The sequence below is a fragment of the Halostella limicola genome (assembly GCF_003675875.1).
Lineage (GTDB): Archaea > Halobacteriota > Halobacteria > Halobacteriales > Natronoarchaeaceae > Halostella > Halostella limicola.
Genome location: NZ_RCDI01000004.1, coordinates 166,480 through 277,901 on the forward strand (window position 1 = coordinate 166,480; position 111,422 = coordinate 277,901).

Sequence of the window (111,422 nt, forward strand, 5' to 3'; positions counted from 1 at the left end):
GCGATACTCAATCGTGGCCGACTCGTCGCCATCGATTCCATAGACGGGCTTCGCGACACACTCGGAACCGGATCGACGGTAACGCTCTCAGTCGATGCCATCCCAGACTCACTGACTCTCGGGGAGCTAGCCGGAGTCTCCGATGTCGCAGTCGATGGCCGAACGATTCGCGTAAGCGTTGATGAGGCCACAGCGAAAGTTAACGTGATCGACCGCATACGCGATGATGGCGCTGCAATTCTCGACGTGACGATCGAGGAGTCGTCGTTGGAAGATCTGTTCAGCGCCTACACTGGCGATGCACCCCCAAAGGTCGATACTTCGGAGGTGGAGCGATGACGCTTGCCACGATCTGGCTGACGATCGCTCGTAAGGAATTCGCCGACGCCCTCCGGTCGCGTATGATTTGGGGCATCGTCGTCATCATCGCCGTGATGACGTCGCTGTCGGCGGGTATCTCACTACTTATTCCGGATGTCGAAGGCGGTGCCGAGATGGCGATTGGCGGTGCATCGCAGTTCGCGGGACTTCTCGTCCCGATCATGGCGCTGATCGCCGCCTATCTTGCGATCGCCGGTGAACGGGAGTCGGGAAGTCTGAAGGTGATACTTGGACTCCCGCCGTCGCGGGGCGAAGTGCTCCTCGGGAAGTTTCTCGGCCGGAGCGGTGTGGTCGCGATCGGTCTCGTACTGGGGTTCGTGGTCTCAGGCGTGGTTACGGCGGTTCTCTACGGCGGACTACCGGTGGGTGCCTTTATTGGGACGACGGTCTTGACTGTCCTTCTCGGCGTTTCGTTCGTCGGCATCGCTATCGGGATTTCGGCTGTCACGGCGACACGCGCCCGTGCGATGACCTTGGCGATCACGGCCTACCTCGGGCTGACGCTCCTCTGGGATCTGGCTCCCAATGCGGTTCATTTGCTTGTCACCGGCGAGATGCCCGGTGGAGTCGTCCCCGCCTGGTTCCTGCTCTTGCAGGGTCTCAGTCCGACCGGGGCGTACAATGCGCTCGTCCAGCGGCTGTTGCTCGGTGGCGGAACTGCTGTGGAAGCGCGGATCGGCGGCCCGGCGCCCAGTTACCTCGAACCAACGGTATTTCTTCTCATCCTGCTCGCCTGGGCAGTCGTCCCGCTCCTCGTCGGATATCTCAGGTTTCGCCGGGCCGATCTGAGCTAACTGGCCTTATTGAAACCCTCAACCGATTAGAAGTTTCGGGAATCGTGATAACTACAGGGCGCGCACCTCACAGGGCTGGGTCAGATGGGGTATCCGCGAACCGTGCAATTCGGGCTGTAACGGTATTCGTAGGTGTCAATATCCGTTCGACGGTGGCGTACGAGAGTGATCAGGAGTCGCGACCTAATTCAACACCCAGAAGCGGTAGTTAAGATAGGCGGCGAAGGAGACCCACAGGAGATACGGGACGAGGAGGAGAGCGGCCCGTCGATCAACGCGGTCGAATGTCCACATCGTTGCGACGATGAGCAGCCAGAGGAGTCCGATCACGGCCAGCCCCCATCCGATCTCCTGCATGCCGAAGAAGACGACCGACCATCCCACATTGACGGCGAAGTGTACCACGAATACGCCGAACCCGAACCGGACTTCACGAGGTGACGAATCGAGTCGTCGCCAGACGAGCCATAGCGCAACTCCGATGAGTGCGAACAGGGCCGTCCAGACGGGACCGAATACCCAGTTCGGTGGCGCAAGTATTGGCCGCTGAAGGGTGTCGTACCACGTGTTGAGACCTTGGGCCGTGAAGATGGACCCGGAAGCCCCGACGATTTCGACGGTCAGGATGGCGATTGCGAGTGCGAGGATCGGATGATCGCGTGGAAACCGGCGAAAACGAGCCACGAGTGATGCCATGTGATCCGATTGGGGCTCTCGACTCAAAATTAAGGACGTCGAACCCTAGCCGCTTGACCTTCTCTCAGAGGAAATTTCTCCATGCTCCGACGACAGACCGTTACAGCCACTTTCCGCACATAGGCCCGCGATTCCGCCCTCATCATCCTGCGACCTGTGCTATCGCGACGGCTTCCCGGTAGCACGCGACTGCCAGCAACAGATATCCACCGACCAGGAGCGCCCACTCACGGCCCGTTAACGACCAGTCGCTGGGCGATCGTACGCGGACAAATTCCTCTTTCCACCGGGAGCCGGATTCCTGATGCCACAGCATTACGCCCCGCGTCGCGACCACGACCGCGACGAGCGCCGTGATCTCCATCGGGCCGCTGCGTTCGATGAGCACGGCCAGCGACGGCGCGATGCGCTCTCCCGTCCCGATTGCGAGTGACCCGGTTCCCCAGACTGCCCCGTACCAGGGCGCTTGGACGACCTCGATGACATAGCCCATCGGTGTGTTCACCGACCGGAGCGTGTTCGCACCGACGGCGATTAGAGAGACGCCAACGTTCCACCCGAACAGCCACAGGAATTCTCGCGTGATACTCCCTGCGTATCCAGCGGCTGCGCCCGGGTTCCCGCCGCGTAACAGCCCTTGGGGGAGGAAGAAGTAGCTGAGGACCCACGCCGCCGTGAACACGCTCGCGACGACGATCCACAGGGAGACGAACCGGACAAGGACCGTGTCGTGATTGACGTACCGCCCGATTCGCTTTGACATCAGACCGACCAGCCGGGTCGCGTTCGACGCCGCCATACGGACAGGCATCGTGCTCTGCTGACAAATACATTAACGAGCAGGACGGGCAACGCCAAGCGACTGCCCAGCACTGATGGCAAGGGCGACAACGGCGATTGCGAGCATCATAACGAGAAGTCCGAACCCGAGGGGTGTCGTCGCACCCGCGGCACCACCGACCGGATAGTAATTCAAGAGTGCGTTGGCGCCCGCGTGCAAGAGAATCGCTGGTAGGATGCGTCCGTCGACCCAGTTCGTGAGCCACGTCAATAAAATCGAAAGTTCGACGAGCTGGAACAGGTAGAGACCGAGTGGGAGCGTGTGTTGGATGGTACCTGGAATGAACACTAGCGGAAGGTGCCACCCGGCCCAGACGACGCCAACGAGGAGTCCAGCCGTGAGGGGACTGTAGGCTTCTTGGTGTGCCGGTAGGAGGTACCCGCGCCGACCAGGTTCCTCGAGCCCGCCGCCGAACAGGAGTGTTCCTGGGGGTGTCGACCCGGTCTCGCTGATCGCCCACACACCCCAGAGCGACCACGAGATGGCGTACGTGAGGGCGGTGTACCCGAGGAGTGTCGCTCGAGCCGACCAGTCGTCGACAGCGACAGCGTGCGAACGTGACGGCATTCGATCACACCCGGCGGTTCGGGGACGCGATCGTCGTCACGCCGGGACTGTAGTAGTGTACGGGCTCGGTTTCGGGGTGGGCGAACCCATTGGCCTCGAACAGCGTGTTGGTCTCGATAGCTGGGTCGGCCTCGTACAGCGGCCACGACTCGTGGTCGATGGCTGCGTACCGGAGCGAGCCGTCTTGTGCCTCCGTGTAGTACCGGTAGCGCTCGGTGAGGAACGCTTCGAGCGAGCCCGACTGTACGTCGAGTGCCGGGCTGGATGGACCGTAGGTCCCCTCGAAGTGGACTGGGCGAGCGCCGGGATGCAATCGTCTGCTCCGAAACCAGACATCGCCGTTGACTTCGGTGAGCGAACAGCGCGCGTAATAGTACGGGAGGTGGTGGAAGAGGCGTGCGCCGACGACGCCGATGGTGCCCTGGGCGTCGAGGCTGAAGAAGTACACGCCGTCGTGGCCGCCCTGAGTAACGTATGTCCGGAGGTTGAGTTCGGGGAGCGGGAATCCGCAGCCGTCAGGGACCCACGTCGGATGGACGTCGACGTTCGTGAACGGGACGACGGAGAGCCACGCGTCGTCGTCGTACGTATCGACCGTGAGTGACGACGGAAGGTGTGGGTCGAGGAGGTCGGGATCGACGGGCCAGTTCGCGAATAGGACGTGCCGCCAGCCCATGTGAATCGATGTCACTATCGCCTAGACACCTCGATTCGGGTACTCGAGTGGGGAAACGCTGTGTACATGGCTAGGTCCCTCCGGGAATGGTGACAGGCTCGAATCGCTGAAGGCCGAAGTACGTGTTCAGGACAGCACCGACCCCGACCACAGCGACGGCGAGTTGCGCGATTCCGCCGAGGTACGGCACGAGCCCAAAGAGCTCGAGGCCGAGTAGGAACACGGCGATCCCTGCGAGCGTCGCGACGCCGTCGCGTTCGATCGGGAAGCGCGTCCCGATGAGGTACCCGAACACTGCCTGGCCGTAGAGGATGACGAGGAACTCGGCAAACAGCCCGATGATCGCGAGCGGGAGCAGGATAAGGGTGAATGCCATGTAGACGAAGAGGACGAGGAGGGTCGTTGTGCCGAGGCTGCCGACGACGCCGCTGACGAGCGCGTGCTCGGTGATGGCCGCGCCGACGTTCTCGATGACGAGTGGGTGCCGCTCGACGAGCCACCATCCGAACGCGCCGAGGAGGAGGAACTGCAGAAGGAACCCTCCGACCCGCTGTGCGGGCGAACTCGACGGGGTAGGTGCCTCGAATCGCGAGATCTGCCCGACCGATGCGTCGGAGTTGACTGCAGCGGATCCCGAATACGTCTGGACGGTACCGCTCACAGTCGCGCCATCACGTACCGAGAGATTTCCGTTGAGGAGCGTCACGTCGCCGTCGACCGTCCCGTCGATGGCTGCGGTGCCACCGATCACGTAGACGTCGCCCTCGACGATGGCGTCACCGGGAACGGTGGTGGTCCCGCCGGCGACGACGTGGACGTCAGCGAGTGAATCGACGTCGTTTTCGCCCTGGAACGTCACGGACATCTCCTGGATGTCGCCGCCCCCGATGGAGATCATGAGGAGGACGACGATGAGAAGCGGGATGGCTTCCGTCGGGCTCATACGCTCGCACCTCCGTTCTCGCGAGCGAGTTCAACCATCCGTCTGGCGTATAGGCCGACTGCGAGTCCGAACAAGAGGAGCAGGGAGAGCGCCTGCACCACGTTCAGATGTGAGAGGAGCGTGAGGTCGGCCGCCTGGAAGTACAGCGCGAGCGCGGTGCTCGAGAACGTGGCGAGCCAGCCGGCGACGCCGATCCCGATCGCAGAGTGCGTGCCGATCGTCTCGGGTGTCGAGAGGTCGGGCCAGAGCGCGAAGTTCAGCGTCGTGTAGAAGCTCACGGCGATCGCGTACAGGGCGGGATTCAGGGGTGAGGTACCACTACCCGCGATCGTGGGGAACACCTCGACGATTCGCAGGTCGGACGTGTACATGATGTGCGTGAGGGCGAACAGCGCGAACGTCCAGAGGAAGACGCGCGAGAGCGAGTAGTTCGCGTAGACGACGCCAGCCATCACCGCACCGACGACGTGTGCGACGGCGATGAATAGGCGCGTCGAGAGGTTGGGCGACTGCCAGGAACTCAGCAGGAGCGATGACGTGTCGATGATGCGGAGAAACCCGAGGCTATCGATGAAGAAGACGCCGAACATCAAGACAACCGGGACGACGAAGGCTAGACTTCGCGCCCGAATTGGATTTCTGTGGCAGAATCGACCCGTGCCGTACGTCTCGTATTGCGTTCCAAGAGCGTCGAGGATCGCATCGAGACGATCGACGCGGACGAACGACAAGACGGCCAGCACGACGATACCTGGTGCCATCGCGACGACCATTAACTGACTGAAGACGTCGATCGACCAGGAGAGCGGAATCACATTCGCGAAAAAATATGCGATCGCCGTGATCGCCGCAGCGACGTACCCTCGGTCCGGTACCGGCACGAGGTCAATCGCGAGCGAGAACGAGACCGGAAATCCAATACCGAGTCCGATTGACGCCAGGATGATCCATGCACCAAAGGCGGGCATGGTTCGAATTATCGGGGCGACGAGTGTGAGTACGAACTGGACACAGACCACGCCGAGCAGGAGCCGGAGCTTCGTCCGGAGGTCAGTGCTCCACCCGTGGCGGTCCATCGTCACACCGGTCGTGACGGCGACGACGAGTGTGCAGAGCGCGAGCGCCGCCATCCACATCGAGACGGCTGTCTCGGACAGACCAACGAGGCGCGTGCCGAGGTCGATGAGTCCGAGTTGAACGAACGTGATGTTGTAGTAGTAGCCGGCGACCATCAGCGCGATGAAGATGCCGTATCCGGATACTGTCGTCCACCGTTGTTTTCGGATGTGTGTTCCAAGCTCCATTCCCATCCCGACGTTCTTGATATGTCGTGGGAATGCTCTCCTCATAAATTTGTGCCACGGTGATTCGTGGAGGGGCTGCGGGATCTACTGCAGTCAGAGCAGCGTGACTTGTACGAGCGATAGTGTTACCAAGGGGACGTGGAAGGCGGCGTGGGCCACCATCGCCGCTTCGAGGCTTCGCTGCCAGTACAACCACCCAAAGAGGACGCCTGCGATCGCGTTCAGCAGAATCGTCCGGGCGACGAGTGCCGGAGTTAGATCGACGGACTGAGCGAGCGCCGGGAGATGACCGATCCCGAACAGCACTGCAGAGATTACGATCGCGACCCACATGACTCCCGATCCGGGACCGTCCGACGGACGACCGCTAAGTACCCAGCCGATGAATGCGAGCCCCGACATGAGTCCATATCTGAGCAGTAGCTCCTCCGTGATGCCCCCGTAAAGGAATCGAACCTGGGCATACGCGATGACGTTCATCATAGTCACGTCGGTCACCCCGCTTGCGGACTGGGGCAAGTCCTGAGCGACGAACGGCGCCAGCGCGACATCGAGAAGCAGAATCAGTAGGCCTCCGATGACGCCGAAGCCGACAGCAAGTCGAACCTCGGGCCGGAGGCGTCGCCAGAAGTCGTCGCCTGTCTTCACCCAGTCGATAAGGTACGATGGCAGCTCTACTCGCGGGGCGGTATACGTACCGACCAGACACGCGACGGCGAGCAGGAGAAGTGAGTTGACCCCGGCAGACACAGCCAGTAGTGGAAGCGATAGTCCGGCCGGAACGGCTGTCGGCGGTGTCGTGAGATAGATATACCCACTAAGGGCGAGGATTCCAGGCGTACCGGCAAGCAGTGTCACGCCGAACCGCTTTGCGAAGGATGCGGTCCGATCGGATGGAGACATACCGGTGACGAATATTGGCACCGAAAAAATAGTTGTGTCACCTCTGTCTCTCCCGCGATTAGCGTCTCGGATGTGACTTATCTAACCTATCGCTGACCGACTCTCAGTAGAGCTATTCTTGAAACGGCTGATAAGTAGTTCGGGTATGTGTAGTAGATGATTGTCGCTCATTTCACCACACAAGCGATGAAGCGGCTGTTAGGTGAGTATGCGTATCGATTACTCACCAATATGCGAAAGCTTGGTACCTAAAGCTCTTGACTGCTACCTCCAAAAGTGGATTTTCATCGCCTGCAAGGCTATTGGCCGGATCACTCCACCTTCGAGATTGATCGTAGCGTTTGGAAGAGAAACATCATGCTCTTCCGCATATACGACCACTGGTTGAATGTCCCGATCAGGTAGACATCAATAGTGGGGTTATACACCATGAATGCACTACTCGCCCCGAGTCCACCCCACGAGTGGAATCGTTTGAGAAACGGCAACGGACGGATACGGACGACGCCGTAGCCGTAGTCGATTCCTTGCCACAGTTTGTTCCACTGTAGCATCTCCTGTAGCGTTTCCTCGGATACGAGTTCTCCCTCGACCAAGGCTTGATGGAACCGGAATAGTTCTTCTGCGGTGTTCACTGTCTGTCCACCGGCATAGAAGGCGCTCAACGAGGGTACATCATCCACATCGATTTTCTTTTCGTCGATGTAAAACGGGGCTGGGGGAAGCCCGCTGTCTACAGCGGGTTCCGAGAACGGCGGTAAGTACGAATGCTCCATCTCCAACGGATCAAAGAGGAACTCCTCCAGCGCCTCGTGATATGGTTGGCCGGTCACGCTTTCGATGATCAACCCGAGCAGGTTGTATCCGAACTCCGAATAGTAGCAGTCCTCGCCGGGTGGGAAGTGGGGTTCCAAATTTCGTTTTGCCCATTCGATCGTTTCCTCTGGTTCCCATGTCCGGTCCGGTTCTTCCAACATTTCGTCGAACAGCGTCTTCCCCTCGGGGGATTCTTCTAATCGCGTGTTCAAGAACATTTTTCCACCCTCTGGGAGGGAATGCGGAAGTCCGGAGGTGTGACCGAGGAGATGACGGATGCGGATATCGCCGGTGTAGTCTGTCCCGTCGATAGTGTGAAGATTATCGAGAATCGACTCCGATAGATACTCCGAGATCGGGTCGTCGAAACTGAGCCGGCCGTCGTCGGATAACATGGCCACGAGTGTCGAGGTGAAGGTCTTGCCGATGCTGGCGGCGTAGTATGGTTGCTTTGGAGAGGCCTCGACGTCTCCCGTCTGCCCCGTGGCCATATTCCAATGTAGGTCACGGCTGTCGGAATGTACCAACAAGTACGCAGAGTGGAGGTCAGAGTTGTCTTCGACGGCAGATTGTAATCTGGATTCCAGACGAGATTTGGCTTCGTTGCGCTCCATAACACTCGAATATACGGTTTTAGAGATATTAAATGGCGGTATCGCTCCCGACTCCTAAGAATGGCTTCTACAAGAAATCGTACTTCGAGAGGTTCTCAGGAATGTCGGGATAGGAGTGGTAGCTTGGACAGTGACCGGTCCCGACGAAAACGAGGTGATCTTGGAACTCTGCCAGAGTATTCCTAGTAGAAGGATAGTTTCATACAGGATTATCCTTTGGATCCAACGATAGAGAGCACTCTGTAGTGACCGTTCAGAGTGGTCTTTGAGAGATTCGCCGCCGTTGATGAGATGTCGGACACTTTGATGACCGCGGATTCTCACCACGGTCGATGACATACTCCTTGAGAGTTCACCCGCTCGTTCGTAGTGCGTTACCGTGATGGACCGTCGTATCGCCCCATTCCGGCGTGGAGATGGCCATCGAGCTGCGTCCATCCCTGGCGGTCGTCCGCGTAGATTGCCGGGGTGGTGCCCGCCTCGAACGTGTTGAAGCTGTTCGAGAGCCAGAATCCCCACTCGTTCCAGGCTTCGAATCGGAATTCGTCGATGGTAACGATCGCTTCGGTTGGCGTGTCGTACGTGGCTGCGGCGACAGTCGTGAACCTCCAGCACGCGTCGGAATCGTCCCACGCATACTCACAACTGGTCGAAGAGACATTGCCGAGCGGTGCGAGGAACGACGCGTTCCCGATCGGATATCGCGTTTCGATGTCGTGGCCGACTGACTGTTGCCATGCAATCGAATACCTGGTCGGGTCAGGGGAGAGCTCTTTGTTGGTCATGTTCGCAGGAATCTCGTCGGGACCAATTTGTTCCCGGTCGATTACCGAGCCGTTCGGGTCGTACGTCCAGAGGATGTAGCGATCCTCACCGACGAGGCGATCAACGTGGAGACGGAGCATCGAACCGTGGGCGGTCTGGACGATGGCTGCATCCCAGTTCGTCAGCTCTGTGCCGTTGTCGTCGTAGATCCACAGGTTCGATGCGGCGTCAGCTTCCACGTCCCCGCCGGCAGGAAACGGGAGATGGAACGTGGCATTCTCGATCGTGGTATTCGTGCTAATAGACGTCGTGTAGGAGTACGTGGACGTGTGGGAGTACGCGAAATCCGGTGGGAAGAAGAGAAAGCTGACGGCTACGACCGGCACGAGAATGACGAGGACCGCGAGTGCGAGAACGAGAAGTTGCTTCGATGAAACCATACAACGAATACGTTTGTATAAACTATAATACTATTGTGACGCCGGATAGCATTCAACAGCATTCTGAGGGCTGCGAGTTCGCGATTGCACGATGATTTGTATGTCAACATTATGACGACGTTGAGATACCGCCCGTCGTCAACCGAGGTTTGCATACGAGGACATCATCGTTCTTGTTCAGAACGTTGATCGTGGAGAGATCGCTTGACAATCACTACATAGAAGGCGATCCGCGCTGAGCTCCCTTGTCACTGGTATAGAGGTCAGTTGAGCGATTTCGTCGAAATGGAGAACACAATATCAACGACCTGCTCCACATGATCTGAGGGTGTCATGGGACGATTACAACACCAGAGAGGTGATTGTGGAAGAGGTGTGTATAGTAAGAAGTCTTATTAGACGCCTATAGAATATGCTTTCGTCCCAAGATGAGCATGTTCACTAATTCCCCCAATTAACAAAAGTCAGCTAGTGGATCACTCTGCTCATGATAATCGTCGATTCCACCGTGTTCGTCGCTGGATTCACCATTATCCACACGATCGCGTACACCGTCGCGGGAATGATCGAACTACAATTCGCTGACTATATATACGGTGAAGAGGAGCGCCGGGTCGATTTCGTCCGAGATATGACAATCCCCGAAGAATCGAGGCGAATTGGCCTCGTGTTCCTTCCGGCACAATTGGTGCGGGGCGTTCTCATGGCGATCGTATTGCTGCCGTTGCTCAACGCGATGGGCGAGCTCACGTACGTCATTCGAGTTACGTTTCTAGCAGGGCTGATGTTCGTGTACGCTGACCTCGCCTCTGCAGTTCCGTTTCCTAATACCATCGAGGGCCTCGTATATTTGGAAAAAGAATACATCAGCCGCGACGCGTTTCTCACGATTCAGTTTGAGGCCGTAATGTATAGCCTGCTGTTCGGACTCACAGCCGGGTGGATCCTGTTCTGATAAGGGTGTATAGCAGAGTCTTGGAAGGACTCTCATATCGTGGTCACGGTGTTTCCCAAGATAGCCCCCACGCTCGAAATTGGCGATTGCGATGATCAAACGAGGACACAGAGCAAGGAATACCTGTGTTTGGGCGTGGATACGGCATCGGGCGCGGCTGCGCCGTGGGCGCAGTCATTAACTGCCTTGTTAGTACGTTTGTCCAGACCGATGTTTTCGTGCCGCCTCAATCGTCGATTGCCTCAGATGTATTTCTTCACTATGACAATTGATCTGGTTTATCGACTCAATATTCGGTGAATTGTAGGGTTGCTAGGTGCATGCCAACTCAGCTTTCACCCTGCTTTTTGGTTTTATAACCGTTCTATGTCGTCCTATAGTGCGGGTTCTCAAACTCGAATCCCTTGCGGGGGTGGAAAATCGGGGTACTTCTCGTTCAGACTGGTTGTGTTGCTGCTCAGGCGTGCGGATGGGTGGCAGAGGTATCAGGTGGGATGGCTCGGATGAATCGAGTCACTAGAGTGAGGCCAGTGAGACTCAGGAGAGCGAACAGCACGATCTGGGGAAGCGGGACGGATTGGCCGTTCTGGAGCATGAATACAATCATAGCGAGGACCGCGAGGCCGAGCGTGGTGCCCTTCACGAGGAGGACGTCGGTGAAGACGTACCCCCACGCTCGGTGCTTCCAGAGGTACGCCGCCGAGAGAGCGAATGATGGAACGACGACGCCGAGATCAAGTGACTGGATAACGGGAACCGGGAGCGTCGTCTCGGCGATGCTCGGGGGTCTGGTTCCGGCGAGACTCGCCGGACCGACCTCACCGAGCCACAACAGCGCCATGAGTCCGGCGACGAGAAGCTGGAATGCGACGTAGCCACGGAGTGATCCTCTGTGAGCATAATACAGAGCCACGGTAAGTGTGGGGACAGCAACGATGAATGTCAGTAGGTCCTGTCCGTACAGCTGTGGGAGGTGGACCTCAGCGTCCCGGTAGAAACTCGGGACAAACAGGCAATACCAGTCGCTACAACCGAAAGCACGATGATGAGCATCGACGACACCACATACGGCCGAGAGAGTCGTTGGGAGGGTGGCGTGGCGGTCATATCTCTGGATTTTCTGTACTGTCCGGAGTGACGCCAAGGCGACCTTCGACAAACGCCGCGACATCCGCTGCAAACGCATCGACCGCATCCCAGTCGGTGAATTCAACGTCACCGTTCGACCTCCGCTCTTCGTCGAGCAGATCCTTTGCGATCTGTTTCATCATGAGACGCCTGAGGAATCCATACTCTGAGAACCGAAGCGCGCCGCCGAACTGCCCGATTCGATCCGGATGCCACCCGGTTTCGGTGATGAATGACTCGACGTATCCGGCAGCTTCTTCCCGCTTCTCCTCGGTTGCTGAGGACAGCGAGACCTGGCGGAAGGCTGTCGGCATCTCTGCCAGAGCGTCTCGAGTTTCGGTGACGAAGTCGCGAATCGCGTCCTGATGCTTGCCGACGTGGATCGTTGCGCCCACGACGTCGGCGTCGTATTCGTCCAAGGTGAACGAGTCCGGTCGATTACGTACGTCGAGCGCGCTCGCCTCGTGACCGCGCTCGCTGAGCGTCGCCACAATTCGATCTGCGACCTTCGCTGTTTGGCCTTCACCCGTCCCGTAGAGTATCAGAAAGGAGCTCACACGTTCTCACACCTCAAGACGGTGTTCGACGCACCAGTAGATAAATTCTGGTCGAACTTGCAATTCCGTCCAAGTTACGGTGTGACGGGGCGTTAGTACGTACCGGGATAATTCAGAATTCGCAGTAGGCGTTCAACGTTGGTCCGTGTTCACTCGTCAGGGTCCGAATCAGTTTCCGGTGGGAGACCGGCATCTTGTGGGGTTGGCGGGTCACGATCCGCGAGGCGGTTCCCGCCGTAGACGACGATTAGGAGGAGCGCGACCAGCACGAGTGGGACTGCCCCGGTGACTTCGGCGAGCAGGTTCAGCCAGGGGTCTGGCACACCGTTCGGGAGGAGTGCCTCTGGATCGGCGGGGTGGTAGATCCCCATCGAGTTCACGCCGGCGTGGAACACCGCGACGGCCAGGACGCTTCCACCGGTGCTGTTGTACATCCACGTCCAGAGAACCGAGCCCGCCAGGATGGAGACCATCCAGAGGAGTTGCTGGGAGAGCGGCCACCCGCCGTGGGTGGTCGTCGCGTTCAGGAACAGTGGGAGGTGCCAGGCGGCCCACGTGACGCCCACGATGGCACTCGACACCAGCGCGCTGTAGGAGTCCTGCAGGATAGGCAGCATAAAGCCACGCCAGCCGAGATCCTCTTGGCCCCCACCCCACACTGTCCCCCACGCCATTGCGAATAGGTAAATGAATGGTGACTCGAACTCGGTCAGGTCGATCGGACCTCCGGCTACGACGAACAGTAGGACGCCCAGCAAGAGGATCATCAACGGGAGTCCGAACGCGAGCGCCCACCATTTCACACCGATCCGCCATTTGAACATCTGGCCGACCCACCTGCGGAGGCTCCCACCGGAGGCCCAGATGACTACCGCCGCGCCGATCGGCGGACCGAATCCGCCGAAGCCGATCAGGATCGAGTGGGTCCAGGAGGCTTCCATGCCCGAATACGCGAGCGCCCCCTGGATCGTCCAGGTGAACGCATACGCGATTGCGACGAAGCTCAGGAGGCGATGTTGATCGATCCACATGCGGACATTAGACATACCAACGAGTGGGATCACATCGCAGTTAATGGTACGCCCAGTTGCCGAGTTTTCGGCACCACACTCTTCTCAACACGTCTCGAATCCACTCGTATGCCCGACAACGTTCTCGTCGCCTTCGACGGTTCCCCGCTTTCTGAGCGTGCGCTCACCTACACTCTCGAAAACTTCCCGGACGCCACCATCACCACACTGTACGTTATCAATCCGATTGACTCGGTAATCGATGTGGAGGCTGGTGGCTTGCCAGTCGCTGAGGATTGGTACGACAACGCCCAGGAACGCGCTACCAACATTCACACGACAGCTACAGATCTCGCGGCAGAGTATGGCATTGACCTCCAGACGGCCACAGAAGTCGGTAGGCCAGCGCGTACAATCCTCGAATATGCCAGCGACCACGGGATCGACCAGATCGTTCTGGGTAGCCACGGCCGGTCAGGAATCGACCGGACGCTCCTCGGAAGCGTCGCCGAGACAGTCACCCGCCGAGCACGGATTCCGGTGACGATTATTGGATGATCTCTTCTACTAACGGTCCAGCATCCAGAGGCGTTCTGAGGGTGCTGTGGGTTGATCTATGTAGTCCGACGAATGTCGCTAGAATATCTAAAACGTGAAATCTACCCAACCCATAGGTCCCGAGAACGTGGCCGTTACTGAATCTCCGTTTCCCTCGACGTATTCTGTTCGAATTGAACGGCGGGGAGGTCGTGGTAAAGCGGGAGCGCGGGCACTAGAACGACATCTACAGAGTCTATCCGGCGTACACGACGTCGATGTTTCGTTTCGAACGGAGAGTGCTCGGATCACCTACGACGGGAGCGTCACCTCGGAAGCAACGATTCGAGACGCGATTCGCGATCGTAACATCTCGATCCAGGACGACCCCGATACTACAACGGATGACGTGAGCACCCGCTCGGAACTCCGACGGGAGGCGGTGTTCGTCGGCCTGACGCTGCTCGGGATGGTGACTGGCCTCGCAACAGGATGGCTTAGGGGACCGGGACTGCTTATGTGGGCCGGTTACGGTGTCGCATACAGCTTCGGTGGGTGGTACGGACTCAAAGGCGCGATCGAGACGCTCCGGCACCGTGCAGTCGACATCGACCTCCTGATGATCGTCGCCGCGCTTGGCGCCCTCTCGATTGGTGCACCGTTCGAGGGGGCGATGCTGCTGTTCCTGTTCTCGCTGTCGAACACGCTCCAGCACTACGCCATCGGACGTTCCCGCCGGGCGATCAAGTCGCTCGTCGAGATGCGACCGGACGAGGCACAGGTTCTCCGCGACGGTGAGGAGGTCACGGTGCTTATCGACGAGGTTGCTGTCGGTGACGTATTCGTCGTGCGGCCCGGCGACAGGATTCCGCTTGACGGCGTCGTCGCGTCCGGCGAGGGGACGGTCGATCAGGCCTCGCTCACTGGGGAATCCGTCCCGGTACCGAAGGGACCCGGCGACGAGGTGTTCGGCGGGACGATCAACGAGAGCGGCAGCCTGGAGATCGAGGTCACGCGGCAGGCCCACGAGTCGGCGATCAGCCGGCTCATCCACATGGTCGAGCGCGCCCAGAGCGAGAAGGCGCCGACACAGCGGCTCATCGACCGCCTCGAACAGCCGTACGTCCTCGGCGTGTTCGCGCTCACGATCGCGGCGATCGCCACCCCGCTCGCGCTCGGAAGCGAGTTCACCAGCACGTTCTACCGCGCGATGACCCTGATGGTCGCCGCGTCGCCGTGTGCAGTCATTATTTCCACGCCAGCAGCGGTGCTGTCGGCAATTGCCTCCGGTGGCCGGCAGGGCGTTTTGTTCAAGGGCGGTGAGCACGTCGAAACGGCCGCAAACGTCGACGCCGTTGCGTTCGACAAGACGGGCACGCTCACACGGGGTGAGACACAGCTGACAGACGTGTTCGTCCGTGACGGCCTCGCGGACGAGTCGCTGACTGCCGACGAGCTGCTCTCGCTCGTGGCCGCCGTCCAGGCCCGCTCGGAGCACCACCTCGCTCGTGCGACCGTCTCGGAAGCCGAAGACCGCGCACTCGACGTTCCCGACGCGCGGCGGTTTCAGTCAAACGCCGGGAAAGGGGTCCATGCCGACGTCGACGACGGGACCATCCACATCGGGAATCGCAGTTACGTCAAGACGGTTCTCGAAGACGCTGCGATCGAGGGGCTCGAACCTGGTCTCGATCGGCTTCAGACCCTGGAGGCGGAGGGGAAGACGAGCGTCCTCGTCGTCCGCGAGCACGGCGACGACGTCACGGTGCTGGGATGGCTGGCGTTCACAGACACGGTTCGTCCTGGTGCCGCCGAGATGATTGAGGACCTCCGCTCGCTCGGCGTGGAGCACATCGTCATGCTGACCGGCGACAACGAACGCGTAGCAGAGCAGATCGCCGACGAGGTCGGTATCGACGAAGTGCAGGCGGAACTCCTGCCGGAGGAGAAGGTGGATACCATCGAAGAGCTGGTTGAGCGATACGAGAACGTGGCGATGGTGGGCGACGGCGTGAACGACGCACCGGCACTGGCGACGGCGACACTCGGGATCGCAATGGGTGGCGCCGGGACCGACGTTGCCCTCGAGACGGCTGACGTCGTGTTGATGGGTGACGACATCGGAAAGATACCGTACGTGCTTGGACTCGGTCGCAGGACGCGTCGGACGCTGAAAGTCAATCTCGCAATCGCGTTCGGTGCAATCGCGCTGATGGTTGGCACGATTCTGCTTCGAGGCATTCCCTTGCCGCTTGCCGTGGTCGGCCACGAGGGATCGACGGTCCTCGTTTCCCTGAATGGCCTTCGATTACTCGGCTTTCGAGACTAGGATGTCGAAGCCAGTCACGCTGTCTCGACGGTGAACAACGAGTCGTCGTCAAGGACGACCTGCACGCGATGGTGCCAGGCCTCCGCGAAAGCCGCCCGCTGCTCCTCGCTCGTAGACCCATCTAGGATTCCCTGAAGATTCTCGATTGCGGGCCCGCCGTCGGGAACGTCGCTGACGTGGTAGGTCACTTCGACGGTCTCGTCCGTGTCGGTTCGCCGGAGCCGGAACGTCGGATCCGGTGTAGCCGGGTCGAATGCGCTGAAGACCAGGAGGTCGCGGCGGCCGCCGTAGCCGCCGGCAAGCCCGCCAAAGCCGTCGTCTTCGGTCGCGCCAGTCACGTACGAGATGATGCGGCTCATCACGCCGTACGCAGCATCGTCCCGCGGGCCGGCCGCCTGGACCTCGATTTCGCTCCGGACTGGATAGCCGTCGGGATACAGGGCGTCGAGGCCGAGCTGGACGATCCGGTAGGCGCCCGAGGCAGTCGGACAGGAGTGCCCCGCCTCTTTCACCGCGTCCGCGTAGGTGACGACAAATGGGTCGCCCGGTTTGAGGACGCCGAGGCCCTCCGCGACGGGGTCGCGGATTTCGATCGGATCAACGTCGTAGTCGACCTGCCAGTTGGTTCTAGTCTGAGTTCCGTCAGTCGCAGTGGAATTCGATGTCATGAGTGGTGGTGGTGATCGTGTCTCGTGGTCAGTAGCGGAGCAGTCGCATCCCGTTGAGGATGACGAGGAGGACGCTTGCCTCGTGGACCAGCATCCCCGACGCGAGGGTGACGTAGCTGGTGAGCACGCCAGCGAGGAGAACGGTCACGGTCAGCACCGCGAGTCCGACGTTCTCGAGAACGTTCCAGCGCGTCGCCTTGCTCAATTTGACCGCGTACGGGATGCGTTCGAGGTCGTCGGCCATCAGCGCCATGTCAGCCGTCTCGATAGCGGTGTCCGTCCCCGCTGCGCCCATCGCGATGCCGACATCGGCGGTCGCCAGCGACGGCGCGTCGTTGATGCCGTCGCCGACCATCGCGACGACGTGGCCGTCGGCCTGGTAGGCCTCGATGACGGACTGCTTGTCCTCGGGGAGGAGTTCGGCGCGGTACTCGTCGATGCCGACCTCTTCGGCGACCGCGGCGGCCGTCCGCTCGTTGTCGCCGGTGAGCATCACCGTCTCGATGCCGGGGTCTTGGAGCGCCGCGACGACCCCAGGAGCGGCCTCCCGGAGCTCGTCTCGCAGCGCGATCGCGCCGATGATGTCCCCGTCCCGGACGACGTGGACGACCGTCTCGCCGCGCTCCTCACGCTCGCGGACGTAGTCGGCGACCCGACTGGGGACGTCGATGTCGCGGTCGTCCAGCAGTGCGCGGTTGCCGACAACAACTTCCTGGCCATCGGCATGGGCGATGACGCCCTTGCCAGCGACCACGTCGAAGTCATCCGGATCGGGAGTCGACTGGCGCCCTGCGTCCATATCGTCCGCCTGGGCGATCGTGGCCCCACCGTCCGTCGCAGCCGTCGGTTGCTCGCGGGCCGCGTCGACGATGGCGTCGGCGAGGTGGTGTTCGCTCTTCTTCTCGGCGGTCGCCGCGAGCGAGAGGACCTCGTCGTCGGCGACGCCGAACCCCTCGACGTCGGTGACGGTGGTCTCGCCCTTCGTGAGCGTCCCCGTCTTGTCGAAGGCGACGAGGTCGATCTTGCCGGCGCGTTCGAGGTGTTCACCGCCCTTCATCAGCACGCCAGACCGAGCGGCGTTGCCGATGGCCGAGACGATGCTGACCGGCGGCCCGATTACCAGCGCGCCCGGACAGCCGATAACCAACAGGGTCAGCGACAGGATCGCGTTCTGCGTGACTGCATACGCGCCGATGGCCAGCACGATGACGGCCGGCGTGTAGTACTTCGCGAACCGGTCGATGAGACTCTCCGTGGGCGACTGGGCCTCCTGGGCCTCCTCGACGCGGCAGATGATGCGTTCGAGCATCGTATCCGAGCCCGCACCCGTCGTCCGGATGTCTAGCGCGCCCTCCTGGTTGACCGTCCCGGCGTAGACTTCGTCGCCGTCGGCCTTGTGGATGGGCGCACTCTCGCCGGTGACTGGCGCCTGATTGACGGCGCTCTCGCCGTCGACGACGATCCCGTCGACCGGAATCTTCCCGCCTGGCTTCACGATGACGACTTCACCCTCCTCGACCTCGCGGGCGGGGACTTCCTGGAGTTCCCCGTCGCGACGGACAGTCGCGGTGTCGGGCGTCATCTCCAGCAGCTCTTGGAGGGCTGTCCGGGTCTTCCGCATCGTCCGTCCCTCGAGGTAGCTGCCGAGGCTGAACAGGAAGACGACGGCGGCGGCTTCCCAGTACTCCCCGATGACGATGGCACCGATAGCGGCCAGCGTCACCAGCGTCTTGATGCCGAGCGTCCGGTTGGTAACTTCGTGGTAGGCGGTCTTGGCGATGTCGTAGCCACCCACGATCGTCGCGAGGACGAGGATGGCGGCGCTCGCCGTATCGAAACTCGTGAGATAGCCCAGGCTCCAGCCACCGCCGTACAGCAGGCCGCTCGTCGCCGTGACGATGGCCTTCCGGTGTTTCCGGTAGTACTGCGTGATCGATTGTTTGTTCATGGTGTTAGGCGGGCTGGGGCGTGTACCCTTGGTTTTCGATGGTCTCTGCGAAGGCGTCGGGGGTAGCGACGCTGTCGTCGTACTCGATTTCGACGCGGCCGGTCGCGTAGTGGACTTCGACGTGCTGGACGCCGTCGACGTTCGACAGGGCGCGTTCGACGGTGCTCGCGCAGGTCGGGCAATCGAAGTCGAGGACGCGGAATTGGGTTGTGTCGCTCATTACAGTTTGAGGTAGTGCCCGTACCCCAATGAGTATTTTTTAGATGATATGTTTGAATTCGGAGACGGATCGTTGGAACAGTCAAACAGGTCGTCTAGGGCTTTCGCTATCGTGGGCCCATTCTGTACTCGATTCCTCGACAGACACCTACCCGACTCCTGCCCCGCTACCTTTTCCCGCGTGCTCGTGCTCAGTTCTCGTATGAGTGATTCCGATACCGACCACCGTCTCGACGACATCGCGGTGCGAGACACTCGGATTTCGGACGCCATCGACGAGCCGATGCGGGCGATGATCCTCGATATTCTGGCCGAGGAGGCCCTGACCGCGACCGAGGTCCACGAACGCCTCGACGATCGCGGTGTCGACCGGACAGAGAACACGGTTCGCCATCACATCAACGAGCTCCGGGACGCGGGCCTCGTCGACGTCGTTCGGTTCGAGGAGGGTCGTGGTGGGACGACGAAGTACTACCACGCAAACACGATCGTTCTCTCGTACTCACTACCAGATCCGGCCGACGCCGCCGTCGAGGCGATGATCGACGCTGTCCAGCCCCAGATCACGGACGCGCTCACCACGCTCACCGACGAGTACGACGACGCTATTGAGGAGATCGTCGCGGATATGCAGCCCTGCGAGCACTGCCAGACCCAGAAGTACGAGACGTATGTGCTTCTGACTGTCCTCCGACGTGCGTTCGTTCGTGCTCACAGAGACTCCTGAGCGAGAAAACTCGGGATTGGCGGGATTTCACCAGATACGACACGAAACCACCGGTCGCTGAAGGCTGCGAATTGATCACTCAATTTCTAACTGACTGCTCCCACCGTCCTCCCTATTGTCGTTCTCATCCCATTCGAGTTCGAATTCGATACTCAATTCACCGGGTCCGTCCGTTGGTCCCTCACGCTCGGCTTTGACCTCGAACGTCGGGCGCGCTGGTGGTTCCATTGTCACGGACTCGGAACCGGATTTGAGTGTGACTGCGTCCCCTTGTTCGAGTTTATCAGCGATGTTACGGAGATACGACGCGATTTCTTCTCGAGTCTGGCCACTCTCTGATTTGAACAGGACTTCTTCAGGCATACTGAACGATACGCTGCCTGTACCGATAAGTGAATCCCCTAAATCACCCTCGCTTGAGTCAGAATCACCATACACCAATGTTATCAACAGGCCTGAAACCAACCTCCGGTCACAGTTCCTCAGGTTCCCGTTCCGTTGTCCGTCGGTATCCCTCGTACAGAGCTGGTAATCCGAGGGGGAGTGCGAGGAATCCAAATCCGAGAAGGGCATACTCATCTGCGTTCTGGTGTCGCATGGCGAGGAGCGTCGCGACGATGCCGAGAAGCGCAATTACGTAGGCTGTATTACTCCAGACCACGTCATATGAGGAGCAGTACAGCCAGCAGACGAACGTGTAGGAGGGGGCATTCCAGGTCGGTGGATGGAGTTTCGGCCAGAAGAATCGACAGTACGTCGTCCAGCCGAGCATCGCCAGCGTGGGAAGTCCCGCGAGCCATGTCGTCGAGCCGAATGGCGTCCGAGCACCGAATCGTCTGTAGCCAGCGAGGAACAACGCCGGAAATCCGAGGATCCACAGCCAGATGCCGATAGTCTATGACACGGGCCAGTGCTTGATCCGTGGTTGCTCGAAGGGAAGTCGGAGCGACTCCGGCAGCGTCGCCCAAGGGAAAGAGGGATCAGGGACTGGATTCGTAACGAATGCGATCAGACAGAGTCCCGTCCCGACGAGTAGTCCGTAGAGGCCCAACGTTGTATATCGGCCGAGCTAGGCCGGGAGCGACGGGTGCACCGTTGTGGCATGGCGATCGGGTGTGCCCGTCATTCCTCGAATCAGTCTTACTGCGACTCCGTGTCGCGCTCAAGCGCCTCTCGTCGTTGTTCGTATTCGTCGTCGCTCAATTCTCCACGAGCATACGCGAGTCGGAGTTCTTCGAGTGCTTGGTCTGAGCTGCTCTTATTCCCTGCTATTGCTCGGTAGATGAGGTAGCCACCGCCGATGAGAGCGATCAGGAACAGGAGTTGCATGACGATTCCAGTGATAACCATCCAGGTTGGCATCGTCCCGTCTCCCCACATATGGCCGCCCCACGTGCCACCCATCATCGGGCCAGCCCCCATCATCCCGAAGCCCATGAAGAACATCGGGAAGAGGACGAACGCACCGATGATAATGAGGACAATCGTAATGAGTCGTGTCTCATCTGTTTTGTCAGGCATAGTTTTCCCTCCGTGAGATCCGTCTCCAGTAATCAATACGGGTTCCCTATTCAATGCGATTGTGGCTTCCCTTCTTGTGGTCTATCCCGTGAATACTTTTGCCATCCAGGTTTTGGACCTGTTTTGCGTTCGAATCCCATCTCATTCTGGGAGTCGTCGCGCTGTCACGTTGACTCACCGGACCGGATCGTGCGAAGATAGAGGTTCAGTAAAGGATCAAACCCGAGCATACGCGTGGCTGATGAATCTTACCGGCGTGTTCGGCGCGATCGTCCTCCTGTTTCCCGACCTGTATCGGAGATTTGCCACCGCGTTCCTGTACGAGCGTCCGGAGTCGATAGAATGGAACGAGCGATTCCGCTTGAGCATTCGGGCTATCGGCGCACTATATGTCTTTTTAGCGGCGAAGACGTACAGGGAGCGCCACAACGATACCTGAGCCTTCTCGCCATCGACACCTGGCGCATCCGAGGTCTAGTTCGTTAAGGCCGCAGGTATCACTTTGAATCTAAATTTTGAGCCCCACGATATCAGTATGATCGAAGGGGAAATCCGCTAAAGGGAGGAGGCCGTATGTATCCCTGTATGACGACGACCATTACCGTGGAAGGCATGACGTGCGGTCACTGTGAGCAGTCGGTCGAAGAGGCCCTCGAAGAGGTCTCCGGCGTGACTGACGTTACCGTCGACAGGGAGAGCGAACAGGCGAGCGTCGATGGTGAGGCAAATGTCACAGCTCTCGTGGAGGCCGTCGAAGACGCCGGGTACACCGCTTACGCCTGAGAATAGCGCGGACCACTTCAAGATAAGGGCCAACTCTTGTCTTTGAAGCTTGCCTACGCTGGTCCTGCTGTACAGTTTCAGGGGCGAAGATTCAGGAGGCCGGCGGATCCACCTCTACAGAGAATATGAGCTATGGACGACCACAAAGATACAAATGAGAATCCCTCGGGAGGGGGACACCAGCAGGGCGACAGCAGTCACCAGCACGAACACGGCTAGCACGATGAATCGGTCGCCGAGTCGGACGAGCAGCAGGTAGAACAGGAGCTACTGGAAGAAGAGGCTCACCCTGCTGCGGAGAATGAGACGGTGCTCGACGAGCAGCACGAGCACGCCGGACACGAGGGCGAAGGGCACGGCCACGGTTCCCAGGAGGGACACGGTGAGGGTCATGGCGGGATGCACGAAGGCCACGAGCAAATGTTCCGCCGGCGTTTCTTCGTTTCGACGCTCCTGTCGATTCCGGTTCTCCTGTACAGCGAAATGCTACAGGAGTGGCTCGGTTTCTCCGACCCCGCGTTCCCGGGCAGCGAGTGGATCAACCCCGTCTTCGTGGTCATCGTCTTCGCGTACGGTGGTGTCCCGTTCCTCCAGATGGCGGTCCCGGAGCTGAAAGACCGGGCACCGGGGATGATGACGCTCATCTCGATGGCGATCACCGTCGCGTTCGGCTACAGTCTCGCGAGCGTGGTCTTCCCGACGCAGTCCGCGTTCTTCTGGGAGCTCGTAACGCTGATCGACATCATGCTCCTGGGCCACTGGATAGAGATGCGGTCGGTGCGCCGTGCCTCGAGCGCGGTGGACGAACTGGCGAAGCTGATGCCCGACACGGCGGAACGAATCACCGACGACGGCGAGACCGAGGAAGTCCCTGTCAGTGAACTCTCCGAGGGCGACCTCGTGCTCGTCCGGCCGGGTGCGAGCGTGCCCGCCGACGGCGTCGTCGAGGAGCACATGGAAGCGTAACTCGTCACGGTGTGCGTCGATGGATGCACACCACGCTACGATATTTGCTGCCGCGTTACGGAACCATTCACGGTTCTGTCGGCCAGGGACTTGCCACAGACGTTCGACGCCGACGGTTACTCCTCTAGGCCGTCCTCCGGCACGAGTTGCTCCTGAAAGCTGGCAGTGAGAACGGGTGCGATACCTTCGGCTTCGAGTCTGCGGTTTTCCTGTTCGACTCGGGCGCTGAGAAGCCGCTTGATTTCTCGCATCCGAAACGCCATCGTACGGAGCTCCTCACGTTTGGAGGTTTCTGAACTCGGGTCGCTGTTTATAATCGCTAGTATCGCTCTGTTCACGGGGAGTCTCATCTATTCCGTCGAAAAGGCAAAATCTCCGGACCGATCCACCTCGATCGTTCCTTCCACTGAAGTGAGGTGGAAGGCTAGTCATAGCGGCTGTCCAGCCAGAACTTAACGAAAGAGAACACAGGTTCCGCCTCATCTTCTCCTCGTTTTCCTGAAACCGTATTCGAAGAGATTGATGTCGGGCCTCACCTAAGTTCTACGTGTCATAACTAGAACGGATCTGTTCGATGCGGTTCGGGATCTAAAGATCGTTTGAGAGGGTCCCGGTAGAGTTTCCGGCGAGCGATTGAGTACGAGTTCTCGGCTTCGCTGTCACCAAGGAACGTGCGTATTTATCGGTGATATTGAGGTCGGGATGAGAGAAGCCGTCGCTTTCTCAGTGTCTGCAACGATCCCGATCTGCAATCCATTGCCCTTGATCGCGGGCATTTCGGTAGTGTCCGAGATCGTATGGTCGACTCGGTTTGTCGTTAGGTGCAAGTGAAGCGAGTAGGATATGGGGGAACTGTTATCTGGTTGATGGGGGGCCGGCTTGTTCCACAGCCGTCGTTTCAAATGTACCATTCTCCTCTTTCCGTGTGACCTGTATCCAGTGTCCTTGCTCTTCCTCCGTTTGTTCGATGATATCTACAATCTGCCGTGTGGCTTCGGAGTCAAGAAGTGTGAGACGATCGTCTTCGGTCACGATCCCGTACCCGCTTTCGATGCAATGTCCAGTGAGAGCGCAATCCCGAGTATGTGTTTTCGCTTTCTCAAGTAATTCCTCTCGCGAGTTTTTACGGACACAGGCGATATCGATCGCGTACCCCTCGAACGTTTCAGTTTCTGGTGACATAGTGTAAGATAGCTACAGGGCGTATTCGTTGTCTGTTCAGGCGCTCATCATGTTCCGACAGCTTTCGGCGCAGTCACGGAGTACGTCCGCGCACACCTGACAGTGTTCTGCGTCATGCCGTTCACACTCCTCGGCACATTCCTCGCAGGCACCAGCACAGGCTTCTGCGAGTTGGGTGCTGTAATTAGAGTCCCGCGCCATGAAACGGGCGTGCAGGGTCGTAAGATCCGCAACGTCTCGACAGAGGCGGAGGCACTCGGCCATTTCTTCGCCTTCTCCAGCACATTCGTCGGCACACCATTCACAGGCCTGTGCTGCGGCGAGGCAGTTATCGATGCAGTTCGCCATCTCCTCGTTGTCGCCGACGTGGGTGATTTCGGTGAGTGCCATCACGTAGTATTGGCTACGAAGAGCGCCACAAAGGTTAGGAGAAGCAACCTGAGTGGTTTTTCTTTCTTCTATATACATAAGTAGTCATGTATTCAACTAATCGACACGATGGTGGCGAGATAGAGCTCTCCTCCCAGTGATACCGGATAAGGTCCACCGGATTAGGAAAATTTGGATGCTTCCCTGCTTTATACTTAATTGTGCGTATCTGGGGTGCCTTCTTCCTGTTTCAACCCGACTTCAAGATCGAGTTCTTGAAGAAACGAACGGATCCCTTTGTCATCATTGATTTGCCCCTTAGTCCACAGTGTTTCGTAGTCTTCTTTCTCGCGGGTCGTTTCGAGGAAGTCGTAGTCGAACTCTTCCGGCGTCTCCATAGAAACGGAGATACTGATTACGTTATCCATCGTCACGATTAGGCAATTCACGAAGATCTGATTCGATCAATCCCAGTAACTTCCGTCGACAGTCCGCTTCGGTACTCAGAACTGAAAGGATGTATGTGACGCTCAACGTGATGAAACTAATGACAATAATACTATATATGAAACTGTAAACGTATTATTGGGGATCGATAGCGAGTCTGCCTTCGAGAACATCTACCGGATCCTTGTGTAGACGGATATCGAGTGCGTTGCCGAGACAGATCCCCGTGACTGAGAAGGTAGTGAGTACCCAGACGAAGGGTGAGGTCTGAGAGATAGGGATAGTGCCAAGTTGCGGTTACACCCACCCATCCTGGTGGGCAAGGAGGAGTTCGAAAACGGTTTGTGTCTGGTGAAAATCAGGGCCTTTGAACACTTGGTGAGTCTCTCGATCCCAATCGGTGAAGCCGGCATCTTCTAACAGGAGGTGCTCTGAAATAACGCCGTTTGGAGCTGTTCTAACTCTTCATCTCCTAGATGAACCGCTTCGGGGGCCTTGATGACGTCTGCCAGCTTTTCACCATCTGTATCTAGCTCCCGATGAATGATATTCTGGTCTGCGTGTTCGGTCATTCTAGTTATACTATTTTGAACCAGCTCTATAGTAATCACAGGCTCCGCAAAAGTGGAAGTGGAGGGGTGAGATTGATACGGTATCTTCGGTGACGGCTGGCAAGGGTGACGATCGCTCGTCACAGTCGGGAAGTGAGCGATTAAGCGTGTCAGAGGTTCGCCTGTGGTCTCTCGAGGGCGCTCCGTATTTCCACACTCGGCGACACACGCCGCAAACAGACGGTTTACCGGGTGTGTGGGCGTTCGTGGAGACCGAGTGTGGGGCGTTTTTGAGTGCACAGTTCGAGCGCGAAGGCTCGGGTGCGAGACGCTCGCCGCGGCGATAACGGCTATTCAGGATGTTGGTCCGCTCGTCGCTACGGGATGGTGTCTCACTGAAGAACTGCAAATCGCCCGATGGCGGCCGTGTGTGAGACGGACGACGCTCAATGGAGAGGACCGATGGGATTTGGGTCGGTCAGCCATCGCCTCCGCGACCAGTCCGTTTTCGTCCCCTACAGGGACTGTAACTGCCGCTTTCGGACTGAATCTCGCTCGCTGCCCTCCGCGCTCGACGCGACGGCGGCGTCCACATCTGTTCCGGACTACCTAGAGAGGGTGTTCTTGCGGCCGAAAACGCCGATTGTGAAAATTCACGGCTCCCGCAAACGAGAGAAGAACTTCGTTGGTCGCTTCTCGTACGATGTGTCTGAGCGTGTAGTGGTTACCAGAGCAAACTCCAGCTGGTTGATTTCTCGACCTAGACAACTTCATATCGATTCCTGATCTTGAGACGCGTACGTTTTCTGCCGTCATCTTCGAGATCTCGTCGATGAATCCGAGGTCGCAGGGATAATCGTGTTACGCCGGTTTCTCTGGCATGTAACGCTTGATTTCGGTCGGAATGTCTTTCGCTAAGGATACGTCAAAGAACAAGTACGCGAATTGGGATAGACTACGGGATCACGGCAGGGTACCCTATTGATTGATGATCCAGGGGTAGTTCAAAGCGACGTCCGACCGGACCCCGGCGACCGAATCACGTCTATCTTCGGAGAAATGATGGAAGACTGACTCATGAAGTGACCTCTGTCAGAGAATTTGTGAATTTGTATGATTGAGAACTGCTACGTTTCTACTCCGTTCTCGGGCTTGAGGATCTGTAGAAAGCAGCAAATCAGATTAGGTCGTACAGTAGCGTATGATACGAGTATCACACAACGTCCCAGCGACGGACAATAGTAGTAACGCCCGCTTGTTTTAACCGGGCCGCTAGCCAATTGAGGCGAATCGTATCTGGGTCAGACCCATTCCGATTCGAGCGCGTCAATCAACCGATCGACCTCAGTCTGGGTGTTGACAGCATGGACCGACGCTCGGATCGCATTCGGGGTCGGCAGCGCACGGACGACGATTCCCTCCGAAGCGAGGCGTTCGACCGTCGCTTCAGGGTCATCGACGTCGATCGTCACGAGGCCCGATTCGGGCGTCATAGGGCTGTGGAGTCGTTCGTCGGGGACGCCGTCGGCCAGCAGCCCGGCTAATTGCTGGATCCGCTCCGCGATTCGATCGATCCCGACCTCGTCGATCGCATCTATCGCTTCGGCCAGGGCGACATGTGGGGCGGGGTTCGACGATCCGACTTCGAACCGCCGAGCGCCAGCCGCGAACTCGTAGGGGTTCGCTGTCGGCGTCTCGACGCTTCGGTAGCCGACCGTCCTGGGCGCGAGGGTTTCGGCGACGTCACGGTCGACGTACAGGAAGCCGCCGCCCCAAATCCCCATGAGCCACTTGTGGCCTGCCGCTGCAACGGCGTCCGCGTCCCACTCGGTGACGTCCATCGGCAGCTGTCCGGGCACCTGCACGGCGTCGACGAGCGCGAGCGCGCCGGCGTCGTGGGCGATGTCGACGAGTTCCGCGACGGGCAACCGAGTGCCATGGGTCCACGTCACCGCACTGAAACACGCCAGCTGTGCGCCGTCGACGGCGTCAGCGAACGTATCGGTGTCGATACGACCGTCCTCGGTTTCGACGACGCGAACCTTGATGCCTTCCCGTTCGAGGCGCTGCCACGGGAGCGTTCCGCCCGGGTGTTCGAGGTCTGTACGGACGACGGTATCACCGGGCTGCCAGTCGATCGCGTTCGCGACCGCGTTGATGCCTGCGGTCGTACTCTCGGTGAGCGCGATCTCGTCGGCGTCAGCGCCGACGAAATCGGCGACGCGCTCCCGAGCACGGTCGTACGCGTCGAACGCTTCGTCGTAAGGGTCGTTTCGAGCGCTCGTCTCGTACTCGTGTGAACGAACGAACTCGTCGGCGGTCTCGACGACGTACCGCGGACTCGGGCCGTGGGCGCCGAAGTTTAGGTAGACGTCCTCGTGCAGCGCGGGCGTGTCGGCGCGAAGTTCTGTGGGGTCCATCTTGATTCCTCCGGATGTTAGTCGCTGAACCGTACGATCAGGTCGCGGAGCGTCCCCTCGTCCTGTCCTCCCTGTAGCTGTTTCACCGGCTTTCCATCCGCGAACAGGACGAACGTCGGCGTGCTCTGGGCGCCGAACTCGATCGCAGTTTCGAGATTCGATTCGATGTCGATCGTCAGGATCGTCGCATCAGCGTCTTCCGCGAGTGCTTCGAGAACCGGCTTCATTCGTTTGCAGGTGCCACACCACTCCGTGTAGAACTCCACGAGCGCGACGCTGCTGTCTTCGACGACCGTTTCGAGGTCGTCGCCACCGAGCGAAATCACGCAGTCCGTCTCCGCTGTCTGTGTTGCCATTACGAGACTCTACGCACCGGATGTTTAATAGTCTTGGGACAATCACACAATACAATTTGGCTCGGTCACTCCCCCGTCTACATCGACTGGGAGAGTGGCCTGACCCGAAGATACCGGTTAGTGTGACTTCTCGGTGGATTGCGCACGGCCGAGCGCGCCCGCAAGCGCCAGCAGGTAGCCCAGCCCATACTGGACATCCGGATCACGTAATCCGCGAAGCAGGCCAACGGCCCCGACCTGCTCGGGGGAGCTCTGCTCCGCTTCACCGACGCTCTCCAGCAGCGTTTGGATGCCATCACGAGTATCGTCGTCCGCGGCCGTCTGCGCGACCTCGCCGACCGCAGCACTGGTACCGGCCAGTGACGTGACCATCTCGTCGTCGAGCGCCGCGGTCGCAAGCGACCCTACCTCCGCGAGTTCGGCCAGGTCGTCGAGCGTCCCGCTTTGCTGGAGCGCAAGCAACGTGTCAAGGGCCTCCCGCAGGTCGTCGCCGTTCTCCCCAATCGTTTCGGCCAGGGCCACGGTCTCGTCGGTCGCCAGGCCGTCGGCGGACTCGGCAAGCGTCGACCCAGTCGCCAAAATTTCGCGGACCATCTCGTCGTCAAGCGCGCTCTCGCCGAGCGAGAGCACGTCCAGTAGCTCGTTGACGGCGTCGAGGTGCTCCACGAACTCGGCGACCGCCTCGGGGTTCCGTTCAATCGCCGCCTCCAACTCGGACGGCTCAGGGTTCTGCGGTTCAGACATGGTCAGAGCAGTCCTCGTGCAGTCAGCCAGTAGGACTCGTTGTACGCCAGTTTCGACCAGTGGAGTTTCTCCGAGGGCGGCGCCGGCGACGGTGGATTCTCGTAGTCGAACTCGACGAACGACGCCGCGTCCATCCCCGTCTCAATGAAGCACAGCGTCTTCCCGTCGTAGGTCGCCGTCGCCGGGCGGCCGCGGATCTCGCTGGCGAGGCGCTGGCCGACGACGCCTGCCTGGTAGTGGGCGACGCTGCCTGCGTTCGGGACGCCGGTGTCGGCGGTGTCGCCGAGCGCGTATACGTTCTCGGCGGCCTCGGCTTCCAGCGTGTGCTTGTCGACGTCGACCCAGCCGTCGTCGCCGAGCCCGGCCTCCTCGATCAGGTCGACGCCGCCGTGGGGCGGAATCGTCACGAGGAGGTCGTAGTCGAGTTCCGTCCCCTCCATCGACGTGATAGTCTCAGCCTCGGGATCGATCGACTCGGCGTTGAAGAACGTCTCCACTTGGATGTCCCGTTCCTCCATGAGGGGGCGGGCCCACTCGGCGATGTGGGGGTTGCCGTGGACGCGCTGGATCGGATACGTGTACGTGATATCGACGGCCTCGCGGAGGCCGCGCTCGCGGAGCCAGTCGTCGGCCATGAAGACGAACTCGAGTGGCGCCGCCGGGCACATGTGCGGCGTCCCGATGACGCTCAACACGAGTTCGCCCTCGGTGAACTCCAAGAACTCATCGCGGAGATCGGTCGCGCCCGATTCGCTATAGAAGTTGTACCCGCCCTCCGCGAGGCCGGGAATCTGGTCAGGCTCAAGCGTCGACCCGGTCGCCAGCACGAGATAGTCGTAGCCGACCGGCGGGGCGCCGCCGCTGAACCGGAGCCGCTGGGACTCAGTATCGATCCCGGTCACGCGGTCGATTCGGAGATCGACGGCGTCGTCGACGAGGTCGTCGAGCGGGCGACGGCCGTCGTCGGGTTCGCGCTGGCCGAACGGCACGTACAGCCAGACCGGCTTGTAGACGTGCTCGGAGTCGTCGTTGACGAGCGTGACTCGGACGTCGCCGGCGTCGAGTTCGGGTTCGAGTCGGTCGGCGAGGTCGTTCGCGAGGACTGTGCCGCCGGTCCCGCCGCCAATGATGACGACGTGCTCGGTCATGCTTTCTCCACGTAGAACGCGTTGTAGTCGTCGAACTCTTCGACGGCGAGCAGTTCGTTGCCAGCCTTTTCGGCCCACTCCGGAACGTCGGTGAGCGACTGTTCGTTGTCGCTCAGGAGTCGGATCACATCGCCGGATTCGCTGCTCCGCACCGTTCCAATGAGGTCCATTAACGGACCCGGGCAGGCTGCACCTCTGGCGTCGACGGTCTCGTCGTGGTCGATGTCAGTCATGGGCATCTCACAGGAGTCAGTACGGTCTGGTTGGCATTAGTATTGTGCGACTATTCCAGGATTCTGAAAACTCGGTAGGTGGAGTGTGAGGAAGCGATACTGGGAAGTACGACGATCGAAGAAACCCACGACGACCAGGCGACCACTGAATCAATCAATCCGGTGAAACAACCGCGTCGGCGGACTGCTATTGGTCTATCTGGGACGCCCACACTGCGGGAAGCCGTGCGTAGATGACCGCGTTGTCGACGAGCACGTCGACCGGGACGTACTCGTCGGCAGCGTGGACGGTGTCGGTCCCGAGCGCGAACTCGACGGTCGGGATGCCCGCGTTCCGGAGCGCCTTGGCGTCGCCGCCACCGGTGGCACTCCTTCGGAAGACGCGCTCTCCTGTGACGTCCTCTGCCGTCGACGCGACAGCTTCGACGAGCGGGCTGTCAGGGGCTTCGGCGGTGCCGACGCTCCAGGAGACGTCGGCGATCGTGATGCCCTCGCAGTCGGCGACGCAATCCCGAATACCCGCGAGTACATCGGTCGTCTGGATACCCGCCGTCAGCCGCACGTCGACCTCGGCGCGGGCAGACTGCGGGACGCTGTTTATCGCGTCTCCGCCATCGAGGATGCCGAGATTGATCGAGGGGTACCAGAACAGATCGCGGGCAACATCCTCGTCCATCAACGAGGCGTAGTATTCGACCGACTCCTCGACGATCGGCTCCATGTCTGGGGCAATCTCGAGTCGCTTGGAGCCGAAACGTTCGCGCAAGATCTCGACGGCGGCGTAGAGACGGTCAATCGCGTTGACGCCGAGTACTGGCCGGGAGCCGTGGGCCCCCTCGCCACTGGCTTCGAGCGTCAGCCAGATGCTGCCTCGGTCAGCGATCGTCACGGAATGACGGCCTGCCTCGCAGGTCGGCTCGCCGATCACGCAGGCGTCCGCGTCGAGCTGTCCGGACTCCAGCAGCGCGGCCAAGCCGGCGTCGCCGCCTACTTCCTCGTCGCTCACGAAGGCGAACAGGAGATCGACAGGCGGATCAGCGTCAGTGGCCGCAAATGCCTGAATTGCGAACAGCATCGACGCCACGGCACCCTTCATGTCGGTCGCGCCGCGACCGTAAACCCGATCGCCGACGTACTCGCCGAGTGGGTCATGCGTCCACGCGTCGCCGTCGAACGGGACCGTATCGAGGTGACCGTTGTACAGCAGCGTTCGGTCAGACTCACCGGAGACCCGAACGAGGAGGTTCGGCTTCGCCGGATCGACTGCGAAGCGATCGACCTCGACCGGAAACGAATCGAGGAACCGCTCGATCTCGGCGACGACATCGCGCGTGTCACCGGGCGGATTCGATGTGTCGATCGCGAGGAGATCGAGAGCGAGCATCAACAGGTCCTCTCGATACTCTTGAACGTACTCGGGAGGAGTAGCGTCGCTCATGCGCGATCGAGTTTGCCATCGAGGACTTTCGCTGCCGTAAGGACTGGATCCCAGACGGGACTGAACGGCGGTGCGTAGGCCAGGTCGGCGTTTCGCAGCTCGGTTACCGTCATGCCCGCCGTGAGTGCCATCGCGATCGTGTCGATCCGCTTTGCACCCTCCTGACCGACGACCGTCCCGCCCAGCAGCCGGCCGAATTCCCGGTCGGCCACCAGCGTGACGGTGAGCTCTGCGCCATCGGGGTAGTAGTGGGCCCGTGTCGGTGCCGATATGGTTACTGAGACGGGGTCAAAGCCGGCGTCCCGTGCCCGTTCCTCGTCGAGGATGCCGGTTCGGGCGGCGCCGAGGTCGAACGCCTTGACGATGGCCGTTCCGGCGATTTCGCCGACCCGCTCCGGATCGCCGACGACGGTCTGGCCGATTGCGCGGCCGGCGCGGTTGGCGGTCAGCGCCAGCGGCACGTGGTCCGGCTCACCGGTCACGACGTGGCGTGCCTCCGCGCAGTCGCCCGCAGCGTAGATGTTCTCGTAGTTTGTCCGACCGTGCTCGTCGCTCGCGATGGCTCCGGTCTCACCCAACTCGATGCCGGCGTCCGCCGCTAAGTCGGTATTCGGTTCGACACCGACGCCGACGATGGCGACGTTGGCGGGATGGGACTCGTCGTCGAGCGTGACGCGCTCGACCGGGTCGGCACCCTCGAAGCCTGACACGGCGGTGTCGAGGTGCAGCTCGACTCCCTGCTCGCGGAGGTGGTCCTCGACGACCTCGGCCACCGCGTCACCGAACGGTTGGAGGACGTGCGGCAGCATCTCGTAGAGGTGGACGTCGACGCCCCGCGCCGACAGCGCCTCGGCCATCTCGATGCCGACGTACCCGCCGCCGATGATCGCTGCGGAGTCCGGCGAGTGTTCGGTGACGTAGTTCTCGATGGCATCGGCCTCGTCCATGTCGTGGATCGTGAACACGCCGTCGAGGCCGAGCCCGTCGAACGGCGGTTCGATGGCTCTCGCGCCCGTCGCGACGAGGAGATGGTCATAGGGCTGGTCGAACGTCTCGCCGTCTCCCTCGACGGTGACGGTTTCGGCCTCGGGGTCGATGCCGACGACCTCGTGGCCGGTCCGGAGGTCGACATCGCGCTCATCGCGGAACTCCTCGGGCGTCACGGCGACGAGGTCCTCCAGGTCCTTGACCTCGCCTTTGACGTAGTAAGGCATTCCGCAGGCGGCGTAGGACACCCACTCGCCCTTCTCGAAGACGACGACGTCCAGCTCCGGGTCCTCGCGCTTGGCCTTGCTCGCGGCACTCATCCCCGCGGCGTCACCGCCGACGACCACGAACGTGTCGCTCATATTTCGGCGTTGATGCGGTAGCGCCAAAAGTATTTCGCGGAATTCACAATATTGCTAGAGTCTCTTCGGTGGCCCAGAGCGACCTCACTCGGAGAGAGATTCCGTGGCAGGGCCAGTCACGGGAGCCCGCGGGATCAGTGCGGTCCATAGGTCGACAACGAGGAACGCCCAAGCGACGGCGATCAGCAGGTAGCCGACGAGCGCCAGCGGGTCCGCGAGACCCTCGAGTGGCGGCATCGCCGTGCCCCAGAGTGCGAGCATTCCGACGTTAACGCTTGCAATCTGAACCCATGACGGCCGGCCGACAGTCTCAACGCCCACATCCAGCAGGGAGACGACGTCCTGCGTCTCGTTCCCGAGGGAAACCACAACGGCGGGCAGGAACGCCATCGCTAGCTGGAGCATCCACCCGAACACCAGGCCGTCAATCGCCGCTAACTCGATTGCCGTCCCGGGAACGGTCTCCGGGAACAGCAACACGAGCGGCGCCCACGGGACCGGGAACGCCAGCCAGAGATACGCCCCGAGAACGAGCACGAGCCGCCGAGTCCGCGTCCGGTCACCGGCTCGGTACGTCCCGACGACGTTCGCCAGCAGCGCTACGGTTCCAATGACGTACACAGCCAGTCCGCCCATCGTGAGTTCGTGGCGCGCGAGCCACGGGCCGGCGACGAGTCCCGCCGCCCCAACAGTGACCCCCCAGTAGGTGACGCTACGGAGCCGCGGGTACCGGAGGTCGGCTCCGAACAGGTGCGGGATCGACGTGAGGAGTGCGCCGGCGGCGACGAGCGCGAGGAAGCCCCAGACGTTGGCGTGAACGTGTGCCTCGATCGAACCGAAGTACCCGCCGGGCCCGTGGAGATTCAACAGCATCCCGAACGCGGCGAGGATGCCGACGACCAGGAACCAGGGTGCGGTTCTGAAGAACTGAGTCCCTCGGTCGCCGGACGTACTCGTCCGGAAGACCGTCACCAGCAGCCCGCCGAGGGCCGTGAGGACGAGCGTTGCACCGACTGCAGCGGTCGTCGTGTCGCCGGTCGCCATCCCAATCAGGACGAGCGGGTATCCCGCGTTCAGTGTAAGCCACTGGAACCACCTGTTCCGGGTGGTCGCGGCCGTTGTCGCGGACGCAGAACCCGCGAGGGCCGGGAGGACGCCGAACAGCGACTGTGTCAGCCCCCCGATAGTAACGAAGTGGATCGTCAACCAACGGAGCCGCGGCAACGCGTCGATCGCTCCAAATTCGACACCCAGCTTTCCGATGACGGCCAGCAAGCCGACGGATAGATACAGACCGGCCATGAGAAGGAACGGGTTGTTTCGTGTTTGCATCGTTGTGAACACCTGCCTCAGAATTATCACCCGGTCCGTGTACCAGTTCGGACGAACCTGTCGGATGTATTCGAACATGTGAGCATAACTCAAACATGTCAGGGGGTAGTTCAAGGGATTCCAGTGACGATGTACCAGTATGCCCCGAGCCCAGCTCTCTATTTCCCTGCCGTCGGATGTCTGGATTCGCGATTTGTCGACGTCCTACGACGCCACAACGTTCGAAGTCGTGACAGCGCTTGCAGGCGAGGACGCAGGAATCGCACTCCTCCGGATCGAGAGTACCGATCTCCTCGACATCCTCGCGGACGTTCGGGGCCAACCGGACGTCGTTGACGCCGACTTGCTCTGGAAGCGCGAGCGGACTGCGCTCGTTCAAGTCGAAACGACGAGTCCACCGCTCCTCTTTCCTCTATGGCAGGCAGGCGTCCCCGTCGAGTTGCCGTTCACCGTACTTGCCGGACGCGCGACGTGGGAACTGACGACGTCGTCGGATCGACTGTCCGAACTCGGCGAGCACCTCGACGAGGCGGGCATCGAGTATGACATCGAGTCCGTCGTCGAAATCGGCTCTTCGGAAGCCGACCGGCTGCTGACACCTCGACAGCAAGAGGTGCTGGCCGTCGCGATCGACGAGGGGTACTACGCCGTTCCGCGCGAAGCGACGCTCACCGACGTTGCAGAGACGTTGGGCGTCTCGAAGTCGACGTGCAGCGACATCCTCCACCGCTGTGAGAGCAGCATCATCACCTGGTTCGCCGCAGAAGAGTTCACGCAGCCCTGACGAGTGCCGACCGATATGCGTCAGGGTTCGCTGTCGTCCTGCGCGCTACACGCACAGCCAGATGAGCGGACTCGATAGACGGCACCGAACACACCGACCGTTAGCGCGGTCACTACGATTCTGACGAGCCCACCACCGAGTGCAGCCGCCGTTCCCCCGGCAGCCGCGGCGCCGGCGCCGCGAAGAGACAGCAGAGACTCAACGCACCGCCAACACCGAGTAGTCGCCACGGCGGTGTCGACGCATCTTCCGTACTCGCCTCCGCGTCCGAACCAGCCATCGATTGGTCTCTCGTTCGCCTGATTGACCCAAGTGCGTTTGGGTCGTCGAGGCCGTCGGTCGCACTGTCAGCACACCTCGCAACGCCGGCGCTGGTAGACCAGGAGCGCGGCGAAGCACGCGACGCTCACGACACCCAGGATTGGGCGGAGCGGGTCGAAGTACGTCATGAGCGCCGACGAGCTGAACAGCGCGAGCAACACGGCGTTACAGATCGGACAGCCGAACGCCAGGAATCCGCCGACGATTCCACCGGCAGCGAATTGATCGCCAATGGGCTCCTCGGCTAGCGAGCGCTGGTAGACGAACGCGCCGGCGAAGGCGGCGGTCGCGACGAGGAACAGATAGTCCGCCGGGGTCCGAGAGACCATCCGCACGTAGACCGGGTTCGGCAGCAGGCCGGTCACCGCCCCGAACAGGACAAACACCCCGATGCTCACGCCGATACTCCGGATCAGACGGGGGCGCGGCAGCGCCGTCATGCACGCCCACCTCCGTCGAGCGAACACGTTCGTGGGTCGCCTGCGCGACCGAGGAAGAAGAGGAGTAGGGCGATTCCGCCAAGTCGAAGGAGGTTGCCGTCGAACGGCAGCGCCGCCATCGCACCGACGAAGCCCAGCGCGCCGAGCACGCCCGCACCACAGCTCGCACAGCCGGCGGCGAGCAGTCCGGGGAGCACGCCGACGATCGTCGACGCACTCCGGCGACGTGCGCGCTGGACTAGCGCGAGCGCGTTGCTCACCGCGATACCGGTCAGGACGACGTACGTGGCGACAATCACGACGGCGGTCACCAGTAACCGCGCGTCCGACGTGAGCGGATAGCCGAGCGTGTCGCAGAGGTCACGAATCCAGTCGCGACTCGTGGCGGCGCGGTTCCCGGTCACGCCTCCATCACCTTCTCGATCGCCTCGGCGAAGTTCTCGTAGGGGTCGGCGCCGACGAGCTTTCCGGCCGCCCCGGAGTCACGGTTGTAGAGTACGAACCCGGGCGTCCCCATGATTCTCGACTCCCGGGCCACGCCGACGTTCGGCTCGGTTCGCTCCCGGATCGACGCGCCGCGTTCCTCGCGGCAGGTCTCAACCGTGGAGCGGTCGATGCCAGCTGTCTGTTCGGTGACCGCCGCGAACGTCTCGTCGTCGGCCCAGTCCGTGCCGGAGTCGGGCTGTTCGGCGAAGGCCGCCGCGTGCCAGTTCCATAACGCGTCGGGGTCGCTGTCGGCGACCTGCGACCACACGCAATGCTCTCAGACCGCCGCCGGCATCGAGTACTCCCCGATGTTCGGGTAGGGTAGCACGGCCGGGCGCGCGTCGCCGGTGTCGAGGAACTTCCGGCCGAACTCTGGGAGCGTCTCCGTCTCGAACTGCTTGCAGAACGGGCACAGATAGTCCGTCCAGTAGTTGATGTCCACCGGCGCATCACGTTTGCCGGCGATGGGGCGGCCGTCGAGGTCGACGTCGAACCTGGTCGTCCCGGAACCAGCGTGCGTGGTGTCGGGGACGTAGTGCTGTCCGCTCGCACCAGATCGCGATCCGATGTAGGCGACACCACCACCGAACGCGAGCACCGCGCCGCCGGCGATGAGTGCTCTCCGCCGAGTGATAGTGTCCTCTTCGTCCATCTATATACAATACCACTTCGCATCGGCTGATAGACGTTGTGGTCCTAACTGAATTCCAAAATCGCCCTCTATGGGCACCTATACCGCGTTTTCGACTGTCTCAATTATCGAATACGGATCGTGTGTGTCATCATTCCGTACCACGACAACGAGCCCGGTCGTCTCCTCGACTGGTACGGTGATGGTGACCAACGTATCGTACACGCGAACGGTCGCATGCAGCGACTCCCCGTGGTACTCCTCGTAGACTGCAGTGCCGATCGCCTCCAACTGAATGTGCTCTAGAATCGCCCGGATATCCGACGCAGCGTACTGTGAGGACGCCGCCTCGTCTCGGTACAGGACATCGTACTCGCCATCCTCGTAGGACGCCAGGCCGACCAGCGTCTCACCGAGATCAGCCTTCAGTGTCGATTCGAGGGAGCCAGCGATATCCCCCAGTGAGCGGTCATCCGCGTCAGCAGACTCATCGGTCATCGTTGGTTCACGCGTGCGCTTCGATCACGGAGCGAAGCTGCGCTTCGTCCTGCATTCCGACGAGTCGTTCCGCCGGCTGGCCGTCAGCGAACAGGACGAGGGTCGGAACCCTCTGGACACCGTACTCTGCGGCGAGTTTTTGATTCGCGTCGATGTCGATCTTCGCTACGGTCGCATCGGTCTCGGCCGCTATCGTTTCGACGATTGGTTCGAGCATCTGGCACGGACCACACCAATCGGCATAGAAGTCGGCTAGCACGAGACCGTACTCGGCGACAGTTTCGGACAGCTCGGCGCCACCGTCGATATGGATCGGTTCGGACGGACTCTTCGGGGTGGACGCCTCAGCACCGCCCGTTCCAGCCTTATTTCGAAGCTCCGCCAGTTTCTGTCGGCGGATCTCCTCAATACCTTCAGCCATTAGGTGTCCGTTTGAACCACGTCGCCTTATGTATTTTACATGATACGCACAATACTGACCCGATGGGATTTGAACGATAGGGGTCAGTGACAGGACTCAATCGGCTGCTTCTCGCGATCCCCCGAGTCTCGGCTGTACCGGTCTTCGAACTCCTGAATAAGCTGTCCGATGGCTGCATACCAATCGTTGAGCAATCGCTGCATGTCGTGTGCAACTTCCTCGGATGTCCGCGAACGATACACGTAGTAGTACCCTCCGTGCTCGTAGTTTACTTGCTCCTGAACTACCACGCTGGCCTCAAGGAGCCGAGAAATCGAACGATACGCAGTCGAGCGTTCACAATCCATTCGATCTGCGACGTCGTCAACGATGAGACCCTCCTCTGCCTGTTGTAGCAGCTGAAAGACCATCTGATCCCGCTCGTTGAGCCCGTGAATGCAGCCCAGGAGGTCGAGGCACCCCAGGTCCCGCTCGAGGTCCTCACGCACTGACGTGGCCACCATATCCGAAGATAGGGTGGCAGAGACGATTAAAGCTGTTCTCGAATACTACAATACTCCGTTGGCCGAGCGGGTACTGGAGCGACCCTTTTCCCATGAAGCTACGCTTTCGCGGAAGAATACTCGAAGAGACTTTGTCCTGAATACCCAAGATAATACACGAATGACGCTCCCAATCGACCCGGAAGACATCGGCGAAGAACAAGCGACCCTCGGGATGAGCCACAAGGAAGCGATCGAACACGTCCGCGACGTGTTCACGGACGCCGGCTTCGGCGTCCCCGTCGAATTCTCCCCCTCCGAGATGCTCAACGAGAAGGTCGACGCGGGCCGCGATCCGTACTACGTGCTGGGTGCGTGCAACCCCGAGGTCGCCGAACGCGCTCTCGACGCAACCGACAACAAGCTTGGCGCTCTCATGGCCTGTAACGTTGTTATCTGGGAAGAGGAACCCGGTAAGCAGGTCGTCTATCACGTCTCCATCATGCGCATCGCCCGACTGGTCGGGATGGCGCCCGATAACGAGGAGATGGCAGACATCGTCGCCGATACCGGCGAACTCGTCGACGAGGCATTCGAGAACCTCTAACATGGGGTATCACACGTTCGACGTCGACCGCGCCGACAAGCTCGAGGACGCCCAGCAACGGTACCAGTTCCTCTCGGCAGAAGAACTCCTCTGGGCGCTATCGGCCGACGATGACAAGACAGTGGCGGACCTCGGGAGTGGGACCGGTTTCTATACCGACGATGTCGCACCGGCTGCCGACCACGTGTACGCGGTTGACATCCAGGATGCGATGCACGACTACTATCGCGAGAAGGGCGTCCCAGAGAACGTCGATCTCCTCACCACCGGGATGAGCGACCTCCCACTCGACGGAGACTCAATCGACGCTGCCTTCTCGACAATGACGTATCACGAATTCGATAGCGACGATGCACTCACCGAGATTCAGCGAGTACTAAAATCGGAGGGGCGCTTCGTCGTCGTGGACTGGGCTGCAACGGGAACTGGCGATGAAGGGCCACCGCTAGACGAGCGGTTCACGGCCACTGACGCGTCGGACGCACTACGAGAGTTTGGGTTCCCCGTCGAACACGAGGCCGTCCGGCCGGAGACGTTCCTCCTGATTGCAACGACCGCCTGAACTCCACGCGATCTGGAATTAAAACGTGCACAGCGTTTCGCTGTCGCTCGGACGCCATACTCGCGTTACCTCGCAGGATTGTCTTCTTCCTGATACTCGGAGTCGTCGGTGAGTAGCCCGAGTCCCCCACTGTTCGCGACGAGTACGACTGCGTCAAGGTCCGATTGTTTCGTCGGCCAAGAGATTCTCGACGTTCCCGACGACCTGTGCATGCTGGTTAGGGTCGGAGTGATGGAAGACCGCTTTCACACGAGTATCCCGCCCCATATGCAATAGCGGATTGCTCTTCGGTACGTGGCAATAGAACGGTTGAACCGCCCGAATAAAGCTATACACCCGAATTTCGTTGGTCAGAGTGGCCCCATGTCGCGTCAGACTTTTCAGTATGTGTTTCGTAGTATTTCTTGAGATGAGCAATACTAAATACGCCGATCACACGATGACGCCCGACGAAGTGGCGGATCGCCGTGAGGACGACGAGCTGTTCATCCTCGACGTCCGTAACAGGGACGACTACGAGGAGTGGCAGATCGACGGGAGTCACAACGTCCCCATCTACGACCAGCTCCTCGACGGGCACTTCACCGGGCTCGAGGCGTCCCTCGGCGAAATCCCGAAAGACAAGGAGATAGTTGTCGTATGCGTCGCCGGCATCACGTCGACAGATGCAGCTGAGTTCCTCCGCGAGCGTGACTACGACGCCAAGACGATGGATGACGGGATGAGCGGCTGGGGACGTGTCCACGTAACCTACGAGACCGACGTCGACGGCGTAATCCAGGTCGTCCGCCCCGGCACGGGCTGCATCTCGTACCTCGTCCACGACGACGGTGAGGGAATCATCGTCGATCCGAGCCTGTACGTCGACAAGTATCAGGAGGTTGCCGACGAGCACGACATCGACATCGTCGGTGCGCTCGACACTCACGCCCACGCCGACCACATCAGCGGTGGGCGGTCCATCGCCGACGAACTGGACGTCCCCTACTACCTCAACCCGATCGACGCCGGCGAACTCGACGAGTACGAGGGGATCGAAGATGGCGACACGATCACCGTCGGCGACCGCGACCTCGAAGTCCTCCACACGCCCGGCCACACGCCCGGAAGCATCTCACTCACGTGGGACGGCGCACTGCTGTCGGGCGATACGGTGTTTATCAACAGCGTCGGTCGACCAGACCTCGAAGGGAACGACGAGACAGACATCCGAGAGGGTGCCGAAGAGCTCTTCGATAGCCTCAACCGACTCGCTGAGCTGCCCGACGACACGGTCGTCCTGCCGGGTCACTTCAACGACGAAGATATCCGTCCGCTCGCGACATCGCTCGGTCATCTCGAAGAGGACAACGAGCTGTTCCGCATGGATGACCGCGAGGAGTTCGCCGACACCATCGTCGAGAGCCTTTCGGACGAACCCGCGAACTACAACCAGATCAAGGCCATCAACTGGGGCAAAGAGCCACTGACCGCTGACGCGTCGGACCTCGAACTGGGCCCCAACAACTGTGCTGCGAACTGACGACACGTCGACAGGTATCAGCTCGTTGTTCGGGCTGTAAAATTCCCCGACGTACGATTGTCAGGTCGGCAACAGTGAAGCTGGCTGGTCGCAATCTAATTGTTTTTGTTAAACATCATAGTAAGGCGGTCGCCCAGGAGTTTCTTCCCTCGATGGGACGACTGCTCGTCTAATTATGGTGGTCCCACCCCGTATTGGCTGTAGCACGTTCGACCGCTCGGCGACACCGCACGTCGAAATCGACGGATGATTAGCGGAAGCGACCATCGGCTATGCCAATGAGCGGTAGTTCGAGTAAGGACGTCGACCCCACTGATCCGGAGCAGCGGGAGGTCGGGCAAGGCCTCCTCGACGAAGAGATGGGGCCCAGCGGTTCGATGGCGCACCTGTACCGGAGTGAAAACAATCGGACGCAGCTCTGGCGTCAACGGCTGGATCGAACGACGAACTGGGCCGTCATCGTCATCGCTGCCATCCTGACGTGGTCGTTCTCGAATGAATCCAATCCACACTACGTGTTGCTTTTCGGTGTGGGTATCCTCGGAACGTTACTAGTAATCGAGGCGCGGCGGTACCGCGGCTACGACGTCTGGCGGTCACGGGTCCGAACGCTCCAGAGAAATGTTTGGGCGTACGGCCTCGACCCATCTCAGGGACTCGAAGAACAGGACTGGCGGGCCGAACTGAGTAGCGACTACCGGCAACCGCAACTCAGAATCACGATGGAGGAAGCCATCGCCCACCGACTCCGTCGTGTGTACCTCCCGTTGGTGACTATCATGTTGGGTGCCTGGGTCGTTCGCATTACTGCCTTCACGGACCTTCCCGTGCCCGCCAGCGCAGCGATCGGAGAGATGTCAGGTTTCCTCGTAATCGCCATCGTCGTCATCAGTTACGCAGTTCTCCTAGTCATCGCAGTTCGGCCCCGTACGTGGTATGCCGAGACGGAACTCAAGGACGAAGACCTCCGCCAGAGGTAAAACGGCTGTCTGAGCTCGTTTCGGAACCTCGTCTCTAGAGAGCCGCGGTACTAAGAATAGTCCCCGTCGTTACGCCATTTGTCCATTGAGTCTGGCATCTCCAGTCGAAGGCCAACGCTATAGTACCAGGGACAGTATTGTGAACCATGGGAAAAATCGGGCCGTCACAACTCGACGACCGCCACTCCGACAGGGACCTATTCGTCTTAGATATCCGTCCAGAGACGGACTACCAGCAAGGACACATTGAGGGGAGTTTCAATGCGCCGGTCTACGACGACTTACAGCGCGGGGACACCGATGCTCTCGAGGCCTATCTCGACGAGATTCCGACCGATAAGGACGTCGTTACCGTGTGCAAGGCAGGTATCGTGGCGCAGAAGGCGACGACCTATCTCCGAGACCAAGGATACGACGCAACGACACTAACCGGTGGATACACCGGCTGGCGACACTACGACCAGGGAACATTCGTCTATCGCGGCCTCTCGTTGCTGCGGCAGCTGACCCCCACCTCCATTACGTCCTCCCGATGACCGAAAGACAAATTGATATCGTGACGGCTGACAGACAGGACACGCTGTGACAATGGATCAGTCGTCTTCGCGAACTATCGACTCCTCTTCTGCACCGGTACGCTACGCAGAATGGCTCGTTATCGCGGCTGCGTTCCTGCACGGAGGACAGGATCTCATGCGTGGCGAGCCAGCAGCACTCGGTATCCCTGCCTGGCTGTTTGCCGGTGGCTTCTTCGGCTAAGCGATCCTTCTCGCGGCGGTCAACGATCGGACCCTCACACGCGCCGTCCTTACAGGTGGGGTGCCGCTCGGAATTGGCCTCTTTCATCTCATCGAGTCCCATCACGGAGGCTTCTTTATGCCCGTGACCTACGCGACGATCATCTTCGGTGGTGCAACAATCGCGTTGTACATCGAAGGACCGTACTCTGGATGGTCCTCATTCGGCGGTTAAGTTCGCCGCGGTCATCGAAGTGCCGAACGGAAGTCGTCTGAAACAATAGACGCTAGTCCCCTGTAGCTGGCGACTCCCGATCTGTTGAATCCCGACGGGCGCGCCAGAGTCCCTGCAGATAGGCACCGATGAACATTCCGGCGAGGCCCCAAAGGATCTCGTAGTTTCCGATGCCGAGACTCGCGTATCCTGCACCGGGACAGATACCCGAGAGCCCCCACCCAACGCCGAAGACGATGCCACCAACCACTACGTTTCGATCGTAGGACTTCTCGCGCTTGGCGTAGCGGTTCCCCGTCAGTGGAACTATCTCGAGGACTCCTGTTCCGAGGTGGATGGCGAATCCCATAACCAGCGCAGCACCACCCATCACGAAGAGCAGTCCGAGGTCCTCCAGTTGGAGAAAGTCCAGCACGATTTCCGGACGAGCCATTCTACTGTATGCTAGTCCAAACCCGTGGAGGAGTCCACCGACGATGATGACTAGCGTGAACAGCGGATGATGTGTAGTGGTACTCATCAGGGAGTCACCCCTAGTGCGGCAGCGATTAGCGCAGTGACGATTGCGACCCCGATGAACAGCAGGACGTTCACGATCGATGTTCGCGATAGCGACGCGATCCCAGACACACCGTGGCCCGACGTGCAGCCTTTGCCAATGCGGGTTCCAATCCCCACGGGGACGCCGCCGCCGAGCAGCCGCCACCACTGTACGTCTGTGACGAAGATACCGGGGGTGAAAACCAGCCCATAGAGCGCAGCGCCAGCGACGATACTGAGCGCGAAGACGACTCGCCAGTCGCGCGACCTGACGTATTTCTTACGCTGGAAGCGCGGAAGGTCGGAAACGTACGACAGCGTCGTCTCAAGGAGGGTACTGTTTCCCGCTATGATTCCAGTTCCCAGGTAGATCACTGCGATACCTAGGCCGACGAAGAGGCCGCCAACGAGATACTGAGTTATTCCCCGTGGAAACAACTCGGCCAAGAGCGATAGGAGCATGGCGTTCATGATTTGCAGTCACCCAAGAATGGATTCTCTTTACAGTCAGAGTCTATCGGATTCGGCGCACTCCCGATTAGTGCCTCCGGCTTCAACGGGCCGTGACCGTAGCGGGCACGCCAATCGGGTATAGCCATCAGAGAATCTAGTCGATTGTGTCGGATAAGCGTTCTAGCTGTCACCCCAATATACTACAATTTCGCAATGCGAGGTAAGCTCACATCGGGAGGAACAGCTACCTTCAGTCAGCAGCCATGGCGTCGCTGTCAGACGACGTCGTCCGGAGTTCCCGAATAGAGCTGAATATTCACGCCCCTGTACGCAGCTTTCGGAAGACAGCGACTGTTTTGATGGGATCAGATTCGTACACCGGTCAGACGCGGATAGTTAACCAACAGCCCGGGAATTAAAGCGGTACTGTTGGTTAAGTTTTTCTGCGCCCGCGGAGGGGCGGAGGCGCGTTCTGACCTCCGTCGAATAATGACTGAACCCCATCTCACGACGGTCCTCGAGGAAGCCGAGCACGTTGCCGAGCAGCACGACCAGGTCGCTCGAACGACAGAGAACCAAGCCCACAAGTACCTCCGATACGCCGTCTTCCGGGTGCTCGAAGGCGAGGCGGACCTTCTCCCGGCGGACTGGACGCCGATCGACGGCGTGACCGTCGGCTACGGGCGCGACGAGGCAATGTTCGATAGCTGGGGCTCCAGCGAAGACTGGTTGGAGACCGTCCCGCCGCAAGAAGCGTGTACACGCTTCCGGGTGTTCTTCCCGGACGACCACCAGACGGTTCCCCGTGACATCGTCGATGTGATGGCCGCGCTCGGTGCCTGGCGCGTCTGGACAGGGAGCGCAGCTACGTGCGGCTCCTACGACCATCGCGAGCGCCGCGAGGTCCACTACCTGTGGCCGGAAGGCCATCCGGTGGAGGAAGTGCTCCACGAGCGGCTCAGTGGTCCTGCGGAAGCCGTCGCTCCGGACGGTGGCCGAACGGGCGACGTTCGCGACCGGCTGGTCGTCAACGAGAACGCACAGTCGCAGAACGATCTCGAGCCCCGCACGAAGCGTGCCGTCGCCGAAGCGATGGACGTCTCACTCCTCTCGAAGGTGGCCGCTACGAGGTGCATTCCGCGTCCGGCAACCGGTACGAAGTCGACGTCATCGACGAATCGTGTACCTGTCCCGACTGGCAGCAGCGCTCACCCGAAGGCGGCTGCAAGCACCTGCGTCGCGTCGATCACGAGATCAAGTGCGGGCGTGTTCCGAGACCCGACGGACGGCTCCCAACGACCTTCGAGTAGCTCTTGACCTCTTCCTGAATATTTCTCTTGTAGCACTAAGTAGTGTGACGGCACACTAGACTTTTCACGGCCGATCACCTATCTGGAGATATGAGCAGCGACAGAATCGACGCCGAAAGCAAGGTGTCGGGGAATCAAGCAAACATCCCCGCCCGAATACGGCGTGAACTCGATATCGACGACGGTGATCAACTCCGTTGGCATCTCGAAGAGGACGGGAGTGTCCGTGTACAGGTTATTCAACAGCAAACGGGCACGTTCGCGAACTTCGACGGCTACGCTGGTGAGGAGCCGACCGATGTGACCAGCGAGCATGACGACTGGGGCGTCGACATCGAGTAGATGCCCCGCGCACTCATCGGTACGACAGTCCTCTTTGCAGCCACATATCAGCGGGATAGTTCGCACGATGCCGCGCTCCCAGTGCTTCGGGGAATCGACGATGGAACACTTCCGGAGGCAGTCGTCCTCGACTACGTTCTCGCAGAAACGCTCAACGGCCTCACGACCCACGCCGGCCATGATGCAGCCGTCGATCTCCTCGATCGCATCGAAGAAAACGCCCGCTTCCACATCGACTCACTCAACACCGACGCCCTCGCAACAGGGAAAGCCCTTTTCCGTCAACACGAATCCCTCTCCTTCGTCGATGCCTGCATTGTCGCGTATATGCAAACCGAGGGACTCGGCTATCTGTATGCGTTCGATGATGACTTCGACGCGGCCAAGGATGTCTACCGGCTCGACACAGCAACGAATCCCTACAACCCAAACTAACGCCCACAGCGGATACGTTTAGTGTCGAAGTTCGGTCTCAGAATAACCCCACCTCGTAGTTTCCGGGTCGCTGTGAACTCCGTCAGCTCCACCTCTCGTGCTGCTTCACGGATGCGCTCGTCGACGACAATCTCGGCGGTAATGGCGAGCAGATCGCCGACTATGAGTTTAATGGGGAGTTTCAAACAATGCATCCTTCAGCTCCCGATGGGCTCGAAGTTGCAGGCTCAGAATTGCAGGTTGGCGAAAACGAGGCTGTTGTCAGAGGGAAGTAGAGAATACGTGATGACGCCGTCGATTATGTAGAGGCAATCGGCAGATCTATGATGGGAACGGCGTTGTCCTTGACGATGCATAGACAAATGTACCGGATCTCCCAGCTGGTGAGACTTGGTCATTCGAAGTCTCGTGGCGAGGCCGTGACCGTATTAGCGAAGCAGCAGATCACACGACGATCATCAGAGAATAAAGAATAATCACCAGTTCACCTGTCGTGACTGACTGGCTATGGAACGCCGTTCCGCGGAGAGTGCCTCTGAGGATGTGTGTTCACCAAACCTGAAAGGTGCTAGTAGTACACCTCCTGCGATCCAGTAGATGAGTCTCGCGCTTCTCCCGAGCAGACCGTTTCCGGACGCTTGGGACGAGAGACAACTTCAGTACGGAGAGCAAAGCGGGGAACCGAAAGCAACTGAGCGAGGACTCACTCTTTGGCGGTTAGTTGCTGGGAGAGAACATTCCGTTCGGCCCGCTGGAGATGTTCCGAAACCGTTCCTCCATCGATGCCCAGGGCGGATGCGACATCATCGATCGTCGCCTCGCGTGGCACGGCATAGAACCCTAGCTCGTAGGCCGTCTGCAACACCTCCAGTTGTCGGTCTGTCAGTGCTTCTAACGTCTGTTCGCCGCCCTCGTAATCGCCGAGTCGGTGGAGTTCCGGCACGACACCCGCCTCCTCAAAGTTCCGGAGGACGTTCCGAATAGTCTCCTGAGACCCCACCAGCGAGAGCAACAACCCGCGGTCAACAACGGTTGGATCACACATCCCGATGAGGTCCGCGTGGTCGATGGCGGCCTCCTCGGGCAGTTCGAGTGCTTCCACTTCGATGACGTACACGTACGAGCCCTCCCCGGCGCTGACCAATTCCCAGTCGTTGACACAGTCAAACTCGTCGAGTTGCGTCTCGTCTAGTCGCGTCTCGACCTCGATCTGGGGCACGCTCTGCGTCCCCTCGTCCTCCAGTAACTCGACCGACTTCAGCCCCGCTTCCCGACACAGTGAGACAAGGCCACCGTACCCGATAGCCGCTAACTCGTCGTCAGAGAGGTTGATGATGGCCTCACGCATACCGCACAATACGGCCGCCTCCAGTAAAAACCGTGTCCAAAACCGGACGGACATGCCCATCGCCCATAGCCTCACAGTGCCCTCCTAATAAATGCCCCCTAGATGCTAGGCGGAATCTCCTGGCACTCCCGGTGAATTGTACGAAGTGAGGCAAACCCATGTGCCAATGTACCTGTCCGCAAACGGCGGCGAGCCACGAAGAACAATCGACCAGTGGATGCCAGTGCAACCAATCCAAATCGAGCAAAAGTACGACGAACTCGACCTGTCGCTGCCAGTGTTGTCAATGATGAATCCAGTGACGACCAACCGACTTCGGTCAGCCCAGACGCTGAACCGGGGGGCAGCATGACGCTGGCAACGGTCGATCGATATGATTCGGCTGGAACGCCGTCCATTGAGGGCCGCGCAGTTGTCGTCGGCGGGAGCATCGCAGGACTCTGTGCCGCAAGAGTGCTCGCTGACGTGTTCAAGGAGGTCGTCGTGCTCGAACGGGATGCGCTACCAGATGAGCCGGTCGCTCGTACAGGCGCACCTCAGACCAGCCATCCTCACGCGCTGCTTGAAGCCGGCCGCGCAACCATGGAGGACCTATTCTCCGGATTCGGCGAGGAAATCCTCGCGGCGGGCGGTCTGTTGATCGACTCTGGCTCCGACATGGCATACTACGACCAGGGCGGATACGTCGCCGACACTACGGCACGACTCCCGACGTACTGTGCGAGTCGTGCGCTCTTCGAGTACGTCGTCCGCAAGCAGGTCCAAGCCCTAGACGGTGTCCGCATCAAGGACGACACTCACATGACAGGGTATCTCACGGACGAGGAAGCAACGGCAGTCACCGGTGTTGCGTTCCGCAACACCGACGGCGCCGAACGACAGCTGCCCGCTGCTCTCACCGTTGATGCGACCGGACGGACGAGCAGGACCCCCCAGTGGCTCAGCGACCACGGGTACGAGGCTCCACCAGTCGATGAAGTGCACGTGGACGTGACCTACAGCACGATTCGCATCGAACGGCCGCCCGACGATCGCCGCGTATTCTTCGTGCCGCCGTCGTCGCCTCGGACGAGGGGGAGTGCAATCATTCCCATTGAGGACGATCAGTGGGAAGTCATCATCCAAGGCGTTCACGGCGATACCGCACCAACCGAACCGGGGTCCTTCACGAAATTCGTGGACAGTCTTCCAGTCGCAGAGCCTGGTCAACTGGTGACAGAGCAATCGTGGCGGAGCGATACGATCGATCACTATCCGTATCCGTCGAGTCGCCGGCATCGGTACGAGACCCTCGATCGGTTTCCAGAGGGGTTAGTGGTGACTGGGGACGCGATTGCGAGCTTCAATCCCATCTACGGACAGGGGATGTCAGTAGCAGCGCTGGATGCGGTAGAACTTCACCACGCCCTCAAACCCGGGATTGACGGTGTCGCTAGCCGGTTTTTCGACCGCGCGGCGACTGTCGTCGATGCAGTGTGGCGGATGGCTGTCGGCGCCGACTTCGGATTCCCGCAGACAACAGGCCCCAAGCCGAGGGGCGCCGATTTGTCGAACTGGTACTTCGAGCGGTTGCTTCGGCGATCCCACACTGATCCGACCCTGAGTGAGGCGTTCATGCGGGTGATGCGGCTTGAGCAACCGCCGGCCACACTACTGAAGCCGGGTATTGCACGGCGAGTGCTCCAGCCTACGCCAGGGACGTCCGAGTTGATGCCCCGTCTCAAGACGCTGGCAGGACGAGGGATATAGTTCTGTGAGGGCAACCGTCAACCGCAGGTGGTCGCTCTCGTCTCCACTGATGTAGATTACGTCAACCCCGACGCCCGCTTCTACGAGGGCGTGCTCGTCGCAACCCTCGCCCGAGCAGTGGATCGTCTCGCCAACCTCGACACGTATTTCCTTGAGAGCAGCCTCTTAGTCGTCAGCGAACTGGTTTTTAAGGGGCTGCTGAGTACTACGCCGTTCGTTCGACGACTTCACCAAAAGCAACGTTATCTCGGACGTGGGAGATCTCAATAGAAACACGTTCGCCTAGTTCCGTCTCAGGGACGATGACAACATAGCCACGTTCAATGCGAGCGATCCCGTCTCCTTGGTCCCCAATATCTTCGATCTTGACTGTCCGTTGGTCCCCTTCTTCAACGGGTGGATCTTGAGTTTGCTGCTCTTGGACTACGTCTTCGATATTTGTTCCTTCCGCATCTGCTTGCCCTAATAGAGCTATCCGGTAGACTCCATTTGACTGAATAGTACCGAGAGAAATCTCTCGCTTCGGGATTTCGATGTGATAAGAATCACCCTTTTCTTTTACAGTAGCGCTGAACAGGGTCAGCAAGCTATCAGAGATATCCATTTCTATATCTCACTTTCAATAAGATGCCTGTTAGAATATATCTTTTACAAAAACTCCATCCAAGTATAGTTTGAATCAAATATTTGATGCCCGGAATGGAGGATGGAGCTTCCAGTGCTATCCCAGTAATACGGTCTCAGGTGATTTATTTTAGCACAAGGCAATCAGGACACGTCAAAGAAGGAATTCGGCGTGTATCTCAAAGTTCGTCACACTCCCCAGTTAGGGGCTGTGCCTGAACCTTACCGGATGCAATGACAGTCACTCGGTATCCAGCATACGTGAATATCACTTCTGTGTCAGCGGCTTGTGCTTTCTCTGATGTAAGAAGTTCGTTGAAGCTATCTGGAGGAATACACTCACTAATTTGAGGCAATTCATAGATGGATATATCAGAAACCGCCGCGATGAATTTAACGATGAGAGTAGTTGGGCGTGACACTGAGTCAGGATTATAAGATATCGAATGTGATTCTGCAGTAGAATCATATTCTATATCTCTTTTATCCAGTTGATTACTTGGGTTCGCCATTGGTTACCATCCTATTTCAGGGGCTTTCGGCCACTAATAACCCGACATTGTAGGCCCTACACTTTAGGTTCTGTGTGTTGTGTTATTAACACTCATGGACTCCTCCGGTACAGGCAGAATCCACCCTTCGGTCCATCCAAAAGAGGACATTAGAAAGGGATATATTATCTCTGATGGCGGTGGAGGGCCTCTGGAACGAGTTCTTATAGGACTAAGAAAACCCCGTCGACGATATCTTCTCTACTATCTCCAAGTGCAACAACATGCTCATATTGCCGAAGCAGCACAGTATATTGGTGCATGTGAGTGGGAATGCGAATTAGAAGAGGTACCAGCGGAGGCACACGAAGATATCAAGATCGATCTCTTCCATGTCCATCTTCCCTACCTTGCCGACCTGGATTTCGTTGAGTATGACCCTCGCAATGGGGATATCCGATTTTGTGACCCGCCAGACAAGTTGGTCGAGTTTCTTGAGTTAGCAGCAGAGACAGAAGATATAAACCTGCCAGACCTGGAGACAGACTAATTCGTTGGAGAAATTCTCTGTCAGTACCGTCTTTTACTGGAGACCGTCTAAAATAGGGCCTTAGTGGTTGACATACTCACATATCGTGCACTCAGTAGGGGACGGCGATGCTCATCTGGAAGAGCTGCGACGACTGCGTTCAGAAGCACCTCGGGAAGCAGTTGACACCTTGTTCGAAATACGGAGCCCGTTGCTCCCCCAAGGAGATCCCCCGTCAGGCTATCGGTGTCTCGACCGGAGAGACACCAGAGTATCACGGTCACCGTCCTGGTCGCATCGTCCTCGCTGTCCGCACCCAAACACGTAGTAGCAGACGACCGCGTGACGGAGCACTTGGTCCCTACCGCCTTCCTCCTTCCAACCCGAACGCGTGGGCCACTGGCGAGACGTCTATGTCCACTCTCGTCACTGCTCCAGATTTGCTGCCGACCCATCGAGACGATGCACTCGGCCTCGACAAGCGCGATCTCCCCGCCGACGCGACTCAGGCGGTCTTCAGTGTCGACGTGCTTCGACACCAGTACGGCATCGTCATACCAGCGACGTTCATCTAGAAAATCTGAAAGATAGGGCCGGTTACGAGTTTGACCCGACGGTACAGAGCCACTCTACGGTAGAGACTCCCGGTCAGACGTCCTCTGGATCAATGTTGACGTTCTGCTGGAAAAGATTCTCGGGATCATATTCGGCCTTCACCTCGGCGAGACGGTCATAAGTGTCGGCGTAGACCTGTTCCGTCCAGTCCTCCCAGTTGCGTTCCTCGACGCCGGTAAAGCCTGCATAGGCACCCACAGCACCGTTACGGCGGAGTTTTCGTTCAGTCTCGGCAGCCCAGTCAAGGGTGCGCTGGTTCTGGAACTCTTCCCAGTTGCCTTCAATGGTAATCATGTACTGCTTGTCGTCCCAAGCGTAGGCGGCGTCGGGACTATCGCCAATGTTGCCGCCAAGTGGCCAGACGGCGATAGCAGCCATCGAGGTCGGGGCCGCCTCGGTCTTCTCGACAATGAGATCCTGAATGTCGTCACTGAGTTCGTCCACGTAGACGGAGCGATGAGTGTACTTACGGCCCCACGGGTACATCTGAGTGCCAAGATCGTGAAGTGCCTCGTAGGGCATCACGTCGCTCATGTCGATCAGGGGCTCGCCGATTTCCCTGAGGGGTGCAATGACCTCTTCGCCTATCTCATGATCGCCTGCGTAGCAGCCAAGAATGCCGACAGCATCGGTGCCCGCAATCTTGTCCGGAATTGGTGGGAGGTTTGGGACGTGGCCGCTGAGAAGAATAGTGGTCAGTTCTTCAGGGGCGTCGCTCATGACCTGCCGGAAAGACTCCATCGCCTCAGTAATCATCTCATAGGGGTAGAAAATCCCGAGCGCCTGCACCATCGGACCGACATCGTACAGTTCAAACTCGAAGTTAGTGACGACACCGAAGTTGCCGCCACCGCCACGGACGGCCCAGAAGAGATCTTCGTTCTGTTCGGGAGAGGCTGTCCGTATCTCGCCGTCCCGCGTGACGATCTCGACACTGCGGAGCGCGTCGATGCCGAGTCCGTGCTTGCGTCGAATCCAACCGATGCCACCACCGAGCGTGGAGCCGGGAACTCCAACATCGCCTGCGCTACCCGTCGGACATGCAAGTCCGTGCTCTTGCGTCTCGGCGAGGACGTCCTCGACTCGGGTACCAGGTTCGATGTGGGCGACTTTCGCCCCAGGATCGACCTCTACGTCGTCCATCTTCGAGAGGTCGACGACGAGACCTTGATTGACAATGGCGCTGCCAGTCTGATGATGGGCACCACCTTGGATCGCGAGTTTAAGCCCAGTCTTCTGCGCGAATTGGATGGCAGTAGCTACATCAGCCGCACTTTTGGTCCGAGCGACGACTGCGGGATATTTGTTGATGAGTCCGTTCCACACGGTCCGCACCTCCTCGTATTCATCACTATCTGGAAGAACGAGATCGCCTTCGAGGCGCTCGGCAAATTCCTCGATATCCGATTCATCTAGGTCAGCGACCGTTCCCAGTGGATGCTTCTGTGCCGACATCAGTGCAGATTAGTGTCAATATCCTCACCAGTAGTAAAACTATTGTTTAGGCAACACTTGTGGGGTATTCCGCTACGCGTCGGAGTCTCTCCTTTAGAACAGGAGTCTTCTCGAGGAGCGACTGACCGTTCACCTCGTGGGTCAGTCCTCTCGTCATAGCCTTCGCCCGTGCAGTGGATCGTCTCGTCGACATCGACGTGCGTCCGGTCGACTACGAACTAAGGGCTCACAGGAGCGTTTTCACGGCCGCGAAATCCGTTAGGCTAAGAAAGCGGAGATCGGCCCAGCCACGGCAGGCGTCGTATTACGGGATCCCGCCGGCCCCCAGAGAGTAGCGCTACTGACGTGCATGGATCGTGAGTCCGGCCAGAATACCCAGATTGACGACGACCCCAGCAGCGGCGACCGGCCAGTCAAGCACAGTTAGCCCGAGAGAAAGAAGCGTCGTCCCTACTAGCAGCGGCCGCCACTGCCGCCAGTCTGCGACAAGGCCGACGGCTGCTGCGACGAAGCCAACTGCGGCCACCGCCCAGAGGGCACCAAAAACGCTGATGCCGGTGGGGCCGAGGTCTAGTCGGCCCCCGAGTACCGTCGTCTTGTATGGTAGCTCCGGGAATCGGGCTAGCTGGAGGTATGCGGCCGTTCCCAGTAAATGCACGATGCCGTGAGCAGCCAGTACAAGCCCGATCACGTATCTGAGCGTAGATGCCATACGCCGACCATTCGAACTGCTACTCCCGAACGGATAGCTGTCGGTGGTGCGACGCCCGGATCCCGATTCGGTGTCGATTTATTGCCCCTCGGAACGTACGTCGTAGAGATATCCAACCATGCTATCCTTCCTCGTGATCTACGGCACCGGCGAGGGACAGACCGCGAAGGTTGCCGACCGCATCGTCGCGGCGCTCAAAGCACGCGGACACGACGCCGTGGCGGTCGACGTTGACACCGACCGTGACATCGCCGTCACCGATTACGATGCGGTGGTGGTCGGCGCGTCGATCCACACCGGCAAGCATCAGCGCGAAATCCGGGAGTTTGTGCGTCGGCACCGTGAAACCCTCACGGCGGTGCCAACCGCGTTCTTCCAAGTGTCGCTGTCGTCTGCATCCGAAGAGGGCAGGGCCGCTGCCGCGGACTACGTCGAGACGTTCGTCGAAGACACCGGTTGGCATCCCGACCGGATCGGCCAGTTCGGCGGCGCCCTGCGCTACTCAGAGTATAGCTTCCTCAAGCGACTGCTGATGAAACAGATCGTAAAACGGAATCCGCCCGACGCGACCGGACACGTCGAGCCGTCGGGCGACATCGAGTACACTGATTGGACAGAGGTCGAGGCGTTCGCCGCCGACGTCGCCGCGTTCGTCGAGGGGCGGCTCGGCGTCACACCCCCAGCGGGCGACGGGCCAAACGGGGGTGGTGGAGCGGCCACCGGCCTCGGTAAGTCGGACTCCGGCATCGACAGATGAGCGCGACTACCGTGAAGCCGGGACGGGCGTACGTCACCGCCACGCTAGCCGTGATCGCACTGTCTGTCACCGCCAGCCTCCTCGGACTTTTCCGTGAGGGACACTACGACGTCGAGCCTGGGATCGTCCTCCGGCTCCAGGCGCAGGACGCCGTGATCCTCGTCGTGGCCGTCCCGGCGCTGGCACTCGCGCTGTGGACCGCGAGGCGGGGGTCGCTGCGAGGACGGATCGCATGGCTCGGAGCGCTCGCGTACATGACGTATGTGTGGTCCTCGATTACCGCGACGACGCCGTTCAACGAGTTCTTCCTTGGCTACGTCGCCCTGTTCGGGCTGTCACTGTTCACCCTCGTTGGGGGCGTCGCCCACACGGACCCCGAACCGGTCCAGCGGGCGCTTTCCGGGAAAATCTCCGAGCGCCTATACGCCGGGGTCCTGGCATTTATCGGCGTCGGCCTCGCACTTCTGTGGCTCGTCGACCTCGTGCCCGCGACACTGGCTGGTACCCCGCCGCTGGTTGTCGAGGAGCTGGGAGAGGGCGCGGTGCACACCTACGTTCTAGACCTCGGCGTCGTCGTCCCTGCACTCTCGCTCACGGCCGGCTGGCTCCTGCAACGTCGCGCGTGGGGGTACGTATTCGCTGGCGTCCTGTTGGTAATGGCGGCGCTGCTGGCGCCCGGCCTCGCCGCGATCACCGCGGCCGACGCGCTCGGCGACTACGTGACGCTCTCGACGCCGCTGATCGTGGGCACGGTGCTGCCACCTCTTGTCGCGGCGGTATTGGCCGTCAGGTACCTCCTCGCGTTCGACGGCAGCGCAGTGAGAGACCGCGAGCCGGCCGACAGGAGGACGGGATCGTGACCGCGCCCCAGCCCTCGCTCCCACGACAGTACGTTCTCGCGTCGGCCATGATCGTTGTGCTGACGGTACTCGCGACCATCGTCGGACTGTTCGTCCCTGGCTTCTACCGCGACGCGCCGTCGCTGCTCCCGCAGCTGTACGGGCAGGACTTATTGACGCTCTCGGTTGCCGTGCCTGCGTACATCGTCGCACTGTACTACGCCGCCCGCGAGTCACTTCGGGGCTACGTGGCCTGGCTCGGACTCTCTGGGTACCTCCTGTACACGTACGCCTCCTACGCGTTCATGACGGCGTTCAACGAACTGTACCTAGTGTACACGGCGCTACTCTGGCTGACGCTGTTCGCCTTCGTCGGCGGCCTCGTCTACCTCGACGCCGCCGCGCTGAAGCGCGCCGTCGGCGACATCGCCGTCCGGCCATACGTCGCGTTCCAGCTCCTGCTGGCCGTCCTCATCACCGGCCTCTGGCTGTCGGAGGTCCTCCCGGCGACGCTGTCGGGGACCGTACCGTCGAGCGTGGCCGAGGCCGGGCTACCGACCTCGGTCATCTACTCGTTCGACCTTGGGATCATCGTTCCGGCATTCGTCCTCACGGCGTATTGGCTCTGGGAGCGCCGACCGTGGGGGTACGCGTTCACCGCCGTCCTCCTTGTCAAAGTCGCGACGTTAGGCGGCGCCGTACTGGCGATGGCGGCGACGATGATCCGCGACGGCCAGCCTGTACCGCTCCCCCAAATTGTGATCTTCGGTGCGCTGACGCTGGCGAGTCTTGGCCTAATGGCCCGATTACTGCTGGCGATCGACCCGGAACGAGAGGCGCCCACGGCCGAGTCGACCGCGGAACGGCTGGACGAAACGTAAGCGAGGCGACGGTCCCAGTACGACCGCGCAATTGCCCGCGACCTACGACTGGAGAGCGCTGCCTCGAACGTGGCGTCCGAGGAAGACCACCACGGCCGCGGCAACGGCGGGCGAGACGACTGACCGTACCCCCGGCGCGTTAACGTAGCTGAGACCGACACGTGATCACGGCCAGCGTGGCGCCGACGTACGCCCGCCCCGACGGGTCGGCAGTCGCGCTCATCAGACGACGTCTGAGTCCGACTTGTCGTCACCGGCGTCCGGGACGTTCGCGTCTGACCCGCCGCTCATCGGCGGCGCGAGGCCAAGCCGTCCCTCAACGAATGCGGCAACGTCGGCGGCGAAGGCCTCGACCTCCGCCCAGTCGGTGTACGCGACGTCGCCCGACGGCTCGACGCGGTCGGATGCATCCGGCGGCCCCTGCTTTACGATCTGTTTAATCAGCAATCGCTTGAGGAAGCTATACTCTGAGTAGCGCAGGGCACCGCCGAACTGGCCGATCCGGTCGGGATGCCAGCCGGTGTCTTCGATGAACGCCTCGACGTAGTCCGCGGCCGCGGCTCTGCCCTCCTCGTTTGCGGACGACAGCGACAATTGGAAGAACGCGGTCGGCATCGCCGCGAGCGCTTCCTGGTGCTGCCTGACGAACTCCCGGATCCCACGTTGGTGCTCGCCGGCGTGGACCGACGCGCCGACCACCACCGCGTCGTAGTCGTCGACGGAGACGTCGCCGTCCTTGTCTGCGTTGACCACCGCGGCGTCGTGACCGCGCTCGTCGAGCGTCGTGACGATGCGGTCGGCCACCTTCGCAGTCTGTCCTTCACCGGTGCCGTGGAGTACGAGGAAGGATGCCATATTCGAGTATCCCTTGACCTACGTTTTCTGTAGCAATAAAGCACGGCTTGGTCGTCGCATATGACACCTTGTCCGAGATCCGGAGCCCGTCGCCACTCTGGGAGATTCACCGTCGGGCTATCGGTGTCTCGGCCGGGGAGACATCAGAGTATCACGGTCACCGCCGCGGTCGCATCGTCCTCGCTCTCCGCGCCCAAACGCGTAGTGGCGGACGACCGCGTGACGGAGCACTTGGTTCCTATCGCCTTCCTCCTTCCAACCCGAACGCATGGGCCACTGGCGAGACGACTACGTCCACTCTCGTCACTGCTCCAGATTTGCTGCCGACCCATTGTGACAGTGCACTCGGCCTCAACAAGCACGATCTCTCGCCGTCGCGACGTTCGTACGCGCCAAGCCCCGTCCGTGCACTGCGGCCCGAACGCTACCTCAATGTCCGACCTTGACGTGTGCAGGCGAACAACGACCGCGACGGGCGCGACGTAGTGAACCCGGCCGTCGCAATCTCACAATAGACCGTCTTGCCGTCCTGAGTGCACGAACCGAATTGCTGGCCCCTATTGCTCCAAACAGTCACTGCACCAGAAAGATCTGACTGAATCAATTGAGGAGTCATTCTCTTTGCTCAACTTCTCTAACCGCTATTTTAGCTCAGAATCAGAGCCACTAGCTCAGTTAACCTCATCGCTTGCATCTTTACTCAATACCAGTACCGGCGTTCTAACTTAACGTATCACGGAATCCTTTCCACTGGGGAGGGAGAGATAGCTTCTAATGAAAGAGGGATATCTCGTTGATGAGCCCTCCTCTGAGAAATACTTACCAGCCAGCAGTGGGGCAAACCTCCTGCTGCATAATTCTATTTACCGGAAGATCTCCTTACTCCAGATCCAGAAATTCAGGCCAGAACAATCCAATCAATGTGGCCTTGCCTCCGCTTTCGCTAGACTGCTATTCGCACATATTGATTTTCCAACTATATAACTCGGGTTCAAATAATAGTACTTCCATCATATTTATTCCAATAATTATAGTCACGCCCTCGTTGCGGAATTAGGTGAAATGGTATTAGATGACGTGGTGTGTGAATGTTCTGAATGCGGAAGAATAGTAAACTGCACAGTCAATACGCGATGTCCAGAGTGCCAAACAGTTCTTCCAGAACTGTGTTAGGTGTCGCTCGAGAGGGGATTTTCTTCATCCGAAACAAGAGTATATGCTTTGTCCGTCACTTCTACTGCCTCGATCACTGCTTCAGCTAACTGCGGTTCGTCTTTAAGATCAACTGTCTCGAGAATCCTCTCGAGTTGTACATACGCGTTTGCAAGCCAGACCGCTTTGTTCTCTTGTAACGCCGCCGCGGAGCGATGTTGTGCCTCACTAGCCATGCCACCTCATTGTCTGTGATTGGGGTTAGTAATGGAGCTTTTACTAAAAAGAGAAATTCTAAATCGATAGGACAGGATCGCAACGATAGCAGTGAGTACGAATCCGCAGTTCTATTTCCCGAACTACAGCGATGATGGAGCCGAGAATTCATCATTTCCACAAATGCAGGCACCGTCAGTCCCTACAGGCCGTAGTTCACTATCATCAGTAGATTGGACGAGATAGATCGATCCACACTCTGTACATTTGCCGAACGTTTCCGGTTCACCACCTGATTTTGGCCTACTCATCACCCCGTCACTACTCTCCGCGCTTACATAGCCACTCAATATCGTTGCTGCCGGTTTCAATCCGTTTCATTGGTCAAACCGGTGAAATTGGAGTCTACTCTTAGTCGCAGTCCCGATGAAGTCCGACCTCCGCCGTAACAACGTTTGGACGCGACGATCGTACCCGCCGAGGTCCGACGACGCGCTCGGCTTCTACGACGAGTTCTTGAACTTATTTCTGTGTGGCAACTCCATGCACGCCTCGACGAACACCTGCTAGATACAGTACATGTAACTATAGGATATAGTGAGTTTCGGGATGAATAGGCCGCCAGCCATGCTTCGACTGGCGGCAACTACGTTGGATCGGTTACGGCACTTGGTTGTCCATGAAGTGCGGGTGTCCAAGCTAGTGGTTGTTGCGACCACGACTGCGTGGCAACAACAGTGGGGTCTCCCCCACAGGGGATGGTTAGGTAAATCATGGCATGTAAATCCCATCGTGAGTAGAACGAGATATTCAGAAGGCAGGTATTTCGCCACCAAGGAGTCTATTGTCGACGAACTCGGCTAAGGGGGTGTGGGTGGGGTGAACGACAGTCCTAAATTGGAGTTGAAGCCCTCGAATAGGACGTCGCCCACCTTGTCATGAAAACGCCCAACAATTATAGATTCTGAAACAGGAAATCCCCAACCACTTCTTCTGGCCTCATTTTGGAGCCGCCTGAATTCGGCAGTCACACTGCAACGCAGCTCGCATTGTCCCTCTAGAAGCGCGTCGTGCAGTTGCAGATCGATCACGACGTTCCCGAGCATCAGCCCGAACGCGCCGGGCCGCAGTGTCGGGAAAGACAGATCGAGTACAGGGCATCGACGATGTGCGAACCCAAGAGCGATCTATTGACCGACCAGAAATTGGCGAGTAGACTCTCCCCGAGCTCACCCATCGTGACTGACTGTGGAACGTAAACATCATGCCGTTCCCAGAGTCCGTCTGTACGCATCGGGACGGTTGACGAGGCCGCCCCGAGTTCGAGTTCCGTCCGAACGGTCTCGCCCCACGGGATCACCTCGTCCGCGGGCGTTCAGAGCGCGACTGAGTCAGCTCCAAGCGTCGGGCCCTCCCCCGGCCGTCGTGAGCGTCGCGGTCGCCGTGAGCGGCAGCTCAGGCGGCTTCGTCGCTTTCCAGAACGCTCGGTCGCGGCGGTCACCAGTACGCCGGGTCTCTTCCAGAAGTGGTTCGGCATCGCCGTCGAAGGGGAGTTGGATCTCAACCGAGGTATGATCCATAGCCAGCAGTCAATTGTTTCGTTAATATCAGCGGATATGGTTTAAGAAGTAACGCTGACATCCGCTACGAACTCAAAACTCCACTTTCGATCGTGGAATAGCGAGACCCGACTGGAACAGCGCCGGCGAGCCGTCGTGGAGATACTTCGGGAGCGCTGTTACGCGGTCGCCGCGCTGGCGAAGCGCCGCCTCGTACCGACGTTCCACGGACGCGCCGGTCTCATCGTTTCGGTAGCGAACGTAGATCGCTGCGGACTCGGCAACGTTGACGGAGTTCCCGGACTCAGGGAGGACATGCTCGTAGCGTTCGAGACACGCCCTGTCAGGCGTAAACAGCAGTTCGTCCGCGTCGGGGACGGCGTCGCGACCGGCGTCAAGCCATGACTGAGGGACATCGAAGCGCCTGCTAGCGATTCTGTCGGTGGACTTTTTACGTGTGCTCTGTGAGGTACTCATGGTCGTTGCCAGACCAAACGGGTCGCTGCTGGAACAGCGGCCTGGGACTTTCTCCCGGACAAACTACCGGCGTCAGTCTACTCTAGATCACGGTATCCAGTCACTTATTACCATCTATGTATATTATAAATAAGGTATTTTCTGATAGCCTGTATTCCGTATCTACGCTGCTTTATCGGCGTTCATCGGCAGATACACCCAATCAAGTATTCATGTAAACTATATTATATTTTTGCTTCGATCCCCCTGCTACTGATCCCCTGCTTTTGCCATTCGTTTCATTCAGCCGATAGTGGAACGAACAGACTACCTTTACAGATCGCGAGAAGTTTCTCAGCCTCGGCTTTAAGTGCTTCTCGCGATAAGGGTTCGTAGTGAAGGATTCTGTGGGAGACTACGCCTCGCCGAGCGCCTGTAGAACGATGTCGGTCCCTCGCATCAATCGGTGTTTGAGATAGCTTCCTTCGCTCTTACCGCCCCCAGTATGGCGTGATTCCGTCACACCGAGGAACGACTGCTCTTTGAGTAGCCGGTAGACGCGGTCCTGGCTCAGTGGATCACTCCCAGCGTTCGCGGCGATATCGCGATAGACGCTGTAGATCTCGCCGGTCGCGAAGGCGTCGCCCTGCCGGTTCTCGGTCAGTTGTGCCAACGCTCGAAGGAGATACTTGACGTGTGGCGTCGACCCAGAGACGAGTTCCTGGAACCGCTGTACCTCGGCTTTCTGCTGGCCACGCTCAACGTGGTCCTCAGTCACGCGGTCGTCGTTCTCCCGTTCGGCGAGCTCGCCAGCTTTCTGGAGGATGTTGATCGCTTTGCGGGCGTCGCCGTGCTCACGAGCAGCCAACGCTGCAACCTTCGGAATTACGGCGTCCTCAAGAACGCCCTCCTTGAACGCGTCGCGACGATTTTCGAGGATCGTGCGGAGTTGGCCGGCGTCGTAGGGCTGGAAGATGATGTCCTCGTCCTGGAGGCTAGAGTCGATTCGTTCGCTCAGGCGGTCACGGAACTCGATCTTGTTACTGATGGAGATGACGCCGAGGTAGCAGTCCGTCTTCCCCGTTTCCTCTGCACGCGAGAGTTGCATCAGGACCTCCTCGTCGCGGAGGATGTCGATCTCGTCGAGCAGGATGATGCAGGTATCGCGAGACTCGAGTAAGTCCCAGAGATAGCGGTAGTACTCGTTCGCCCCGATCCCCTGCTGTGGGATGTCGGGTGCGCCGTCGGTTTCTTCGGCGAGCTGTGTCGTTATCTCGCGTGCGACGCGTGTCTCCGTGTCGGCATCGGAGCAGTCAATGTAGACGTGAGAGAAGGCGACGTCGTTCTGGGCGGCAATCTGGCTGGCGCGTTGCGTGACGTGTCTCGCGACGAGGCTCTTCCCGGTCCCGGTTTTCCCGTAGATAACGACGTTCGATGGTGGGCCACCGTCCGTTGCGGGACCGAGTGCCTGGCCGACGCTTTTGAGTTCCTTGTCGCGGCCGACGATCCGGTCTCGATCAGGGACGTGACCAACGCGGAGGAGTTCGCGGCGGGCGAAGATATCCCCCGTCGCGAACAAATCGTCGTCGGAGAACTCCGAGAGATCACGATCGGGCATGGCTAACTCGTCTCGTCGGGGGAGTATAAATATACGGGACCCGATACCGAGTGAAAACGTTCGTCAGACGAGTGTGAGCGGTGCTACGGTCGTTATAGCAGTAAAGACGGTGGTGACACACACCCCTGGCACCGAGTGAAAACCGAATAGGTGTCGCCACAATCACTGTTCAGAGAAATATCCCGCACATAAAGCCGCGCAGCAATAACTTCGATTTCAGCTGTAGTCTGCTGTAGCGGTGTTCTCACTAGCTATTGTGTATGTATGTATTGCTTGTACACCTAGCTATATTATAACGCGAAGTAAGTGGCAGCTCGGGTTGTCCCGATGAACGTTGCCGTCCCGTTCAGTTGACTCCTCTCACGCGTGAATTTGGTCGCTGGACGTGTTTCCGTTTTCACTCGTTGTCGGGGGTGTGTGGGCTCCGGATTTTCAATCGTTGCCTGGGGTGTCCGTGGATTGCTTTTCGATGTCTGATGAGCCTCAGACGTACGTTTTTCACTCGTTGCGAGGGGTGTGTGGTCTTCTCTGTTCACTCGTTGCACGGGGAGTCTCCCGTATCCTATCAACGTTCGGTACATCGATTTCTACTTTCACGGGGCTTGGTGTACCTATTAACGCCACCGGGCAGTAGTGGCGAGATGACATGATCACTAATCCGGAGGTTTTTGATCGGGACCACGTGCCCAATCTCGTCTGTCGAGAGGAGGAACTCACCGTCCTCGAGAACGCATTGCGACCGGTAACAAATGGGGATCCAGCGGAAGATGTGCTCTTACACGGTCCGTTCCGGAAGCTGGAGGGGATGCTCCGACTGGCGGAGGCGAGCGCGCGAAGGCGCTCGTGATGAAGTCGATGACACAGGTCGGAATCGACCTTGAAACCGGCGAGTTCGAGCCGACATCGTAGAGACTGGAGCGAGCAAGTCGTCACAGGACATCAGAAAAACGATTGGGAGCCTCATTACCGAGATCGGGGCGGAGGCCGAGTATGGCGCACCGATCAACAAGGTCCTCAAACGTGCAGCAGAGGAACACGGTCTCGACAAGAACAAGGCTGACCACGAGATCCAGAAACTGAAGTCGAAAGGCGAGATCTACGAACCCCGGAAGGACGGGAACTTGCGGCTTACGGAGAACCGACTAGGTTAGGAAGAATATCTCTTCTTTACCTGTATCTAGCCCATAGAATCTACTGTCACTGAACATAGATGATCAAATACAATAATTGAAACCAAGTAGTTAGTCAGAAATCTCTTTTTCAAATGGAGGCATAGCGGTATTCGACTCATTTGCATCACAGATCAGGCATGAACCATCCCCACGAATGAATACATTCCATTTGCTAATACTGAAACTCACTATCTGTCTCCCCTCTCTGCGCCCTCCTTTTTTACCAAACAGGTCTTCAACAGCCTCAATATCGACACTGTCATAGAGTGGGGGGAGATCTAATGGATCAGTCCCTTCGACTTTAGCTAAGGCATCTACAATTTCTACAACCGGATCATCCCGTTTTGGGTCGAATTTCCTTTTATGAACGGGGGAACAATCACATGTAACCGTCATCTCTTTAACAGCCATAACCCCTTATCCACTGCTCGGTTACTTAAACTCTTATCAAGTTGAAACTTACACGGTAAGTAGATTCAGATACTAGTCTATTGTGGAAATTGATCATATTACTGTGGGTGAGCTAATTTTATGTACATAGAATCAGACACTACTGTTAAATCACATCGGGAAGAATGAAGTTCCCCTAAAATATTCCATAATCATAATGAGTGAATATATCGAGTGCATTTCATGTGGTTTCGTTCTCTTTACGAAGAGAGGTACAACACCTGAGCCAAAAAGCCATGATTCCTGTCCGAGATGTAATGGAGAAGATTTCAAATTTGTCGAGCGAAAGTCCCTCTGAGAACTCCAATTGTTCTTCTACTCTTCTATACTCCACACCTTCGCGTTCTCCATTTGTTCGGACTCGACGCGTTCGGCATCAACGAGTTTCCCCTAATCGATAATGCGCTGTCGATCGGTCACATCCGACCGCGTCGGCAACGTTGGATTCGCGGAGGACCGCGAGATAGCTGAGCCTGCGCCGATGGCCGTCCAACTCGGCGACCAGGCCCTGACGGACGAGGGGTAATTCCTGAAGCCCTTCTCAGCTCCGTATTTCCGAAGGAGTCGACCGAGACGATGCGATTTTCATCGGGAGACCGACAGTGAATGTGAATATGCAACCAATTCGCAATTACCGGTATCCGTCCGGCGGGTGAACATCGGAGTCGGGCGGCTGGGAGGAGCTGGGGTGGCCTGTCCGTTGTTTCGACTCAGCCCCCGCGACGAATTCGGTGATCTACGACCATGACAAGCTACGACGAATGGACGCAAACACAGAACCGCGCGACGGTATCGGTCGACGGCAACGAGATAGAGGTCGCGTACCACGACGAGGGGTCCGGCGACCCCGTCCTCTTCCTCCACGGGATCCCGACGAACTCGTACCTCTGGCGGGACGTAATCGGACCGATCGCCGAGGAACGGCGCGTCATCGTCCCCGACATGATCGGGTACGGCAACTCCTCGATGTACGACGGGTTCGACCGCTCGCTGCGGGCCCAGGAGGAGGCGATCGAGGGGCTCCTTGAGCACCTCGGTATCGACCGGCTCTCCCTGGTCGGACACGACCTGGGCGGCGGCGTCCTGCTCCGCTACGCCGTCCACCATCCGGACGCCGTCGAGAAGCTCGTGCTGTCGAACTCGGTGGCCTACGATTCCTGGCCGATCGATACCGTAACCGAACTCGGTCTCCCAGAGACCGCCCGGGAGAACGACGTCGAGGACCTCCAGGAGATGCTGGACGGCCTGTTCCGACAGACGCTGTCCGGCGAGGCCAACGAGGAGTTCCTCGAGGGGATGAAGACGCCGTGGAACTCCGAAGAGGGCATCACGTCGCTGGTGCGGAACGCGGCCGGGACCAACACGAGTCACACGACGGAGATCGACCCGAGCGAGGTGACTGCCGAGACGCTGCTGCTGTGGGGCGCCGACGACGAGTTCCAGAACGTCGAGTGGGCCGAACGGCTCGAAGACGACATCGACGGCGCCGAGCTGGTCGGCCTTGACGACGCAACCCACTGGGTCATGGAAGACCGGCCCGAGGCGTACCGGGAGCAGCTCGCCGAGTACCTCCTCGCCTGATACCGTCCCAGCTACCACCATAGCACCGTCCAGCAGCTCTACGAACTTGACGCCGGGGGATAGTAAACCAGCTCGAAACGGAGCAATGACAGGAGAAGCTGAGCCCTCTTTAGAATGGATTCAACGCCGTTCGAAATATTATCGATACCGGTACTCTATCCGGATCGCGGCCGATGGGTAGCATATGAACCACCAAACGTGGTCCGAGGACCAGACGGAGACAACGGTCACCGTCGACGACCACGACTTGTCGCTCACGTACCGCGACGCGGGCGAGGGAGCACCTATCCTATTTCTGCACGGTATTCCGACGTGGTCGTTCCTCTGGCGACAGATTGCACCCCCGTTGGCGGGTGAGTACCGGACGATCGTCCCGGATCTCGTCGGTTACGGCAACAGCGACCGGCGGGATACCTTCGACCGCTCGATCCGAGCACAAGAGCAGGCCATCGCCGATCTCGTGGACCAACTGGGTCTCGACGAGTTCCACGTCGTCGGTCACGACATCGGAGGTGGCGTCGCCCTTCGGTACGCCGCCCACACGGACGGCCGGGTCGACAAACTGGTCCTCTCGAACGCGACGGCATACGGCTCCTGGCCGGTCGAGTACATCACCTCGCTTGGCCTCCCGCGTACGATCGAGATGGATACCGACACGTTCCGCGAGCGTCTCGACAGTGCGTTTATCGATGGGCTCGAACGGGCCGAACCGGAATCAGAGTGGGTTGACGGGATGATTGAACCGTGGGTCCGAGAGGACGGTCAACGCGCGTTCGCTCGCGCCGCCGTCGCGACGAACACAAACCACACGACAGAAATCGACTACGAGACAATCGATGCCGACTTGCTTTGTCTGTGGGGAGGAGAAGACACGGAGCAACCCGTGGAGGACGGCGACAGACTGGCCGAGGACATCGGTGGAGAAGTCATCGCACTCGACGACGCGGGTCACTGGGTGACCGAGGACCGGCCGGAAGCCTACTGCGACCACCTCGAAGCGTTCCTCACTGAGAAGTAACGGTTGGGATAACCGCATATGTTCACAGGGTGTATTAGCTCGGGAGTCACACTGGTCTAGTTACAGCTCCTCGACTAGGCGACGGCGAAACGGCTCCTACTTGGTGCAGTCCCGGCGGTCGTCGCGGGAGCGTTCGCGGCGCACTTCGTCGACCCGTAACTCCTGAAGGCCGGGTTGGGGATCGGGCTGCTGGCGCTAGGCGGCTTTCTCGTCTACTACGATCCGCCCGAAGCGTGTGTCCCGGGCGAGGCCAAGGGCGAGTTTCTGGCGGAAAACATCGCCCGCCGCGGCTAGACAGTAATCACTCCCGTTCGGGAAGGATCGGATCGCCGACCCGAACACCCATCGGAGGCGGCCCCGACGAGTCTCGCCCTCGAGCGTAGCCGACGTACAGGGCGCTGTTGATGAGCCCGATGTGACTGAAGGCCTGCGGGTAGTTCCCGAGGTACGCACCGGTCTCCGGGTCGAGTTCTTCGGCCACAAGATCGAGTGAATTTACGTAGTCGGCCAGCGCCTCTAAGCGCTCTCGGGCGTCGTCGACGCGCCCGCTGAGCGCGAGGACGTCGATCAGCCAGCATGAACACAGGACGAACGCTCCCTCCGATCCCGGCAGTCCGTCGTCGCCGTCGTAGCGATGGACGAGCACCTCGTCGTGGACGAGTCGGTCCTCGGTGGCCTCGATCGTTCCCTGTACTCGCTCATCGTCGAACGGGAGGAAGCCGACGATCGGCAACAGGAGCCCCGTCGCGTCGAGCGTGTCGGACCCGTAGGACTGGACGAACGCGCCCAGGTCCTCGTCGTAGCTCTTCTCCAGGACCTCTGACCGGATCTCCTCGCGCGTCCCTCGCCAGGTCTCGACTGGTGCGTCGCGGTCGGACTCGGTTGCGATGGTGATCCCGCGGTCAAGGGCGACCCAGCACATGACCTTTGAGTAGACGAAGTGCTCGTCTCCGCCCCGGACCTCCCAGATGCCAGCGTTCGCGCTCTGGACTGAGGATGCCGCCACCAGCCTCCCTGCGGAATGCGCGGACATCGCCACTGGTAACGAGTACATCTTGGTCAGTCACGTCGGGCGCGGCCGTTCCCTCACTCGGGAGATGAGCCTGCCAGTTCGTCTCGCCGGTCCCAGCGCCGATTTCGTGGAGGTCACCAGCGACGACGTAGACCACACCGTCGGCGACCGCGGCGGCCGCTCGACTGTGAAGATCGCGTCGCCAGCGGATAGCACCTGTCCGTTCGACTGCGACGGTCTCTTGCCAGCCCGTCTGGATAACGAGGTCGTCGTCGACGACCGAAGCGGCGTACGGTGTATCGACGGCGACGCGCCACTGCTCTTCCCCCGTATTCAGAGCGAGTTTTACGAGCGCGTCCCGGTCTGGGACGTACACGCCGTGGTCGGCGACGGCAGGTGCGACCTGCGTCGCGGTGGAGTCGCCGAGGTTGTACGCATCGTAGCTGAGCGGGTCAAGGGGCTGCCGCCAGCGTTCAGTGCCGTCGGAAGTGAGCCTGACGCATGCAGTCGCACTGCGGGCGTACACATCGCCTGCGGCCACGGTGACACCGTACGTTCGGCCGTCACCCACACGCCATGTGTCGACCACGTCGCCGTCAGCGAGCGACAGGACTGTCACCGACGCGGGTGTCGGCTCGGGTGTATCACTCGTCCCCACGACTCGCGTGGGGACGTAGAGACGACTTCGGTCCGGATCGAGGGCTGGTGTTCCAGAGACTTCAGTATCGAGGCGTCGTGACCACCGCTCAGTGCCGTCGGTCATGACCGCTACGACCTGTTTGTCCGTCGCGAAGTACGCGACGCCCTCGTGGACGACAGGCGGTACGTACGTCCATCTACTCGGGAAAAAGACGTCGTGCTCGTCGGATTTGGGAACACCACCGTTGACGCGATTCGTGTTCGTCGGGCTGTTGCCGTAGGAGTACCAGTTGCCGTCGTGAAACGGTGCTGGGTCCGTGTTGTTGGTCAGAGCGTTACAGCCAGGGAGGGTACTCGTTGCTGCGGTCCCGATGGTCGCGAGGGCTGCACGACGCGTCGATCGATGCTGCGACGAAGGTGAACAAGACGATTGAGGCAACGATAGATCCGACTGTCTGGAGGGCGGATCAGCGGGGGCCATTGATCGCTGGGTTTGAGTGGTCGTGAAAAGTACCTTGTGTCCCACTGATACTCAACGAATTCTTTCGCTGATTTCAGGGTTTACCTGTTACTACACTATTAAGTACACGAGAAATGCACTTTCGACAGGTGACAGCCTATTGCAGTATCTTACATCGCTGTAATCAGGGTGTCGCCAACTTCAGCCCACAATCCGGGGCATCTCTGGTGCCGACTGACTCCACCCACAATCGGCATCAGGACTTTTGACGAATGTATATCTCATTAGACTGTCTTCTGTTCGATGTACAAGAGATGTTATTGCTGTTTTGTAGCTCTGCTTAGTTCGCACCCGTATCCAGTACACCGTGAAGGAACCTGTACAAAGTATATAGGGACTGAGTGAAAGAAAGGTGACAACATGAGCGACGAGACTCGAATGACGACAGAACGATTCTTTGGCGGGGTAGGCCAACGACTCGAGAACCTTCATGTGACACTGCAGTACGTCTCAGAGCACGACCCAACCGAGGACGACCTCAAGGAATGGATATTGGAGAACACCACGGCTGGGGAAGGATCCACAGTACGGCGGAATATAGCATTCCTCGACTCCATTGATCTACTCGAAGTCATAGAGGACAACGTAGAGTGCACGAATAAAGGCGAGATATACTGGAGTCGCCAAGAACCGCTTGTAATGTACGCGGGGTTAGAGAAAGGTGTAGATGGGTTCAGGGAGATCGTGAGATCCATCGCTGCTGGAAAGCGGTCACTTGAAGCGATTCAACACAACCTCCAAGAAGCGTTCCCAGATTACGAATTGCCGGAGGGAGTCGTTACTGGGCACCTTGATTGGTTGAAGTCGTTGGACCTCGTTACGGAAGAGAACAACAAGTACTGGATTGATATTGAGGGGGGAGAGTTCGAGGTCGGTGAACAGTACAATCGATGGTTCCTCCACGATGTGTTGAAAGGGGAGCGCTACAAGGGAATTGCTACACCAAGTGAATTGCCGTTGGTATTGTTGTTCACCGGAGACTCGGGCAGTGTCTACGGTTACGAGGATGTTTTCCTCGACGACGATTCATTCCTCTATACCGGTGAGGGAACGGAGGGGGACATGACGATGGACGACGGGAACGAGGCGATCCGTGACCACAAGGAGAACGGAGAAGCTTTGCACTTATTCGAGGACACGGATATGCCGTGGATGGTGACGTATCTTGGTGAGTATGAATATATCTCGCATAAGACGGATACACTTCCCGATGAGAATGGTAAAGACCGCGACGCGTTCCGGTTCCGATTAGCACCTGTCGGTGGAACGAAGATTGAGGGAGAGACGCCGAGTTCACTTTCAGACGAAGAGCTTTACGAGAAAGCTAAGCAGAGCACACCGTCATCATCCAGTGGGGCTTCGTCAGGTGGATCAGGTAGTGGCCGATCCTATCCTCGGTCACAATATGTCCGTGAGTATGCTCTTCGAATGGCGAACGGAGTCTGTCAAGGTTGTGGTGTAGATGCACCATTCATTGCTAAGAACGGTGATCCATACCTCGAAGTGCATCATCTAACACGACGAAGTGACGGCGGTGCTGATTCTCCTGAAAACGTCATTGCACTGTGTCCCAATTGCCATCGCCGCGTCCATGAGGGTCGTGACGGTGCCGACTTCAACCAATCGCTCAAACAGTAAGACAAGAATGGCACTCTAATTAGGGGTTGTACTTAGCGATTCGACACCGATCCGATGAGCAATACTCGCCCTATATGAATCGCCTCCTTCTTTCAGTCTCTAATATCGAGAATTAACTGAGTATGAGAGTTGCGAATGTACCACCGTGTTTCTACTAGTTCGGATTGATGTACACAGTGTCGTGCTGAATACAGTGCGCGTATCTCGCAAGATATGGCCCAAAGCTTGCTACTGGAATCCTTCAATACATAGGATGAATTAGGATAGAAGTACGTTCGATTTGGCATGGACGAGCGAAACAGGCGATAGGTACGTTGCATGCCTATTAGCCTGTGTGTGCTTTACTCTCGCCACGAGTATGGAGCCAGAGTGTTAGCGTCCCAGTTATCACGACCATGCCTGCATTTACGACGAGTAAGAGTAGGCCGCCACTGGCCTGAGCAGGCGCTCGTGACAGTAATGTTATTCCCCCAGCAGCTGCGGCCGGGACGAGTGCGAGGGCAGCGACGACGCCGACCAGCGTGTCTGTCCGTTCTTCGTCGGTCGCTATCCCCGCCGCGATACCTGCCGCGGCAGCGGCAAGGACGCTGTACCAGCCGGCAGTAATGCGTTCCTCAAGTAGTGGTTTCTCGATGAGGTTCTCCGCAGGTGGGAGAACTCCTGTCATGTTCAGTATTACCGTCGTTACCATCGCCCCAGCAGTCGCAGCCAAAAGACCGCCGAACGCGACCAAGCCCCCGTATCCGGCTCGCTTCAACCGGTTGGCAGCAATGCCAGCGGAAACGAGTTCCAATGGCGTCAATGCCGGGGCAATGACCATTGCGCCGATGAGGATTGGAATCGAGTTGGTTAGGAGAGCCACGCCAGCAAGCACACCGGACATCGTCATCAAAACAAGATACGACGTATCAAGCCCGACCTGTTCGTAGAGGTTCTCGCACTTTTCGCTGAGTGAGGCTTGGGGACACACATCGAAGAAACACGGGTGTGTCGGTTGAATCAATTGCGACTATGCGAGAGTGTCTAATAGTGGATCTCCTTCCGTAATGTTACGCTCTTGTTCGCCCCATCTATCCTCTGTATTCACCCCGACCTTATTGACAGGGATTGGAAATTTTGCTGACAGACGTGTTCGATAGATCCTCTGTATATACCAGTTCTCCCTATCAAGCTGGAGATGATTAGTTGCCGATAGAGCACTCTTACTCTATCCGATTCTGTGCTGAGAGTCAGACACCAGCTTGATCTTCTCTGCAAGCTCATTGAGAATGGACTCGCGGTGAATAACCTGTTTAGTAGCCTTGCGAATGTACTAGCGTGTTTCTACCAGTTCGGATTGATGTACACAGTGTCGTGCTGAATACAGTGCGCGTATGCGGCACTCACACTGGATGGAGAGTAAGGACGGGTCCAGTTTCCTGTTCAGCAGATAACGCGCTGAATATCAAGCGCTGTCGCCCGCCGGACCACCGCATCGACCGGGTCAGCGGTAGCTGAGAGGTTGTCCAAGTCGCCGTCAAGCACCAAAAACGCGGCCCGTCGATCTGGTTCGATGACACCACAATCGAGGTCGACTGCCCCGGCTCCTGCGGTCGTGGCCATGCGGAGCACCATTCGCGAGGGAAGGTCGAACGTCTTCGCGGTATATTCCATCTCCCGTAATATCGACGGCACGTTCAGCATCACGTTATCCGTCCCGAGCGCGACATCGGTGTACTCAAGCAGGGTCTCGATGGGGGGCCGACCAACCCCGAGGACACGGTTTGCGCGGGGACAGACCGATAGGAATTCCCTGGTCGGCGACTCGTTCAAGGTGATTGGCTTCGGCGTGGACCATATGTACCAGTAGATCTGGCTCCAAATCCAGAGCCGGATGGATATCGGTGGCGTCCGGCTCGCCGGCGTGGATAGCGAAAGGAACCCCGCGTTCTCTGGTGGTCGCCCGTCGGGCAGCGAAGTCGTCGTCGGTCGCACCACTGGCACCGAACCCATCAGCAACGTCCAGAACTGCAGAGTCATCGCTCCCGAACACGAAGGGCTCGATGTCAAGGCCCTCGGCGGCCTCGCGTAGCGCTCGGCTGCCCTCGACACCGAATTCCCGGAAGTCCAGAAATCCTGCGGTGCCGGTTCGTTCCATGAAACGGAGTGTACAGTGCATCTCGTCGACCATCGTCTCGCGGTCCGCAGCCGCCAGTCGCCGGTGTTTCAGGCTGTTCGGCGGCACCACCGCCTTTTCCAAGCCCAGTCCGACGGCGGCCTCCTTGGCGACTGAGTCACCGACGTGGGTGTGCGCGTTTACGAACGCCGGCAGGATGATACAGCTCGAAGTACCTTCACGCTCGGGTGTTTCCTCGACGGCTGTGAAACGACCGTCTTCTACGACAACTCGGCCGTAAATCGGTTCGAACGACCGGCCGGCGAGGACGATTCCCTCGATCTCCTCCATAGGATGACGAGGAGTCGAACCCCAAGACCTGCGGCGGCCGCTTGAACTCGGGCTCGGGCTTTTCTGCCTGGCCGTCAAGCACGCCCAGAAGACGGAGTACATCTTCCTCACCGAGACGGGCTTCGTCGAAGACGACGTTCAACAGCCCCATCCGCTCCGACTGGGGACCAATCGGCATCGCGGACGAGGTACTCGAAACTCGTCTCTACCGCGGGAAGAAGATCGACGTCTGCCTCGCCGACGAGGTACCGGTCGAAGTTCCCGACGTAGCACTGGAAGCGTCTGCGGGGGTGCTCGCGTAGATGCCGTCCTATCTGAACTGCGGCGCCCACGTCACCGAACAGTTCGCGCGCGTACTCGGAGACAACGAGGACGACGTTCACGCCTGCCCCGAGTGCACGACACAGACCGATATCTACCGCGGCGCGGCCGCCCACGAAGACTTCGAAGCGCGCGTTCAGGCCGGCCACCCTACCCGGACGGGAGGTGACACATAGATGGCCCGCGAAACCGTCGTCCGCGAGCTCAAGAACGCCGACCCCCGGGAACACGTCTCGGCGATCCTCGCGTACGTCGACGGCACCCTGCACGAGCAGCACCTCACCTACACCGACTGGGCGCGGATGCTCACCGCCACGGAAGGCCGCGTCGGCATCCAGTTCGTCGACGTCGAGGATGGTGACTACCGCTCTTGGATCGTCCGCTACGGCCCCGCCGACCGAGACGGTCTCCTCGAAGCGCATGCGATCCACAAGGAAAAACGCGGGACAGTCGACCCGACGACGTTCGACACGCTTCTCGACCGCTTCCACGCCGAACCGATCGCGCTCGAACACGACCCGCTGTTCGAGACCGATGGCGACGAGCTGTCGATCGGCGACAGTTGGTTGACCGGTACGGGCTCGGAGGAGGTGGCCGACTGATGGCCGCCGAGTCACGCTGGCCGACGGCGACCTCGTACGTCCGGGTCGACGAGGACGGAGTCGAGGCTTGGACAACCGACAGCGCTCATCGTCGCGACCGGAGGTACGAACGATGACGGACGCGAAGGGCAACGGCAGCGTTTCGCCGGCGATCTTCCACGATGACACGGACGAGGCAACCGTCGAGGTGTCCGCCGAAGCAGCCGCCGTCGCCGCCCAGGAACTCGGCTTCACCATCGAGCGCACGGGTGGCCCAGAGACGAGCGCTCAGGAGGCGTGCTCACCGCTGGCGGCCGTCCGCCAGGCGGTGGCTGACAACGACGATCTCACCGCGTACGCCCGCGGGTTCATCCTCAACACGATCGACCGCGTCGGCGAAGAGCGCAAGGTCGAGATCTCGAACGCCGACCCGTTGACCAGCCGCATCTTCGATGCCCGCCGCGAGTTCGAGCAGGTGCTGGAGGACGGTGATGGCGATGAGTGAGCAGTCTACGAGCGCACTGGAACGGTTCGCCGTAGAGCGTGCTCTCTACGCTGCGTGGACGACCGAGTTCTGGGTCCCTGCTGATCCGGACTACGGGTACATCGACTACTTCGAAGCCGCGGCGGCACGAAACCGGGGCCCCTCTCCGGTTTCGAGGAACTTGCAGAAGACGCCGACGAACGCGGAATCATTCCCCAGACCGACAGCGACCAAGCAAAGCTCGTCACTGACGGTGGGATCGATAAGTGCAGTAGCGGTACTGAACGAAGTGTCTTCCCGAAATCAGTGTGGGAGTTGTATCACCGTCCCAACCCCGGTGTACACTCCCACAGATTCATCCATGGAGTCCAGCCGGATAAGGGGGAGGCTCGGTCAGCTAACACTCAGGGGATATCCAAATTCGTCCGATTACGCGGCATAGGGACTGATCGCGGTAAGGGTACTGAATGGATGCGAACTACCGGATTGTGGTTGGGCCAAATATCCGGTAGTCGCATCTATATTCAGGGCCTCCAGTCGGATAAGGGAGTACATTGCTCTAATCTCTGCCCTGAATTTAACAGAATTGGCCGATCATTACAACCGGGCACTTCTCATGCCGGAGGTGCCGACGATGCGTGACCAGACGGTCGCGATCGTCGTGCTCGCAGCGCTGACGATCGCCCTTGTTGGGATCGAGGAACACGGTGCGTTCAGCACGGCCGTTGCGGCGACCGGCGTTCTCGGGTCGGCAACGTGGGCCTGGATGGTCGCCGGACAGGAGGTGCCGCGATGAGCACCCACACCAGCGCCGCGTCGACGAGCGGCACTGTCCACCTGAACGCCCGCGTCCCGACGGATCTCCCCGACACGGAGCAGAAGTCGCTCTACAAGCACCAAGAACGCGTGTACCTCGTCGAACTCCACAAATTCGGCGACGTCGACGATACCGGCCGTGTCTGGAACCACCACTACGTGGCCGTCTACGCGACCATCACCGGCCAGCGCGCGATCCGGTTCCGCGTCGACGCGGACGAGACGCTCCGAGCCACGCGGCCAATCCACGAGCGCGGCGGCTCGATCGTCCCGTGGGGCGCACGTCTTCGCTCCCAGCGCCGGATTTTGGACCTCCACCTCGAGGACGGTGATACCCGATGAGCAGTACGACCGCTCCGTCACAGGGGATTGCCCTCGACGACGCCTATGCGAAGGTCGAGTTCATGCTCTGGACGGGCCTTGTGGCACTTGCCGTCACTGATGCGGTCACGACGGTCGTCGCGCTCTCGGACGGCTTCACGGAGTTCAACCTGGTCGTCGCGACGCTCGTCCACTACCTCGGCCCTTCCAGTGTGGTCATTGTGAAGCTGCTGTACATCGCCGCGGCCGGCGCTGTCTGGCGCCTCGTCGACGGAATGGGGCGGCTGTACGCCCTCGGCACTGCGACGTCTCTCTTGCTGTTCATCGTCGCAAACAATCTCGCTTGGTTGCTCGCGCTCGGAGGAGGACCCCATTGATGGCCTCACGCCAGCATTCCCGTCTCGAAGCGTCGCCGGCGACCGAACGCGCAACGGTCCGTATCCCACTGTTACTCCTTGACGAAATCGAGGCGGCCGTGGAAACTGGCGAGTACCCGAACCGGAGCGAGGCGATCCGCTTTGCACTGCAGAACGAGTTGACAGACGAAAGAAGTCGATAGAGGTGTGCTTCGGCCAGTCGCACGGTGCGCGGTACGCGGTTCAAGTCCGCGGACGGGTCCTGACCGCTCGCGAACTACGGTGGCGCCGTCACTGCCAACCAGACCACGACCGATGGCAACCAACAACGAGACTGCGACCGAGACCGCGACCGACTCGACGATAACCAACGGCGACCCGATCACGAAGTATCTCACGGGCTTCCAGAAGGACCTGCTGTACGTCGTCGCCGACCTCGGCTCGCCGCACGGCCTAGCGATCAAGGCAGAAATGGAGGACGACTACGAGCAGGAGATCCACCACGGGCGGCTGTATCCGAACCTCGACACGCTCGTCGACAAGGGCCTCATCGACAAGGGCGATCGCGACCGTCGGACGAACTACTACGAGCTCACGGCCCGTGGCCGCCGGGAGATCCGCGCGAACGAACAGTGGGGAACGGACCGCGTCGCGCACCTACTGGAGGACTAGCGGATGGATTCGTTCGCTACCCCGTCAGCCGACGCGATCTACCCCGACGTGCTGTTCGCGATCGCGCCGGCGAACACTTCGGGTCGCGGTGCAAGCATCGAGGACATCCACCGGCGCTTCCGGAAGTGCTACGGCCGAGATGTCGATCTGACAGCCATCGTCGAGGCCGTCGACAACGGCATCGAGGAGGGCTACATCACCGTCGAGAAGCATGGCTACCAGCTCACGATCGATGGCCTCGAATGCTCTGAGTCCCACCTCCGGTGGCTCGGCCATCAGTGGGACGATGTCGCGCCGTGGGAGGACGGCGACAAGGTCGTCGTCGAACGCCGCCAGGTCGCGTCCGACATCACTGGGACAATCGACGCATGATCGGTGTCCGTCGCGACCGCTGCGACCCAGCCCGAGGGCTTGCCTCCAAGTGGGGCCACGTGGGGGACCTAACGTATGCTCAAACGGCTCTACAACGCGATCCTCCGTGACCACCTTCCGCGAACGATCGGCGTCTACGCCGGTGTGCCGGCGCGCTCTGCGCGCCTGCTCGACGCGACAAAGGTCCACCCGCTGTACAAGCAGGGCCTCCTTGACGCTATCGAGGCGGAGGTCGACGATGGCGACACAGTCTGTCTGATCGGCTTTGGCCGCGGCATCTCGACGGTGTATGCGCTCCGCGCGGGAGCAGAGCTGGTCGTCGCCTTCGAGGGCTCCCGCGAGATGATTCGCCGTGGCTGGGAGACCTTGGAGATGCAGGGCCTTGGCGAGCGTGTCGAGGTCCGCCACGCGATCGTCGGGGATGCGGTCGACGTATATGGCTCCTGCGCTGGTGCAACCGTCGTCTCGCCGGCGGATCTGCCCGAGTGCGATGTCTTGGTGATGGACTGCGAGGGAGCCGAGATATCGATACTGGAGGGGCTTGCGACGCCGCCGTCGACGGGGATCGTCGAGACGCACCCACGCAAGGGAGCGCCGGCCGCGGACGTCAAGGCGCTGCTGAAGAGTTGCTACGCGTCCGTCACGAAGTACGAGTACCCCGCCGCTGAGGACGGGTCGGTTGCGCTCATTGCGACGGATCCAACCGGCATCCCAGACGGCGGCGTTCGACAGCAGCCGCGTGACGCCTACGAGCTAGGTGGACTGCCTCATGACGAAATCGACCAGCTACGTGAACACTCCAACTTCACGGAAACGACGAAACCATGAGCCAGATCAAGTACATCCACGTTATCGAGCAGGCGAACGGTGACCGCTTTGTCCGACCGGGAAACGAGAGGGCACGTTCCTCACCGTCCCGACGCCAGAGAACGAGCGCGAGGAGTACGAGCGGCACGTGTGGAAACGCGTCGTCTACTGGTAACTTCCAAACCCAATGCCGAAGTCGGAGTTCACCGACTGGTGGAAAACAAGGTCGCCGGCGTCTCGCCAATTCCGGAGGACCTCGAAGCGATGTGTCGCTCACCCGATTCGGAGGTAACCCTCGAAGCATGACCGCCGACACTGCCGACGGCGACCGCGTCGAGGTCGATCTCCCAGACACTGAAGTCCGCCAGTCGGAGTGCGCCCGCGAGGCCGATGCCGACCTGGACGAAGCGCTCACCGAGGCGATCGAGGCGGCCCGGCGCAGTGGGGACGAGTGGCTCGCGAGCATGCTCGAGTATCACCTCGGGTCGCACTACTACGAGTCGATGCTGGCAGGTGACGACTGATGAGCGGGACGACCCAGAACCCCCACTACGATGAACTCCAGCAGAAGAAACAGCAGGCCCTCGAAGAGGGTCGCCCGTGGACGGTGAGTGCTCAGCACACAGGAACGAGTCCAATACTACCGAGTAGTCCGACTACCACTGGATACAACACATGAAACACCAAGGAGAAACCTTCCGAATCGAGGGAGAAGTACAGCAAATCATCCGCGCGGAAAAAGCGGATAACTACGTTATCGGCAGGACACCGATCGACGGCCATGATATTGTCCTCGTCGACACTCGCGAGGGCCCTGTCTCTCTGTGGACGAAATTCAAGAATTTCATAGACTGGCTTCAGGACCTTAGCTCCCAACCGGACGGCATGTATAAGGTGTTCGTCGAGGACGCCGACTATTCCGAGGGCGACGAAGTGGAGATCGAGATCGTTCCTCTCTCCGAGGAGTGGTATCAGGAAGTGTCCGCATGAGTAGTAGCCGTGAACGCCAGTGAAGCAGACTATGGACGAATACCCTGAACCAACGCCGTGGTACCGCACGCAGGTGGGCGAGACGATGCTGTCAATCGTGGGGGCTCCTCGTCTATATCCTCGACGGCGGCGCGATGTATCTCTCCGACGGACTTCTCGGCGAACTCGTCGCGCTCGTCGGCCTCTGCTTCCTCGTTGACCACGTCGCGCTGTATCTCCAGCCCAATCTTCGAGATGCGCCCCGAAGAAGGTTGAACTCGAGGTAGGCGTTGACGAGATCGTCGTGTCAATCGCGTATTTGTTTCCCTGACTCTTGTTGCTGTTAAGACCTGCAATATAGACCGTGTCAACCGTGACCGCCGGGCGGTGATTTTTCACTCAAGCGACCGTCGGCCCACTCGTGGAGACCCATCGAATCCCACCGAAGAGCGGGAGTGCGTTCGCGGTCGACGCCGGGGAGACGTTTGAGGTCGTCACGCCAGAAGCGCGACAGGTCGCCGACCTCGTGGCGTTCGTCCGCGACGACCCCGCGGAAGCGTTCGCCCAGTCGTACACCCGCGACTGCAACGGCAAACTCCGCATCTCGACCGGAGATGCGCTCTACACGACGGCTGGCGAGGAGCTGCTTACCATCACCGAAGACGACTGCGGCGTCCACGACATCATGTTCGGCCCCTGCACCGGCTGGATGCTCACCGATCGTCCGACCGGCGAGGGGTATCAGAACGAACCCGGTGGCTGTCGGGAGAATCTCGCGCTGGCGCTCGACGCCTACGGCCTCGACGCGTCGGTACCCGATACGATGAACCTCTTCCAGCACTCGACGGTCACTGATCAAGTGTATTTCGACGTGCGCGAGAGTCCCGCCGAGGCTGGCGACGCGGTGACATTCCGAGCAGAGCAGGATGCGATAGTCGCGGTCGCGGCGTGTTCGGCGAAGGGCGTTGCCAGCGGAACTACGCTTACCCCCATCGACCTGCGAACCCCCAACGGAACCGCGGTTGACCTTGCTTCCGTCCACGACGACCGGCCGTAAGCCATCGCCCTCGCGGCCGGTTCGACGGGCAGCGAGTTTAATTCAGTCGCTACTCTAGTACGGTTGTGAGTGGTCTCCAGACGAAATCTCAGATCGAGTCCGCCATCGACGACGGACTCGCGGAGTGGAAGACCCGACGTTACCGCGCGTTTCACGAGACGATGACCGATGAGGAGATGCCGTTTCCCTGCTACTTCGCGGTCGACGCCCATCAAGACGGCGACCTCCGGTACCTGTTCGCGCCCGCCGCGACCACGGAGGCCGGGAAGGAGACGGTCGCCGACGGACTCGCGAACTACCTCGACGAAGCACCGGACATCGCCGACATCACCGCACTGGCCATCTTCTTCGAACCGCAGGACGAAGAGCGCCCGGTCGCGGAGTACCGAGACGAGGTGTGGGAGCTTCTCACGTATCTCCACCGTCACGACCCGGAGCCGTGGCCCGAGGACATACCGAGCGACCCCACCGACACAAGATGGGAGTTCTGTTACGCCGGCGAACCGATGTTCGTGGTAGCCCGCGTGCCGGCCTACGAGCAGCGTCACAGCAGGTACACTCCCCACGGGCTCGAACTCACGGTACAGCCGAGGTGGGTGTTCGACGGGCTCGGGGGCGACACCGAGGCGGGGCAACGCGCTCGCCAAATCATCCGTGAGCGACTGGCCGACTACGACGACGTTCCTCGACACCCGGACATCGGCGACTACGGCGACCCGGATGTCCACGAGTGGGAGCAGTACGTGCTTCCGGACTCGAACGACAAGCGGTTCGACGAGTTTCCTGTCTCCGACTGGACTGCTTGACGTGAGTCGCGGCGCCACCTCTCTTCAACGGTGGATCCGCTGGTCGCCCCAGTCTTCGCGTCTAGCGCTCGCGGGTTCGCCGACTTGGGACTGGGTCACGTCGCAGTCGGTTCTCTTGTCGATATCGGATTGAGTACTCGTTCGACACGTTCCGACAGCACGATTCGTCATCGCCGGCGCTGGCGTCCTCAGGTGGCAGGCTGCTATTCATTCGATATCGTTGGATAGTGTCTTAGAACAGAATCTTAGATCTATGTCTTGGGAATCTTAGTTAGGGATCTAACATGGGTATGTTACTCACGTATGTATGTTGTCTGTCTCTCTAGGGAACCTTGTCTGACAAACTTTCATATCCACGGAGCTCACATAGGGGAGTATGCTCTCATACACGGTATATTCCGAGGCGGGCGGCGTCGGGAAGTCGACGCTCGCCGCGAACCTCGCCGTCGCGCACGCTCGTGCCGGACTCGACGTTCTGGTCGTCCCGCTTGACCCGCAGGATGGAGACCTCTCACGGTTGTTCGGCGTCGACGACGACCGTGCCGACGGCAATGCCGACAACCTCGTCCGGCATCTGATCGACGCTCCAAAAGGCCCGTTCGAGGACCTCATTCGGACGACGGAAGACGTCGACATCGTTCCCGAGCACAACATGCTGTCGGACCTCTCGGGACACCTCAGCCGCGAGCAGGACAAGGCTGAGCAACTGGGCGATGCGTACAACATCTACGCGCAGCTCCACCGCGTTCTCGACGAGGCTAACGTCGCGGACAAGTACGATGTCCTCATCTGTGACCCACCTGCGACTGAGAGCGACCACCTCTACAATGCGATCTACGCAACGCGAAATCTCGTGATCCCCGTCGAGCCGTCGGCGAAGGGGAAGGCGTCGGTGGAGGGGTTAGCGAATCTCGCGACGAACTTCGCTGACCAGCTGGGGATCGATGTCGGGGTTCTGGCGGCCGTTCCGAACGGGTTCAAGGATACTCGCGACCAGCGAGAGATGGTCGAAAATCTTGACCACACGACACCGGCGACGATCGGCGACCGGACGTCGCTGATGGAAGGCTGTTGGAAGCAGCAGTGTTCGGCGTTCGAGTATGTCCACGAACATCGTTCACGGCGTCGCGACTACGAGGTGGAAACGCTGGCTCAGCTTGACCGACTGGCCCGCAGTCTTGAGGAACAGGTCGGTCTTGACGCACCGCACCCGCCAGAACCGGGCGCGCTCGAACTGAAGGGCCCAGCATGACGGGGTTCAAGGATGGTGCGGCATCGGACTCTCCCTTTGGGAGCGATGACGATAATGACGAGGGGGACGACGGGGACGGGTTACAAACTGAAACCACTGAGAACAACACCGATGCCGGTAATGATCAACCCTCAGGTACCGATAATTCGAACGACGAGAAGGAAAGGCCAAGCTCTGACGGTTTGCCTTGGATCTACCAGCGAAACAGCATTACTGACGGCCGCGAGAAGACGGTCCAGCTCCATCTTCAATCGTCGACACTGGACGAACAGCGAGAGGCAAAAGCGGGCGTTGAGCAACGTCTTGGGGAATCAGTGAAGAAAGCAGACCTTCGCGAGGCGGCCCTCCTAGTTGGCCTGGAAAATTTGGACGAGGTCGCGTCGACTCTGAGAGAGTGGGGCTACGATATTGATTGATGAGCTAAAACCGTAGACATACACCTCATACAACTGGCGTTTCTGTGGGTGGTATCGATATAGGTAGGAGAAGGATCTCTTATTCGATTTCGTCAGAAGAAACGAACACCTATGAAATTATTTACTCTTTAGATCAGTTTCTGTTGAGTAAATCAGATTGTATTCTGTTCCTATAACCTCTCTTCAGCACCATTTTACGGCCCTATTCATGTAATCGTCCCTGCCCCATTCAATAGGCCCATAAGGTCGCCTGCGTCATGACGTACTGGTCTTTACAGTCGTATTTCCGTAATCTGTAGTCTCACGTGTTTCTCTTCTCTTTTAAAAAGAAACCCGAACGATAGTTATGATATTGAACTATATTTCGATATACGAAATACAGTGAATACGACTCCCCATATCAGTCATTGTGATAATTTTACAAATTTCTATGGCCCAATCGATTGTTAGGTGTTGCCATGGATCTTGTTTCGACTCTCGAAATCATTCGTAAGTATAGTTAGTAGTAGAGATCGCCTCTCCTCTGAAACTCGCAATAGAGATCTCCTTCATAGAGAGTCCTGTGAGCGGTATCTGAGTTACTGGGAGGGAAGTCGTTTCGAGAGAGGAAGTTATGTTCGCACAGCGCTGCTGTGACCTGTTTCTTCCTTTCGTTCTTTAAGCCAATTCGCATCTACGAAACAGAGGCGACTTAGACCTAATTAGGTTCTTTTTCGACAATCTCACCGTATACTGGGCTCTTTGTGCTCCTTATTGCGTCTCTGATATTCCCCTTCAGGGGGTATTTCGCTCCTCGAAATACCTAAACTGGCTGAAAATTTTCTATAAAACCCCTCATGAGTGAGTGGCTGAGACAATCTATTTCGATGAGCGAAACAACTATGTCATATACTCCCATGTGATGAACTATGCAACCGAAAAAAACGGCGGAGACGATAGAAACAACCGAACGATCACTCGATATCGTCCGTGAGGTACAGGAACAGGGAGGTGCGACTATCGGGGAGATCGCGGCAGAGTTTGATATCTCGAAAAGTACAGCTTACAAGCATCTTGCGACACTAAATTCACGTGGCTATCTCGTTAAAGAGGGTGATCGATACCAGATTGGCCTGAAGTTTGCGAACCGGGGCGAGTACGCAAGAGCTCGGAAGCCAGGCTATCGAATAGCGGCCAGAAAAGTCGATGAACTAGCAGAGCGGACAGACGAAGAGGTGGACTTTGTTGTTGAGAATGATGGTCGGGCCATGACGGTCCATCTCTCGTACGACCCAAATAATCCCTATCAGGAGAAGAGCGTCGACCAATCTAACAAGCACTGGCGGACAGGAACGTACTATAACCTCCATTGTATCGCAGCAGGCAAAGCAGTACTTAGTACGCTTCCAGATGAGGAGATCGAGGCGATAATCGAAAGGTGGGGACTGCCAGAGCGAACTAATCAGACAATCACCGACCCCGAGGAGCTGTACGACGAAATCGAAACAATTCGCGATAGGGGTTGGGCATACTCAGAAGGCGAATACGTGGAAGGACTCGCAGCAATCGCAATGCCAGTTTACGAGCCAAATGGGGATCCACTTGGTGCGTTAGCCGTGAACGGTCCGGCCTACAATCTTCAAGGAGAGACTCGCTATGATGAGATCCGGAAGGTGTTATCCGATGTTGTTGCATCGTTCGAAGCTGAATTAGAGGATGTCGACTATCCTGATTCGTTCGCTGAAGGCCGTATGCTGTAGCTTTCGGAGAGAAGAATTGGAACGATCTATTGCTTTCCCTCGAGAACAGATAATACGTCCAAGAGGGTGAAATGAATACTGGTCAGGTCAGGGTAGTGTCTTAAGTGAACCTCCCAGCAATAAGACCATCTCTTCTGTGAGTTGACCTAAACTACAATTTTTTGTTGGAGGTGGTTGTACGATTCACTATGACTGAGATCGTGACGAATAGATGCCCTATTCTGCCTGAAAGGAAAACTGAGAAAACTGACCAAGTTAGGGCAGCGATGAAAACGAGGACTGAGACGTGATCGACACCGCGAGCGCGACTACCTATGCTTTTGGAGCAATGCTCCTTTACGGGGCTTGGAGTATCCTCGCCAATTACTCGTTAGAGCATATGTCTGTGACGGCCGTACTGCTAGTCACCTATGTCGTCGCTCTTGGAGTAATATTCGCGCTTGACCCGGGTGTCACAGATGACATTCAGTTGGGGTGGGGCTTGGTGTTCGCGGTTGGCACTGGGATAGCACTTGCATTTGGAACTGTCCTCTACTACCAATCGGTGAGCATGGGTAAGTTGAGCATCATCCCCGCCATTCCTGCCCTGTACTTCGTCGTTAGTACAGTCTATGGGATCACAATACTTGATGAATCTATGACGGCAATGCAACTTCTAGGGATCGTCATGGCCTGTGTTGCAGTCGGCCTATTAACGCAATAGCGGATCTACATACCTGACCACTCAGGGTCGCGATCCTCCTCGAAAGCGGCAACACCCTCTGCATGGTCATCCGTCCAGAGGAGTGGTTGGTAGGCTTGGAGTTCATAATCAAGTCCCTCCGCGCGAGACATTCCTTTTGTTGTATTGACCACGTTCTTGGTTGCACGGACGGCCAGTGGGGGCTTGGAAGTAAGTTTGTCCACGAAATCTGAGACTCGGTGCTCAAAAGTGTCGACAGGGACGGCGTCAGTCAGAAGTCCGTCTTCCAGCGCGGTCTCAGCGTCAAGACGTTCCCCGGTCATACAGAGCTCTTTTGTCCGGGCCGGGCCCACGAGCGGTTGAAGACGTTGAGTTCCTCCACCAGAGGGGAATAGACCAATATCTACTTCGGGAAAACCCAGTTCGCTACGCTCACTCGCGATTCGGAAGTCACAGGCTAGCGAAAGTTCCAGCCCAGCACCCAGACAATAACCATCTATTTTCGCTATAACTGGCGCATCATAAGACTCGATAGCGCTGGTTGCAGTCCGCCAAGCACGTTCTTCCACAGGGTAGGTTTTCGCCTCAAATTGAGAGACATCGTAACCGGCGGAAAAGGCGCGGTCGCCAGCGCCCTGAATCACTACGGCACGGACGGCTACGCCGTCTCCCTCGTCATCTCGATCACGACAAATCTCGATAGCATCTGCGATACCCTCTAGCATAGTGTTTGAGAGGGCGTTCAGTTTGTCTGTTCGATCGAAGGTCAGGGTAGCCACCCCTCGGTCAACGTCAAAATCAAACCGGAGGTGATCACTTTCGAGGTTCGTCACAATACCGTGTGTATCGGGCAACAACAAAGGTCTTCTGCGGGGGAACACTCAAGGGGAATAGTCTGCTAACGGTAGGGTAGATGACAGGCACTGACCCACCGACGGATGTCCGCGTGGACCACGTCGGCGTGGCTGTCGAGGATGTTATTGACGAATCGCTATTCGACCTCCTAGGTGTATCGCTTGCGGACCGTGGTCTCGGTCCAGGTGAGGCTTTTCGATATCACTACTACGAACTTGGGGATGCCAGCCGTTTGGAACTCATTGAGCCAGTAGCAGATGAGTCGTTCCTGACGGACTATCTTGAACGCTATGGGGAGGGCGTCCACCACGTAACATTGGAGGTTGGCGATCTCGAAGAGATGATCTCCCACCTCAGAGATCATGACGTACGCGTAGTCGATTACGAGGAACTCGACGAGTTCGTCAATGCCTTCGTGAGTCCGGCCGATGCAAACGGCGTCCTCTATCAGCTAGTTGAATACCATGAGTCGTTCGACAATCCGATCGGGGGTTGTGCCCTATCTCATGCAGCGTCACAGCACTGAGGACCCCACGCTACCAGAACAATTATGTTCCGGCCCCCGGTTTGGGATGACATGGAATGGCACAGTAAATGGACAAACGGTATTCGGGTCAGACCCGGTCAAGAGTAACTATGGCAAAGCTACGCACCGAGAACTTGGTAAAGAGATTTGGTAACCTAGTCGCTGTTGACGATGTCTCGCTATCGGTTGAGGATGGTGAACTCTGGTGTCTGCTAGGTCCAAGTGGCTGTGGGAAGTCAACGACCCTACGGATGCTAGGAGGCCTCGATCAGCCAACTGACGGATCGATCCTCATTGGCGATGAAGAGGTCACGCAAGCCCAACCCTACAACCGAAACACTTCGATGGTGTTCCAGAGTTGGGCGCTATTCCCGCACAAGACGGTCCTTGAGAACGTCACATTCGGACTCAAGATGGATGGAGTTGGGAAAGAAGAGCGAATCGAGCGTGCCGAGGAATATCTTGAGATGGTCCAAATGGGTGAGTTCACAGATTCATCGCCACGGGACCTGAGTGGTGGCCAGCAACAGCGTGTCGCACTCGCTCGGTCGCTGGCGATGGATCCAGACGTCCTCCTTCTGGACGAACCGTTATCGAATCTCGATAAGCGTCTGCGCGAGGAAATGCAGATTGAGCTCAAACGGATCCACGACGAACTGGACAAGACGATGGTCCACGTAACGCACGACCAGGACGAAGCGTTCACGCTAGCAGACCGTATCGGGATCATGAACGCAGGCGAGCTCGTTCAAGTGGGTAAACCACGGGAAGTATACGCTAATCCGAAGAACCAATTCATCGAAGAGTTCCTAGGCGATACAAACTTCCTATCGACTACGGTGACGAAGGTTGGAGCTGACCGGATCGCTGTTAAGACGGAGAGCGGCGATAGTTTGGATATCCCTGTGTCCGATGCGACTTCCGTCACAAAGGGAGACATAGTCACCGTCTCACTGCGCCCGGAGATCCTCTCCATCGAGACTGAGACTGCAACAACTACCAATGCAGTTCGCTCGGACGGTGCTGGCGGACAGAACTCGTTCCAAGGCGAAGTTACAACCGCGCTATATCGCGGTTCGTCTATCCGTCACTATCTGGATGTTGGCGGACAAGAACTATTCATCGAACGGGACGTAGGTCGCGGTGAGAATCTTGGGTCGGGTGATGTCGTTACGATCACTTGGGACCCTGCCGATGTCCTTTGCTTTGACGAAAACGAGGAGCGACTTGCCTAACGATGAGCATCTCGAACCTTTCACCCATCGACCGATTCGGGCGACTGCTCCAACGGGGTTCGACCCGAGCAAAGCTACTGTTAGTTCCCCTGACCGTTTTCGAGACTATATTCTTCATAATTCCGCTATTATACCTTCTGCGGATCAGCCTCTATGAGCCTGCTTCCTCGGGCGCCTACGTTGAGGGTACTTGGTCTACTACGAGCTATGTGAACATCGTTACATCATCGTTCATTCACGACATCCTCTTGTTCACGATCAAGCTAGCCGTCATCTCAACGATTATCACGGTCGTCATCGCCTTCGCTTATGCCTATGCTATCTGGCGAGCTGGTGGAATCAAGCAGACTATCCTGCTGTTCGCGATGGTACTTCCACTCCTGACGACCCTCGTCGCGAAACTGTACGCGTGGGTGCTGTTGCTAACGCCCAATGGGACCGTCAACGAGTATCTGCTCAGCGCAGGACTCATCAGTCAACCAATGGAACTGATGAATAATTTCCTTGGGACGGTCATCGGTCAAGTGTATATCTGCCTGCCTTACGCCGTCCTCGCTATCTATAGCGTCATGAGTACCTTAGAGTGGGATACTGTAGAGGCGGCCCAAGACCTAGGTGCGAGTCGACCCCGTGCCGTGCTTGAGGTCGTCGTTCCGGGAGCAATGCCGGGCGTCGCCGTGGCTACGGTCATTACTTGGGCTTGGGGTGTTGGCGCCTACGCTGCGCCATCACTACTCGGCTCAAGTTCTGAGCGTACGTTTGCGATTGAGGTTGAGAATCGCATGTTGTCTCAATTCAACTGGCCAGAGGCTAGCGCAATGGCCTTGCTGATCCTACTGTTCGTGTTAGTCAGCGTAATGTTGCTGTTCAACTTCCTGAACCGCTACGGCGGGGGTGAACAGGCCAATGTTTGAGCGAGAGAGGCTGGAGTCTTGGCTGTTCAAGGCTTTCTATGGCTTCGTAGTGCTCGGAATGTTAGCACCATTAGCTGTTGTAGTCTCAACCTCCGTGGCGAAGTCTGGTGATCTCACCTTCCCCCCGGAACAGATCGCATTTGTCTGGTACGAGGAGTTCCTCAATGACAGACGGTGGATGCGAGCTCTGACCAATAGTGCCATCACTGCAACGGCTACTATGGTGCTTTCAACGACGCTCGGAGTTACAGCAGCCTTGGGTGTTCGTGGCGCTTCCTCCCGCTGGTCGAACGTGATTGTCCCCTTAGCGCTACTGCCGCTACTCATCCCAGCAGTCGTCATCGGTGTCACACTGCTCATGTTCCTCAGCGAGTTCCAGCTTCAGCAGACCCATCTCGGCATTGTGCTGGCCCACTCCTTATGGGCCACGCCACTGGTGTTCTTCATCATGCAGGCCGTTCTCACTCGATTAGACTGGCAATTGCGTGACGCTAGTATGGATCTGGGTGCTGGACCGCTGCGAACCTTCGGCGAGATCATTCTCCCGAACATCCGTCACGGTATCATGGCGTCGGCTATCATCGCGTTTATCATCAGCCTACAGGAGTTCATAATGGCGCTGTTCCTGTCGGGCTACGCTACGAGAACCGTCCCGGTGCTGGCTTGGACATCACTTCGCCAATCGCTGAGTCCGCTGATTAGTGTCGTGACGACGGTGTTGATTCTGGCAGCTCTTGCGCTATTGATACCGGCGGCGTTCGTGCTTGGCCTTGAGCGACTCTCGAAGCAGCTCTAAGGCAGGCACTCACTGTTTCTGAAAATCTCAGAAGAAGAGCGCTCAGACTTGCTCGCGGAGAGCCTCCCGGTCAACTTTTCCAACGTCGTTTAACGGGAACTCGTCAACGAAATGGATGTCGCGAGGGTGCTTGTAGGCAGCCAGACTCTCTAAGCAGTGGTTCTGGATAGCCGATGGTGACACGTCTTCGTCAGTCCGATAGACCACTGCAACCGGTTTCTGACCCTTGCGATCATCGTCACGTCCTACAACGACCGCGCGGTCGATTCCATTGAGTTCCTCTATCGTTGTTTCGACCTCCCGAGGGTAGACGTTGTGACCACCACAGATGATTGTGTCGTCCATTCGATCGAGGATATAAAGGAAATTGTCCGCATCTCGTTCAGCAATGTCGCCTGTGTGGAACCAACCGTCGGTAAACGCTTCGTCTGTCTGTTCGGGACGACGGTAGTACTCCTCCAATAGTGGCCGACCGCGGAGACGGAGTTCCCCCGGCTCTCCTGGGGACTGTTCTTCGCCTGTCTCTGGGTCGACGATACTCGCATCGATTAATGGATCCTCAATTTGGCCAACACTGGGGAGACGACGCTCACGGTGGCGGTCTTCCCAGATTCCAGCTATGAACGTCTCGGTCATGCCGTACCCATTGAGAACGGGACATCCCAGTAAGGCTTCGGAGCGCTCAATGAGATCGACAGTGACGTCGGAGCCTCCGATCACGGCGGTGTGCATGGCGTCTAAATCATAACTACCGTCGTCAACACGGAGCCAGTCTTGGAACATTGTCGGGACGCCCGAAAAGAGGTTAATGTCGTATCGGTCAGTGGCAGTAAGCGTTGCTTCCGGATCCCAGCCGTTAGTGAGAACAACTGTGCCCCCGGATTTCAGGGTCGCAGTAATGATGCTCATGCCAGTACAGTGGTACGCCGGCATCGCAGCAAGGAACCGGTCCCCAGCAGTGAGCTCGTAGGAAATGGCACAAGCGTCGGAAACAGCGATGACAGTATCGTGAGTATGGACGGCACCTTTCGGATAGCCGGTCGTCCCTGAAGTGTACAGCAATAGAGCCCGGACATCGTCTTTGGTCTTGGGAACGAAATAATCGGCTGAAGCCTTACTTATCTCGTCGTGGAAATCGATGCAGTTGACGCCGCCATCGACAGTCAACCATGTGGTCTCAGCCGGTGTATGGTCTCGAATGCGACTGGCGACATTTTGTGTCGTCAGGACTGTATCAGGCGACGCTTCCGGGAGAATATGGCCGAACTCGCCCTCCCGGTACTCCGGATTAATAGGCGCGATCATAGCCTCCCTCGCGAGACCGGCGAGTGTTCCCACTACGAACTCGTATGAGTTCGGGAGTGCAAGTGCAACGATGTCACCGTGGTCGATGCCATGGTTGGCCAGAACATTCGCGGCGCGTTTCACGTCATCTAGGAGTTCCTCGTAGGTCCACGTCTCCTCTCCACGCCGTACGGCCACGGCTTGAGGCTGCGCCTGCGCCTGCAGACGCACGTAACTCACGTAGTTCATCAGTCGGTGTACAATGACAGTGAGCGGGCAATGTATTAAACGTTAGTTCCTGTACGAAGCACTCAGCACCTCGGGCTCCTCTTCAGATAATTATAACTAATCTATCATTGTCCTACCGGTAGGTATAATTGAGAGTGGCGGTAACACATGCCTATGCGATTTACGGACGAGCAGCAGTTCATCCAGGAGCAGGTGCGTACATTTGCTGAGGAGGAGATCGCACCTGTGGCCGTTGAGTACGAGCGCGACGGAACGTATCCGTGGGACATCGTTGAGCAGGCGGCGACGATGGATCTGCTTGCCCCCCGATTCCCGGAAACCCATGGCGGCGCTGATATGGATCTTGTCACCGAGTTACTGGTCAATGAGGAACTCCACCGTGCAGACCCCGGAATCGCCGAAACGGTTACCTCGATAACGTTCGGCTGTGAGTCTATCCTCGAACATGGTACCGACGAGCAGATCGAGCGATACGTTGAGCCGGCAATTGCGGGAGAGAAGGTCAGCGCTGTCGCCATGACCGAACCTGAGGCCGGTTCCGATTTCGGCAATATCCAAGCGACTGCCGAGCGCGACGGAGACGAGTACGTGATCAATGGCGATAAGGTGTTCATCAGCAACGGAACCGTAGCAGACTTCGTTGTCGTTTACGCGCGAACTAGCACCCCCGACAAGCCTCATCGTGGGCTGTCAGCATTCATCGTAGAATCTGATACTGACGGGTTCGAGGCGACACCCATGGAGGGGTTCCTCGGGCCATCGACAACCGACCTTGGCCAGTTATTCCTCAACGATGTTCGGGTACCTGTCGATGCGCGTCTCGGCGAGGAAGGTGACGGCTTCTATCAGGCCATGGAATTCCTCGATGAGGGGCGACTTAACGTCGCCGTTTCGGCGGTTGGGGCGGCTCGAGGTGCGCTTGAACTACTGATCGACTACGTGGACGAGCGACAGCAGTTTGGTGGACCCATCTCTGATAATCAGGCTGTCCGGCATCGCGTGGCGAACCTCCGATCGCGGGTGGAAGCAGCTCGAACTCTGGTCTATGATACTGCTCAGGCTGTCGAAGGGGACCAGCCGGTCGATACAGAGCGGGTGGCTATGGCGAAGCTTGTGGCGACGACACTGTTCGAAGAGGTCGCTAGCGAGGCCGTGCAACTCCACGGCGGCTATGGCTGCTTTGACGAGTACCGTGTCGAGACATTCTTCCGCTTCTCGAAGATCCCACAGATCTACGAGGGGACGAACGAAATAATGCGAGAAGTCGTAGGCGACGCGACCTTCAACTAATCCCATTCCACGGTGGGGAGACGTTACTCACTATAGTTGATCGCCACGGCCTTGGTCGTCGTCATCGACTCCAAGTGCCACTTACCCTTGAACTGTCCACCACTGCCACTCTCTTTGACACCGCCGAAGGGCAACTGATGCTCCCAGGCGTTGTTGGTTCCGTTAATTACGACGCCACCTGCCTCAAGATCGTCTGCAGCACGGTGAGCTCGTTGCAGCGAGTCGGTAAACACCGCTGATTGCAGCCCGTATCGCGAATCGTTGGCAACCGCGAGTGCCTCATCATAATCGGCGACTTCAAGAATAGGCGTCACAGGGCCAAATGTCTCCTCACGAGCAACGGCCATCGACGCCTTGACGTCTGCTAGCACTGTCGGTTCCACGAATCTGTCACCCACCTCGCCGCCAGTCACGACCCGGGCACCAGCATTGACAGCCTCGGTAATCTGTTCACGGACCGTCTCACGGACGTCATCGTTGATCGGAGGGCCGATATCGGTGTCTGCGTCGAGTGGATCACCCATGGTCAGGGCTGCAGTCTTTTTCGTGACCGCCTCAACGAGGTTGTCATGGATGCCTGGCGTGGCGAGTACGCGTTCAGTCCCCGAACAGGATTGCCCGCAGTTATAGTTGCTACCGAAGACGACGTGTTCGGCTGCCGTATCGACGTCGGCATCGTCGAAGACGAGGACAGGGTCCTTCCCACCCATCTCGAGCAGACACTCTGCGCTGTGGCCAGCGGCGGTCACCGCGATCTCTTGTCCGACGCTTGTGCTGCCGGTGAATGCCACAAGGCGAATATCAGAGTGTTCTACCATTGCTGGGCCGACAGTGCTACCGTGCCCTGGAACGAGATTGAACGCGCCGTCGGGGAGCGGACTCTCCGCAAAGGCCTCGGCAATATAGTACCCGGTCAATGATGTCTCAGCAGCGGGCTTCCACACGACCGGATTACCGACGGCGATAGCGCCACATAGATGGCCCATTGGAATCTCGAAAGGATAGTTCCAAGGTGTGATAATGGCCGTTGGGCCGTATGGTTCACGTCGAGTGAGGTTGAGGCGGTTTGGGGTCGTAGAGGTTGTGACCTCACCAAACAAGCGGATGGCGTCCTCGCCGTATGCACGAGCCGAGTGAACGCCTCCATCAACCTCTGCTTGTGCCTCTGAGATCGGTTTGCCAACCTCTTTGGCGAGGCTGTCACTGATTTCGTCGGCGCGGTTCGCTAGGTGATCAGCAATGTCGCTAAGTGCATTAGCCCGCTCCTCCGCAGTCATCTTTTGGAGGGGATCAGCCGCCCGGCCGGCGGCAGCCACTGCCTCTTTGACATCTGAGACGGTGCTTGCCGGTACTTCAGCCAGTACGGTGTCGTCGAATGGTGATGTCACTTGGATCGAATTTTGACTATCGGATCCACGCCACTGGCCATCGATATACAAGTCGCGCATGAATAGGGTCAGGACGAATAGGGGTATAAATCTTCGTCAGCGACCCAACTGAGAAGAATGAATCCTGTGAGTACCTGCACATCTAGATTTGTATCCTGAGTACTGCGCATCGTTAAGATCGGGAGTCAGTAGCCACGCCACATAGACTTCGTCGCGAACTTACGACGGGAGATAACAGAAAACGAAACATCGACCGGGAGGAAGGAATGGAGGCCCGTGCCTCTGACAGTGAATGGCCATCGACTCGGGCTTACGACGACTGTTTCGTCTCGTTGAAGTCTTGGTTGAATTTGTCTGAGTGGCTCGTGAGGTACTCCCAGTTCGGGAAGTTGAGTTGCTCTTCCATCTCCTCGTTCGTAGTCGGTAGGTCCTCCGCGACGAAGTCGGGATACTCACATTCGGAGTGAGATTTGACTTCCCAACTCTCCTCGGACCATCGTGACTGGATTTCTGGATCAAGCAGGAAGTTCAGATAGTGTTCAGCCATATCTCGCTTGTCCGTACCTCTGACAACACAGAAATTGTCAAAGTACCCGCCAGTGACTTCCGGGACAACTAGATCGAGATTGGTGGAGTCGTCACGTGCCTTGATCTTTGAGGTCGCGTAGTAGTACTGTCCGATGTTGGCGATGCCCTGGCTCAGGTGTTCCCAAACCTCTGCGCCCGACGAATACCACGATGCAACGTCGAGACTAGACAGCGCCTCCCACGGTGCGTCGTGGTACTGCTCATCGTACATTTCGTCAGTCCCCTCCAAGTCGTCAGCGATGATCGCGCCAATCTGCATCGGATAGGCATAGAAGCCACCTTCGAGCGTAATCTTCTCTGCTTCGTCACTCTGAAGATCGCTCCATGATGTGGGGTCGAAGTCAATGTCAGAGTTGTACGGCATGGCAATCGGCTCACCGTCAACAGGGACACCGTACTCGTTGTTGTCGCCGCGGAATTCCTTGAGGAACTGGTGGACGCCCTCATAGTTTGGTACGTTATCGTACCGGACGGGTTCGAAAAGATCGTCACTTCGTCCCTGGTAGTAGAAGTAACCGTCAGTGATCGTGACGTCGTACGGTGGATTGTTTTCTGGGGCGCTCCGGATCTGGGAAATCAGCTCACTCCAGCCAGGGATAACTTCTAGCGTACCCCCGCTTTCCTCTTCGTACCACGGTTTGATCGTATTGCGGAATCGTTCCGTGTACTCACCGCTCCAAGTGGTGACCCGAAGTGTTTGGCCGGCAAATGGCCCATCACCGCTGTTGGATCCGCCACCTCCGCCTGTACAACCTGCAAGACCGAGCGCTATGCTTGTTCCAGCTGTCCCTAGAAACGCGCGACGGCCAAACTTCTTGGCTGTATTGGTCTCTGTCGAATTACAATAGTTGCTGTCCTGTGTCATTGGCTATCAAGCCACGCTCAATTTATGAGCGATAGGAGGCATAAGTATTTGGGTCACTTAACCCTCCAATGTCCCTGAACACAGGGTAAAATACGAAATAAGCCATAACCATTAACCTAATTCCACACATTGGAATGAGTATGACAATTGGCCCGCCGCCTGCTGAGCTACACCTGTCTCAGCGGCCCCAAGTCGATCAATCACCACCTGGTCCCCGTTCTCAGGAATTACTAACGGCCCAGTCCGACCTTGAAGCCAACACAGTTGCTTATCCAAAGAATCTCCCTATCGCCTTGGAGGCAGCACGTGGTGCCACGATCCGCGACGCTGATGGAAACATCTATCTAGACTTCTTTGGCGGTATCGGCGTCGCAAACGTCGGCCACGCGAATCCCTACGTCCTCACGGCTGTTCAGGACCAACAGGAGAATCTCATCCATACGATTGACTTCCCGACGGAAGCCCGTGTTGAGTTCATGGAGGCATTGGACAGTATCGCCCCGGGCAATCTTACAGGGTCAAACAAGATTGTGTTCGGTGGCCCCACTGGAACCAACGCGGTTGAGGCAACGATCAAACTCGCGAAATACAACACTGGCAATGCCGCATTGATAGGCTTCCGTGGGAGTTATCATGGCGGGACGGCCGGCGCGCTCAGTCTGTCGGCATGGTCAAACTACAAGAGCGACTACTCGCCGATGCTTCCAGATGTCGTCCATCTTCCCTATCCTTACCCCCTCCGGGAAGAGCGCTCACCGGAGGCTGCCGCCGAGCATGCCCTCAAAGAAGTGCAAGAGACAGTCGCTGGGGAACGCAGTGGGATTCCCGACCCGGCCGGTATCTGGATCGAACCTATCCAAGGTTCTGGTGGCGTCGTTGTTCCTCCTGAAGGATTCATGCAGGAACTCGCGTCTATCGCCGACGAAAATGATGTGCCTCTCATCGTCGACGAGATTCAGACAGGAATGGGCCGTACTGGTGAGTGGTTCGCTTCGGACCACCACGGGATTACCCCCGATGCAGTCACTGTCGGGAAGGCAGTCGGTGGTATCGGGCTACCGCTTTCCGCAACCATCTATGACGAATCACTAGATACGTGGGGGCCTAGCGCCCATGCTGGTACTTTCCGTGGTCATGTCCCAGCAATGGTTGCGGGTACTCGAGCTATCGAATACATACGTGAGTACGATCTGCTCGATCGTGCTACGGAACTCGGCGCATACCTTCAAGAGCGGTTGCTAGAGGCCGCAGACGGTAACTCCTACCTTCGAGAAGTTCGGGGCGAGGGACTACTTATCGGCGCGGAGTTTACCACCGCTGACGGACAACCTGATGCAGATTATGTAAGTGAAGTTCAAGCACGTTGTCTCCAGCAAGGTGTCATCGTTTGGAGCAGCGGCGTCGAGGGCAGTGTTCTCAGATTGCTCCCGCCACTAGTGTTGACTGATGAGCAGGCGCGCATTGGTACGGATATTATTGTCGACGTGATCGAGTCAGTGGCGGCCGAACGAGACAACTGACAACCGAACGAATTTTGTTGCGGCGTATCGAGGTGTCTGTATATCGTTCACACCCACCATGCCAGATGATGATTACACTGGGGCGGACCTGTTCGTTGATGCCCTTGAGCAGTATGGCGTCACGCACTTGTTCGGTAACCCGGGAACGACGGAACTGCCACTCATGCAGTCCATCGCAGGCTCATCCTTGGAGTATGTCCTAGGACTACACGAGGATATTGCCGTAGGGATGGCAAGCGGTTACGCTGCAACACGCCGTTATCAGTCTCACCGTGAGGATGTGAATCCTCTCGGAGTAGTAAATCTCCACGTAGCGCCGGGACTAGCACACGGTCTTGGAAACATTCAGAATGCGGCTTGGACCGGCGCCCCGCTTCTCGTCACTGCTGGTAACCATAGTACTGACTTCCAGCACGAGGAGCCGATTCTCTCCGGTGATCTAGTAGAGATGGCCAAGGAGTACTGCAAGTGGAGTGCAGAGGTCCAAGATGTCTCAGCTCTACCAACAATGATCCGTAGGGCGGTCCGGACAGCGCTTGCGCCGCCGACTGGCCCCGTCTTTCTCGGACTCCCGATGGACGTAATGATGGAATCAACTGATGCTGACCCAGAACGGATCGGCGCCATCCCCAGCGGTGGACGAGGCGATCCCAAACAGATCGCTGCGGCAGCCGAAGCACTCGAAAGTGCTGACGATCCGGTACTCGTTTTAGGCGACCGCGTCGCCCGCTCTGGTCATCAGGCCATCGCAGCGGGCGTTGAGTTAGCGGAAGCGACAGGCGCTGCCGTATACAGTGAGATGGTCACCTGCGAGATCAACTATCCGCCGGATCACGACCAGTGGGTTTCGTTCGTCTCGCCTGGCCCAGAGATGGCACGTACGGTGTTTGACGCCGACGCGTTGGTCTTTGTGGGTTGTACGACCAATACCCCGTATATTCCCTACGACGAGCCTTACATTCCAGATGAGGCGACCACCATCCACGTCAACGCTGACAGCTGGGAGATTGGCAAGAATCAGCCCGCAGATGTCGCCGTCGTCGGCGACCCTGGGGAAGTAATGAGTGAAATCGCATCGGCAGTCAACGTCACCAGAGAAGAGCAGGAGCGCCGTAAGGACATGATCCCAGAACGTCGTGAGGTAGCCCATGAGTTCCTTCACACCGAGCGAGAGGACCGCTCTGACGGTAGCATATCAAAGGTAGCACTGGCGGATGCACTCGCTGAGACCGTTCCGAACTCATATGTCGTCAACGAGAGCAACACCAGTAAGTATGCATTGCTCACGCGATGGCAGCTTGAGCCCGAGCAGTTCATCTCGAACAAGAATGGCGGACTTGGGTATGGCCTGCCAGCGACGGTCGGCGCAGCCGTTGCGATGACTGAACGCGACGATGGCGGGCGACCGGTCGTCGGTTTCATCGGTGATGGATCCTACCTCTATTACCCACAGTCTCTATACTCGGCGGCCCGCTACGACCTTGACCTCACCGTTGTTGTCCCTGACAACCGAAATTACCGTATCCTGAAAGACGGCATGCTGAACATCTTTGGCGGCACCGATGAGGATCACGAGTACGTGGGGATGGATTTCGAACCGGGCGTCGACCTGGTAGAGAATGCCGAGAGTCACGGAGCTACGGGAATGCGTGTCACTCAGCGCGATGGCTTGCAGGAAACGCTGACGGAAGCTGCTGAGACGGATGGACCAGTAGTCGTTGACGCCATAGTCCACGACTGAGAAAACGAGACCAACCCAGCTGACTGTCAGTAGTCGCCGAGGTGGTTGACGGTTGACTCCATCAGATCGGGATCGGCCGACCGAGGGAAGAACGCGACGACCTCGTCGGACGGGCCGTCGGCATATGCATCAAGCTGGTCATGGGCTTCGTCAGGTGTGCCGACGATAGCACTGCGGTTCAGGACCTCATCACTGACAGCTTCCGCAGCAGCACCGGGCCCATCCTCATGCCAAGCCTCACGGACAGCGTCGGCGTTGTCGCCGTAACTTGCCTCAGAGAGGGAGCGATGATAGAAGTCACCCATCGCTCCAACGTAGAAAGCGATGTGATGGCGGACCGCTTCGCGGGCGGCCTCGCCGTCCTCGCTGATGGCGGCGACAGTGTTAGGTGAGACCGTGAGATCATCAGGGTCACGGTCCCGTTCCCTCGCACTGTCGACGAATTCTTCATAGAGTTCAGCGATGCACCCTCTGGGAACGAAGATAGGCATCCAGCCGTCGGCGACGGCGCCACTCATTCGGACGTTAGACTCACCGAGTGCACCGACATACAGTGGTACGTCGTCGGCCTCCCGATCAGCGCGGAATCGGAAGCCGTCAAGCTGGAACGCGTCGCCGTCGTGGGAGACGGTCTCTCCGGAGAGGACCTTTTGGATCACGCTGATGGTTTCAGCCGTGTAGCCGATAGGACGCTCGAAGTCCTCGCCGTGCCAGTTCTTAATCACAGCAGGACCGCTGGTCCCTAGACCCATGATGAACCGGCCATTGGTCGCCTCAGCAACCGTGGCTGCTGCTTGACCGAGTAGCGCAGGCGATCGGGTGTAGACAGGAACGATACCTGTTCCGAGGGTCACGTCGTCGGTGAGCTGTGCCAACTCACCGAGGACAGTGAATGCTTCCCATCCCCAGGTCTCGCCAACCCAGACGGAGTCAAGGCCGACCTCCTCTGCCTGAACGGCGAACGAACGCATCTGGTCGTAGGCTAGATCGCTGACGTTGATTCCGACTCTCATGCTATCTCCCCGCTATAGCAGACTACCAAACCCGTCTTTCTACACGACTGTCTAGTCAATACCGCGTCTCGGTCTACCATGACACAATGGACCCGGTACGCGACATTATAGCTTGGGGTAGAGACGTTGAAAGTGATCCATAGGTGGTGTGCTTGCCGCTGCCAGCGTCGCTGTACCGGGGCAAACACGTATGTGATAGCCGGTCCCACTGATAGACATGACAGCCCAGCGGTCAGTCCGTGTTGTTCATCTCGATCCAGACGGCTTCGCGGATCTTGACGTAGAACGGGAACTGTTTGAACGGGAACTCGGAGAAGTTGTATTTGATGAAGTAGATGCTTCGGGTACAGCTATCGGTGAATGCGTCGGTGAAGCCGACGTTCTCCTAACGCATTATGCGTCAGTTCCGGTTGAGGCGCTGGATGCTACAAACTGTTCAGTCGTAGCTAGGTACGCAACTGGCGTAGACGGGATTGACGTGAATGCTGCAACCGAACGCGGCGTTGCTGTAACGAATGTCCCGAGGTATTGCGATGAGGAGGTGGGCGAACACGTGACCGCTCTGGCGCTTGCACTCCTCCGATCGCTCCCACAAGCTGATGCCCAGACTGCATCGGGGATTGGGACTGGAGAGAGATACAGCGACCCCGCGCCATCCAAGGACTCACGTTCGGATGTTTCGCCTTTGGACGGAAGGCAGCAGCGGCAGCCGACCGAGCCGCAACTCTCGGATTTAATGTGGTGGCCCATGACCCGTATGTCGACGACTCAGATCTACGGAGCAGAGGGATTGAACCCGTCTCATTCGACGATCTCATCGGCAGAAGCGATGTCCTCTCACTGCACGCGCCGTTAACTGAAGAGACTGAAGGCGTTATCAATGCGGACCAATTTGAGCGGCTACCTGAGGATGCAATCCTGATCAATACTGCCCGCGGCGAGATAGTCGATGAGGACGACCTAGTTGAGGCATTGGACAAAGGGACGCTGTCTGGAGCAGGACTTGATGTGCTAGCGGTGGAGCCACCACAATCTGAGAATCCTCTCCTCGGTCGAGATGATACCATCGTGACCCCGCATGCAGCCTGGTACTCTGATGAGGCGTTAGAACGAGTCCGTAACCGGGGGACTAAGAATGCTATCGCAGCACTGCGTGGTGAGGCTACTGAGGGCATCGTTAATCCCGACTCTTTAGAACACCGCTGATTGTCAGTCCAGTCCTTCCCGCTCCCGGAGAGCACCACGGCGGATCTTTCCCGTTGTCGTCCGAGGGAGTTCGTCTGTGAACTCTATTTCTCGAGGGTACTCGTACTTGGCAAGTTGGGATCGTACGTGTGACTCAATTTCACCCGCAAGTTGATTTGAGGGGCTGATGCCGTCATAAACCATAACGAAGGCTTTCGGAACTTCGTCCCGGAGGTCGTCAGGAATACCAATGACGCCGGCGTCGCGGACTGCCTCGTGACTGGTGACAGCGTCTTCGACTTCCGCTGGTCCGATACGGTAGCCAGCGCTAATGATGACATCATCAGCCCGTCCGTGGAAAGCCACGTAGCCGTCTGAATCAATGGAAACAAGATCCTCGCAACGAAGCCAACCCTCTTCCGTCACTTTCGCCGCTGTCGCCTCAGGCCGATTCAGATACTCAGTAAAGCAGAGAGGTGTATCAGTATGGATTGCCAGTTCGCCTATCTTGCCTGGTTCGTCGAGGACATCACCTGTCTCCGGATCGAGAACCGCCACCTCAAATCCGGGTGATGGACGACCTATGCGTCCTTTGCGATGGGGGACTCCAAGGACTGTGCAGTCACCGATTCCCGCTGGGGCTTCCGTCTGACCATAGGCTTCGTGGACGACAGCGTGTGAGAAGGTTTTTTCGGCCCAATCAACGAGGCTATCGCTGAGTGCCGTGCCGCCACTGCCTATGACACGGACCGAGGAGAGGTCAAATTGTTCAGCCAGCTCCTCCTCTTCTCGCATTAGACGGAGCGCCGTCGGCGGGACCCACTGAACGGTGATGTCATACTCGTCAATAAGGGCAAACTCCTGTTCTGGAGTGAATCCGTTCCGATCGTGGAGGACTACTGGAATTCCGTAGAACAGACCTGGGAGCACGACATCAAAAAGGGACTGAACCCAAGACAGCTCTGAGACGGCGCGGTAAACCTCTGTTTCGTCGATAACAAGATCATGTAGGGTTAGCGAGGCAGGTAGCACTCCGAGTAGAGATCCGTGTCCATGTACGACACCTTTTGGCGCTCCTGTTGTCCCACTGGTGTAAAATATAATAGCTGGATCGTCAGGGACAGTTGTACTCGTCTCGAAATCACCAGATCCAGTGGCGATTGCCTCTTTCAGAGGCACTTCTGGGTCGGTTGCGTTAATCTCATCTCCAGTCAATTGAACACGGAGCGATTTAATCAATGGGGCTACCTCACGGTACGCGTTTACGTTGTCGGCGTAAGCGAGTATCCCTGACGGAGCTGCATCGTTAAGGCGGTTACGCAGGCCGTCTGGTCCAAGTAGTACACTCACTGGAACCGAGACTGCTCCGAGTTTCCAAGTCGCTAGATTGGCAATAAGTGTTTCCGGACGTTGTGACCCGCTGATGGCGATCCGATCTCCTTTCTCGATTCCCTGTCTATGGAGATAGCTTGCTAAGCTATTTGACGCCGATTGGAGGTCTCTAAATGTTAGATCGACTTTCGCTCCGTCTCTGGTAGTTGCATGGACTGCAGTTCGATCCTGTTGGGCTGTCCATCGATCGCAGACATATGTTGCCAGATTAAAGACCTCGGGGACATCCCATTCGAAAGCTTCCCGGAGAGAGTCAAAACTTGTCCATTCCTGTCGGTCAAAACGGTAGGCTTCAGGTGTCGGCGGAGATACCATATCAACTCTGCATAGGGCTTACACTATATAGGTGCGGACCCGCGATAAACTCCGTATTTGCCGTCTGTCAGTAATGGTGAGATCTGGGAATCGGATGGACAGGGTACTTTGGGGCTGGATCTTTGAAGACGCAGTCGGCGGTTACATTGACTCGGCCTTGAAGGTCCTAAACTGGTGTAGGCCGCTGAAATCCTTAGGTTTGTAGTCACCTGCCTACTCCTCTTCAGATATCTATATTGACTTCCGGGAAACTGGGAGGACGACACGAATAGCCCGATGGTGATCGGTTTGTAGATGACCCTGTTAATGACTGGATTGGGAGCTAATCTTAGATATCTTAGTTAGATCTCTAAGTTAAGAATCTGTGTTCGATGTACTGGGCAAGAACCAGAACGAAGGGAACTACACTGATTCGTCGTCACCACCAATTACAGAACTGCTAATTCTGGTGTAGTCTCAACTTCTCTGCTCGTTTGGAAGTTGAGACTAGCCATCTCAATGCATACGGTTCTCGAACTGGTTTATGGCTACGGGTGAACAATTTCCTTCGGCATTTTCGTAGCTTTCACACCTAACTCTCTTTACAGAGCATACCGTATCTCCATTCAGTGATGTCCATCGACCGAGATACCTTTGAGAATACGAGCGAGGACGAGCTTGAAGAACTCTCCGTGCCTAATCAAGTCCTCGGGTTTCTCGACGCCAACGAAGATCGCGCGTTCAAGGCTCGCGAAATCGCCTCCCAGATCGGCGTCGACGAGGGCGCAGTTAGCACTGCGCTCTCCCGACTAAAGGATCGCAACCTCGTTGAACACAAGGCTACGTACTGGGCAATAACCGACGATGCCGAGCGGCTTGACGGATACAGTGGGTACGAACGCGCGACCGCACTGTTCAACGAGCAACTCGGTACAGAGGACGAGGAGTCCTGGCGGGAACACGCACCCAGCGAGCCGCACCCCAGTGTCGAGGACGAACGGTGACCGACGAAGACCCTCCGATCTTCGAGCGTGGAGATGTCGTCTACGGCGATGATCCATTCAAGGGTGACGAGGACGCTCGGCCCTGGCTCATTCTCTCGAACCATGAGGGACGGCCGTTTCACGGCGAGCAATACATCGCGCTGACGTTGACGTCGAAATCCTGGATGGACGGCCTCATCGACATTCCCGAGGAGAGTTGGCTTCGTGGCGGTACGCCAGACGAGAGCCGGGTCATCCCCTGGGTGTACAATCGATCGGTCACGAGGATATCGATTTCTGGCAGGGCCGTCTGGCGGATGATCTCGTCGATACCGTAACTACTGCTCTCGTCAACGAACTTCGGTAGCGAATTTTGAGCACTCACGCTTCTACGCGTTACAGCTTTTCCTGACTGTAGTCTCATCTTCACGACGGGCATATTCTGTATAGCGACATATGATTTAGAAACGCGAATTAGAGAAGAATCGTACAGCTCTCTGCCGATTCTACAGTGGAAACCTGGTGTATGAGTCCACTCACGTTTAGCCTGAGAAACAGCAGTACATTCTAGTGGGTCGACGCTGTACGGTAACCCGACAAGATGGAACCTAGCCAGAACGACGCTACTTCTGGTCACCACCCGGAAAACTCTATTCGTCACATTTATCGACGAAAAAGCTGACCGCCATCTACGAGGAAGGAAGCACTTAGTTCCTATGCCACTCGAACGTATAATTCCAAAGTGAAATAAAAGAAATTATTGGAGATTTCCACCACCGCTAACGCGTAGAATCGTTCCGGTGACGTAGCTCGCTCGATCGCTGGTTAAGAAGAGGACGCCATCGGCTACATCGGAAGGTTGGCCAAGTCGCCCCATCGGCCGTTCGTTGCCCCATTCGTTGAGAACAGACTCTGCAGTCTGATCGGGATCGTCTCCGGCGATTTGTTCGGCTTGGTAATGCACTTGAGAAGTGTGCGTAATATCGGTTGAAACAGCATTCATTCGGATGCCGTCACTTGCTAGTTCATGAGCCATTCGCCAAGTAAGGCCGTTAACTGCTGTATTAGAAACAGAATAGAGCCTCCCACGTCCACTTCGCCGATCAGCCGTCTGACTTGTGACGTTCACTATCGCACCATCAATACCTTCCTTCTTCATGTGGTCAGCAATGAGTTTAGATGTCTGATACTGGGAACGTACATTGACATCCATCGTGTAATTCCAATCATCAAGAGAGGCCTCAACCATGGATTCTTCCTCGGGCCATACCGCTGCGTTGTTGACAAGGATATCCACTGTTTCGAACTCATCGATCGCGGTTTCGACCATTGCTTTGACCTCGGCTGACTCTCCCATATCTGCTGGAACACCAATCACGGAGCCGGATTCATTGATGTGGGGGGCAGTCTCTAATGATTCGATTTCGTCTGTTGTCTCTTTGACGGAATCTTCACTACGTGAATTAACCAGAACGTTCGCACCTGATTCATAGAAAGCTTCTGCGATTCCTCGTCCAATACCGCGAGTCGAGCCAGTTACAATGACGGAGCTGTCACTGAAATCATAATTGGCTGTTCCAACCATACTATCTGTTTTTCTTTTCCAGTGAAAAAGAGTTTCGGCAGGTGGCCATCTTATCGAATTACTCAGTGAAGGTTGTAGTGTATACTGATTTTGGCCCTTCTCATCCGCTAAATGAGCAGGTTTATTTATCGAGATGTTCCATTCACGGGAGTAGTATGCAAACTACCCGCGTGGATAGGAGAGCGGAATCTATATCGATCGAAGAAGGAATGATATTGGCATCGTTAGTTCGGAACAATAAGGATGCACCAACACATGGTTACACTTTATGACTGAATACACTGAGACGAAGGTCCGTTTTGAGAGGTCGGAAGATATCACGTCGGAAGAAGCGCTTGCGCTTGATTGTTTAGAAGCAGGTATCGAAGCAGCAGATCCTAATCAAGCTGTACAGCGTGCAATTTCCATCGAGGATGGCTCGTTCAAGGTCGGTGGCAATGCGTATGACCTTGATCGGAAGCTTATCGTCGTCGGTGGTGGAAACGCAGCTGGACACGCGGCTAGTGCTCTCGAAGATATCCTCGGTGAACACTTAGACCGCGGTGCTGTGGTGACGGACAAATCTGTGGAAACCGACCATATAGAAACGCTTGATGGCGATCATCCAGTTCCCAGTCAGCAGGGAATGGAAAGTACTGAAACTGTTCTCGATCACGCTCATGGGGCGACTGCGGACGATATCGTTATAGCTGTCATTGCAGGTGGCGGTAGTGCACTAATGCCTGCTCCTGTTGGGAAACTGTCTATCGATCAACTACAGACAGTCACGGAATCTCTGCTTCAAAGCGGAGCTGATATCCATGAAATAAACACCGTCAGGAAGCATCTATCGGCAGTTAAAGGTGGGCAGCTCGCGCGAGTCGCTGCACCCGCGACCATAGTCAGCCTAGTCTTCAGCGACGTCGTCGGAAACGACCCGAGTGTCGTGGCGAGCGGTCCCACGGCACCAGACGACACGACGTTCGAAGATGCCTTAGCAGTGCTCGAACGGTTCGATATCGATCCCCCTCGTACCGTCGAACAATATCTTCGTGCCGGATCAAGAGGAGACCACCGTGAAACCCCAAACGCCGACGCGTCGTGCTTCGAGTCTACTTCGCAACACATTATCGCCGACGGATACACAGCGATCTCGGCTGCCGCAGAGAGGGCAGAACAGAACGATTACCGTTTTAGTATTCTTTCTTCCCGGATTCGTGGTGAGGCCCGCGAAGCGGCGCGCTCGCACGTCGCTATTGCCGAGGAGGTGATTTCGACAGGGCATCCAGTTGAACCCCCTGTCGTGCTGATATCCGGTGGGGAAACGACTGTCACCGTCTCCGGTGATGGCACCGGTGGTCCAAATCAAGAGTTTGCTCTTTCCGCAGGCATCGAAATCGACGATATAGACATTACCGTTGCGAGCGTTGACACGGACGGACTTGATGGTTCCACGGACGTGGCCGGTGCGATTGTTAACTGTGATACTGTTGACGATACTTCCAGTGCGAAGCAAGCACTCCGACGAAACGACGCCTATCCGTATCTGGAAAACGCCGGTGCGCTTCTCTCCTGTGGCCCGACAGGTACGAACGTGAATGACCTGCGCGTGGTTATCGTTCAATAACTGTCGACTTCGTCGACGATGAGGATATGGATATCGTTAACGTTTGTCCCCGTCGTACCGAGTTTGACGAGGTCGTCACGTCGGGAGAGATAATCAAAGGTATCGTTAGCATTGAGTGCATCCCAAGCCTCTTGTTGCTCACTACCAGTTTCGCCATCAACGACTGCGCCACCTACTTCTGCAAACCCGTCGAAGCCGTCGGTAGCTACACTTGCCAGAGCGACGTTAGTTTTGAGACGCTGCTGGAATTCGATAGCAGAACTTAGGGCGAACACTTGATTTGGACCAATATCGGAGCGACGGGGAGTCATGATAGTCGTCTGCCCGCCGGAAATGAGCGCGAGTGGGGGCTCAACTGGGATGTTCGATACGCGGCACTCCTCAGCAGCGGCGACATGTGCCTTGGCAATTTCGCGTGCGTCTCCACGTAGACGCGACGAAAAGAGTAACGTATTGAGTCCTCTGGTCTGCGCGTGATCGCGTGCCGCTTTCAGTGCCGTCATTCCGTCGGCGAGAACGTGGTGAGAGACACGGTCAAAAATGGTCTCACCTGGTTTTGGAGTCTCCTCAACCCGTCCCTTGCTGCCACGTTCAAGATGTCGGTACACGCGATCGGGGACATTAACGTCGTGTTGTCGCAGTACTCGGAGTGCATCATCGAACGTCGTCGTGTCGGGTGCAGTAGGACCACTTGCAACTGCCCCGATCGGATTTCCGACGACGTCGCTGAAGACTAGGCTGACTACGTTTGCAGGCGCTGCAGCGGCCGACAGTTTGCCGCCTTTGATTGCAGAAAGGTGCTTACGAACGACGTTGATGTCTTCGACTTCTACACCTTCACTAAAGAGAAGACGTGTAAGTTCCTGGAGATCTGTGAGTGAGACATCCGCAACTGGTGCCGAGAGAAGCGGACTGCCGCCGCCGGAGACTACCGTCAGGACAAGGTCTTCTCTATCGGCCTCTTCGGTCAATTGTAGAACTCGGCGTGCACCAGCCATGCACTGTTCGTTCGGAACGGGGTACTCTCCCTCTACAACTTCCACGTGCTGAGTTGGGACCGGATCATCTGTGACGACGACTCCTTCCGAAATCTGGTCTCCGAGAAGGGTTTCAAGTCTTGCTGCAACGTGGCCTGCGACGTTTCCACCCCCCACAAGAATGATATCCCCGTACTCATGGAGGTCGTAAGTCGTTCCGTCGATCTGGAGTCGGTTCTCATTCACCGAGAATTTGTCTTTGAGGACTGCCTCAGGATGAGCGGCGTCGATACCCGCCTCGACGCATTCTATCGCCAACTCCCTTGCGGGAGTGCGAGCGAGTCGGTCTCGGTTTTCGATCATACTGAGGAATAGAGTGGCGGGGTCATAAAACTCCTCAGCCGACGATGAGCGGAGATTTGCTCAATTCGCCAGCTGGAAGCCCCGTAGCAGGTACCGCTGCAGGAAGTAGACTAGTAGGAGCGGAGGAACCGCAATAAGGGCGCTTGCGGACAGAATGGCACCCCAGTCAACAGCGTTCGACTCTGTGAAGAAGAGTACACCAACCGGAAGTGTTCGAAGCGACGGATCCTGCATGAGGATATTCGCCATCGTGAAGTCATTCCAGGAAACGGCAAACGAGAAGATGGCGACTGCGACGAGCCCCGGTTTCGCCATGGGTAGTGCGATACCGAAGAAACTCTGCATACGACCAGCGCCGTACATCCACGCGGACTCTTCTAGACTGATCGGTATCGTCTGGAAGAACTGCCACATCAACCAGACGCTAAACGGAACAGTGAGTGCAGACTGTGCGAGAATGAGTCCGACGTACGTGTTTGTGAGACGAAGTGAGAACCACAGCAGGAACATCGGCATCACGAGCAGGATCGGCGGATACATATACGAGAATATAGTTGTCTGTGCGATCTGTTTCTTGAACGGCAGTTCAAGTCGGGTCAACGCGTAGCCTGCCAGCGTTGAGGTTATGATCGTGACAGCCATTACGCCGATCGCGACGATGATGCTGTTCAGATAGAACCTCAGGAACTGGGAATCGAACAGAAGTGCGTTGAAGTTTTCGAGCGTTACCTCGTTCGGCAGGTAGAATACTTCTCCCGAGTAGAGTTCCGATCGAGGTTGGAGTGCAGACTTGGCCATCCAGTAGATCGGGAAGAAGTACACGATACTCATGGCTACGAGAAGACCATAGAGTGAATAGCGCTTGAGCTTCTTCCGGCGATCCCAATCTACTGCTTCCCCAGTTCCGATGATGTCGTCGACAACGCTCATTATGTCGCCACCTCCTCGGCCGGATTGAATATACGCATATAGGCGATTCCACCCAAGACGAGCAGGAAGAACAGAAGCGTTGACGCGGCGAGCGCGAGCCCCATCCGATACTCAACGAAGGCGATCTCATAGATGAAAATTGGGAGCGTCGTGGTGGCTTCTGCCGGTCCCCCTCTGGTGAGAATCCAGATGATATCGAACTTGTTGAACATCCAGATGCCTCGAAGCAGTAACACCAGCAGAATGACGCTACGAATGTTTGGTAGCGTTACATCGCGGAACTGCTCCCAAGCATTTGCGCCGCACATTCTCGCTGCTTCGTAGTGGGTTTCGGGAATCGACTGTAAACGTGCAAGTACCATCATAACGATGAACGCCGTGAACTTCCAAGAGTTTGCAACGATTAATGATGGCATCGCCCACGTTTCACTTCCGAAGAAAGATACCGGATCGTTGGCAAGACCCGTATCTTGGGCGAGGTTACTCATCACGCCGAGCTGCGGGTGACCCATCCACGTGAATACCATTCCGACTACGATAGTGGGAATGAGATACGGGAGTAATGCCACTGCTCGAGCCAGAGCGATTCCTTTCAATTGTTTATTCAGGAGTAACGCTGTCGGGATGGCAAGCAGAAGCTGAAGGAACGTTGATCCCAGCGCGAAGTAGAGTGAGCGCCCGAGCGAATCCCAGAACCCAGCATCTCCGAAGAGGAGTGCTTCGTAGTTCTGGAACCAGATGAATTCTTGATCGAGACTGAGTGTTCCCATCGCGAACAGGGAATTGTACAGGGCCCAAGCGACTGGGAGAAACACGACGAATACGACGAGCGCGACGACTGGGAACAAGAAGGTCGCACCAAGGAGCCTATCACTCTCTATCCATCGCTCGCGGATGCCATCGGGCATGTATTCAACAAACTTTGCTGTAGAGATCGTCATTCTTTGAGGCTCTGGAGAGTATCTCGAAGGTTATCTGCCGCACTGTTCACGGCTTGTTCCGGTGCGACACCGTTGATATTCATCTCATAGAGAAGGGTCCCGAGATGCTGGCTCGTGAATAGTGACGGACCGTATTCATTGTACGGATCAGTCTCGCCACCCCAGCTAACACCCTTCTCGAAGGACTCTCGAACCACTTCGAGATCTCGCTCTGAGAAGTTACCCGCGATGAAATCATCTTCTCTATAAGCATCCATCTCCACGATACTCGTCATCGTCGGGAAGTTGTGGACAGGCCCAACGGATGTCAGGAAGTCGATGACACGGTTCTCTCTGGCCGTGAATTCGATAAACTGTCTTGCTTCTTCCTTGTATTCTGCGTCCTGCATCAGTACCCAGCCGCCGCCATTGTTGATGAAACTCTCTGTTCCGTTATGAACGGGGAAGTGGGGTCGAACGTTCTGCGTCTGATCAGGCGTATTATTGATGACCTGCAGCTTGGCGCGAGGTCCGTAGATGCAGTGTGCTGAATTCCGGGAGACATACGACTGGAGGATGTCGCCCCATTCGAAGTCTCCTGCCTCCGGTGAATACTGGTGGAGTTCATTCAGGAACTCGGCGGTCTCGATCGCCTTTTGCTTATTTTCGCCCTGATCAAGTGCGATCTGGACTTCCCCGTCCTGTCGGGTTGCGACGTTCCCACCGTTGCTCTTCAGGAAATTCCAGAACGTGAACGATGAAAGTTCTGAGCTGGCGCTCGGGACAACAGTCCCAAACATATCGTCGGAGTTGATCTCTTGTGCGATTTCGAGGTATTCGTCCCACGTGAGTCCCGCCGAACTCTCAAGATTGTACTCTTGGTAAACGTCCTCCCAATACCAGACCTGTGTCGGATTCGTCCACAGCGGAACAGTGTAGTCGTCTCCATCTATTGCCAGTCGAACGTTCTCTGGTATGCTACCATTGTATTCCTGTTCGAACGTTCCGATCAGATCTTCGACAGACTCCAACTGATCGCGGGTTGCGAGCTGTGCCGCTTGTCCCGTGTCAAGCGTGGCCAGCTCGGGCGTATTCCCTGTCTGGATAAGAGTCGAGATACGTTCGGTCGGCGACAGACTGGTATAGTCCATCGTGACTGTGGTACCGGTCTCCTCTTCGAAGTCAGAAGCCATCTGGTCGAACCACTCTTTTGCCGCTTCGTTCGTTTCACCAGTAACGACGTGGACTTCCTCTTCACCACCATTACTACCGCCGCCTCCGAGCAGCCTCACGCAGCCCGAAAGCGCAGCGATCGTACTGCCTGCACTTGCTGCGAGGAATGAACGCCGACCAACTTTCGATCGCGATTCACTCGTCTGTCCATGGGCATCTCTACCCGCACCTGCATCTGCCATACAGCCAGTACCATTCGGGACGACTATTTAATATTAATGGTTATTTCTACGCCCTCCCCTCACTATTCTTTTAGGTCAGTCTCCCCCCATCGGAGGATTTATATCGGGCGGGGAAGCTTACTTGCAAGTGGTTCTCAACCACTATAGAGGACACTATGGCAGCAATTCAAATCGATAACCTGCGAAAGGTGTATCGCGTCGCCGGGAATGGCGAAGTCGCCGTTGACGGCATCGACATGACTATCCAAGACGGCGAGTTCGTCACTATCGTCGGCCCAAGTGGTTGCGGGAAAACAACGACCCTCCGTTGTATCGCAGGGCTCGAAGAACCGACTGAGGGGACAATCACGATCGGGAGCGAAGAGGTGACAAAGAAACCGCCGCAGCGACGGAACCTTTCCATGGTCTTTCAGGATATCGCGTTATACCCGCACATGACTACGCGGGATAATATCGCTTATCCAATGAAACTCGAAGACGTTCCAAAGGACAGCCAACAGGAGAAGATCCAGAAGGCGACAGAAACGCTCCAGATTAGTGAGCTACTCGATAAGATGCCGAGTGAACTCTCTGGTGGTCAAGCTCAGCGAGTTTCGCTCGCGCGTGCCATCGTCCGAGACCCAGCTGCCTTCCTGCTAGACGAACCGATGAGTGACCTTGACGCGAAGCTGAAGATGGAGATGCGAAAAGAGTTCGGTAAGATTCACCGAGAACTCGACGCGACGATGGTCTACGTTACTCACGATCAGGAAGAGGCAATGACGCTCTCCGACAAACTCGCGGTCATGAACGACGGCCGCGTCGAGCAGTTCGGGAGTCCAGATCACATTTACCAGAATCCAGCTAACGTATTCGTCGCACAGTTCATCGGAAGTCCGAGTATCAATCTCCTCGACGTGACGCTCGATTCTGTTACGTCCAAAGAAGTAACTGTCAAACTAGAGACTGGAGAACGCATCTCCTTCCCGTTTGACCCAGATTTCAGTGCGGAACCGGACGATCTGCCTCAAAACTTGGTTCTTGGATTCCGGCCGCGCCATACGAGAGTTTTCGCTCCTGAGGACGCCGACACTGGTATCCAG

116 protein-coding genes and 6 pseudogenes (2 of these 122 only partly in view) are annotated in these 111,422 nt (G+C 58.0%); 58 read left to right on the top strand and 64 right to left on the bottom strand.

Going from position 1 to position 111,422, the window contains the following annotated elements; all coding sequences use genetic code 11:
• Positions 1-339: the end of an ABC transporter ATP-binding protein gene (locus tag D8670_RS17765; RefSeq protein ID WP_121819460.1), read on the top strand. The gene continues 657 nt to the left of window position 1, outside the view; 339 of the gene's 996 nt are visible here — the last part of the coding sequence; its start codon lies off the left edge, out of view; its stop codon occupies positions 337-339.
• Positions 336-1,175, top strand: coding sequence for an ABC transporter permease subunit (locus D8670_RS17770; RefSeq protein WP_121819461.1), 840 nt, complete (start codon positions 336-338; stop codon positions 1,173-1,175). The genes D8670_RS17765 and D8670_RS17770 overlap by 4 nt, the downstream gene beginning before the upstream one ends.
• 183 nt (positions 1,176-1,358) lie before the next feature.
• Here D8670_RS17770 and D8670_RS17775 read toward each other — a convergent pair whose 3' ends face one another.
• From D8670_RS17775 to D8670_RS17815, 9 genes are all read right to left on the bottom strand, one after another.
• The gene (locus tag D8670_RS17775) at positions 1,359-1,871 is read right to left on the bottom strand and encodes a TspO/MBR family protein (protein ID WP_121819462.1); all 513 of its coding nucleotides are present in this window, start codon (positions 1,869-1,871) and stop codon (positions 1,359-1,361) included.
• A 142-nt stretch (positions 1,872-2,013) separates the two neighbouring features.
• Entirely contained in the window at positions 2,014-2,670 is a 657-nt protein-coding gene (locus D8670_RS17780) for a hypothetical protein (protein WP_121819463.1), read from the bottom strand.
• Between the two features lie 33 nt (positions 2,671-2,703).
• Positions 2,704-3,279: a CPBP family glutamic-type intramembrane protease gene (locus D8670_RS21870; protein WP_121819464.1), complete on the bottom strand. Its 576-nt coding sequence runs from the start codon at positions 3,277-3,279 to the stop codon at positions 2,704-2,706.
• 4 nt (positions 3,280-3,283) lie between these two features.
• On the bottom strand, positions 3,284-3,973 hold the full coding sequence (locus D8670_RS17790; protein WP_121819465.1) for a YqjF family protein: 690 nt from the start codon (positions 3,971-3,973) through the stop codon (positions 3,284-3,286).
• A gap of 52 nt (positions 3,974-4,025) precedes the next feature.
• Positions 4,026-4,898, bottom strand: a complete 873-nt coding sequence (locus D8670_RS17795; RefSeq protein ID WP_121819466.1) for a DUF8173 domain-containing protein — start codon at positions 4,896-4,898, stop codon at positions 4,026-4,028.
• The gene (locus tag D8670_RS17800) at positions 4,895-6,202 is read right to left on the bottom strand and encodes an MFS transporter (protein WP_121819467.1); all 1,308 of its coding nucleotides are present in this window, start codon (positions 6,200-6,202) and stop codon (positions 4,895-4,897) included. Before D8670_RS17800 ends, D8670_RS17795 begins: the two co-directional genes overlap by 4 nt.
• Positions 6,203-6,295: 93 nt before the next feature.
• Positions 6,296-7,105, bottom strand: a complete 810-nt coding sequence (locus D8670_RS17805) for a CPBP family intramembrane glutamic endopeptidase (protein ID WP_121819468.1) — start codon at positions 7,103-7,105, stop codon at positions 6,296-6,298.
• 311 nt (positions 7,106-7,416) lie between these two features.
• Positions 7,417-8,412, bottom strand: coding sequence for a serine hydrolase domain-containing protein (locus tag D8670_RS17810; RefSeq protein WP_205254112.1), 996 nt, complete (start codon positions 8,410-8,412; stop codon positions 7,417-7,419).
• Between the two features lie 497 nt (positions 8,413-8,909).
• The gene (locus D8670_RS17815) at positions 8,910-9,740 is read right to left on the bottom strand and encodes a hypothetical protein (protein ID WP_121819470.1); all 831 of its coding nucleotides are present in this window, start codon (positions 9,738-9,740) and stop codon (positions 8,910-8,912) included.
• A 487-nt stretch (positions 9,741-10,227) separates the two neighbouring features.
• On the opposite strand from D8670_RS17815, the gene D8670_RS17820 reads away from it, so the two are divergent.
• Positions 10,228-10,695, top strand: coding sequence for a hypothetical protein (locus tag D8670_RS17820; protein WP_121819471.1), 468 nt, complete (start codon positions 10,228-10,230; stop codon positions 10,693-10,695).
• 457 nt (positions 10,696-11,152) lie between these two features.
• On the opposite strand, the gene D8670_RS17825 is transcribed toward D8670_RS17820, so the two are convergent.
• From D8670_RS17825 to D8670_RS17835, 3 genes are all read right to left on the bottom strand, one after another.
• Positions 11,153-11,854, bottom strand: a complete 702-nt coding sequence (locus tag D8670_RS17825; protein WP_233752268.1) for a hypothetical protein — start codon at positions 11,852-11,854, stop codon at positions 11,153-11,155.
• A complete protein-coding gene (locus D8670_RS17830) occupies positions 11,799-12,380 on the bottom strand; it encodes a flavodoxin domain-containing protein (RefSeq protein ID WP_121819472.1) in 582 nt (193 codons plus the stop codon). Before D8670_RS17830 ends, D8670_RS17825 begins: the two co-directional genes overlap by 56 nt.
• A 149-nt stretch (positions 12,381-12,529) precedes the next feature.
• A complete protein-coding gene (locus tag D8670_RS17835; protein WP_121819473.1) occupies positions 12,530-13,426 on the bottom strand; it encodes a CPBP family intramembrane glutamic endopeptidase in 897 nt (298 codons plus the stop codon).
• A 93-nt stretch (positions 13,427-13,519) separates the two neighbouring features.
• Between D8670_RS17835 and D8670_RS17840 the strand changes: the two genes are divergently transcribed.
• Both D8670_RS17840 and D8670_RS17845 read left to right on the top strand, forming a co-directional pair.
• The gene (locus D8670_RS17840) at positions 13,520-13,948 is read left to right on the top strand and encodes a universal stress protein (RefSeq protein WP_121819474.1); all 429 of its coding nucleotides are present in this window, start codon (positions 13,520-13,522) and stop codon (positions 13,946-13,948) included.
• 127 nt (positions 13,949-14,075) lie between these two features.
• Positions 14,076-16,256, top strand: a complete 2,181-nt coding sequence (locus D8670_RS17845; protein ID WP_121819475.1) for a heavy metal translocating P-type ATPase — start codon at positions 14,076-14,078, stop codon at positions 16,254-16,256.
• Positions 16,257-16,270: 14 nt separating this feature from the next.
• Here D8670_RS17845 and D8670_RS17850 read toward each other — a convergent pair whose 3' ends face one another.
• From D8670_RS17850 to D8670_RS17860, 3 genes are read right to left on the bottom strand one after another with little or no spacing between them, the layout of a single operon-like run.
• The gene (locus D8670_RS17850; protein WP_121819476.1) at positions 16,271-16,924 is read right to left on the bottom strand and encodes a hypothetical protein; all 654 of its coding nucleotides are present in this window, start codon (positions 16,922-16,924) and stop codon (positions 16,271-16,273) included.
• A gap of 28 nt (positions 16,925-16,952) precedes the next feature.
• Entirely contained in the window at positions 16,953-18,872 is a 1,920-nt protein-coding gene (locus tag D8670_RS17855) for a heavy metal translocating P-type ATPase (RefSeq protein WP_121819477.1), read from the bottom strand.
• A gap of 4 nt (positions 18,873-18,876) precedes the next feature.
• Positions 18,877-19,092, bottom strand: a complete 216-nt coding sequence (locus D8670_RS17860) for a heavy-metal-associated domain-containing protein (protein ID WP_121819478.1) — start codon at positions 19,090-19,092, stop codon at positions 18,877-18,879.
• A 201-nt stretch (positions 19,093-19,293) separates the two neighbouring features.
• On the opposite strand from D8670_RS17860, the gene D8670_RS17865 reads away from it, so the two are divergent.
• Entirely contained in the window at positions 19,294-19,818 is a 525-nt protein-coding gene (locus tag D8670_RS17865; RefSeq protein ID WP_121819479.1) for an ArsR/SmtB family transcription factor, read from the top strand.
• A gap of 75 nt (positions 19,819-19,893) precedes the next feature.
• Here the strand turns inward: D8670_RS17865 and D8670_RS17870 are convergent, their stop codons facing one another.
• The 3 genes from D8670_RS17870 to D8670_RS17880 form a co-directional block, all read right to left on the bottom strand.
• Complete coding sequence (locus D8670_RS17870; protein ID WP_121819480.1) at positions 19,894-20,181, bottom strand: amphi-Trp domain-containing protein; 288 nt, start codon at positions 20,179-20,181, stop codon at positions 19,894-19,896.
• A gap of 109 nt (positions 20,182-20,290) precedes the next feature.
• A complete protein-coding gene (locus D8670_RS21570) occupies positions 20,291-20,590 on the bottom strand; it encodes a hypothetical protein (protein ID WP_233752270.1) in 300 nt (99 codons plus the stop codon).
• A 368-nt stretch (positions 20,591-20,958) separates the two neighbouring features.
• Complete coding sequence (locus D8670_RS17880; protein WP_121819481.1) at positions 20,959-21,339, bottom strand: SHOCT domain-containing protein; 381 nt, start codon at positions 21,337-21,339, stop codon at positions 20,959-20,961.
• Between the two features lie 585 nt (positions 21,340-21,924).
• Between D8670_RS17880 and D8670_RS17890 the strand changes: the two genes are divergently transcribed.
• Together D8670_RS17890 and D8670_RS17895 are read left to right on the top strand one after the other, a co-directional pair.
• Positions 21,925-22,122 (top strand): CopZ family metallochaperone, encoded by a 198-nt coding sequence (locus D8670_RS17890; RefSeq protein ID WP_121819482.1) that lies wholly within the window; start codon positions 21,925-21,927, stop codon positions 22,120-22,122.
• 270 nt (positions 22,123-22,392) lie between these two features.
• Positions 22,393-23,073, top strand: a pseudogene (locus tag D8670_RS17895) (P-type ATPase); the annotation flags it as partial.
• 131 nt (positions 23,074-23,204) lie between these two features.
• Here the strand turns inward: D8670_RS17895 and D8670_RS17900 are convergent.
• From D8670_RS17900 to D8670_RS17950, 11 genes are all read right to left on the bottom strand, one after another.
• Positions 23,205-23,438 (bottom strand): hypothetical protein, encoded by a 234-nt coding sequence (locus D8670_RS17900; protein ID WP_121819483.1) that lies wholly within the window; start codon positions 23,436-23,438, stop codon positions 23,205-23,207.
• Positions 23,439-24,306: 868 nt separating this feature from the next.
• Positions 24,307-24,660 (bottom strand): four-helix bundle copper-binding protein, encoded by a 354-nt coding sequence (locus D8670_RS21575; protein ID WP_121819484.1) that lies wholly within the window; start codon positions 24,658-24,660, stop codon positions 24,307-24,309.
• A gap of 194 nt (positions 24,661-24,854) precedes the next feature.
• On the bottom strand, positions 24,855-25,037 hold the full coding sequence (locus D8670_RS17910) for a hypothetical protein (RefSeq protein WP_162994350.1): 183 nt from the start codon (positions 25,035-25,037) through the stop codon (positions 24,855-24,857).
• Positions 25,038-26,938: 1,901 nt separating this feature from the next.
• The gene (locus D8670_RS17915; protein WP_121819486.1) at positions 26,939-28,057 is read right to left on the bottom strand and encodes an aminotransferase class V-fold PLP-dependent enzyme; all 1,119 of its coding nucleotides are present in this window, start codon (positions 28,055-28,057) and stop codon (positions 26,939-26,941) included.
• A 17-nt stretch (positions 28,058-28,074) separates the two neighbouring features.
• A complete protein-coding gene (locus D8670_RS17920) occupies positions 28,075-28,413 on the bottom strand; it encodes a thioredoxin family protein (RefSeq protein WP_193569437.1) in 339 nt (112 codons plus the stop codon).
• A gap of 117 nt (positions 28,414-28,530) precedes the next feature.
• The gene (locus tag D8670_RS17925; RefSeq protein ID WP_121819487.1) at positions 28,531-29,157 is read right to left on the bottom strand and encodes a helical membrane plugin domain-containing protein; all 627 of its coding nucleotides are present in this window, start codon (positions 29,155-29,157) and stop codon (positions 28,531-28,533) included.
• A 2-nt stretch (positions 29,158-29,159) separates the two neighbouring features.
• The gene (locus tag D8670_RS17930) at positions 29,160-30,305 is read right to left on the bottom strand and encodes an NAD(P)/FAD-dependent oxidoreductase (protein ID WP_121819488.1); all 1,146 of its coding nucleotides are present in this window, start codon (positions 30,303-30,305) and stop codon (positions 29,160-29,162) included.
• The gene (locus D8670_RS17935; protein ID WP_121819711.1) at positions 30,302-30,538 is read right to left on the bottom strand and encodes a sulfurtransferase TusA family protein; all 237 of its coding nucleotides are present in this window, start codon (positions 30,536-30,538) and stop codon (positions 30,302-30,304) included. Before D8670_RS17935 ends, D8670_RS17930 begins: the two co-directional genes overlap by 4 nt.
• A gap of 187 nt (positions 30,539-30,725) precedes the next feature.
• Positions 30,726-31,976: a M20 family metallopeptidase gene (locus tag D8670_RS17940; protein ID WP_121819489.1), complete on the bottom strand. Its 1,251-nt coding sequence runs from the start codon at positions 31,974-31,976 to the stop codon at positions 30,726-30,728.
• Complete coding sequence (locus D8670_RS17945; RefSeq protein ID WP_121819490.1) at positions 31,973-33,325, bottom strand: FAD-dependent oxidoreductase; 1,353 nt, start codon at positions 33,323-33,325, stop codon at positions 31,973-31,975. The genes D8670_RS17940 and D8670_RS17945 overlap by 4 nt, the downstream gene beginning before the upstream one ends.
• A gap of 84 nt (positions 33,326-33,409) precedes the next feature.
• Positions 33,410-34,735 (bottom strand): heme-copper oxidase family protein, encoded by a 1,326-nt coding sequence (locus tag D8670_RS17950; RefSeq protein ID WP_205254113.1) that lies wholly within the window; start codon positions 34,733-34,735, stop codon positions 33,410-33,412.
• A 61-nt stretch (positions 34,736-34,796) separates the two neighbouring features.
• Here D8670_RS17950 and D8670_RS17955 point away from each other — a divergent pair, with 61 nt between their 5' ends.
• Positions 34,797-35,441 (top strand): helix-turn-helix domain-containing protein, encoded by a 645-nt coding sequence (locus D8670_RS17955; RefSeq protein WP_121819491.1) that lies wholly within the window; start codon positions 34,797-34,799, stop codon positions 35,439-35,441.
• 347 nt (positions 35,442-35,788) lie between these two features.
• Here D8670_RS17955 and D8670_RS17960 read toward each other — a convergent pair whose 3' ends face one another.
• The 7 genes from D8670_RS17960 to D8670_RS17990 all read right to left on the bottom strand — a co-directional run bounded on the left by D8670_RS17960 (position 35,789) and on the right by D8670_RS17990 (position 38,741).
• Positions 35,789-36,202 carry a hypothetical protein gene (locus tag D8670_RS17960; RefSeq protein ID WP_121819492.1) on the bottom strand — a complete coding sequence of 138 codons (414 nt, stop codon included), beginning with the start codon at positions 36,200-36,202 and terminating at the stop codon, positions 35,789-35,791.
• Positions 36,199-36,606 (bottom strand): hypothetical protein, encoded by a 408-nt coding sequence (locus tag D8670_RS17965; RefSeq protein ID WP_121819493.1) that lies wholly within the window; start codon positions 36,604-36,606, stop codon positions 36,199-36,201. Before D8670_RS17965 ends, D8670_RS17960 begins: the two co-directional genes overlap by 4 nt.
• Entirely contained in the window at positions 36,603-36,956 is a 354-nt protein-coding gene (locus D8670_RS17970; RefSeq protein WP_121819494.1) for a DsbA family protein, read from the bottom strand. Before D8670_RS17970 ends, D8670_RS17965 begins: the two co-directional genes overlap by 4 nt.
• Before the next feature lie 9 nt (positions 36,957-36,965).
• Entirely contained in the window at positions 36,966-37,340 is a 375-nt protein-coding gene (locus D8670_RS17975) for a thioredoxin domain-containing protein (protein WP_121819495.1), read from the bottom strand.
• 78 nt (positions 37,341-37,418) lie between these two features.
• Positions 37,419-37,817, bottom strand: coding sequence for a DUF7522 family protein (locus D8670_RS17980; RefSeq protein WP_121819496.1), 399 nt, complete (start codon positions 37,815-37,817; stop codon positions 37,419-37,421).
• Positions 37,818-37,824: 7 nt separating this feature from the next.
• Complete coding sequence (gene trxA, locus D8670_RS17985; protein WP_121819497.1) at positions 37,825-38,238, bottom strand: thioredoxin; 414 nt, start codon at positions 38,236-38,238, stop codon at positions 37,825-37,827.
• An 83-nt stretch (positions 38,239-38,321) separates the two neighbouring features.
• Positions 38,322-38,741, bottom strand: a complete 420-nt coding sequence (locus tag D8670_RS17990; protein WP_162994351.1) for a Sta1 family transcriptional regulator — start codon at positions 38,739-38,741, stop codon at positions 38,322-38,324.
• A gap of 160 nt (positions 38,742-38,901) precedes the next feature.
• On the opposite strand from D8670_RS17990, the gene D8670_RS17995 reads away from it, so the two are divergent.
• The 5 genes from D8670_RS17995 (at position 38,902) to D8670_RS18015 (ending at position 42,927) form a co-directional block, all read left to right on the top strand.
• Positions 38,902-39,327, top strand: a complete 426-nt coding sequence (locus D8670_RS17995) for a DUF302 domain-containing protein (protein ID WP_121819498.1) — start codon at positions 38,902-38,904, stop codon at positions 39,325-39,327.
• Position 39,328: 1 nt separating this feature from the next.
• Entirely contained in the window at positions 39,329-39,889 is a 561-nt protein-coding gene (locus tag D8670_RS18000) for a class I SAM-dependent methyltransferase (protein WP_121819499.1), read from the top strand.
• Between the two features lie 409 nt (positions 39,890-40,298).
• Positions 40,299-41,411, top strand: a complete 1,113-nt coding sequence (locus tag D8670_RS18005) for an MBL fold metallo-hydrolase (RefSeq protein WP_121819500.1) — start codon at positions 40,299-40,301, stop codon at positions 41,409-41,411.
• Positions 41,412-41,689: 278 nt separating this feature from the next.
• On the top strand, positions 41,690-42,391 hold the full coding sequence (locus D8670_RS18010; protein WP_121819501.1) for a DUF2270 domain-containing protein: 702 nt from the start codon (positions 41,690-41,692) through the stop codon (positions 42,389-42,391).
• Positions 42,392-42,537: 146 nt separating this feature from the next.
• Positions 42,538-42,927, top strand: coding sequence for a rhodanese-like domain-containing protein (locus tag D8670_RS18015; RefSeq protein WP_121819502.1), 390 nt, complete (start codon positions 42,538-42,540; stop codon positions 42,925-42,927).
• A gap of 488 nt (positions 42,928-43,415) precedes the next feature.
• On the opposite strand, the gene D8670_RS18020 is transcribed toward D8670_RS18015, so the two are convergent.
• Both D8670_RS18020 and D8670_RS18025 read right to left on the bottom strand, forming a co-directional pair.
• Positions 43,416-43,883: a DUF6691 family protein gene (locus D8670_RS18020; RefSeq protein WP_193569438.1), complete on the bottom strand. Its 468-nt coding sequence runs from the start codon at positions 43,881-43,883 to the stop codon at positions 43,416-43,418.
• On the bottom strand, positions 43,883-44,374 hold the full coding sequence (locus D8670_RS18025; RefSeq protein ID WP_121819503.1) for a YeeE/YedE family protein: 492 nt from the start codon (positions 44,372-44,374) through the stop codon (positions 43,883-43,885). Before D8670_RS18025 ends, D8670_RS18020 begins: the two co-directional genes overlap by 1 nt.
• A 471-nt stretch (positions 44,375-44,845) precedes the next feature.
• On the opposite strand from D8670_RS18025, the pseudogene D8670_RS18030 reads away from it, so the two are divergent.
• From D8670_RS18030 to D8670_RS18040, 3 genes and pseudogenes are all read left to right on the top strand, one after another.
• Positions 44,846-45,666, top strand: a pseudogene (locus D8670_RS18030) (hypothetical protein).
• A 90-nt stretch (positions 45,667-45,756) separates the two neighbouring features.
• The gene (locus D8670_RS18035) at positions 45,757-46,008 is read left to right on the top strand and encodes an AbrB/MazE/SpoVT family DNA-binding domain-containing protein (RefSeq protein WP_121819504.1); all 252 of its coding nucleotides are present in this window, start codon (positions 45,757-45,759) and stop codon (positions 46,006-46,008) included.
• Positions 46,009-46,443, top strand: coding sequence for a PIN domain-containing protein (locus tag D8670_RS18040; protein ID WP_121819505.1), 435 nt, complete (start codon positions 46,009-46,011; stop codon positions 46,441-46,443).
• A 703-nt stretch (positions 46,444-47,146) separates the two neighbouring features.
• Here the strand turns inward: D8670_RS18040 and D8670_RS18045 are convergent.
• On the bottom strand, positions 47,147-47,791 hold the full coding sequence (locus tag D8670_RS18045) for a helix-turn-helix domain-containing protein (RefSeq protein ID WP_121819715.1): 645 nt from the start codon (positions 47,789-47,791) through the stop codon (positions 47,147-47,149).
• Between the two features lie 348 nt (positions 47,792-48,139).
• Here D8670_RS18045 and D8670_RS18050 point away from each other — a divergent pair, with 348 nt between their 5' ends.
• Positions 48,140-49,540, top strand: a complete 1,401-nt coding sequence (locus tag D8670_RS18050; protein ID WP_121819506.1) for an FAD-dependent oxidoreductase — start codon at positions 48,140-48,142, stop codon at positions 49,538-49,540.
• Between the two features lie 205 nt (positions 49,541-49,745).
• On the opposite strand, the gene D8670_RS18055 is transcribed toward D8670_RS18050, so the two are convergent.
• Positions 49,746-50,144, bottom strand: coding sequence for a TRAM domain-containing protein (locus D8670_RS18055; RefSeq protein WP_121819507.1), 399 nt, complete (start codon positions 50,142-50,144; stop codon positions 49,746-49,748).
• Positions 50,145-50,343: 199 nt separating this feature from the next.
• Complete coding sequence (locus D8670_RS21150) at positions 50,344-50,676, bottom strand: HalOD1 output domain-containing protein (protein WP_162994352.1); 333 nt, start codon at positions 50,674-50,676, stop codon at positions 50,344-50,346.
• A gap of 94 nt (positions 50,677-50,770) precedes the next feature.
• Here D8670_RS21150 and D8670_RS21155 point away from each other — a divergent pair, with 94 nt between their 5' ends.
• Together D8670_RS21155 and D8670_RS21690 are read left to right on the top strand one after the other, a co-directional pair.
• The gene (locus D8670_RS21155) at positions 50,771-51,205 is read left to right on the top strand and encodes a DUF7344 domain-containing protein (protein ID WP_162994353.1); all 435 of its coding nucleotides are present in this window, start codon (positions 50,771-50,773) and stop codon (positions 51,203-51,205) included.
• A 419-nt stretch (positions 51,206-51,624) separates the two neighbouring features.
• On the top strand, positions 51,625-51,759 hold the full coding sequence (locus tag D8670_RS21690) for a hypothetical protein (RefSeq protein WP_255459080.1): 135 nt from the start codon (positions 51,625-51,627) through the stop codon (positions 51,757-51,759).
• 73 nt (positions 51,760-51,832) lie between these two features.
• Here the strand turns inward: D8670_RS21690 and D8670_RS18060 are convergent, their stop codons facing one another.
• Both D8670_RS18060 and D8670_RS18065 read right to left on the bottom strand, forming a co-directional pair.
• Positions 51,833-53,254, bottom strand: a complete 1,422-nt coding sequence (locus tag D8670_RS18060; RefSeq protein WP_121819508.1) for an FAD-binding oxidoreductase — start codon at positions 53,252-53,254, stop codon at positions 51,833-51,835.
• A 337-nt stretch (positions 53,255-53,591) separates the two neighbouring features.
• Positions 53,592-53,966 carry an ABC transporter permease gene (locus D8670_RS18065; protein WP_121819509.1) on the bottom strand — a complete coding sequence of 125 codons (375 nt, stop codon included), beginning with the start codon at positions 53,964-53,966 and terminating at the stop codon, positions 53,592-53,594.
• Positions 53,967-54,084: 118 nt separating this feature from the next.
• Between D8670_RS18065 and D8670_RS18070 the strand changes: the two genes are divergently transcribed.
• Genes D8670_RS18070 through D8670_RS18080 form a run of 3 tightly spaced genes read left to right on the top strand, consistent with a single transcriptional unit; the run spans position 54,085 to position 56,443 of the window.
• Positions 54,085-54,723, top strand: coding sequence for a flavodoxin domain-containing protein (locus D8670_RS18070; protein WP_121819510.1), 639 nt, complete (start codon positions 54,085-54,087; stop codon positions 54,721-54,723).
• Complete coding sequence (locus tag D8670_RS18075) at positions 54,720-55,583, top strand: hypothetical protein (protein WP_121819511.1); 864 nt, start codon at positions 54,720-54,722, stop codon at positions 55,581-55,583. The genes D8670_RS18070 and D8670_RS18075 overlap by 4 nt, the downstream gene beginning before the upstream one ends.
• A 47-nt stretch (positions 55,584-55,630) precedes the next feature.
• Positions 55,631-56,443 carry a hypothetical protein gene (locus D8670_RS18080; protein ID WP_121819512.1) on the top strand — a complete coding sequence of 271 codons (813 nt, stop codon included), beginning with the start codon at positions 55,631-55,633 and terminating at the stop codon, positions 56,441-56,443.
• Positions 56,444-56,665: 222 nt separating this feature from the next.
• On the opposite strand, the gene D8670_RS18085 is transcribed toward D8670_RS18080, so the two are convergent.
• From D8670_RS18085 to D8670_RS18100, 4 genes are all read right to left on the bottom strand, one after another.
• Positions 56,666-57,298, bottom strand: coding sequence for a flavodoxin domain-containing protein (locus D8670_RS18085; protein WP_121819513.1), 633 nt, complete (start codon positions 57,296-57,298; stop codon positions 56,666-56,668).
• A gap of 1,169 nt (positions 57,299-58,467) precedes the next feature.
• On the bottom strand, positions 58,468-58,686 hold the full coding sequence (locus tag D8670_RS21160) for a hypothetical protein (protein WP_162994355.1): 219 nt from the start codon (positions 58,684-58,686) through the stop codon (positions 58,468-58,470).
• A gap of 1,632 nt (positions 58,687-60,318) precedes the next feature.
• A complete protein-coding gene (locus D8670_RS18095) occupies positions 60,319-60,702 on the bottom strand; it encodes a hypothetical protein (RefSeq protein ID WP_121819515.1) in 384 nt (127 codons plus the stop codon).
• 394 nt (positions 60,703-61,096) lie between these two features.
• Positions 61,097-62,299 (bottom strand): orc1/cdc6 family replication initiation protein, encoded by a 1,203-nt coding sequence (locus tag D8670_RS18100; protein ID WP_121819516.1) that lies wholly within the window; start codon positions 62,297-62,299, stop codon positions 61,097-61,099.
• Between the two features lie 1,001 nt (positions 62,300-63,300).
• Between D8670_RS18100 and D8670_RS21875 the strand changes: the two genes are divergently transcribed.
• A complete protein-coding gene (locus tag D8670_RS21875) occupies positions 63,301-63,450 on the top strand; it encodes a hypothetical protein (protein WP_375137284.1) in 150 nt (49 codons plus the stop codon).
• Positions 63,451-63,540: 90 nt separating this feature from the next.
• Here the strand turns inward: D8670_RS21875 and D8670_RS21165 are convergent, their stop codons facing one another.
• Positions 63,541-63,882, bottom strand: a complete 342-nt coding sequence (locus D8670_RS21165) for a HalOD1 output domain-containing protein (protein WP_162994356.1) — start codon at positions 63,880-63,882, stop codon at positions 63,541-63,543.
• A gap of 783 nt (positions 63,883-64,665) precedes the next feature.
• Here D8670_RS21165 and D8670_RS18105 point away from each other — a divergent pair.
• A complete protein-coding gene (locus D8670_RS18105) occupies positions 64,666-65,502 on the top strand; it encodes an alpha/beta fold hydrolase (protein ID WP_121819517.1) in 837 nt (278 codons plus the stop codon).
• 184 nt (positions 65,503-65,686) lie between these two features.
• Complete coding sequence (locus tag D8670_RS18110) at positions 65,687-66,520, top strand: alpha/beta fold hydrolase (RefSeq protein WP_121819518.1); 834 nt, start codon at positions 65,687-65,689, stop codon at positions 66,518-66,520.
• A gap of 301 nt (positions 66,521-66,821) precedes the next feature.
• Here D8670_RS18110 and D8670_RS18115 read toward each other — a convergent pair.
• A pseudogene (locus D8670_RS18115) lies at positions 66,822-67,499 on the bottom strand (glycoside hydrolase family 15 protein); the annotation flags it as partial.
• Positions 67,423-68,652, bottom strand: a complete 1,230-nt coding sequence (locus D8670_RS18120) for an outer membrane protein assembly factor BamB family protein (RefSeq protein WP_121819520.1) — start codon at positions 68,650-68,652, stop codon at positions 67,423-67,425. The pseudogene D8670_RS18115 and the gene D8670_RS18120, both read right to left, overlap by 77 nt.
• Before the next feature lie 399 nt (positions 68,653-69,051).
• Between D8670_RS18120 and D8670_RS18125 the strand changes: the two genes are divergently transcribed.
• The gene (locus tag D8670_RS18125; RefSeq protein WP_121819521.1) at positions 69,052-70,329 is read left to right on the top strand and encodes an HNH endonuclease; all 1,278 of its coding nucleotides are present in this window, start codon (positions 69,052-69,054) and stop codon (positions 70,327-70,329) included.
• A 325-nt stretch (positions 70,330-70,654) separates the two neighbouring features.
• On the opposite strand, the gene D8670_RS18130 is transcribed toward D8670_RS18125, so the two are convergent.
• Together D8670_RS18130 and D8670_RS18135 are read right to left on the bottom strand one after the other, a co-directional pair.
• A complete protein-coding gene (locus D8670_RS18130) occupies positions 70,655-71,299 on the bottom strand; it encodes a DUF389 domain-containing protein (RefSeq protein WP_121819522.1) in 645 nt (214 codons plus the stop codon).
• 452 nt (positions 71,300-71,751) lie between these two features.
• Positions 71,752-72,775 (bottom strand): annotated as a pseudogene (locus D8670_RS18135) (amidohydrolase family protein).
• Between the two features lie 302 nt (positions 72,776-73,077).
• On the opposite strand from D8670_RS18135, the gene D8670_RS21940 reads away from it, so the two are divergent.
• The 12 genes from D8670_RS21940 to D8670_RS18195 all read left to right on the top strand — a co-directional run bounded on the left by D8670_RS21940 (position 73,078) and on the right by D8670_RS18195 (position 78,495).
• Positions 73,078-73,272, top strand: coding sequence for a DUF7563 family protein (locus D8670_RS21940; protein WP_121819523.1), 195 nt, complete (start codon positions 73,078-73,080; stop codon positions 73,270-73,272).
• The gene (locus D8670_RS18145; protein ID WP_121819524.1) at positions 73,273-73,698 is read left to right on the top strand and encodes a hypothetical protein; all 426 of its coding nucleotides are present in this window, start codon (positions 73,273-73,275) and stop codon (positions 73,696-73,698) included.
• A 112-nt stretch (positions 73,699-73,810) separates the two neighbouring features.
• Complete coding sequence (locus D8670_RS18150; RefSeq protein ID WP_121819525.1) at positions 73,811-74,182, top strand: hypothetical protein; 372 nt, start codon at positions 73,811-73,813, stop codon at positions 74,180-74,182.
• Between the two features lie 613 nt (positions 74,183-74,795).
• On the top strand, positions 74,796-74,957 hold the full coding sequence (locus tag D8670_RS18155) for a hypothetical protein (RefSeq protein WP_162994357.1): 162 nt from the start codon (positions 74,796-74,798) through the stop codon (positions 74,955-74,957).
• Positions 74,954-75,319 (top strand): hypothetical protein, encoded by a 366-nt coding sequence (locus D8670_RS18160; protein WP_121819527.1) that lies wholly within the window; start codon positions 74,954-74,956, stop codon positions 75,317-75,319. Before D8670_RS18155 ends, D8670_RS18160 begins: the two co-directional genes overlap by 4 nt.
• Positions 75,316-75,675, top strand: a complete 360-nt coding sequence (locus D8670_RS18165) for a DUF5658 family protein (RefSeq protein ID WP_121819528.1) — start codon at positions 75,316-75,318, stop codon at positions 75,673-75,675. Before D8670_RS18160 ends, D8670_RS18165 begins: the two co-directional genes overlap by 4 nt.
• The gene (locus D8670_RS21580) at positions 75,675-75,857 is read left to right on the top strand and encodes a ribbon-helix-helix domain-containing protein (protein WP_121819529.1); all 183 of its coding nucleotides are present in this window, start codon (positions 75,675-75,677) and stop codon (positions 75,855-75,857) included. The genes D8670_RS18165 and D8670_RS21580 overlap by 1 nt, the downstream gene beginning before the upstream one ends.
• 112 nt (positions 75,858-75,969) lie before the next feature.
• On the top strand, positions 75,970-76,326 hold the full coding sequence (locus tag D8670_RS18175; protein WP_121819530.1) for a PadR family transcriptional regulator: 357 nt from the start codon (positions 75,970-75,972) through the stop codon (positions 76,324-76,326).
• Between the two features lie 3 nt (positions 76,327-76,329).
• Complete coding sequence (locus D8670_RS18180; RefSeq protein ID WP_121819531.1) at positions 76,330-76,698, top strand: hypothetical protein; 369 nt, start codon at positions 76,330-76,332, stop codon at positions 76,696-76,698.
• Positions 76,699-76,773: 75 nt separating this feature from the next.
• On the top strand, positions 76,774-77,526 hold the full coding sequence (locus D8670_RS18185; protein ID WP_121819532.1) for an SAM-dependent methyltransferase: 753 nt from the start codon (positions 76,774-76,776) through the stop codon (positions 77,524-77,526).
• Between the two features lie 281 nt (positions 77,527-77,807).
• Positions 77,808-78,029, top strand: a complete 222-nt coding sequence (locus D8670_RS18190) for a hypothetical protein (RefSeq protein ID WP_121819533.1) — start codon at positions 77,808-77,810, stop codon at positions 78,027-78,029.
• 151 nt (positions 78,030-78,180) lie between these two features.
• Entirely contained in the window at positions 78,181-78,495 is a 315-nt protein-coding gene (locus tag D8670_RS18195) for a hypothetical protein (protein ID WP_121819534.1), read from the top strand.
• 29 nt (positions 78,496-78,524) lie between these two features.
• Here D8670_RS18195 and D8670_RS21170 read toward each other — a convergent pair whose 3' ends face one another.
• On the bottom strand, positions 78,525-78,698 hold the full coding sequence (locus D8670_RS21170; RefSeq protein ID WP_162994339.1) for a hypothetical protein: 174 nt from the start codon (positions 78,696-78,698) through the stop codon (positions 78,525-78,527).
• A gap of 197 nt (positions 78,699-78,895) precedes the next feature.
• Here D8670_RS21170 and D8670_RS18200 point away from each other — a divergent pair, with 197 nt between their 5' ends.
• From D8670_RS18200 to D8670_RS18225, 6 genes are all read left to right on the top strand, one after another.
• Positions 78,896-79,531, top strand: coding sequence for a DUF1989 domain-containing protein (locus tag D8670_RS18200; protein WP_121819535.1), 636 nt, complete (start codon positions 78,896-78,898; stop codon positions 79,529-79,531).
• Positions 79,532-79,596: 65 nt separating this feature from the next.
• The gene (locus D8670_RS18205; protein ID WP_233752273.1) at positions 79,597-80,337 is read left to right on the top strand and encodes a YqcI/YcgG family protein; all 741 of its coding nucleotides are present in this window, start codon (positions 79,597-79,599) and stop codon (positions 80,335-80,337) included.
• Between the two features lie 376 nt (positions 80,338-80,713).
• Positions 80,714-81,589, top strand: a complete 876-nt coding sequence (locus tag D8670_RS18210; protein WP_121819536.1) for a ParA family protein — start codon at positions 80,714-80,716, stop codon at positions 81,587-81,589.
• Positions 81,586-82,005: a DUF7970 domain-containing protein gene (locus D8670_RS18215; RefSeq protein ID WP_121819537.1), complete on the top strand. Its 420-nt coding sequence runs from the start codon at positions 81,586-81,588 to the stop codon at positions 82,003-82,005. The genes D8670_RS18210 and D8670_RS18215 overlap by 4 nt, the downstream gene beginning before the upstream one ends.
• 908 nt (positions 82,006-82,913) lie before the next feature.
• Positions 82,914-83,744 carry an IclR family transcriptional regulator gene (locus D8670_RS18220; protein WP_121819538.1) on the top strand — a complete coding sequence of 277 codons (831 nt, stop codon included), beginning with the start codon at positions 82,914-82,916 and terminating at the stop codon, positions 83,742-83,744.
• Between the two features lie 286 nt (positions 83,745-84,030).
• On the top strand, positions 84,031-84,447 hold the full coding sequence (locus D8670_RS18225; RefSeq protein ID WP_162994358.1) for an EamA family transporter: 417 nt from the start codon (positions 84,031-84,033) through the stop codon (positions 84,445-84,447).
• A gap of 5 nt (positions 84,448-84,452) precedes the next feature.
• On the opposite strand, the gene D8670_RS18230 is transcribed toward D8670_RS18225, so the two are convergent.
• Entirely contained in the window at positions 84,453-85,259 is an 807-nt protein-coding gene (locus tag D8670_RS18230) for an enoyl-CoA hydratase/isomerase family protein (RefSeq protein WP_162994359.1), read from the bottom strand.
• Between the two features lie 80 nt (positions 85,260-85,339).
• Here D8670_RS18230 and D8670_RS18235 point away from each other — a divergent pair, with 80 nt between their 5' ends.
• From D8670_RS18235 to D8670_RS18250, 4 genes are all read left to right on the top strand, one after another.
• Entirely contained in the window at positions 85,340-85,807 is a 468-nt protein-coding gene (locus D8670_RS18235; RefSeq protein ID WP_121819541.1) for a VOC family protein, read from the top strand.
• Positions 85,808-85,917: 110 nt separating this feature from the next.
• Entirely contained in the window at positions 85,918-87,042 is a 1,125-nt protein-coding gene (locus D8670_RS18240) for an ABC transporter ATP-binding protein (RefSeq protein WP_121819542.1), read from the top strand.
• 2 nt (positions 87,043-87,044) lie between these two features.
• Positions 87,045-87,956, top strand: a complete 912-nt coding sequence (locus D8670_RS18245; protein ID WP_121819543.1) for an ABC transporter permease — start codon at positions 87,045-87,047, stop codon at positions 87,954-87,956.
• Positions 87,949-88,752, top strand: coding sequence for an ABC transporter permease (locus tag D8670_RS18250; RefSeq protein WP_233752274.1), 804 nt, complete (start codon positions 87,949-87,951; stop codon positions 88,750-88,752). The genes D8670_RS18245 and D8670_RS18250 overlap by 8 nt, the downstream gene beginning before the upstream one ends.
• A gap of 42 nt (positions 88,753-88,794) precedes the next feature.
• Here D8670_RS18250 and D8670_RS18255 read toward each other — a convergent pair whose 3' ends face one another.
• Complete coding sequence (locus tag D8670_RS18255) at positions 88,795-90,285, bottom strand: class I adenylate-forming enzyme family protein (protein WP_121819544.1); 1,491 nt, start codon at positions 90,283-90,285, stop codon at positions 88,795-88,797.
• A 153-nt stretch (positions 90,286-90,438) separates the two neighbouring features.
• Here D8670_RS18255 and D8670_RS18260 point away from each other — a divergent pair, with 153 nt between their 5' ends.
• A complete protein-coding gene (locus D8670_RS18260; protein WP_162994360.1) occupies positions 90,439-91,575 on the top strand; it encodes an acyl-CoA dehydrogenase family protein in 1,137 nt (378 codons plus the stop codon).
• Between the two features lie 23 nt (positions 91,576-91,598).
• Here D8670_RS18260 and D8670_RS18265 read toward each other — a convergent pair whose 3' ends face one another.
• Positions 91,599-93,023 (bottom strand): aldehyde dehydrogenase family protein, encoded by a 1,425-nt coding sequence (locus tag D8670_RS18265; RefSeq protein WP_121819546.1) that lies wholly within the window; start codon positions 93,021-93,023, stop codon positions 91,599-91,601.
• Between the two features lie 250 nt (positions 93,024-93,273).
• On the bottom strand, positions 93,274-94,416 hold the full coding sequence (locus D8670_RS18270; RefSeq protein ID WP_121819547.1) for an ABC transporter substrate-binding protein: 1,143 nt from the start codon (positions 94,414-94,416) through the stop codon (positions 93,274-93,276).
• A 140-nt stretch (positions 94,417-94,556) separates the two neighbouring features.
• On the opposite strand from D8670_RS18270, the gene D8670_RS18275 reads away from it, so the two are divergent.
• Together D8670_RS18275 and D8670_RS18280 are read left to right on the top strand one after the other, a co-directional pair.
• Complete coding sequence (locus tag D8670_RS18275; protein WP_121819718.1) at positions 94,557-95,936, top strand: aspartate aminotransferase family protein; 1,380 nt, start codon at positions 94,557-94,559, stop codon at positions 95,934-95,936.
• Positions 95,937-95,994: 58 nt separating this feature from the next.
• Positions 95,995-97,677: a thiamine pyrophosphate-binding protein gene (locus D8670_RS18280; protein WP_121819548.1), complete on the top strand. Its 1,683-nt coding sequence runs from the start codon at positions 95,995-95,997 to the stop codon at positions 97,675-97,677.
• A 26-nt stretch (positions 97,678-97,703) separates the two neighbouring features.
• Here the strand turns inward: D8670_RS18280 and D8670_RS18285 are convergent, their stop codons facing one another.
• Positions 97,704-98,690, bottom strand: a complete 987-nt coding sequence (locus D8670_RS18285; RefSeq protein ID WP_121819549.1) for an LLM class flavin-dependent oxidoreductase — start codon at positions 98,688-98,690, stop codon at positions 97,704-97,706.
• A 217-nt stretch (positions 98,691-98,907) separates the two neighbouring features.
• On the opposite strand from D8670_RS18285, the pseudogene D8670_RS21395 reads away from it, so the two are divergent.
• Positions 98,908-99,435, top strand: a pseudogene (locus D8670_RS21395) (hypothetical protein); the annotation flags it as partial.
• Complete coding sequence (locus tag D8670_RS21880) at positions 99,345-99,896, top strand: NAD(P)-dependent oxidoreductase (protein WP_375137285.1); 552 nt, start codon at positions 99,345-99,347, stop codon at positions 99,894-99,896. The pseudogene D8670_RS21395 and the gene D8670_RS21880, both read left to right, overlap by 91 nt.
• Positions 99,897-99,899: 3 nt before the next feature.
• Here D8670_RS21880 and D8670_RS18295 read toward each other — a convergent pair whose 3' ends face one another.
• On the bottom strand, positions 99,900-101,582 hold the full coding sequence (locus D8670_RS18295; protein ID WP_121819550.1) for an acetate--CoA ligase: 1,683 nt from the start codon (positions 101,580-101,582) through the stop codon (positions 99,900-99,902).
• 611 nt (positions 101,583-102,193) lie between these two features.
• On the opposite strand from D8670_RS18295, the gene D8670_RS18300 reads away from it, so the two are divergent.
• Together D8670_RS18300 and D8670_RS18305 are read left to right on the top strand one after the other, a co-directional pair.
• Positions 102,194-102,565, top strand: coding sequence for a MarR family transcriptional regulator (locus D8670_RS18300; protein ID WP_121819551.1), 372 nt, complete (start codon positions 102,194-102,196; stop codon positions 102,563-102,565).
• A pseudogene (locus tag D8670_RS18305) lies at positions 102,562-102,911 on the top strand (type II toxin-antitoxin system PemK/MazF family toxin). The gene D8670_RS18300 and the pseudogene D8670_RS18305 overlap by 4 nt, the downstream one beginning before the upstream one ends.
• 390 nt (positions 102,912-103,301) lie before the next feature.
• Here the strand turns inward: D8670_RS18305 and D8670_RS18310 are convergent.
• Complete coding sequence (locus D8670_RS18310; protein WP_121819552.1) at positions 103,302-104,129, bottom strand: SDR family NAD(P)-dependent oxidoreductase; 828 nt, start codon at positions 104,127-104,129, stop codon at positions 103,302-103,304.
• Positions 104,130-104,397: 268 nt separating this feature from the next.
• Here D8670_RS18310 and D8670_RS18315 point away from each other — a divergent pair, with 268 nt between their 5' ends.
• Entirely contained in the window at positions 104,398-105,735 is a 1,338-nt protein-coding gene (locus D8670_RS18315; RefSeq protein WP_121819553.1) for a glycerate kinase type-2 family protein, read from the top strand.
• On the opposite strand, the gene D8670_RS18320 is transcribed toward D8670_RS18315, so the two are convergent.
• The 4 genes from D8670_RS18320 to D8670_RS18335 are packed head-to-tail and all read right to left on the bottom strand — an operon-like array spanning position 105,729 to position 110,340.
• Complete coding sequence (locus D8670_RS18320) at positions 105,729-107,075, bottom strand: glycerate kinase type-2 family protein (RefSeq protein ID WP_121819554.1); 1,347 nt, start codon at positions 107,073-107,075, stop codon at positions 105,729-105,731. The two genes, D8670_RS18315 and D8670_RS18320, sit on opposite strands and share 7 nt — an antisense overlap.
• A gap of 60 nt (positions 107,076-107,135) precedes the next feature.
• On the bottom strand, positions 107,136-108,005 hold the full coding sequence (locus D8670_RS18325; protein ID WP_121819555.1) for a carbohydrate ABC transporter permease: 870 nt from the start codon (positions 108,003-108,005) through the stop codon (positions 107,136-107,138).
• A complete protein-coding gene (locus D8670_RS18330) occupies positions 108,005-108,913 on the bottom strand; it encodes a carbohydrate ABC transporter permease (RefSeq protein ID WP_162994361.1) in 909 nt (302 codons plus the stop codon). Before D8670_RS18330 ends, D8670_RS18325 begins: the two co-directional genes overlap by 1 nt.
• A 29-nt stretch (positions 108,914-108,942) precedes the next feature.
• Positions 108,943-110,340, bottom strand: coding sequence for an ABC transporter substrate-binding protein (locus D8670_RS18335; protein ID WP_121819557.1), 1,398 nt, complete (start codon positions 110,338-110,340; stop codon positions 108,943-108,945).
• A 155-nt stretch (positions 110,341-110,495) separates the two neighbouring features.
• On the opposite strand from D8670_RS18335, the gene D8670_RS18340 reads away from it, so the two are divergent.
• Positions 110,496-111,422: the 5' portion of an ABC transporter ATP-binding protein gene (locus D8670_RS18340; RefSeq protein WP_121819558.1), read on the top strand. Its footprint extends 222 nt past the window's final position; the window shows 927 of its 1,149 coding nt (coding positions 1-927); its start codon is at positions 110,496-110,498; its stop codon lies off the right edge, out of view.

What these genes read in the sequence shown, in the direction of transcription:
- D8670_RS17770 (WP_121819461.1), top strand. Translation starts at nt 336, where the DNA reads ATGACGCTTGCCACGATCTGGCTGACGATCGCTCGTAAGGAATTCGCC.
- D8670_RS17775 (WP_121819462.1), bottom strand. Translation starts at nt 1,871, where the DNA reads ATGGCATCACTCGTGGCTCGTTTTCGCCGGTTTCCACGCGATCATCCG.
- D8670_RS17780 (WP_121819463.1), bottom strand. Translation starts at nt 2,670, where the DNA reads ATGGCGGCGTCGAACGCGACCCGGCTGGTCGGTCTGATGTCAAAGCGA.
- D8670_RS21870 (WP_121819464.1), bottom strand. Translation starts at nt 3,279, where the DNA reads ATGCCGTCACGTTCGCACGCTGTCGCTGTCGACGACTGGTCGGCTCGA.
- D8670_RS17795 (WP_121819466.1), bottom strand. Translation starts at nt 4,898, where the DNA reads ATGAGCCCGACGGAAGCCATCCCGCTTCTCATCGTCGTCCTCCTCATG.
- D8670_RS17800 (WP_121819467.1), bottom strand. Translation starts at nt 6,202, where the DNA reads ATGGAGCTTGGAACACACATCCGAAAACAACGGTGGACGACAGTATCC.
- D8670_RS17805 (WP_121819468.1), bottom strand. Translation starts at nt 7,105, where the DNA reads ATGTCTCCATCCGATCGGACCGCATCCTTCGCAAAGCGGTTCGGCGTG.
- D8670_RS17810 (WP_205254112.1), bottom strand. Translation starts at nt 8,412, where the DNA reads ATGGCCACGGGGCAGACGGGAGACGTCGAGGCCTCTCCAAAGCAACCA.
- D8670_RS17815 (WP_121819470.1), bottom strand. Translation starts at nt 9,740, where the DNA reads ATGGTTTCATCGAAGCAACTTCTCGTTCTCGCACTCGCGGTCCTCGTC.
- D8670_RS17820 (WP_121819471.1), top strand. Translation starts at nt 10,228, where the DNA reads ATGATAATCGTCGATTCCACCGTGTTCGTCGCTGGATTCACCATTATC.
- D8670_RS17835 (WP_121819473.1), bottom strand. Translation starts at nt 13,426, where the DNA reads ATGTCTAATGTCCGCATGTGGATCGATCAACATCGCCTCCTGAGCTTC.
- D8670_RS17840 (WP_121819474.1), top strand. Translation starts at nt 13,520, where the DNA reads ATGCCCGACAACGTTCTCGTCGCCTTCGACGGTTCCCCGCTTTCTGAG.
- D8670_RS17850 (WP_121819476.1), bottom strand. Translation starts at nt 16,924, where the DNA reads ATGACATCGAATTCCACTGCGACTGACGGAACTCAGACTAGAACCAAC.
- D8670_RS17855 (WP_121819477.1), bottom strand. Translation starts at nt 18,872, where the DNA reads ATGAACAAACAATCGATCACGCAGTACTACCGGAAACACCGGAAGGCC.
- D8670_RS17860 (WP_121819478.1), bottom strand. Translation starts at nt 19,092, where the DNA reads ATGAGCGACACAACCCAATTCCGCGTCCTCGACTTCGATTGCCCGACC.
- D8670_RS17865 (WP_121819479.1), top strand. Translation starts at nt 19,294, where the DNA reads ATGAGTGATTCCGATACCGACCACCGTCTCGACGACATCGCGGTGCGA.
- D8670_RS17870 (WP_121819480.1), bottom strand. Translation starts at nt 20,181, where the DNA reads ATGCCTGAAGAAGTCCTGTTCAAATCAGAGAGTGGCCAGACTCGAGAA.
- D8670_RS21570 (WP_233752270.1), bottom strand. Translation starts at nt 20,590, where the DNA reads ATGCTCGGCTGGACGACGTACTGTCGATTCTTCTGGCCGAAACTCCAT.
- D8670_RS17880 (WP_121819481.1), bottom strand. Translation starts at nt 21,339, where the DNA reads ATGCCTGACAAAACAGATGAGACACGACTCATTACGATTGTCCTCATT.
- D8670_RS17890 (WP_121819482.1), top strand. Translation starts at nt 21,925, where the DNA reads ATGACGACGACCATTACCGTGGAAGGCATGACGTGCGGTCACTGTGAG.
- D8670_RS17900 (WP_121819483.1), bottom strand. Translation starts at nt 23,438, where the DNA reads ATGAGACTCCCCGTGAACAGAGCGATACTAGCGATTATAAACAGCGAC.
- D8670_RS21575 (WP_121819484.1), bottom strand. Translation starts at nt 24,660, where the DNA reads ATGGCACTCACCGAAATCACCCACGTCGGCGACAACGAGGAGATGGCG.
- D8670_RS17910 (WP_162994350.1), bottom strand. Translation starts at nt 25,037, where the DNA reads ATGGAGACGCCGGAAGAGTTCGACTACGACTTCCTCGAAACGACCCGC.
- D8670_RS17915 (WP_121819486.1), bottom strand. Translation starts at nt 28,057, where the DNA reads ATGGACCCCACAGAACTTCGCGCCGACACGCCCGCGCTGCACGAGGAC.
- D8670_RS17920 (WP_193569437.1), bottom strand. Translation starts at nt 28,413, where the DNA reads ATGGCAACACAGACAGCGGAGACGGACTGCGTGATTTCGCTCGGTGGC.
- D8670_RS17925 (WP_121819487.1), bottom strand. Translation starts at nt 29,157, where the DNA reads ATGTCTGAACCGCAGAACCCTGAGCCGTCCGAGTTGGAGGCGGCGATT.
- D8670_RS17930 (WP_121819488.1), bottom strand. Translation starts at nt 30,305, where the DNA reads ATGACCGAGCACGTCGTCATCATTGGCGGCGGGACCGGCGGCACAGTC.
- D8670_RS17935 (WP_121819711.1), bottom strand. Translation starts at nt 30,538, where the DNA reads ATGACTGACATCGACCACGACGAGACCGTCGACGCCAGAGGTGCAGCC.
- D8670_RS17940 (WP_121819489.1), bottom strand. Translation starts at nt 31,976, where the DNA reads ATGAGCGACGCTACTCCTCCCGAGTACGTTCAAGAGTATCGAGAGGAC.
- D8670_RS17945 (WP_121819490.1), bottom strand. Translation starts at nt 33,325, where the DNA reads ATGAGCGACACGTTCGTGGTCGTCGGCGGTGACGCCGCGGGGATGAGT.
- D8670_RS17950 (WP_205254113.1), bottom strand. Translation starts at nt 34,735, where the DNA reads ATGTTCGAATACATCCGACAGGTTCGTCCGAACTGGTACACGGACCGG.
- D8670_RS17955 (WP_121819491.1), top strand. Translation starts at nt 34,797, where the DNA reads ATGCCCCGAGCCCAGCTCTCTATTTCCCTGCCGTCGGATGTCTGGATT.
- D8670_RS17960 (WP_121819492.1), bottom strand. Translation starts at nt 36,202, where the DNA reads ATGACGGCGCTGCCGCGCCCCCGTCTGATCCGGAGTATCGGCGTGAGC.
- D8670_RS17975 (WP_121819495.1), bottom strand. Translation starts at nt 37,340, where the DNA reads ATGGACGAAGAGGACACTATCACTCGGCGGAGAGCACTCATCGCCGGC.
- D8670_RS17980 (WP_121819496.1), bottom strand. Translation starts at nt 37,817, where the DNA reads ATGACCGATGAGTCTGCTGACGCGGATGACCGCTCACTGGGGGATATC.
- trxA (WP_121819497.1), bottom strand. Translation starts at nt 38,238, where the DNA reads ATGGCTGAAGGTATTGAGGAGATCCGCCGACAGAAACTGGCGGAGCTT.
- D8670_RS17990 (WP_162994351.1), bottom strand. Translation starts at nt 38,741, where the DNA reads ATGGTGGCCACGTCAGTGCGTGAGGACCTCGAGCGGGACCTGGGGTGC.
- D8670_RS17995 (WP_121819498.1), top strand. Translation starts at nt 38,902, where the DNA reads ATGACGCTCCCAATCGACCCGGAAGACATCGGCGAAGAACAAGCGACC.
- D8670_RS18000 (WP_121819499.1), top strand. Translation starts at nt 39,329, where the DNA reads ATGGGGTATCACACGTTCGACGTCGACCGCGCCGACAAGCTCGAGGAC.
- D8670_RS18005 (WP_121819500.1), top strand. Translation starts at nt 40,299, where the DNA reads ATGAGCAATACTAAATACGCCGATCACACGATGACGCCCGACGAAGTG.
- D8670_RS18010 (WP_121819501.1), top strand. Translation starts at nt 41,690, where the DNA reads ATGAGCGGTAGTTCGAGTAAGGACGTCGACCCCACTGATCCGGAGCAG.
- D8670_RS18015 (WP_121819502.1), top strand. Translation starts at nt 42,538, where the DNA reads ATGGGAAAAATCGGGCCGTCACAACTCGACGACCGCCACTCCGACAGG.
- D8670_RS18020 (WP_193569438.1), bottom strand. Translation starts at nt 43,883, where the DNA reads ATGAGTACCACTACACATCATCCGCTGTTCACGCTAGTCATCATCGTC.
- D8670_RS18025 (WP_121819503.1), bottom strand. Translation starts at nt 44,374, where the DNA reads ATGAACGCCATGCTCCTATCGCTCTTGGCCGAGTTGTTTCCACGGGGA.
- D8670_RS18035 (WP_121819504.1), top strand. Translation starts at nt 45,757, where the DNA reads ATGAGCAGCGACAGAATCGACGCCGAAAGCAAGGTGTCGGGGAATCAA.
- D8670_RS18040 (WP_121819505.1), top strand. Translation starts at nt 46,009, where the DNA reads ATGCCCCGCGCACTCATCGGTACGACAGTCCTCTTTGCAGCCACATAT.
- D8670_RS18045 (WP_121819715.1), bottom strand. Translation starts at nt 47,791, where the DNA reads ATGCGTGAGGCCATCATCAACCTCTCTGACGACGAGTTAGCGGCTATC.
- D8670_RS18050 (WP_121819506.1), top strand. Translation starts at nt 48,140, where the DNA reads ATGACGCTGGCAACGGTCGATCGATATGATTCGGCTGGAACGCCGTCC.
- D8670_RS18055 (WP_121819507.1), bottom strand. Translation starts at nt 50,144, where the DNA reads ATGGATATCTCTGATAGCTTGCTGACCCTGTTCAGCGCTACTGTAAAA.
- D8670_RS21150 (WP_162994352.1), bottom strand. Translation starts at nt 50,676, where the DNA reads ATGGCGAACCCAAGTAATCAACTGGATAAAAGAGATATAGAATATGAT.
- D8670_RS21155 (WP_162994353.1), top strand. Translation starts at nt 50,771, where the DNA reads ATGGACTCCTCCGGTACAGGCAGAATCCACCCTTCGGTCCATCCAAAA.
- D8670_RS18060 (WP_121819508.1), bottom strand. Translation starts at nt 53,254, where the DNA reads ATGTCGGCACAGAAGCATCCACTGGGAACGGTCGCTGACCTAGATGAA.
- D8670_RS18065 (WP_121819509.1), bottom strand. Translation starts at nt 53,966, where the DNA reads ATGGCATCTACGCTCAGATACGTGATCGGGCTTGTACTGGCTGCTCAC.
- D8670_RS18070 (WP_121819510.1), top strand. Translation starts at nt 54,085, where the DNA reads ATGCTATCCTTCCTCGTGATCTACGGCACCGGCGAGGGACAGACCGCG.
- D8670_RS18075 (WP_121819511.1), top strand. Translation starts at nt 54,720, where the DNA reads ATGAGCGCGACTACCGTGAAGCCGGGACGGGCGTACGTCACCGCCACG.
- D8670_RS18080 (WP_121819512.1), top strand. Translation starts at nt 55,631, where the DNA reads ATGATCGTTGTGCTGACGGTACTCGCGACCATCGTCGGACTGTTCGTC.
- D8670_RS18085 (WP_121819513.1), bottom strand. Translation starts at nt 57,298, where the DNA reads ATGGCATCCTTCCTCGTACTCCACGGCACCGGTGAAGGACAGACTGCG.
- D8670_RS21160 (WP_162994355.1), bottom strand. Translation starts at nt 58,686, where the DNA reads ATGGCTAGTGAGGCACAACATCGCTCCGCGGCGGCGTTACAAGAGAAC.
- D8670_RS18095 (WP_121819515.1), bottom strand. Translation starts at nt 60,702, where the DNA reads ATGAGTACCTCACAGAGCACACGTAAAAAGTCCACCGACAGAATCGCT.
- D8670_RS18100 (WP_121819516.1), bottom strand. Translation starts at nt 62,299, where the DNA reads ATGCCCGATCGTGATCTCTCGGAGTTCTCCGACGACGATTTGTTCGCG.
- D8670_RS21165 (WP_162994356.1), bottom strand. Translation starts at nt 63,882, where the DNA reads ATGGCTGTTAAAGAGATGACGGTTACATGTGATTGTTCCCCCGTTCAT.
- D8670_RS18105 (WP_121819517.1), top strand. Translation starts at nt 64,666, where the DNA reads ATGACAAGCTACGACGAATGGACGCAAACACAGAACCGCGCGACGGTA.
- D8670_RS18110 (WP_121819518.1), top strand. Translation starts at nt 65,687, where the DNA reads ATGAACCACCAAACGTGGTCCGAGGACCAGACGGAGACAACGGTCACC.
- D8670_RS18120 (WP_121819520.1), bottom strand. Translation starts at nt 68,652, where the DNA reads ATGGCCCCCGCTGATCCGCCCTCCAGACAGTCGGATCTATCGTTGCCT.
- D8670_RS18125 (WP_121819521.1), top strand. Translation starts at nt 69,052, where the DNA reads ATGAGCGACGAGACTCGAATGACGACAGAACGATTCTTTGGCGGGGTA.
- D8670_RS21940 (WP_121819523.1), top strand. Translation starts at nt 73,078, where the DNA reads ATGCCGTCCTATCTGAACTGCGGCGCCCACGTCACCGAACAGTTCGCG.
- D8670_RS18145 (WP_121819524.1), top strand. Translation starts at nt 73,273, where the DNA reads ATGGCCCGCGAAACCGTCGTCCGCGAGCTCAAGAACGCCGACCCCCGG.
- D8670_RS18150 (WP_121819525.1), top strand. Translation starts at nt 73,811, where the DNA reads ATGACGGACGCGAAGGGCAACGGCAGCGTTTCGCCGGCGATCTTCCAC.
- D8670_RS18155 (WP_162994357.1), top strand. Translation starts at nt 74,796, where the DNA reads ATGCGTGACCAGACGGTCGCGATCGTCGTGCTCGCAGCGCTGACGATC.
- D8670_RS18160 (WP_121819527.1), top strand. Translation starts at nt 74,954, where the DNA reads ATGAGCACCCACACCAGCGCCGCGTCGACGAGCGGCACTGTCCACCTG.
- D8670_RS18165 (WP_121819528.1), top strand. Translation starts at nt 75,316, where the DNA reads ATGAGCAGTACGACCGCTCCGTCACAGGGGATTGCCCTCGACGACGCC.
- D8670_RS21580 (WP_121819529.1), top strand. Translation starts at nt 75,675, where the DNA reads ATGGCCTCACGCCAGCATTCCCGTCTCGAAGCGTCGCCGGCGACCGAA.
- D8670_RS18175 (WP_121819530.1), top strand. Translation starts at nt 75,970, where the DNA reads ATGGCAACCAACAACGAGACTGCGACCGAGACCGCGACCGACTCGACG.
- D8670_RS18180 (WP_121819531.1), top strand. Translation starts at nt 76,330, where the DNA reads ATGGATTCGTTCGCTACCCCGTCAGCCGACGCGATCTACCCCGACGTG.
- D8670_RS18185 (WP_121819532.1), top strand. Translation starts at nt 76,774, where the DNA reads ATGCTCAAACGGCTCTACAACGCGATCCTCCGTGACCACCTTCCGCGA.
- D8670_RS18190 (WP_121819533.1), top strand. Translation starts at nt 77,808, where the DNA reads ATGACCGCCGACACTGCCGACGGCGACCGCGTCGAGGTCGATCTCCCA.
- D8670_RS18195 (WP_121819534.1), top strand. Translation starts at nt 78,181, where the DNA reads ATGAAACACCAAGGAGAAACCTTCCGAATCGAGGGAGAAGTACAGCAA.
- D8670_RS18210 (WP_121819536.1), top strand. Translation starts at nt 80,714, where the DNA reads ATGCTCTCATACACGGTATATTCCGAGGCGGGCGGCGTCGGGAAGTCG.
- D8670_RS18215 (WP_121819537.1), top strand. Translation starts at nt 81,586, where the DNA reads ATGACGGGGTTCAAGGATGGTGCGGCATCGGACTCTCCCTTTGGGAGC.
- D8670_RS18220 (WP_121819538.1), top strand. Translation starts at nt 82,914, where the DNA reads ATGCAACCGAAAAAAACGGCGGAGACGATAGAAACAACCGAACGATCA.
- D8670_RS18235 (WP_121819541.1), top strand. Translation starts at nt 85,340, where the DNA reads ATGACAGGCACTGACCCACCGACGGATGTCCGCGTGGACCACGTCGGC.
- D8670_RS18240 (WP_121819542.1), top strand. Translation starts at nt 85,918, where the DNA reads ATGGCAAAGCTACGCACCGAGAACTTGGTAAAGAGATTTGGTAACCTA.
- D8670_RS18245 (WP_121819543.1), top strand. Translation starts at nt 87,045, where the DNA reads ATGAGCATCTCGAACCTTTCACCCATCGACCGATTCGGGCGACTGCTC.
- D8670_RS18250 (WP_233752274.1), top strand. Translation starts at nt 87,949, where the DNA reads ATGTTTGAGCGAGAGAGGCTGGAGTCTTGGCTGTTCAAGGCTTTCTAT.
- D8670_RS18255 (WP_121819544.1), bottom strand. Translation starts at nt 90,285, where the DNA reads ATGAACTACGTGAGTTACGTGCGTCTGCAGGCGCAGGCGCAGCCTCAA.
- D8670_RS18260 (WP_162994360.1), top strand. Translation starts at nt 90,439, where the DNA reads ATGCGATTTACGGACGAGCAGCAGTTCATCCAGGAGCAGGTGCGTACA.
- D8670_RS18265 (WP_121819546.1), bottom strand. Translation starts at nt 93,023, where the DNA reads ATGCGCGACTTGTATATCGATGGCCAGTGGCGTGGATCCGATAGTCAA.
- D8670_RS18270 (WP_121819547.1), bottom strand. Translation starts at nt 94,416, where the DNA reads ATGACACAGGACAGCAACTATTGTAATTCGACAGAGACCAATACAGCC.
- D8670_RS18275 (WP_121819718.1), top strand. Translation starts at nt 94,557, where the DNA reads ATGACAATTGGCCCGCCGCCTGCTGAGCTACACCTGTCTCAGCGGCCC.
- D8670_RS18280 (WP_121819548.1), top strand. Translation starts at nt 95,995, where the DNA reads ATGCCAGATGATGATTACACTGGGGCGGACCTGTTCGTTGATGCCCTT.
- D8670_RS18285 (WP_121819549.1), bottom strand. Translation starts at nt 98,690, where the DNA reads ATGAGAGTCGGAATCAACGTCAGCGATCTAGCCTACGACCAGATGCGT.
- D8670_RS18295 (WP_121819550.1), bottom strand. Translation starts at nt 101,582, where the DNA reads ATGGTATCTCCGCCGACACCTGAAGCCTACCGTTTTGACCGACAGGAA.
- D8670_RS18300 (WP_121819551.1), top strand. Translation starts at nt 102,194, where the DNA reads ATGTCCATCGACCGAGATACCTTTGAGAATACGAGCGAGGACGAGCTT.
- D8670_RS18310 (WP_121819552.1), bottom strand. Translation starts at nt 104,129, where the DNA reads ATGGTTGGAACAGCCAATTATGATTTCAGTGACAGCTCCGTCATTGTA.
- D8670_RS18315 (WP_121819553.1), top strand. Translation starts at nt 104,398, where the DNA reads ATGACTGAATACACTGAGACGAAGGTCCGTTTTGAGAGGTCGGAAGAT.
- D8670_RS18320 (WP_121819554.1), bottom strand. Translation starts at nt 107,075, where the DNA reads ATGATCGAAAACCGAGACCGACTCGCTCGCACTCCCGCAAGGGAGTTG.
- D8670_RS18325 (WP_121819555.1), bottom strand. Translation starts at nt 108,005, where the DNA reads ATGAGCGTTGTCGACGACATCATCGGAACTGGGGAAGCAGTAGATTGG.
- D8670_RS18330 (WP_162994361.1), bottom strand. Translation starts at nt 108,913, where the DNA reads ATGCCCGATGGCATCCGCGAGCGATGGATAGAGAGTGATAGGCTCCTT.
- D8670_RS18335 (WP_121819557.1), bottom strand. Translation starts at nt 110,340, where the DNA reads ATGGCAGATGCAGGTGCGGGTAGAGATGCCCATGGACAGACGAGTGAA.